The organism is Micromonospora sp. NPDC049903 (genome assembly GCF_044460945.1).
Lineage (GTDB): Bacteria > Actinomycetota > Actinomycetes > Mycobacteriales > Micromonosporaceae > Micromonospora.
In genome coordinates this window covers 508,165-623,507 of sequence record NZ_JBITKL010000001.1, presented here as the reverse complement: position 1 = coordinate 623,507, position 115,343 = coordinate 508,165, and the positions used below count along the sequence as shown (strand labels likewise).

Below are 115,343 nucleotides of genomic sequence, written 5' to 3'. Positions count from 1 at the left end.
GCCCGCGACCCGTCCGGCCGACCACTCCGATGCACAGCGGTTGAGGTGATCGCCCAGTGACGGGGCAGCCCGCGGTCTCCGCCCCGGCCAGCGCGCCGTCCGGCCGGATCGAACGGGTCTCCACCCGCCCCTGGAGTCGGCACCGCACCATCTCCTCGGCGATCCGGGCGGCCCGCGACGGCGGAGTGGTCTCGGTGGTGGCCGGCGTGTACCGCGAGTCGTTGACCGTCGACAAGTCGGTGACGCTGGTGGCCGAGAACGACGGCGGCGCGGTCGAACTGGTCGCGCCGCACGGTCCGGCGCTCGCCGTACGGTCCGGGTCGGCCACGATCCGTGGGTTCGTGCTGAGCGGCACCGGTGCCGTGGTGGTCGCCGCCACCGGTCGGCTCGCGTTGGAGTCGACCACGGTCACCGGGGGCGCGGTCCAGGTCAGCGGCGATGCGTCAGCGACGCTACGGCACTGCGCCATCATGCGTACCGGGGCGGCTCCCGGACTCATCGTCGCCGACCAGGCGACGGTGGAGGGCACGTCGGTCGAGGTGACGGAGACCGGGGGCGCCGCGGTCGAGGCCGCCGGCAGCGCCCAGGTCACCCTGGCCGACAGCCGGATGGGTGGCGTCGGAGGTGGCGCGCTGGTGGCCGAGAACGCCACGCTGACGCTCACCCGGTGCGAGATCGGGCCCAGCGGCGGCGTGGGCGTCGAGGTCAGCGGCGGCGCCCAGGCCCGGCTGACCGACTGCCAACTGCACGACCTGGCCGCCGAGGGCATCCGGATCAGCGGCAGCGCGACGTTCGGGCCGGACTGGTGGCCGCCGCTACGGCCCGAACAGGCCGGAACGCCGGGCGCGGGGGAGACCGGCGAGACCGGCGGGGTGCTGGTCCGGCGGTGCACGATCAGTCGCGCGGCCTCCGCCGGGGTGCTCCTCGCCGGGTACGGCCACCTGCACCTGGACGAGTCGACCGTGGACGCCGCCCGAGGTCCGGGCGTGCTGGCCGGTGGCGACAGCCGCCTCTCGATGGCCGGCAGTCGGATCAATCAGTCCGGTCAGACCGCGCTCGCTGTGCGGGAACGCGCCGAGGTACGCCTCACCGACGGCGCCTTCGCCGACTCGGCCGCCAACGGGCTCTACGCCGCCGACGACGGGCGGATCCTGATGCACGGCTGCGAGGTACGGCGCTCCGAGTACAGCGCGGTGCACCTCACCGGCACGGCCAGTGCCGCGCTGGTCGAGTGCACGATCGCCGACACACCCGAGTTCGGGGTACGCGCCTCCGACCGCGCCCTGCTGCGGGTGGAGGGCGGCACCATCACCGGCGCCGGTCTCGGCGGAGTGCAGATCGACGGCGGTGCCGACGCCGAGTTGCGCGGGTTGACCGTCAGCGACTCCCGGGCCGGCGTACGCGTGGACACCCCGCACCGGCCGCTGCTGACCGACTGCGAGGTCCGCGACGTCGAGCAGACCGGCATCGAGGTCGCCCCGCACGCCGGGCTGCTGGCCCGGCACTGCCGGATCGCCTCCTGCGGCGCGGCCGGGGTGCTCGTCGACGCGTACGCCACGCCGACGCTCGAAGAGTGCGAGATCACCGACATCGGCGGCAGCGGGCTGGTGCTCTGGGAGGGCGCCGCGCCGATGATCCGCAGCCTGACCGTGCGGGAGTGCCGCAAGAACGGCGTGTACGTCGGCGACGGCGCGCACGGCAGCCTGACCGACTGTGACATCTCCCGGACCGACTACCCGGCGGTGCACGTCGGCGTCGACGCCGATCCGGCGTTGCTGCGCTGCCACGTGCACGACGCGGCGGCCGACGTCGACCAGACCGACCAGGGTCGGGCGACCTTCGAGGAGTGCTGGAGCACCGACGTCGCCGAGGCGACCCTGCCGACCGAGCCGGTCGCCGCCCGCGCGGTGCCGGCCGGTCCCGGTCCGCGCCGCCCCGCCGCCGCGCCCCGAGCCGGTGCCACGAGCAAGGTGCCGGAACTGGCCGACCTGCTCGGCCAGCTCGACGACCTGGTCGGGATGGCCCGGGTCAAGCGGGACGTGGGCACCATGGTCAAGCTGGTGCAGACCGTCAAGCGCCGTCGGGAGGCCGGTCTCGCGCCGCCGCCGATGTCCCGGCACCTGGTCTTCGCCGGCAACCCCGGCACCGGCAAGACCACCGTGGCCCGGCTCTACGGGCAGTTGCTCGCCGCGCTGGGCATGCTCGAACGCGGACACCTGATCGAGGTGGACCGGGGCACGCTGGTCGGCGAGTACGTGGGCCACACCGCGCCGAAGACCCAGGCGGCCTTCCGCAAGGCTCTCGGCGGGGTGCTCTTCATCGACGAGGCGTACGCCCTGGTGCCGACCGGCGGTGGCACCGACTTCGGCCAGGAGGCGATCTCGACGCTGGTGAAGCTGATGGAGGACCACCGCGACGAGGTGGTGGTGATCGTCGCCGGCTACCCGGACGAGATGCGGCAGTTCGTCGCGGCCAACCCGGGCCTCTCCTCCCGCTTCTCCCGCACGCTGACCTTCGCGGACTACTCGTCGGTGGAACTGGTCCAGATCGTCGAGAAGCAGGCGAGCCGGCACCAGTACCACGTCGCGGAGGGCGGCCGCGCCGCGCTGCTGACCTACTTCGACGGCATCCATCGGGGCGAGGGCTTCGGCAACGGCCGGTTCGCCCGCAAGGTCTTCCAGATGATGACCGAGCGGCACGCCGCCCGGATCGCCGAGATGGACGCGCCCAGCACCGCCGAGCTGAGCACCCTGGAGGCCGACGACCTGCACGTCGACGACCTGGAGGTGGCCGGATGACACGGCTCGGGTGCAGGGAGGACCGATGAGCGGCGAACGGAGCCGGATCACGGTGGTGGGCACCCGCCGCCGACTGGACGTGTCGGTGCCCTCCGGGGCGCCGGTCGGCGAGTACTCCGCCCGCCTGGCCGAGATGTGCGGCCAGGACCGGGCCGACGTGCTCCCGCCGGCCTGGTCCCTGGCGCCGGCCGGTCACCCGCCGTTGCCGCTGGACGCCACCCTGCTCGACGTCGGCGTGGTCGACGGCCAGGTGCTGTATCTCCGCGACGCGGCCCAGGAGCCGAACGACGCGCCGCTGGTGGAGGAGATCGAGGAACTCGTCGCCGACGAGACCCACCGGCATCGCCAGCAGCGGCTCCGGGGCGGGACGATCGTCCTCAGCCTGGGTCTGTTGTGGACGACGGTGGCCGCGATCACGGCGGGACTCCGGTTCGAGGGGGGCGCCGGCAGCGCCGCCGGGCTCGTCCTGGCCGGGTTGGGGCTGCTCGCCGGAGCGTGGAGCCTCACCCAGCACCGCGAGGTGGTGCCGGACTGGCTGCGGATGGCGGTCGCGTTGACCTCGGTGCCGTGCCTGGCGGCGGCCGGCATGCTGGTGACCCGGGTGCTGGGCGTGTCGGCGTACCGCTGGGACGGCGCGGTGTTCGGCGCCTGCCTGGCCGCGCTGATGGCGCTGGTGGTCATTCCGACGGCCGCGTTGGTCGTGGTGCAGTTGCACCTGACCGTCGGCTTGGCGCTGGTGTCCCTGATCCGGGCGCTGGACACCGACCGCGCCGGTGCCGCCGCGGTGGTCACCGTGACAGCGATGGGGATCATCGCGGTGGCCCGGCGGATCGCCGCCACCGTGGCGTCGTGGGGACAACGCCGACCACCCGACCAGACGGCCGCCCTGCCGGTCACGGTCGGCCTGGTCGACCGTTCCCACCGCCTGCTCTCGGTGGTGCTCGTCGGCCCGGCGTTGGCGTTGGCCGCAGCGCTCCCGGTGCTGGCCTGGAACGGCGGCGGCTGGGCGGTCGCGTTGACCGCCGTGGCGAGCATCGCGTTGATGGCCCGCTGTCGGCTCGTGGCGTTCTCCGCCGAACTGCTCCTACTCGGCATCGCCGCGCTGGTCGGCTGCTTCAGCCTGATCCTCGCGGTCGTCGGGATGTTCGGCGCGGGTCCCGGCGCGACCCTGGTCGTGTTGGTGCTGGCCGGGCTCGGCGTCGCCGGAGCCGGGGTGGCGCTGAGCCTGCTGCGCCCCTCGTCCCCCGAGCCGCCGAGGGACGGGCCGATGGTGCACCCCTCGGCACGTCGCCGCAGCCGGGCCGAGGTGTTCGGCGTGATCACCAGTCTGCTCATGGTGCCGTTGGCGCTGGGCGTGCTCGGCGCCTTCCGACACATGGTCGAGGTGGGTCGCAACATCTTCTGACTCCGTGGGGACGAGACCACGGCCCGAATGGGGACTTTCGGGCATCCCGCTTCGGGGTGCCATCGTGTACGACGGGTGCGGCGTGACGCAGTGGCGGCGACCCGTATGAAGTGGCGACAAGGCGAGGTATCGGGTGCCCGGCGGCGACGGTTGCAAGGAGATCATGGCCGTTCCGGGTCGATTCGTGCTCACCGGCGCGATGACCCAGACGGCGCACCTGGTCGCCCAGGCGGTCGCGGTCGCCACCCCGGCGCCGGACGATGGCACGCTGATCCACCTGATCGAGGAGACGCCGCGCTCCGCAGTCGGCCTGGACTACCTGCGTGGACAGCCGTTCCCCGACGCGCTGGTGCTGGTGCCGTGGGACCTCGACCGCTGGGCCACCGGGGGGCAGCCGCTCCCGGACGACCCGGAGGGCCTCGGTAACCTCGCCGACCTTTACCGCCTCCAGGTGCAGGTGCCGGTGGGCGAGGCCCGTGCACCGCAACTGGTACCGGTGGACGCGCGCGGCCGGGAGGCGTCGTGGGACGACGCCACGTCGGTACGGGTGCTGCCGTGGTCACACGTGGCCGGGCGGGCAGCGCTGCAGAGCGCGTACGGACGGATCAGGGCCGGGGAGAAGCCGGGCCGCCCGCGGGTCGACGCCCTGTTGGCGGACCTGGCGGAGATCCAACGGGCGCTGCGGGACACGATTCCGCCCGGGAGTCTGGCCGCTGCCGTGCACCTGGCCCGGACGGGCAACGAGGCCGACGCGGAGACCCTGGCCCGGAAGGTGCTGCCGGTCGCCGCCTCGGACCTGCCGGATCTGGTCGGCGGCACCACGGAGCCGATCGCCGCCGACGTGCTCCTCGATGCCCTGCGCAACAACCCGGACTCGGCCGCGCTGGTGTCGTTCCTGGCACCCAACGGCGGGCCGACGGTGGCGTGGCTGCTGCCGGACGGCGAGGACGTGCTCTGGATCGGGTCGCCGGAGTCGGACGGAGCGCCGATCGTCACCCGGCTCACCGACGACTGGCGGATGGTGGCGCTACGCGATGCCACCACCACCGCGCTGCCGGTCGGCACGGATGGCCGACCGGTCCGCGTGGACGACGACACCCCGCTCGCACCTGCCGTGTCCGGCGAGACTGGCGAAGAGTGGGCGGATCATCCGCCGGTGGTCGGACAGCGCTCCGCAGAGCTGGAGGCGCGCCTGGCCGAGATGCGGCGCACGTTCATCGAAACAGGCACCGAGCTCTGGGAGTTGCGCTCCGCAACGACTGCCATAGACCATGGCCGGGACGCCGAGGAACCGGCTGCCTCCTCCGGGACTGCCGACCTGGCCGCACGGGAGTGGGAGATCGCTGCCGAGGTCGATCGTCAGCGGACGCGAATCGCCGAGCTGACCAAGATCACTAAGCATGAGCCGATCGAGGAGACGCCGGACGGCGTCCTGCACAGCCACGTCTGGGTGCGGCAGGCGGTGGAGGGGCGCGCCGGATACGTCCGAATCCCAGTGCGCGTCGACGAGGCGGGCGTGCGTAGCAGACACCCGGACACGGGTGCCCTGACCGGTGAGTTCCACCTGGACCGGGGGGAGTGGTTGCGCCCGTTGCGTGGCGGTGGTCCTGGCCTGGCCCCGGCGTGGGGATCCCCGGTCGGCCCTTCCGCGACAGCCGGACCGGTCGATGCCAGTCCCGCCGCCAGCGCCTCGGGGACGACGCTGCGCAGGTTGTTGGATGGCATGCCGCAGCAGTACCGGCCAAGCCATCGGTCGGACTGGACAGCCACCCCGCTGTTCGCCGTCGTCGCACTACCGCCCGAGGTGGCCTTCACGATCGGTCTGGAGGCGAGGACGACCGAGGACCACGCTGGTGTGCACGTGCTGCGGCCCGTGCTCGACGGGTCCGCCGGAATGGCCAACGGGCTGGTGGGATTCGGAGTGGGGCGACTTCCCCGGATCCCGCTGGACGGCGACGTCATTTATGCCGCCCTTGCTCAGGGCGGTATTGACGTATCGGCGAGCCCGGCCTTGGCGGCGGTTTCCCCATCGGTACCCGAGGTGCTGGGTCAGGTAACGGGTAACAACGTGCTCGCCGCGTGGCGGGTGTCCGTCGACGCGTCCGGTGCGGTCCGCTTGGGGCCGGTACGGCCCAACCCGTTGGTCGATGTCCGTGACGAGACCGGTGCGACGGTCGGACTCCCCGACGTCGACCGGCTGGACGCCGAGATCGTCGAACTCCTTCACGTGATGGTGGCCCAGCAGGGCGTAGCGCTGGGCCGAGGACAGGACGATCCGGTCCGGCCGGCGAACTATCGGTCTTTCTGGTCGATGGATCCGGACTACTGGGCGGAGGTGCGTGGCCAGGTCCGGGACAACGTCGCAGCCTTCTCCGACGAAGTCGACGTGATTCGACAACAGGGGGCATGGCAGGAACTCGCCGACCGCTTCGCCGAACGGCTCCGTGCTCCGAGAATCGAAGTGCTGCTCCTCGACATCGACGGCCAGGGGTCCTTCGATCCGAATAGCTGGATCATGCATGTCGGTCGGAGAGGTCCGCTCGACCAACGGCTGACCACGTTCATTCACGAGTCCTTTCACGTCGAGCAGCATCTGGTCATGTTCGGAGCGGTTGCGCGGTCCACGAACGACTTCGCCGTTCTTCGGGCCATGGTGTCGCAGCCCAGCATCGCCGGGTCGCTGTGGAGGCATCCCCTTCCGGTGGAGGACCCGCGTTACGACGCGGCCATCCGTACTCTGTGGGACAAGAAGGTGGTGGACCGCGAGGGCGGCACCATCTTCATGGCGCGGAACTCCGCCTCCGCTGCTCTCAGCAGGGCCAAGCAAAGGTTGGCAACGGCCGATGCCGGGTTCAACCCGGTGGTGCGGGACCGCCTCGCCGCCGACCTGACTCGTTCGTATCGCCTGTGGCTGGAGCGGACCGTGCGCGCTCTGGCGCGTCCGATGGAGATCCCGGCGTACGTGGTGGAGCGGGCCTTCACCACGGGAGGGTCCGTCCGTGACTGGCAACGGGTCCACCCTGAGGCGCCGCGCCTGCCCGGATACCGGGCCGAGACGAACGCGGCCGGTGCCCACCTGTGGCCGGAACACGTCGAGCGGCTGGAGGACCAGGCCCGACTCGTTCATCCGGCGCGCCCGCAGATCGTCGTCGAGGTGGGCGATACCGGAAACGCCGCGTCGGTCCTGTCGCAAGCGGCGGAGGTGCTTCCCTCGTCGGCGATGGTGGTCCTGGTGACACCGCATCGGCTGAGCCCGGAGGAGGCCGTCGAGCTGGCCGGACTCCTCGCCGACGACCAGGTGCTGGCCGTCGGCGCTGCTACGGCCACTCCCCCCGCCGGCGATGATCGGCTGATCGAACACTTCGTCGGTCACTCACCCTGGCACGACGTGTCGATGATCCCCTTCGCAGCCTATTTCACCGTGCATCGTGTTCCACAAGCTCCCGAGATCGTGGGCTCCGGGCTACCACAGATGTCCAGCCTCGGTGGTGGGACGTTCGACGTCTTGGGGTGGCAGGCGGTCCCGGTCGGTGACAACCTTTTTGTTCGCCCGGCGGACGAATCGCCGCAGGCGCAACCGGTCCCAGCCGATGCTGCGGCCGGGGTACCCCGCCTGGTCGTCGGGGTCCCGGGTCGCGACACCCCGTGGGGTGTGGTCCAGGTTGCGAACGCACTGGTCGACTACCTCACCGGAGTGCCGAACGCCGCGTCGGATCCACGCCTTCTCCAGGTTCACCGACCTGTCGTCGAGGCACCTCCGTTGCCCGGGCTCTCGATCGAGCCGGAGCCGAACGCACCGGGCTGGACGGACCGGTTGCCCTCGCTGATCTTCGGCGCGGACATCGACCGCAACGAGCCGCGGATCGACGCGTCGGCAGGAGACGTCGGTCTCGACCGGCATCTGCTGACGTACGCCCTGATCGGTGCAGTGGACGCCCGGCCGGCGGAGGTGATGCCCGAACAGCTTGTCGTCGCGATCGACGAGTTGACCGACCGGCTCAGCGTGACCCGGTCGGAGTTGCTGACGGTCGGCTACGTCACCGCCATGGCGTACGGCGTCGGTGGGGTGACCGAGCCACGTCTACGCCAGGCGCAGCGACTGCTCAGGGCACTGCTCGACACGGCCCCCGGCGTTCCCATGCCGGCCGGCGATCTCGCGGTCCGGTATCTGCTACAGGCGGTCGGCCACAACTCGGACGATCACGGTGACGTCACCGGTCTCCTACGGCTCTTCGAACTGGTCGAAGCGCGGCCCTCGGAGGGGACCGCCGTGAGCCTGACCATGGCCGAGCTGGCCGCCGCCTTCGACGACGACCGTCAGTGGCGGGAGAGCCCGGCGCTGTCGCCCCGGCGACTCGACTCCGGCGAGGAGACCTGGTGGCTGGGGCCACCGACCGAGCAGCACGAGGTGTCCGCGGTTCCCGGCCATATCGTCGTGGGATACGCGGCGAACACGGATCTCATGCCGGCGCAGATGCCGGTACCTGCCGGCGTCGCGGCCCTGGCGATGACCGCCGTGGCGGTCCGGGAACGCCTGCCGAGGCAGTGGGGACCAGATCCCCTTCCCCTGCTGCTGGTGCCGGTGACGTCCGAGTTGGTGGACGCCGACGGGCTGCGGACCGGCCTGGCTCGGCTTGATGATCGGGTGCGGCTCGGTCGGTTCCGCATGGAGCGTTTGAACCTGATGCTCGCGGAGCCGGTGATTCGTCCCGAGACGACGCCACAGGTGGCCGTGGGGTCGGCCCATCTCGCCGGAATGCGGCGCGAGCTGATGGCGCGGGCGGAGGAGTTGCGCAGACTGCGGTCGCGCCTGGAAGAAGCGAAGCGGGAGCGTGACCGGGCGGGCCAGGACCAGGTCCGAATGGCCGACGCGATCCGGCGGATAGCCGATCTGTCCACCCGTGAGTGGAACATCCAGGCCGACATCCACCATCGGCACAGTCGGATCGCCGAGTTGACCAGGCTCGTGGGCGACGGGCAGGTGACGGCGACGGCATCGGGCCTGACCAGCCACGCCAGCGTGCGGATCTCGGCATCGGACGGCCGGCTCGATTGGCTGCGGGTCCCGGTGTTCGTCGATGAGGCGGGGGTGCACAGCACCCACCCGGAGACAGGCGAGATCACCGGTGACCTTCGCCTGGTCGACGGTGAGTGGACGCCCCGACTCCTAGGCGGCGCGCCCGGCTCGTCGCAGCGACGGGTGGGTTCGTCGTCAGCTCGGCGGAGCAGGCCGGGATCATCGTCGGCGGCTAGGACGGCCGTGCCCGGTGCGACACCGAGTACTCCCGCCATCGTGGTGCCTGCCGGTTACACCGAGCAGAACCTGCGGCGGACCTTGCCCGACCGGTATGTCGAGAGCCGGCGGCCGGACTGGGAGACGAGACCGCTCTGGGCCTCCGTACCGATTCCGCCGGAGCTTGCCTTCACCACCGGCCTGCAGCAGCGCGTGACTCGCCACGGCGACCCGGGTGGTGTCCAGCCGGTGTTCGGCGGCACTGCGGGCATGGCGAACGGGCTGGTGGGCTTCGGCGTCGACCGGTTGCACCGGATGCCCGCAGACGGCGAGATGGTGTACGCCGTCGTGGCGTCCGGCGGTATCGACGTGTGGGGAAGCCCGGCCACGGCAGCGGCACCGCCGACGGCGCCCGACGTCCTGGGGCAGTTCCCCGGAAGCACCGTCGTGGCCGGATGGCTGGTCACGGTGGACCCGCACACCGGTCAGGTCATCCTGAGCCAGGCGGCGGCGAACCCCAACCTGGCGGTGCACCGGGAAGGTTCACCCGCAGCCACGTTGACGGCTCTGGACGGTGCGCTCGCTGCCATGCTCACCCGTCTCGCGGGAGATCGCGGCACGACGCTCACTCGCGGGAGTGCGGGGTGGACGCCGAGCAGGATGATCGAGGACTACGGGTTGCTGCGGGCGACGAACCCGGCCTACTGGGCGGAGCTGCGGCGTCTGGCCCGCAGCGACTACCGCGCCCTGGGCAGCGGGAGCGGGCAGCGCCGTGCCTGGCAGGAGGCCAGCGACCTGCTCTTCCGGCACCTCAACGCCGGCATCGACGGCATTCCCGCAGCCAGCACCGTCGTCACCGAGCTGGCGGGGACAGGCTCCTCAGCCCTGTTCGACGGGACAGGCTGGGCGGTGGAGGTCGGGGAGTCGGACTCCGTCGACGACCGGCTCGCGTTCTTTGCGCACGAGGGACTCCACGCCGAGCAGTATGCGCTGATGGGGCGGCTTGTCGCCGGTGCCAGCAATGACCCCGAGACACTGGACCTGGTCACCGGGGTCGCCGATGTGCGTGAGGCGCTGTGGGCACGGCCACTCGACCGCGGTGATCCACGCTATCCGTTGGCACTGCGCCTCTGGTGGCACCACCACTCGGAGCTGGATGGGCGCGTCCATGACGTACGCCGAGACGCGGCGCTGCTGCGCAGACGGACCGAAACCCAGGTGATCAAGGCCCTGGGAATGGGGCAGTTCAGTGCACCCGTGCGCCAGCTGCTGACAGCGCGGCTGGTCGGCCGGACGGCACGTCACTTCGAACTGGGTATTCTGCTGGTCCGGCTCGGGCTGGAAGGGCCGGCGTACCGCGCGGCTCTGGACTTCTCGACCGGCGGCTCGGTGCGGGACTGGCGGGAGGTCGCTGCTGCCGAGGTGCCGTCACTCGCCGGCTATCAGGTCGAGAGAAGCGAGGCCGGGAGCCACCTGTGGCCGGCGTCGGCCGAGCGGCAGGACTTCTCCCCACGGCTGGTGCACCAATCCCGCCCCACCGTCGTGGTGGAGTTGGGTCGAGCCGGGAACGCGCTGTCGCGTCTTGCCGACGTCGTGCCGCATCTGCCGGCGGATGCTCTGGTGACGGTGGTGACCTCTGCACCACTGACGCCGACTCAGGCGGTGGAGCTGGCCTCGACGGTCGGTGAGGGACAGATGGTGGCCGTCGCCGCCTCGTCCGGTCCTCGGATCGATCCGGCCGATCCACTGTTCGACCACTTCGTGCCGTACTCGCGGTGGCACGCACAGTCGATGAGCCTCTTCGCCGACTACTTCACCGTGCACCTCGAACCGCAACGACCTCTGCTCCGACTCAACTACGCGCTCAAGCCGCTCTACAACATCGGCGGCGGGGTCTTCATTCGGCAGGACCTGAGCGACTGGCAGATCAGGCCGGTGGGACAGACGCTCTGGGTGCGTGCCTCCGACGAGCCGGCCGGAACGTCGCCGGTTCCGGTGGAGCCCGATCTCGGCATGCCGAGGATCGTCGTCGGCGCTCCCGGTCGGGACACCCCCTGGGCAATCGTTCAGCTCGGGTTGCTGCTGGCCGAGCAGCTCACCGGTGTTCCGGACAGTCGCGGCATGCCGGATCTGGTGCAGATTCACCGGCCTGTCCTGGAGCCACCCGAGCTGAACGACCTGACCCCCGTCGAGACCGCCGCTCCATTCACCCGGCAGCTCCTGTTCAGCGCCTTCGGTGAGCACGGTGTCGACGATCCGAGGCTCACCCACACGTCGAAGATCGACGACCTCGACATCGACCCGTACGCGCTCACGGCTGCTCTGGTGGGTGCGGTGGAACCGGCACCGCAGGCGATGTCGGAGCACCACTTGGTCGAGGTGTTGACCGGGTTGGCCGCCCGGCTCGGCGTGACCCGCGAGGAACTGCTGCCGGTGGGTTTTGTCACGGCCTTCGCCTACGGCATCGGTCATGTGACCGTGCCGCGCCTGGCCGTGGTGACGCGGGCTCTCTTGGCCCTGCCCGGCCAGGGGAGGGAACAGCCGGACGAGAGTCGGATCCTGAACAGTTTCCGCAGCCTGGTGCCGGACGACAACGAGCGTCGTGCCAAGCAGGAACTCATGCGGCTGCTGGAGTGGCTCGGACATCCGGGCACGACCTTGCCGCCCGAGGGACTGACCTCCGAGTACCTGCAACAGGTCGTCGGCGAGGACCGGAGTGGGATCGACCAGTTGCTGTCGGGGCGTACGCCGGACGGCAGCGGGGTCTGGTGGTTGGGGCCGGTGGTGCAGCGGCACCTCGTCGCTCCCGTCGAGGGCACCCTCGTGCTCGCGTACGCGGCTGGTGCTGATCTTCTGCCGGTGGGGCTGCCGGTCCCCGGGGGTGCTGCGCTGCTGGTGCGGGTGGGCAACCTGATGCGGCAGAGGCTACCCGAGCAGGAGTGGGACAAGCCGGTGTTGTTCGTGCCGGTGACCTCTGCCCCGACCGAGAACGACCAGCTACGGGCCGAGCTGACGGAGACGCGGAACCGGCTCGGCTACCCGGTAGCGATGGCCGAGCCGCTCGTCACCACTGCCGACCAGATCGATGCGGCTTCCGGCCCGATGGACCTCGACGAGAGCGTGGCCGGGCCGGCGACCGGGCAGCAGCCCGAGAACGCCGGTCAGGTGCGCCTTGCCACGATGCGTGACCACCTCACCAGGTGGGCGGCGCATCTGGTGCGCCTGCGTGCGGACGGTACGGGCGCTGACGTGTCGGCGCAGGTGGCGCAGGCCCAGTCGGAGATCGACCGGTTGCGGGAGCGCATCACCGAGTTGACCGCGATCGTGGCTCATGCTCCGGTGTCGGCGTCGGGCGGGGGGCTTCTCGGTTGGGTCGGCATGCGGCAGTGGGTGGACGGCCGAATGCATCAGGTCCACATCCCGATCACCTTCGACGACTCGGGAGTGCACGGCCTGCATCCGGAGACCGGTGAACGGACCGGTGACCTCCGTCTGGTCAACGGTGAGTGGACGCGTCGGCTATTGGGCGGCGCACCGGGATCGTCCTCGGTGGGGACGGTGGCGTCAGATTCGGCACCGGACGTTCCCGCCATCGTGGTGCCTGCGGGGCTCACCGAGAAGCAACTACGTAGGGAATGGCCCGACTGGTATGCCGAGAGCCAGCGGCCGGAATGGACGACGGAGACGCTCTGGGCTGCCGTGCCGATCCCGCCGGAGCTTGCCTTCACCATCGGCCTACAGCAACGGGTAGTCGACACTCCGGACGGCATCATGCCGGTGTTCGACGGCACTGCGGGCATGGCGGACGGGTGGGTGGGCTTCGGCATCGACCGGTTGCACCGGATGCCGGCCGACGGCGAGATGGTGTACGCCGTGGTGGCGCGCGGTGGCATCGACGTGTGGAACAGCCGGGCCACCGCAGGGGCGTCACCGACCACCGCACCCGACCTCCTGGGTCAGTTTGCGGGAGAGAACGTCGTCGCCGGGTGGCGGGTCTCGGTGGACCCGGACACCGGGGTCACCTTGCACCAGGTGGCAAGGAACCCCGACTTCTCGGTTCGCGACAGGGACGAGTACGTCTCCGGGGGCTCCGCTCCTGACCTGGCCGATCTCGATGGTTCGCTGGCCGCCATGCTCGGCGACCTCGCGACAGACCGTGGTGCGACGCTGGTTCGCGGGGGTGAGGAGTGGAAGCCGGGCAGGGTCGCCGACGACTACGAGTCGCATCGCGCGGTGAGCCGGGCCTACTGGGCCGATCTGCGGCGGCAGGCCCGGGAGGAGTACGACACCCTGGGTGCCAGGCGCGGCCAGACAGCAGCCTGGCAGCGTCAGAGCGACCTGCTCTTCGAACATCTCGGTATCGGCACCCCTTATGGCTTTTCGTCGACCGTCACCGAAGTCAGGGACATGTCGGGCGAGGACAGTCATGCCGCCTTCCACGGCATGAGCTGGTCCATGTCGCTCCCACGGCCGGAGTCCGTCGACGAGAAGCTCAGGCTCCTGTCGCACGAGGGGGTTCATGCCGAGCAGCGGGTGCTGATGGGCCGGCTGGTGGCCGGTGCCACCAACGACCCCAGGGTCATGGATCAGATCACCATGGTCGACCCCGTGCGCGACGATCTGTGGGACCAGCCACTTTCGCACGACGATCCCCGCTATCCGTTGGCATTGCACCTGTGGTGGCTGAACCGCCGGGGCCTGGACGAGGAACTCCACCGCGAGGCCGAGCAGGCAGTGACGCTGGCTGTCCGGAGCTCGGACCAGGCAGTCAAAGTCCGAAAGATCGAGCAGTTCAGTCCGTCCGTGCGGGAACTGCTGGAAGCGCGGAGGATCCTCCGGGCGGCCCCTGCGTCCCTACTGCACATGATGATCGTCCGGCTCGGTCTGGAAGGTCCGGCGTACCGGGCGAGTCTGGAGTTCCCGGCCGAGGGCTCCGTACGGGACTGGGAGCAAGTCTCGTCCGCCCTGGTGCCGCCGATCTCCGGCTACCAGGCCCGGACGAGCGAGGTCGGCACCCACCTGTGGCGGGAACGACAGGAGCCGCAGGACAGCGTCGCGCGACTGGTCCACCATTCCCGCCCGATCGTGGTGGCGGAGGTGGGCCGCGCCGAGGACGCACTGTCGCGTCTTGCCGGCATCGTGCCTCACCTGCCGGCGGACGCCCTGGTGGAGGTGGCGACCTCCGGCCCTCTGACGCCGACTCAGGCGGTGGAGCTGGCGGCGACGGTCGGCGCGGGTCAGACGCTGGCTCTCTCCGTCCCGGCCGGCTTCCAGATCGATCCGGCCGACCCGCTGTTCGACCACTTCGTCCCGTACTCGCGGTGGCACACACAGTCGATGAGCCTCTTCGCCGACTACGTCACCGTGCACACGGAACCGCAACGGCCCACGTTCGACCTCGGGGTTCCGGTCGCAGATCTGACCAATCGCGGACGTGGTGTCTTTCATCGGCCGAACCAGGAGGACTGGCGGATCAGGCCGGTGGGGCGGACGCTCTGGGTGCACGCCACCGATGAGCCCTCGGCGGCGGTGCCAGTGGCGGTGGAGCCCGATCGCGGCATGCCGAGGATCATCGTCGGCACTCCCGACCGGGACACCCCGTGGGAGATCGCGCAGCTCGGACTGTTGCTGGCCGAGCGGCTCATGGCCATCCCGGACGGTCGCGTCGACCCGGATCTGGTGCAGATCCACCGGCCCGTCCTCGAACCACCCGAGCAGGTCGACCTGACCGCTGGCGACGCTGCCGAGCCGTGGACCAGACAACTTGTGATCAGCGCCTTCGGCGAGCGCGCCGTCGACGATCCGCAGCTCACGCACATATCGGACAGGAACGACTTCGACCTGGACCCGTACGTGCTGACGGCAGCCCTGGTGGACGCGGTGGAAGCGGCACCACAGGCGTTGTCGGAGGTCCAACTCGTCGAGGTGCTGGACGGCCTCGCCACCAGGCTCGGCGTCACCCGTGCGGAACTGCTTCCGGTGGGCTTCGCCATGGCGTACGCCTTCGGTATCGGCCATGTCACCGTGCCACGCCTGGCCCTGGTGACGCGGGCCCTGCGGAACGTGAACGGCTACCGGTCCTACCTCGATTTCGGTGACGGTTACGAGTCGAACACGCCCTGGTCCACCGGTGGGCCGATCGAGAGTTGGCTCATCCGGGACTTCCACGAACTGGTGCCGGAGGGCGACGAGCGTCGCGCCAAGCAGGAGCTCGCCCGACTCCTGGAATGGCTCACCCATCCGGACACGACCTGGCCCGCCGAGGGACTGACCTCCGAGTACGTGCAGCAGGTCGTCGGTCAGGACACGAGCTGGGTCGACCAGGTGCTGTCGGGGCGTACGCCGGATGGCAGTGGGGTCTGGTGGTTGGGGCCGGTGGGCCGGCGGGATCTCGTCGCTCCGGTCGAGGGTGCGCTCGTGCTCGCGTACGCGGCCGATCCTGATCTTCTGCCGGTGGGGTTGTCGGTCCCGGGGGGCGCGGCGCTGCTGGTGCGGGTGGGTCAACTGATGCGGCGGCAGCTACCGGTGGAGGAGCGGGGCAAGCCGGTCCTGTTCGTGCCGGTTACCTCTGCGCCAGCCGAGAGCGACCGGCTGCGGGCCGAGTTGACGGAGTGGGAGAACCGGCTGGGCTTCGGCGTGACGATGGCCGAGCCGGTCGTTGCCACCGTGCCGGGTGATGCGGCTTCCGGCCCGGCGGACCCCCACGAGAGCGTGGCCGGGCCGGCGACCGGGCAGCAGCCCGAGGATGTCGGTCAGGTGCGCCTGGCCTCGCTGCGGGACCTTCTCATCCGGCGGGCGGAGGATCTGACGCGGCTGCGTGCGGACGGTGCGGGCGCTGGCGCGTCGGCTGAGGTGGCGCAGGTCCAGTCGGAGATCGACCGGTTGCGGGAGCGCATCACCGAACTGACCGCGATCGTGGCCCATGCCCCGGTGGCGGCATCGAATGAAGGACTTCGCGGTCGAGTCACCGTACGGCAGTGGGTGGACGGCCGCACGGATCGGGTCGACATCCCGGTCACCTTCGACGACTCGGGAGTGCACGGCCTGCATCCGGAGACCGGTGAACGGACCGGTGACCTCCGTCTGGTCAACGGTGAGTGGACGCGTCGGCTGTTGGGCGGCGCGCCAGGCTCGTCGGGGCGGCGGGTGGCGTCTGGGTCCGCGTCGGCACGGTCTGCGTCCGGATCTGCGCCGAGTGCGCCCACGGCCCCCTGGGTGCCGTCCGGGCTGACGGTCGAGGCTCTGCTGCGCAGTCGGCCCGACCTGTATCGGGAGAGACTGCCGTCGGACTGGGCGACGCAGATTCTCTGGGCCTCCGTCGCGATACCACCACAGTTGGGCTTCACCACAGGTCTACAGCGGCGGGTGAGCCGTCGTGACGATCCGAATGACATGCAGTCGGTGTTCGACGGTGCCGAGGGCATGGCGAACGGACTGGTGGCGTTCGGTGCAGGCCGGTTGCACCGGATGCCGGCCGATGGTGAGACGGTGTACGCGGTCGTGGCGGACGGCGGTGTGGACGTCCGGAACAGCCCCGGGCTCGCGGGGGTGTCTCCGACCGGGCTCGACGTGCTGGGCCAGTTCGTCGGGGCGAATGTCGTCGCCGAGTGGCAGGTAGCGGTCGACTCGGAAACCGGCACGGTCGCACTGGGACCGGTGGTCGCGAATCCGTTCTTCGAGGTGCGGGACCAGTACGGAGAACCGGTGACGGCTCCCGATCCGGACGGTCTGGACACCGCTCTCTCCTCGATGCTCGGTGACCTGGCTGCGACGCAGGGAATGACGCTCACTCTGGATGGCGGTCCGGAGTGGAGCCCGAGTCTGACCGCTGGTGATCAGACCCTACGGACCACCGACCCGATGTACTGGGACGATCTGCGGCGTCACGCGCGAAGTCGCTATCGCACCCTGACCGGCCAGCGTGGGACGGATCGACAGCAGCGCGCCTGGCAGGAGCTGATCGACCAGCTGACGACCACACTGAACCGCAATGCGGACAGAGCGGGTCGCATGCCTTCCATCGACTTCGTTCCGGAACCTTCCGGCAGCGAGTATGAGGGCAGCTTCTCTTCCTACGCGTGGTCGATGGCCCTACGGCTGGATCGCGCCGTCGACGATGTGCACGAGACGTTCGTCCACGAGGGTGTGCATGCCGAGCAGTACATGCTGGCGGCCCGACTGGCCGCAGGATGGAGCAACTCTGCCGAAGCTCTCCGGCTGGTCACGGATCGCAGCGATGTGTCGGAGAAGTGGTGGCGGCATCCGCTCTCGCCCGATGATCCGCGCTATGCCGTTGCGTTGGACGCCTGGTGGCATTTCAACGTCGATTTGACGGCGAACTATGGATCGATGTTCACGGTCGCGAAGCAGGCGGTGAGGGCAGGACTGTTCTCGCTCGAGAGGGCGGACGCCCCTGGCTTCAGTCAGTCGGTGGCCGATCTGCTGCGCAGTCGGCTGTATCGGGACGCCTACTGGGCGAACGTGTTGCACATGCTTGTCTCCCACGTCGGAGTCGAGGCGCCGGCATATCAGGCGGCGAGGATCTATGCAAGCGGCGGCTCGGTGCGGGACTGGCGTGCGGTCTCCGAGGCGAAGGTGCCGCGAATCTCCGGTTACCAGGCGGAGGGCAGCCCATCCGGGACGCACCTGTGGTCGACCTCGCGTTCGCCGCGAGATGACGGCGAGCGATTCGCACATCCCTCTCGTCCGGTCGTGGTGGTGGAGATCGGTCGTGCCGCGACGGCTGCTGAGAAACTGACCGCTCTGGCGAGGCGGCTCCCGGAGACCGCAATGGTCGAGTTGGTGACCAGGGACCAGCTCACGCCGACACAGGCGGTGGAATTGGCGGGACTTGTCGGGGCGGAGCGTGTCCTGGCGATCCGCGCCACACCGGATTTCTCGATCACCCCTGGAGAAGCCCTCTTCGACCACTTCGTGCCGTACCTGTCGTGGCACAAGCAGTCGATGAGTCCCTTCGCCCATTACTACACCGTGCACCGTGACGCCCAATTCCCGAACATGCGGGAATTGCCCGGCATACCACACCTGATCAATCTCGGCGGCGGTGTCTTCGAGCGGGAGCGCCAGCCGGACTGGCAGATCGTCACGGTGGGCGAGACGCTGTGGATCCGTCCTCCGGATTCCGCCGACACGGCGAGCCCGGTCGCGACGAATGCCGAAGACGGCCTACCGAGGATCGTCGTCGGCAGTCCGGACCGGGAGACGCCGTGGGCGGTGGTCCAGTTCGGGTACGCGTTTGCCGAATACCTGACCGGCAGAGTCGACGCCAGGTCCGATGCGAGCCTCGTGCAGGTGCACTGGCCGGCACCACGGCGACCCGAACTGAGTGAGATGCCGCAGGACGGGGGTGTGGCGCCCTGGGACGCTGATCTGCTCGGCATTGCCTTCGGCGACGAGCTCTATGGCTCCGAATATCGATACGAGTCGACACAATCCGATGTCGCTATCGACGAGTATCTGCTGACTGCGGCTCTCGTGGGGGCGGAGCAACCCCAGACGGACGGGCTGACGCGAGCGGAGATCGTCAACATTCTGCACCGGCTCGCCGGTCAGCTCGGGGTGACTCGCAGGGAGCTGCTGCCGATCGGTCACGTGGCGGCGCTTGCGTACGGCATCGGTCATGTCACCGTGCCTCGGCTGTTCGCCGTGACGCAGACCCTGCGCGCCCTGCCTCGGCTGGACGATGATCCGATTGGTCACTACGAGGTCTCGCAGCTCCGCGAGCTGGTGGACACCACAGACGATCGCAAGATGAAGGAGCGGCTCGCCCGACTGATCGAGTGGAGCGAGGGGCTGGGCCCGAGTTGGTCTGCCAACGGCCTCACCGAGGACCTCGTCGAGTCGGCGGTCGACAGCGACGACATGTGGATTGACGAGATGTTGTCCCGCCCCGGGCCGTCCCTCAGTGGCGGCGTGTGGTGGATCGGTTCGTCGGTGACCCCACGCCTGGTTTCTCCGGTCGCGGGGTCGCTCGTGGTCGCGTACGCGGCCGACAGCAGCCTGATGCCGGTGGAGCTGCCGGTGCCGGGCGGAGCCGCGTTGCTCGCGAAGTTGGTCAGGCGGCTGCGGCGCGAGGTTCCCCGTTCCGAGCGGCGGAAGCCGGTCCTGCTGGTACCGGTCACGGCCGGGCCGGTACGGACCGACGTGTGGCGGTCCGGGCTGACCGAGCTCAGCGATCGGCTGTCTCTCGACGCGACGATGGCCGAGCCGGTCGTCCTGGATCCGACCGGCGTCGACGCGGCATTCGCGCAGATGAACCTGGACGAGACAGCGGCCACGGTGGGGCGGCCTTACGGCTGGCGAGCCACGGACGGGTCGATGGTGCCGGACTATCCGTCGGAGTGGACCGGCAGCCCGGTGGATCCCGAGGAGGAGCCGGTATCGATCGCGCCGCCGCCCGTTCCCGGCCGGACGAACGGGGTCGAGGACGAGCTGGTCGTGACCCGGGCGCAGGCGCGGCTGGTCAGTTGGGCGGTGCCGGACCGGCTCGTCGAGCTGCGGCGGTTGGCCGACGAGGGCCGTCCGGGTGCCGGCGAGGCGTTGGCCGACCTGGAGACGTACCGCGAGGTGTTGGCGCAGACCACCGCACCGGATCAGCAACAGTCCGACAGCGTGCGGTGGGACGTCGCGGCGGTGGCGCGCGCCTACCGGGTCGTGCACGCCCGGCTGACGGCGTTGGCGTCGGCGCTGGACCTACCGCATCTGTCGCCACCTGGCCCACCTTCCGTCGCGGCCGACGACGGCACCGTGCCGGTCGACGCGGTGCCCGTGCCGGCCTTCCCGGTGGAACTGGTGCCGCCCGGGTCCGAGAAGGCACCCGGGTCCGAGAAGGCACCCGGTCCCAAGAAGGCACCCACGATCGCCGACCTGGTGGCCGACCCGGCGACGCGGGCGTGGCTGACCTCGAACACCATCCCACCCCACCAGGTCGCGCGACTGGTGACCGACGGCCGGCTGCGCTTCGACCCGGGACAGGTCGACCAGGTGGTGCGGATGCTGGGCGAGGGGGCCGACGCTCGGCAACTGGTCGACCTGGTCGAGGTCCTCGGCGCGGTGCCGCTGGACCTGCGGGAACGGTCCGAGGCGGCGGGGCTCGCCGGGCCCGGTCCGCTGTTCGGTGTGGTCCGTGAACTCGCGGTGTCCCCCGCAGACGTGGCGGCGCTCGGCGATGTGCTGGCCCGGGTCGCGGACGGCTCGTCGGCGGTCGAACCGAACGAGGGCACCTGGGTCGACCGGCTCCGGCCGGCACTGGCCGACGCGGGGGTCCGCACCAACAGCGACCTGGTGTGGCTGATGCGGCTGACCCGCCGGATGGACCTGGCCCCCGCCGACCGCAGGTGGTTGGGCGAGCTGCGCGACCTCGGGGTACCGCTGGAGCTGCTGCACGAGCTGCCCGACGAGTACGCCCGGGCGGCGCTGGACGGCCGGCGTCGGGCTGACACCGGTCTGGCGGGGCTGGTCGCCGACACCGGCCTCGGCGGCCCGGCCGCGTTGGAGGCGGCGGCCGAGCGACTCGGCGTACCCCCGGTCGACCTGGCCCTGGCCCTCGGCGACCGGCTGCGGGCGGCCGTGTCCGATGGTCCACCGCTGTCGGGCGCGGGGCCGGACGACCTCCGGGAGCAGGGGCAGCAGGTCGCCGACCGCCTCCTGGCCCAGGTCGCGCCGACCGGACCCGGACTCGACCGCTGGGTGCGCTGGAGTGCGCGGCTCGGATTCCCGGTGGACCGGCTCCGCCCGCTGGCCGAGATTCCGATGCTCGAAGGTCTCATCTGGGAGGCCCTGGGCGACGTGCCCGGGGGCCGCGTCGCCGAGGTTCTCGTACCGTTGGTGCCGGAGGTGGCAGCCCCGGCGCCGATCGCTGCCCAGCACACCACCGTGCCCACCCCGGACGAGTTGGCCGCGTGGTCGGCACGACTCGGTGTGCCCGACTACTACCTGCGGCGGGTGCTGGTCATGCCCGGCGTCGACGGGCGAGCGCTGCCGGCGTTGGCCGACCGCCTCGCGTTGCCCCCCGACCAAGCCGCCGCACTGGTCCGGCTGGTCGAGGTCACCGGTCGGGTGTCCGCCGACGACCTGCTCATGTTCGCCTACCGGTTGGGCGTGCCGGAGGGTCCCTATCTGCTGGTCTGGCTCGCCAGCTACTGGGAGATCCATCCGCGCAGGCTGATGCCGTTGCGTCCGCTGTTCGCCCGGATCGCGCAGATGCCCAGTCAGGGGCGACCGTCGATGCAGCAGATCGAGGAGCTGGTCGGTCGTTGGGCGGACCCGGGCCGCACGGGCGCGGAGTACCACGCAGAGCCCGCCGCCGACCTCACGGACGGACTGCTGCTCGACCGCCACGACACCTTCGACGCCGACGACGACCAGTTCCTGAGGTGGACCACCGCTGAGGAGGCGGCGGCCGTACGCGGACCCGGGGCCGACACCCGGACCGCAACTGGCAACGACGACGAGTCGGACCGCAGCTCGTCGTCGGAGTCGCACCACTTCTCCAGCTTTTCGTCCTTCGCGGGCGATCGCGAGCAGGAGGTGCAGCCACCGAGCCTGGCCGCGCTCGTTTACAGCGGCCGCTCGACCTGGACCAGGGCGGACGGTGCCGGCCGGAGCCGCCGGAACGCCTCCGCACTGTTCTGGGCAGCCGGTCTCGGGTCAGGCCCGGAGGGGGCCGGGCTGGCGGTCCTGGACCGCCTCCGGACGTTCGTGCCGACGGCTGTCCACGATCGTCGCGACAAACTGCGTCGGTGGGCGGAGATCAGTTTCGTCGACGCCGAGGAACTGTGGCAGGACACCGAGAAGGTCGCCGCCGACCCTGATCTGGGAACGCTGACCCGGCAGGCGACGATCGTCGCCTCGGCGGCGACGGCGGCAGTACCCGCGCTGACCCGTGACATCACCTCACCCGACGTGGCGGAGGTGGTTCGGGGAGCCGTCCAGGCCGCCGACGCCGTGGTCGAAGCCGTACGCGCCTGGACCGATCGGCACGCCGACCGGCCGATACCGTCGGCGGGAGACGATCCGGACCGGCCGGTGCGCGTTCCCGACCTGGTGCGGTCGTTGCCGCCCGGCGGGGTGCGGACCCCGGTGTCCGCCGCGCGGGCCGACCTGGCCGCGATGTTGACCGGGGTGCGCGCACTGCTGCACAGGTTGACCCGGACGACCGAGGCGGGCAGCGTCTATCGGACGGCTGCCATGGTGATCGAGGTTGCGGCCACGCACATCGCCCGTCTGGTGGTGGGAGCCGGCACCACCGCTCCGCCCGGGGCGGCATTGATCGCGAACGCGGTCGCGGCCCAGGCGGTCGAGGCCGCTGCGCGGCTCACCGCCACCGTGGCGGCCTGGGACCGGCTGGCCGGTGGCCTCTCCGCGGCCGACCTGGCCGCAGCCGTGAGCGACAGTCAGGCGGAGGCACGAAGCCGGACGGAGGCCGACGAGCGGAGCGCAGACATCGTCCTCGCTCCGACGTGGGCCACGCTCATCGCCGTACACCAGACGGAGATCGAGGGCGACGGATACGTTCGTCCCTGGTTGGATCACCTGGCAGTCCTCCAGACGGCTGACCGGATCCAGGTGCCGCGCGCCGTGCTCTACGAGTACGCCCGGCGCAACCAGTACCTCTCCGAACGCACACCGGAGCTGCTGGGCACCTGGAACCTGGGCCGGACACCCGAGGACATCTACCGCCTGGCGAACGAGGAGTCGGTGCCGGTGCGGTTGCTGTCGCCGCTCCGGACCCTGCTGAACACACGGGTGCGGACCACCGATCCACGGCAGGTGAAGCGCTCCCTGGAACGCGTTCAGGTACCTGACCGGATCGGGAGGTCACCTCGGCGTCGACTCGCCTTCCTCACCGACGTCGACGTGCGCACGACGGCCACCGCCGAGCTCTCTGACGGCCAACTCGAACAGTGGGCTCACCGGTGGGAGGCCGACGTCCTCGGGATGGACCCCGAGGATCTGACCGGCGCCGACGGGGTCTCGCTCCGGTCGCTTCTCGATCTCGTCGACCTGGTACGCCGCGAGTTCGCCGCACGGGAACCCGGCGGCAACTGGGCACTGCACGACATCGAGTCCCTGGCGGACGCCCTCGGTCTGAGTAGGTACCTGGTCACCGGCCACAGCGTCCGGGTGGGCCGGGTGCCGGTGGAACTGGCGAAGAAACGCGACGGCAGCAACCTGTTCCTGCTCGCCAACGCACTGCGGATGGACTCGCGTGAGGTGCCGAAGGCCATCCGTGCGCAGCTGACCACATTCATGGAATCGCTGCCACGGCAGGAGGCGTTGGATAAGACGCTCGCGCGGATCCGGGGGGAGGGGCAGCTGGCGCCCAGGGAGTCCCTCACCGGAAAACTGCTCCGGATCGGTGTGGCCTCGAACGACCTCGTACCGCGACACCTGGGGCTCCTCGCGCAGCAGGCCGGCGTCTCCGCGACGGACCTGATCGAGACGGCGTACCAGGCCGGCGAGGTCGACCTCTGGCTGACCGCCGACGCCATCGGACTGACGGCGGGCTCCCGTCCCGTACCCCAGGACCGGCCGGAGGCCGAGGAGCCCGGCCGTACCGGCGAACTCGCGGTTTCGCCACGCCTGGTCAAGGAGTGGGTCGACTGGCTCGGCGGAATCACCGCAGCGTCCCCACCCCTGCACCCGGCGATGACCGCACAGGCGCGGCGGGTCGGCTGGACGTTCGACGAACTGTCAGCGCTGCCCGGAGACGAACGGGCGAAGGTCCTTCAAGCCCTCGCGGCGTCCGCCACGGAGGCGGGGCTCGTCGGGGACTACTACGACACCGTCTCGCGGTCCAGCCACGACGCCGAAGACCTGCTCCAGGCGCTGACCGGATTCGTGGACAGGGTCGCCGGCGCCCGCCTCGAGCTGCCGATGCCGCAATGGGCTGAGCTCCATTCCGGTGTGCGCGTGAACGTTCGCGTGCCACAACCGGTCGACGCCGACTTCGCCGCGTTCGCGGGTATCGAGACGCGGCGGGAATGGTTCCTCACCGATGAGCCCGACACCTGGAAGGAGATGGAGGAGGGCCTGCGTGCGCTCCAACGGGACGGGACCCGTGTCGCTGCCGCGACCGTCTTCGACTCCGATTTCTCCGAACCGGTCGCGCGGATCGCGGAACTGGACCTGACGCCACTGGCCGTCAGCGCGTTGCTCGCGGTGATCTTACGCCCGGGCGGCCTGACCAGGCACCCCGAGCTGCTGGGCTATCTGGGGTACGAGGTCGACCCGTACGACTCGACGCGACTGGATCGTCGGGTCAGCCGACCTGCGCCGATTCGCGTCGACCCGTTCTGGTCGATCGACCATCTGCCGACCGTTGCCGTCGTCATGGCGGCGGCGATCGCGCGCCTGCGGCAGCCCGGGCCCCTGGTCGCCGCTGCCCGCCCGACTACGACCCTCACCTGGTTCCTCGACGACGAGGATCCCGCATTCGTCGGTGCCGACGAGCACCACCTGGTGCCGAACGACGTGGGTGACGCACCCGGCAGCCTGATCCGGGCCATTCTCGACGGCGCCCGCGCCCAGGGGCTGCGGCTACCGTCGCAGGTGCGCGACGAGAACGACCTGATCCAGCACCTTCGGCAGGTGGTCCAGGACGACCCGAGCAGGTTCCCGTTGCGGACCATCGGGGACCTGGTCGCCGAAGACCTCGACGACCGAGCGCTCCTCGGCCTGGCGGAGGCACTGCCGGTCACGTCGAAGAGGCCTCTGGAACCGGCCGTCCTGCGGTGGAGGATCACCCAACTGGTCAACGAGCGCGACCCGCGTCTACGGAGACTTCTCAGCACGGCCGTCGCCGTGCCGGGCAGCGGCGCGGCATGGATACTGCGCCGTGTGGGTGGGAACGGCACCACGGGTGCCAGCCACATCGCACACCTGTTGCCCGAGGTGATCGGCGAGCCGGCCCTGTGGGACTCCGCGCTGGTCGACGAGGTCATCGGTGCGATCGCCGTCGCGCTGGGAGTCGACCTCGTCGTGGTCGAGGACGAGGTTGCCCGCCGGTTCTCGGGTGGCGGTCACTCCACCCTCCACCTGCTCCGCGTCGAGCGGGACCTGTTCCGGGCCTACCACCCCGCCCCGGTGCCGGCCCAACTCACCGCGATCGAACCCGCACACGCGATCTTCGGCGAGTACGACGCGGCCACCGACTCGATGCGTCTGCCACTCGTGGTGACGGGACTGGACGGCCGACGCCTGAGCGACCTGACCGCCGATCTCACCGGCCAGGAACTGATCGACCGCTGGGCGGTCCATGCCACCGGGGAATCACCGCCGCTGCTCCTGGTGATGGGCGGGGCCGCAGACGAGTCCGGCCCGCACGGTGCGCTCGCCCGCCGTTTCCGGGACCGTTTCGCCACCCCGGTGATCGCCAGCACCGTCGACATCATCCTGGGTGCCGACGGGAAGGTCTCGGCGGCCACTGTGGTCCGCGCCCCCGACGGAACCGTCGACCACGCTCGGACGCGGCCCGGCGAGTTCCGCTACTTCCCGCCGGACGGGGGCGGGTCGGAGCCGCTCGGAGACGACCTCGCGGTGGGTGGGGAATCGCTCGGGCTGCGAATCGTGGTGAACCTCCCGCTCCCCGACGTCGGGGTGACCGTCCTGGCGGCCCGACCGGATCGACCGCCGGCTCAACCGGATCGACCGACGGCTTCACCGGTTAACCCGTGGCTTACGAGCGCGTCGCTGGACCAGCCTGACGTCGTCGCTGCGGAGGCCGAGGAAGCGACGGCTCAGCGGGTCAACCCGTGGCTTGCGAGCGCGTCGCTGGACCAGCCTGACGTCGTCGCTGCGGAGGCCGAGGAAGCTCGGGTGCCGCACCGCTTCGTCGATGCGGACGCGGCCCCCTCGGCTGAGTCGACGAGCGCCGGTCGCATCCGCCTCGGCGAGGTGCAGCGCGCCCTGCTCGACAGGACGAGGGCCGTCAGGCAGCTGAACACCGACCGCGCGGCTCTTCGGGATGACGTCGACTCGGGAAGACTCGGACTGACGGAAGTCGCTGCCGAGATGGCCGAGCTGTCGGACAAGATCGACCGCGCGCAGAAGGAGATCCGCAGCCTGCGGGAACGCGCGACCGAGCTGAGCGAGATCGTCCGGCACCAGCCGGTCGAGGCGACGCCGGAGGGCTTGACCAGCCACATCCGGGTCGAGCAGTCGGTGTCGGGCGCTGATCGGTGGCTGCTCGTGCCGGTGCTGATCGACGACACCGGTGTGCACGGCCGGCACCCGGAGACCGGTGAACGGACCGCCGACTACTTCCTGACCGCGAGCCGGCAGTGGCTGCCCCGCCTGCGCGGCGGCGCACCCGGTGCGATCCGTGATGCGTCCGTCGAGGCGCCGACCGCGAGCCGGACCGACGCGGCACCGGCCGGGACGGGCGCATCCCCGGCGGCGCCCGGCGTGGTGCCACCCCGGGGGGTGGCTGGTGCCGCCTCGCCGTCGGCGTCCGATCTGCCGGACGCACTCGCCGTGACCGAGGCCCAGGTGCGATTCGTCGCCTGGGCGGTGCCGGATCGGCTGGCGGCCCTGCGGCGGCTGGCTGCCGAGGACCATCCCGGAGCCGGTGCGGCGTCCGCAGCCGTGGACGCACACCTGCGCGTGCTGTTCGGAGCTGCCCACGGCCGGGCACGGCGGGTTTCCGAGGCGGATCGCACCACCAGCTACCAGCGCATGCACGAGCGGTTGACGGCACTGGACCTGCCCTACCTGGCGCCGCCGACGACCGACCTGTCGGGGGGTGACGACGCCGTCGCGTCGCTGCCCGTCGTGCCCGAGGCGGACTTCCCGGTCGTACTGGTCGCTCCCGAATCGGGGTCCGGCCCCGTCGGCAGCGCGACGGACACCGACGACGCGCGATGGTTGCGGGGTGTCGGGATCACCGGCCCGCAGGCGGCTCGCCTGCTGGATGACGGGGAACTGCCGTTCGACCGGACCGAGGTCGACCGGCTGGCCCAACGACTGGCCATGGCGGGCGACGAGGTCGCCGACCTGGTGAACCTGGTCGAGGTGCTCGGCACGGTGCCGCTCGACGTGGGCACCCACGCGCGAGGGATCGGGCTCGCCGGACCCGGGCCGCTGTTCGGTGTGGTCCGCGACCTGGGGGTGCCGCCGGAACTCGTGGTGACGGTGGGGGACGCGCTGGCGCGCGTCGCGGCGGACTCCCGCGAGATCGAGCCGGACGAGGGGTCCTGGGTCGACCTGCTGCGCACGGAGCTGGCCGGGGAGGGCGTCCGCACCGACAGCGACCTGGTGTGGCTGATGCGACTGGTCCGCCGGTCGACGCTGTCCCCCGCCGACCGGTCCGCGCTGGGGGAGCTGCGCGAACTCGGCGTACCGCTGGCACTGCTGCACGAGCTGCCCACCGCCCACGTGCGCGCGGCGCTGACCGGCCGAAGCCGGGCGGCCGGGAGCCTGGCGACGTTGGCCACGGAGTCCGGCCTCGCCGGCCCGGCGGCTCTGGAAGCGGCGGCCGAGCGGTTCGGCGTACCCCCGGTCGACCTGGCGCTGGCCCTGGGGGACCAGCTGCGGACGGCCGCCGCATCGGTGCCCGTCGACAGTCCGGACGACCCGGCACAGCTGCGCCGTCAGGGGCAGCGGGTCGCCGAAGCGGTGTCGGCGCTGCTGCCGGCGGGCGCCGACGTCGTCAGATGGGTGCGGTGGACCGCGCGCCTCGGGTTCCCCGTCGAGCACCTACGTCCGCTGGTGGACTCCCCGGCGATCGCGGAGTCGGTCTGGGCCGCCCTGGGCGATGTGCCGAGCGAGCGGGTGGCCGATGCCCTCGTGCCGGTGGCCCCCGAGACGGCGACCACGGCCGAGCTGACCCGGGCGCTCGCCCGGAAGCGGGACGTTCCCACGCCCGACCCGACCGACCTGGCGCAGTGGGCGGAACAACTCGGTGTGCCGGTCGCCTATCTCCGTCGGGTGACGGCACTGCCGGGAGTCGACGGCGGGCGCCTGTCGGATGTGGCCGACCGCCTCGGGCTGTCGACCACGCAGGCACCGGCGTTGGTACGACTGGTCGAGGTGACCGGCCGGGTACCGGTCGAGCTGCTCTGGGTCGCCTACCGGCTCGACATGATGCGGCTCCCGTACGTGGTGGTCTGGCTGGCGGCCACCTGGGAGACGGACCCGCGCGGGCTGCTGTCGTTGCGCCCGCTGTTCGACCGGATCCGGGAGATGCCCTCCGAGGTACAGCCCAATGCGGGACAGATCGAGGAACTCGTCACCCGGTGGGCCGCGCTCGGCCGGCCGGGACCGCGTGGCGACGGCGGTGGTGACGCGCAGGAGTGGCCCGCCCAGAGCACCGCGTCGATGATCAGCGAGTCCGCCTCCGATGATCAGCGGCCACGGTACGTCCGGGAACTCCTGCGGTTCGCCGAGGTCGGCACCGGTCCGCAGGGCGGGGGACTGCACCTCGCCGATCGCACCCGGGCCGTACACGTCGCGGAACTGACCCGCAATGTCGAGCAGTTGCGCCGGTCGCGGGATGTCGCCGTGGCCGACCCGACCGCGGTGTGGCAGGAGGTCGACGCGGTCGCGGACGATCCGTTCGTCGGAGCGTTGACCCGGCAGGCGGCGATCATCCTCGGTACGGCCCGCTCCGTGACCCTGACGCTCCATCACCCCGTCGCCGAACCGGGCGACGTGATCCAGGCAGCCACCCGTGCGGCCGGTGCCCTGACCGCCGCCGTCCGGTGGTGGACGGAGCACCACGCCGACCGATCGATACCCGGCGTGGACGAGACGACCACACCGGCTGGTCTCGCCGAGCTGGCGGCTGCGCTACCCGGGCAGAAGTCGGGCGGACGGCGGGACGCGGCCGGGCAGATGCTGGCCGAGGTGCATGCCCGACTCGAACCGCTGAGCCGACCCGGCTCCACCTGGCACGGCTACCGCAACGCCGACCTGGTGATCCGTACGGCGGCGGTGCACGTCACCCGACTGCTGGTGGCAGCGAGTGCCGCCGCGTCGCCGTCGGCGTCGCTGATCGCGGCTGCGGTGGCGGACCAGGTGGTCGAGGCGGCTCGACAACTCGCCACGGCGATGCGGACGTGGGACCGGTTGACCGGCGGTATGTCGGCGGCGGAGGTGTCGGCGACGGCGGAAGCTCCGCTCGGTGCCGACGATCTCCCGCCCGCGCAGTTCGTGGACAACCTGCTGGCCGCGTCCTGGGCCACGCTGTTCGCCGTACATCAGAACGACATCGAGGAGGACCGACGCGAGCGTCCGTGGTTGGACCCCGAGATGGTGTACTCGCTGGCAGTCGAGGCCCAGGTGCCGTCGGGGCTCGTCTATCAGCAGGCCAGGGCGCAGGGGCATCTGTCCGAGCGGACGCCGGACCGGCTCGGGGAATGGGGTCTGCAGCCGCCGTACGAGGCGGTGTACCAGTCGGCCCTGGATCTGCAGGTGCCGGTGCGGCTGTTGCAACCCTTCCTGCGCGCCGGAGGGGTGGCGGCGCAGTCCGATGCCGCCTGGATCCGGGGCGTTCTCGGTGACATAGCCCAACGGGCGGGAATGGGCACCGAGGAGCCGAGCCGGCACCTGGCCTTCCTGACCGACCTCGACTTCGACGCCAATCAGCCGGTGACCGGGCGCGAGCTGGATTCTGCGGGCAGGCAGTGGACCGCCGACGTGCTGGGCATGGATCCGTCGGACCTGGACCAGATCGGCACGGCGACGTTCGACGACCTCGCGCCGGTCGTCGAGAAGATCCGTGAGTACCACGAGGGAAGGACGCCCGGCGGTTCCTGGGGCCGGCACGAGATCGCATCCCTGGCGGACGCGCTCGGCCTGAGCTACCCGCTGGTGCTGGGGCACAGCGTACGGGTTGGCCGGGTGCCGGTGGAGCTGTCGGCCGACCCGTACGGACCCTCCGTGTTCCTGCTCGCGAACCGGGGCCGGGTGGACGCGCGCGAGCTGGAACCGATCCGCGGCGAGATCGAGGTCCGCGTCGACCGTGGTGGTCCTCGGCACGTGGTGCTGGACGAACTGGCCTCCCTGCTGCGTGAGCACGTGGGCGAGGTATCGCCGCGCGACTCGCTCATCCGTCGGCTGCTGGGCGTCAGCGACGCGGAGGAACTCAGGTCGCTTCAGCTCGGGGCGCAGTACCAGCCCGTGGGTACGCCCATCGAGGACGCCCTCACGGTCGCGGAACTGGCCGAGGTCACGCTGGACGTGGCGCTGGAGTTCATGACGTTGGCGGCGGGCCGGCACCCCCAGCCCGGCGCAGACGATTCGGCGGCACGCGGGGTCGCGGGGCTACCGTCGGCCCCTGACACACCCGAGGCGTCGGCGACCCGGCTCCGGGAGTGGGTCGCCCGGTTGCGCGGCATCGAGGGCTTCGACAGCGACGTCGCCGAGGTCCTCTGGGCCGCGCGGGACGCCGGCTGGACCCTCGAAGAACTCTCGGCGCTGTCGGTCGACGACGCGGAGCGGGTGCTCACGGCCCTGTGGATGGCCCTCAAACTGGACGTCGAGTTCCGGAGCACCATCGCCGGGTACAGCCGCGACGTCGAGGTGATGTTCCGCCGGTTGGAAGAGCTCGTCGAGTACACCGCCGACAGTCGGTTCGACCAGCGCAACCTCATGTGGACGCACATCGGGCTGCCTGGGGTCCGGATCCACGTCGACCTGCCCGGGGCGACCGGTGCGGAGCCGGAGTCCCGCGACTGGGATCTGGAACGCTGGAACGACCGGCGGTCCGTCAACGCCGAGCTGAGCCGATTGCACGGAGCCGGGACCAGGACGGTCTCCGTGTCCTTCACGACCCCGGCCGGCGATGTCGTCCGGGTGGCGGAGGTGGACACCGCAGGACCGGTCTTCGGTGCGGTGGCCGCGATCCACGGGCTGCCGGACGGGCCGGCTAGTCATCCCGACCTGCTGGCTCACCTCGGATACGAGTTCGCCCCCTACGACCACAGTCGACTGGACCGCCGGGTCAGCGCGGTGCCACCGCTGGCCCTCGCCTCCTTCGCGCAGGTGGCGGATCCGTCGCTACGCGCCGTGATCATGATGGCGGTCATCTGGCGGGTACGGCAGCCCGCGCCTCTCGTGCCCGCGAGTCGCGTGGAGCCGCTCTCGACCAGGCTGCTGGACGATGGCGAACCCGCTGTCGCCGACGAGTGGGAATACCACCTGGATGCCCGGGACCTGGGCACCGAGCCCGGCAGTCTGACCCGGGCGGTGCTCGACAGCGCCCGCGCGCAGGGGCTGAAGCTGCCGGCGCACGTACGGGACGAAGCCACCCTGCTTCAGCACGCCGGACAGGTCGTACGCGCCGATCCGCACCGGTTCACGATCCGGTCTATCGGCGAGCTGATCATCGGTAGCCTGGCGGACGAGGCGGTCGCCCTGCTCGCCGGGGCACTGGGCCTGAACGAGCCGTCCCCCGGCGAGCCGTCGCTGCGTACCCGGTTGGTCGCGATGGCGGACGAGGACACGGCCCGCCTGTACCGGTTCCTCACCCTGCTCACCCCGGACTCCGACGCGGCGGGGGCGCTGGTGCGAGCGGGGTCGCCGGAGGCGAACCCGGCCCGGGATGCCGCCGCGCTGCTGGTCGCGGCGATCGGTGCGCCCCGGATGTGGAACTCCGCCATCCTCGACGAGGTCGCCGCGGTGTTCGCCGTCGCGTTGGGAGTCGACCTGGTCGTGCTGGCCGACGAGGACGCCCGTACGTACCCGGGCGGCGGCGCGACACTGTTCGTGCGCCGGGTGGACGGCGACGTCTTCCAGTCGTACCGACCGACCGGCTCGTGGGGTCAGTCGGCGGCCTTCGGCTCGTCGCCGGCCCTGCTCGCCGAGTACGACCCGACCACGGACGTGGCGCGCGTGCCGGTGGTGCTCGACGGCCGACGCCACCGGAACGTGACCGCCCGGTTCACCGGAGACGACCTGATCGACCGATGGGTGTCGCAGGCTGCTGACACCTCGGCGCCGCTGGTCCTGCTGGTCGGGGGTGCCGCCCGTGGCGACGGCACACACGGCCCGTTGGCGGATCGCTTCCGGGACCGGCTGCGGCAGCCGGTGATCGCTCCGCACGCCGACATCGCACTCGACCCGCAGGGGCGGGTGTCGGCGGTGCGGGCGGATCGACGCCCCGACGGCGCGGTCGACCTCCACGGGGCGCAGCCCTCGGAGTTCTGGTACTTCCCCGCCGACGGCGGCACCGCGGTACCGCTCGGCGGAGACCTGGTGACCGGTGCGGCCACGGTCGGCCTGCGGCTCGTGGCGGACCTTCCGACGACCGGCGAGGTGCGTACCGCGCTGACGCTGCGGCCCGTACCTCCTCCCGGCGACGACGTGCCGCCCCCGAGGCTGTTCGTGGACGGCGACGGCGCGGTCCGGCTCGGTCGCCTCGCCTCGCCGCCGGAGGGCTGGTGGCCGCTCGGCGACGCGTCGCCGCTGCTCGCCCTGCGCTGGCTGATGGACGGCGGGCCGGCCGACGGAATCGACCCGTCGGCCTTGGCGCAGCCGGACCTCCAGGTCGCCGCCGAGCAGGCCACCCGGCTGCACGAGCAGCAGATGGCGATGATGGACGTGCCCTTCCGGATGCGCTCGCTGCTCGCTGCGGAGTCTCCGCGTGCGACCACGGTGCACGAGGGACTTCCCGCGTTGCGACGAGGCGACGGCGTCATCTTCGTCGGTGCCTCCGGGCAGGCGCAGGCAGCCACCCGACTACGCAACGGTGACCTGCTCACCTACCGGCCTGCTCGCAGCGACACCTCCACCGAGCGACTGTCCTGGACCCGGTTCGTCGAGGAGGCGGGCGAGGGCTGGTTCCTGGTGCAGCACCGCGCGGCGGACCCGGCGCCGATGGTGCTCCCCACCGACGGCCCCGTCGATCCGACCGCCTCACGGTGGTACGACCGACCGGAGAACGTCGGCGCCTTCGTGGTGCCGGAGATCGAGCAGGCGCCGCAGAGCAGTGTGGTGCGGGGCGAGAAAACGGACGGGCTCGACGTCCGGCTCAACCCGTTGTGGATGCCGCTGGCCGACTTCACACCCGAGGTCTGGGCCGGGCGTCCGGGCCACGCCTGGCTCTTCCTCGTCCTGGAACGCGGGTCGTACGCCGAGGCCCAGGAGGGTGAGGACGCCCGCGACCTCCTGGTGTTCGTCGGCTCGGAGACCGCGACCGACGCGATGTCGCCGGCGCAGCTCGACGACCTGCTCACGTCGATGCGGAAGGTCGACCCGACCGTCACCCTGGCCGATGTCCGGGACATGCTCGACGGTCCCGGACATCCCTCGCTGGCCGCGCGGTTCGAGGGCGACGGCACCGCGAGACTGACCCGGGCCGGGGTGGCCGGGAACCTGCGTCGGGATCCGCAGACCGGCACCTGGGCGTTGGACGGTCTCTCCGGCCGGTACTCGTCAGGCCGTCTCGGCCCGCTTGATCATCTGGACCGGTGGTTGCGCGATGTGGCCCGGCTCATCGCCGACCAGGTGCGCGAACCGGTCAGGTCGAGCGTGTACAGCAGCCGGGGACGGATCGAGTCACGGTACGAGTTCGACTCGAAGATCTACTACCCGCACCCTGCGGACACCCTGGACACGTACCACGCGGTGCGGCGGATGCCCGACTTCCGGCCAGGGGTGTGGTCGGTCTACGCCACGCTGGATCCACAGACGGGCGAGGTGGTCACCCGCAACGGACGGTACGGCCCCCGGAACTTCACCCGCGAGTTGGCGCGCAGCAACGCCAGGTACGAGGGCGCGTTGCTGTTGGTGCTCTTCCTGCCCGGCGACGCGGAGGGCACCGAAGCGGAGCTCAAGGCCCTGTCCCGCTTCGGGGAGCGAGTGCAGGAGGCGCGCCGCACCGACGTGACGGTGTCGGTCGGGACCGCCCACATCCTGCCCGGAGACGGGGACGTGCGGTTGGGCACGCTCACCGCCGACGTCGTCGGTGCTCCCATGGTCGAGCCTGCGGGTGCGTTCGTCCGGTTCCGGCAGCCGGAGCCGGGGAGGGAGTCGGAACCCAAGCCTCCGCCGGAGTTGCTCGACGCGTCGGCCGACGCGTCGATGATGGCGCTGCTGGTGATCGGCTACCCGTCGGGCGTGCACGATGCGCCACAGCGGCACCCGGTGCCGTTCGGACCGCCCCGGATCGACGCACCCCGGGGTGCCGCGTACGACGGTGGGTTGCTGGTCGTGGGCGACGTCGACAGGTGGCGGCAGCGACCGGTCGCCGAAGCGGTGGCGCGGGCTGCTTCGGCGGTGCGGCGTCCGGTGGTGGTGGTCGAGGTCGGTGCCGGAGTCGACGAACGAAGCGCGGTGCTGACTGTGCTCGGCATGACCCTGATCAAGCTCGGCGAACGACAACTACAGCCGATCGTGGTCGCCACCGCGCCCGCCGCGGCCCTGACCGCACTGGTGAACCGCTACGACCTTCCGCTGATCAGTCCAGAGACCACCGAAAAGGACTCCCGCTGGCAGGTCACCGGGCCGGACGGTGCGTCACGCTGGTCGACCTCGGCGTTCGTCCCGACGCTGTTCACCGCCGCCGGTCAGGTCACCACGGGCGAGGTTGCGCGTACCAGATCGGTGACCCTCTCCGAGTGGCTGGGGCAGTCCGACTGGCCCACCGCCGAGGAGTACCTCCGCGAGAACGTCGCAGACCTGCGGTCTCCGTACATCGCCGACGAGCTGGCTCACCTCCAGGCGCGGGACCCGGACAACCGACTGCTCTCCGCCCACAAGGCGGTGCTCGAACTGGTCGAGGCGGCGGCCGGGGCGATCGACCTGGCCGAGTCCCGCTACCAGCCGACCGGTCCGATCCAGACGTTCGACATGGAACCGCGCACCAGCGTGCAGGGCCCGATGACGGTCACCTTCGCCCTCGACTACCTCGAACCGAAGCCGGATGCGCTGTCCCGCAAACCCTGGGACGACCACCTGCTCCGCCTCATGTACACCGACGACCGGGCCCGCGCGCTGGCAGCCGCCCTGGCCGCCGGGGTCGTCGGCGAACAACCGGACCGCGTCGACGACGGACGCTGGAACGCCACCGTGTTCGGTGCGGTGGCCATCGTGCTGCGGATGACCCGCGAGGAAGCCCACCCAACCAGCTCCGTCGAAGCCTGGGACAAGGCACTGGAGGACGTGGCCTGCTGCGAGGCGAACCCCTACCACCGCTGGTACTGGGTGGATCGCCTGGACGAACTCCGCGACGAGGTCCGCGCCCACGGCATCCCGGGCCACGTGGACGGGCCGGCACCGCACCACGCGGACCTGCTGGGGGTGCTCACCGAAACTGCGGCCAGCTGCGCACCCGGCCGTCAGGCGCCGGGCAGGGTGCCGTAGCTGTTGCGGTAGACCTTGCCCGGCTTGGGGTGGGTGAACTTCAGGCCCGCCCACACCTCGTCCACCCGCAGGCAGGTGCTCTCGACCAGCCCGAAGTCGTAGCCGATCCGGATCACGCTCTTGAGCTCCAGGTCGGAGCCGAGTCGGCCGCCCTTGGGCCAGGAGAGCCAGAGCATCCCGCCCCGGCGCAGGTGCTCCCGCAGCACCGGAAATCGGTGCCGCATCTCCTGCTGCGTAATGACGAAGAGATGCAGGTAGTCGAACTCCCCGGTCAGCGTTTCGGCGACCGTCAGCTCGGGCAGCCGCAGCGCCTCGACCGCCGATGCGGGCGCCGCGTCCAGATAGGCCCGGCTGCCCGGCTTGACGCCCATCTTCTGCGCCACCGTCCGACCCGACGTCACTCGTTCCCCCGTTGCCTGCGTCATGTCGCGACGCTAGCCCGCCCCTGTGACAACGCCCCGTCCGCCACCGGCGACGAGCCCACGTCACCGCGGACGGAGGCCCGCCACCCAGGACAACGGCCCACCAAGGACAACGGCCCGCCGCCACCAAGGGCGACGGGCCGTCCGTGGTCAGAGCGCGGTGCGGATCGCCTCGGCGAGGGTCACCGGCGGCCGTCCGAGCAGCGTGGCCAGGTCGTCACCCTCGACGTACAGCTCACCCTCGGCGGCACCCCGGTCGGCGTCGGCCAGCACCTCCGCGTACCCCTGGGGGAGTCCGGCACCGACCAGCACCTCGACGTACTTCTCCACCGGCAGGTCCAGGTAGCCCACTTCCCGACCGCTCTGCCGGGACACCTCGGCGGCCAGCTCGCCCAGGGTGAACGCCGGCCCACCCAGCTCGTACACCCGGTTGGTGTGTCCCTCGCTGGTCAGCACCACGGCGGCGGCCTCCGCGAAGTCCGCGCGGGCGGCGGCGCTGATCCGGCCGTCACCCGCCGCACCCGCCACCCCGTGCTCCAGGTACGTCGGGAGCTGCGGGAGATAGTTCTCCAGGTACCAGCTGTTGCGCAGCAGGACGTACGGCAGCCCGGAAGCGACGATCTCCTGCTCGGTGGCGCGGTGCTCGGTGGCGAGGATCAGGCTCGACGTGTCGGCCTTCGGGATGCTGGTGTAGACGACCAGTCCGACCCCGGCCTCCGTGGCGGCGGCGACCACGTTGCGGTGCTGTGCGACCCGCCGGCCCACCTCGCTGCCGGAGACGAACATCAGCTTCTCGGCACCGGCGAACGCGGTCCGCAGCGACTCGGGATCGTCGTAGTCGGCCTGCCGGACGGTGACGCCGCGCCCGGCCAGGTCGGCGAGGCGGCCGGTGTCCCGGCCGAGCGCCACGATCTGCCCGGCCGGTATGCCCCGATCCAGCAGCGAGGTGACGATGAGCCGGCCGAGGTGCCCGGTGGCACCGGTGACGACGATGGACATGGGTACTGCTCCCTCCACGGAAACTGCCTGACGTCGGAGGCAACCGGAAGATCGCCTGACCACTTCCCGTTGGAGAGTAGGCACCTTGAAGTGCGCCACATCCTGATGGAGAGTAATAGCGTGGAACCCGACCTGTACGACCGGAAGTGCGGCAGCCGACAGGTCCTCGACCGGATCGGGGACCGGTGGAGCGTTCTGGTGGTGCTGACCCTCGCGAACAGCCCCAAACGGTACGGCGAGCTGGCCCAGCGGATCGACGGCGTGAGCCAGAAGATGCTCACCCAGACCCTGCGTGGCCTGGAACGCGACGGCCTGGTCACCCGCACCGTGCACGCCACCGTCCCGCCCCGGGTCGACTACGAGCTCACCGACCTGGGGCACGACCTGCGGTCACTGGTCGCCGGCCTGGAAGCCTGGGCGACGGACCACCTCGCCGAGGTGGAGGCCGCCCGCGCCCGCTACGACGCCCGCGAGCAGGATCAGCGCTAGCCTGCGGTCAGGGGCGTCGGGAGGTCGGTGGCGGCGCGGACCACCTGGTCGATCAGGCCGTACTCGCGGGCCTCGTCGGCGGTGAACCAGCGGTCCCGGTCCCAGTCGCGTTGGACCTCCTCCAGCGGGCGGCCGCTGTGCTGGGCGATCAACTCCAGCATGGTCCGCTTGACGTGCAGCATGTTCTCCGCCTGGATGGTGATGTCGCTGACCGTGCCACCGAAGCCGCCGTGCGGCTGGTGCATCACCACCCGGGTGTGCGGCAGCGCGTACCGCTTGCCGGCGGCACCCGCGCAGAGCAGGAACTGGCCCATCGAGGCGGCCAGGCCCAGCGCCAGCGTCGCCACGTCGTTGCGGACGAAGCGCATCGTGTCGTAGATCGCCAGCCCCGCGCTCACCGAGCCGCCCGGCGAGTTGATGTACAGATGGATGTCCCGGTCCGGGTCCTCCGCCGCGAGCAGCAGGATCTGGGCGTTGATCCGGTTGGCGACCTCGTCGGTCACCTCGCTGCCGAGAAAGACGATCCGCTCTCGCAGCAGCCGCTCGTACACCTGGTCGCCGAAGGTCCGCTGACCGTCGTCCAGCATCGTGACCATCTCGTCCACCTCCACCCGCCGGTGGGCGACCTCCGCCGCTCGGGAACCGGCCCGTCCAGCGTGCGCCGCCTGGGTGGCCGTTCCCCAGCACTTCTGCCCGGGGCAGATCCGCCCACGGCAGAACGGGTCCGGCGGTCACCGTCCTGCTGGTCGGCCCAGCCGTGACCACGCCCCGGCCGCCACCAGGTCCCCGGCGAGCAGCCGGGGCGGGACAGACGGCGACCTCGTCGGTGCCGCGCCGACGAGCCTGAGGGCGTGGGCGGATCAGCTCGACAGTGGTTGCAGGTGACGTCCTGCCGGTTCGGCCGTGGCCTGGTCAGGGCCGTCGGCTCCCGCGTCGGCCTCGGCGGTGTCGCCGAAGACGATGATGCGAAGACCGCCATTGAAGCCGAATCCGCCGGACGGTCCGGCAGCGACACCACCGGCGACGACACCGCCAGCAACGACACCGCCACCGGTGGCGCCACCGGGGGCGAAGTCGCCGCCCAGCCGGGCGTACCCGCCGACCGTCGCCGACCCGCCGCTGCCCTGGAACCCGCCGGCCAGGCCGGTGCCGAGGGACGCGGTGTCGATCAGGCTGCTGCCGAATCCGATGCCGCCGAACTGCGCGACCGGGTGGGCGAAGCCGTCCGTGCCGCGCGGGACGGAGGCGGTGGGGTTGCCACCCCGGACGGCCGGGACGTAACTGCCCTGGGGAGTGGTCGGGGCCGGCCGCTCGACCCGGCGCAGCTCGTCGCGTACCTCTCCGAGCAGGTCGGACAGGGGGAGGCCGAGCGCCCGGGAGACCGCGCCGAGCACCTCGGAGGAGGCTTCCTTGCGCCCCCGCTCGACCTCGGAGAGATAGGGCACCGACACCCCGGCGGCCTCGGCCACCTCGCGTAGCGTGCGGTGCTGTCGTTGGCGCTGGCGGCGCAGCACCGCACCGATCACCCGTCGCAGCAACGTCATGCGTGGGCCTCACTCTCGCCGGTCTGCGCTGACCGTACCCATCATGCCGGGCCGACGCCCGCCGCGCCGCCCCTCGCTGCGCCACCCCGCCGTGCGGATCGGCGGGCAGGGGCTATCTTGTGGGCGTGCAGTCGACCGAGTCGGGCCAGGCCCCGCGGTGATCCACTTTCCCGCGCAGCGGCGAGGTCCGCTCAGCGCGTTGAGTCTGCGGCTGGCCGCCGCCGTCGGACTGGTGCTCGCCGTGGTGACGGTGGTCTACCTCGACCGCGACGGGTACCGGGACGTCAACGAGGACGGCATCACGCTCCTCGACTGCTTCTACTACGTGGTCGTCTCGCTCTCCACCACCGGGTACGGCGACATCACCCCGGTCAGCGACTCGGCACGGCTGATCAACGTCCTGTTCATCACGCCGGCCCGGGTGCTGTTCCTGATCATCCTGGTCGGCACCACCCTGGAAGTCCTGACCGAGCAGTACCGGACCGGCCGCCGCCTGCACCGGTGGGAGAGAAAAGTGAAGGATCACGTCATCATCTGCGGCTACGGCACCAAGGGCCGTAGCGCGGTCTCGGCGTTGCTGGAGAACGGTTTCGAGAAGTCCCGGATCGTGGTGGTGGAGCGCAACGGCGCGGCGCTGCGGCAGGCCACCTCGAACGGGCTGGTCGCCATCGAGGGCTCCGCCACCCGCTCCTCGGTGCTCAACCAGGCACACGTGCGGACCGCCAAGGCGGTGATCATCGCGACCGACAGCGACGACGCGTCGGTACTGGTGGCGCTGACCGTACGGCAGCTCACCGCCGGACAGGTGCGGATCATCGCCGCCGCGCGGGAGGCGGAGAACGCGCCGCTGCTCAAGCAGAGCGGCGCGCACCACGTGATCGTCTCGTCGGCGACCGCCGGGCGGCTGCTGGGCCTGTCGACCTCCGCGCCGCCGCTGATCGACGTGGTGGAGGATCTGCTGACCCCCGGTCAGGGGATGGCACTGGCCATGCGCTCGGCCGAGCGGAACGAGGTGGGCCGGAACCCGCGCGAACTGGAGTCCCTGGTGATCGCCCTGGTCCGGCGCGGCAAGGTGGTCACCCTGGCCGACCAGGCGGGCGCGGTGGTCGAGACCGGCGACATGCTGGTCCACGTACGCGACGACCGACCCACCGCCAACACCCTGCCCTGATCGCCGACCCGGGTCAGCAGAGGACGTCGGGGTTGTCCCGGATGGCCTCCGTGCAGGTCGCCGGCCCGCCGCTGCTGGCCCGCCGCAGCAGGTCGTAGAGCGTGTCCCGCTCGGCGGGGTCGAGTGCGGCGAGTACGTCGTCCTCGGCTCCGGCCAGGGCGCACTCGGCCTCGTTGAGCCGCTTCGTCCCGTGCTCGGTGAGGCTGACCACGTGTCGACGGCGGTCCTCGGGGGAGCGGCGACGCTCGACGAGCTCCGCCGTCTCCAGGTCGTTGAGCAGCCCCACCACGTTCGTGCCGTCGAGTTGCAGGCTGCCCGCCAACGCCTGCTGACTCATCTCGCCGGCCTCCCGCAGCACGGTGAGCGCGACCAGGTGCCGGGGCCGCAGGCCGAGCGGTGCCAGCACCGACTCCGACCGTAGGCGCATCCGGCGGGCCAGGAACTCGAGCAGGGCGCCGGAACGACGCTCCCTGTGCTCGGCCGGCCCGGCAGTCATGTGACCGAGTTTACCCCCACCGCGAAACATTGGCCTGCTATAAATAGTTGGCGCTACACAAACCATCTGTGAGGGGTTAGCCAATGCCGCACCTGTTGCACATCGACTCGAGCATCCGGGGAGAGCAGTCGGTCAGCCGCCGGCTCACCGCCCGCGCCGCCGCCGCGTGGCAGGCCGCGCACCCCGGCGGCACGATCACCTACCGCAACCTCGGCAAGGAGCCGCTGCCGCACCTCGACGAGGCCGCCGAGACGGCCCGGCGGACGCCGCCCGACCAGCGCACCCCGGAGCAGCGCCGCACCTGGGAGCTGACCGAGCAGGTGGTCGCCGAGGTGCGGGCCGCCGACACCGTGCTGCTCGGGCTGCCGCTCTACAACTACGGCGCGCCGAGCAGCGTGAAGAGCTGGGTGGACCAGTTGATCGCGCCCGGCCTGTCGTACGACCCGACGACCGGTGCCGGGCTGCTCGGTGGCCGGGAGTTCATCGTGCTGGCCTCCCGGGGCGGCGGCTACGGCGCCGGCACTCCGCGTGAGGGCTGGGACCACGCCGCGCCCTGGCTGCCGCACGGTCTGTCGATGACCGGCCTGGAGCCGAGGTTCATCGGTTGCGAGCTGACCCTGGCGCCGAGCGTCCCGGCCATGTCCGAGCTGATCCCGCTGCACGAGGAGAGCCTCACGGTGGCGCAGCGGAGCATCGACGAGCTGTGGGTGCCGGCCACGGTCTGACCCGGTACGGAAAACGGCCGGGCCGCCCCGTCAGGGGGCGGCCCGGCCGTTTCGGATGATCCGGTGGCTCAGAGAATCGTCCAGGTGTCGCCGCTGCCCAGCAGGCCGGCGAGCTGCTGCTCCGGCGTCTCGGTGACCTTGGCCTGGGCCTCGGCCACCTGCCCCTGGACCACGCTGTCGTACGACGGCCGGCGTACCGACCGGAACACCCCGATCGGGGTGTTGCGCAGGTCGAAGCCGGGCAGCCGGGACAGCGCGAAGGCGTACGCCGGGTCGTCGACCGTGGCGTCGTGCACCACGATCTCCTCCGCCGGAGTGGACGCCGTCTCGCGGACCTCGAGGCCGAAGCCGCGCGGCGGGTGCACCACGCAGAACTGCCCGTCCTTGCCGAACGTGATCGGCTGGCCGTGCTCCAGCCGGATCAGGTGGTCGTCGCGGACGCCCGGCTCCTTGAGCTGCTCGAACGCGCCGTCGTTGAAGATGTTGCAGTTCTGGTAGATCTCCACGAAGGCCGAACCCTCGTGCTCCGCCGCCGCGCGCAGCACCGACTGGAGATGCTTGCGGTCCGAGTCGATGGTGCGGCCGACGAAGGTGGCCTCCGCACCGAGCGCCAGCGACAGCGGGTTGAACGGCGCGTCCGCCGACCCGACCGGCGTCGACTTCGTGATCTTGCCGACCTCGGAGGTCGGCGAGTACTGCCCCTTGGTCAGACCGTAGATCCGGTTGTTGAACAGCAGGATCTTGAGGTTGACGTTGCGGCGCAGCGCGTGGATCAGGTGGTTGCCGCCGATGGAGAGCGCGTCACCGTCCCCGGTGACCACCCAGACCGACAGGTCCGGACGGGAGACCGACAGGCCGCTGGCGATCGCCGGGGCACGCCCGTGGATCGAGTGCATCCCGTAGGTGTTCATGTAGTACGGAAAGCGCGACGAGCAGCCGATGCCCGAGACGAAGACGATGTTCTCCCGGGGGATGTTCAGCTCCGGCATGAACTGCTGGACGGCCGCGAGGATCGCGTAGTCACCGCAGCCGGGGCACCAGCGCACCTCCTGGTCGGACTTGAAGTCCTTGGCGGTGAGCTTCAGAGCGACGGGCTCAGACATTCTTCAGGACCTCTTCCAGCATCGACTCCAGCTCGGCGGCGGTGAACGGCAGGCCGCGGACCTGGTTGTAGCCGATCGCGTCGACCAGGTAGCGGGCCCGGATCACGTGGGCGAGCTGGCCGAGGTTCATCTCGGGGATGACCACCCGGTCGTACGCACCGAGCACCGTGCCCAGGTTCGCCGGCATCGGCGCGAGGTGGCGCAGGTGCGCCTGGGCCACCGGCAGCCCACGCTGGCGCAGCGCCCGGCAGGCGGCACCGATCGGGCCGTACGTGGAGCCCCAACCGAGCACCAGCACCCGGGCGTCGCCGTCCGGGTCCTCGACCTCGACGTCCGGCACCGGGATGGTCTCGATCCGGGCCGCCCGGGTCCGCACCATGAAGTCGTGGTTCGTCGGGTCGTACGAGATGTCGCCGGTCTTGTCGGCCTTCTCCAGACCGCCGATCCGGTGCTCCAGCCCCGGGGTGCCGGGCACCGCCCACGGACGGGCCAGCGTCTGCGGATCGCGGAGGTAGGGCAGGAAGGTGGTGCCGTCCTCGCCGTTCGGCGCGGTGGCGAACTCGACCCGCAGGTCGGGCAGGGACTCCACCTCGGGCAGCAGCCACGGCTCGGAGCCGTTGGCGACGTAGTTGTCCGACAGCAGGATCACCGGCGTGCGGTAGGTCAGCGCGATCCGCGCCGCCTCCAGCGCGGCGTGGAAGCAGTCCGACGGCGACTTCGGCGCGATCACCGCCACCGGCGCCTCGCCGTGCCGCCCGAACAACGCCATGTTGAGGTCGGCCTGCTCGGTCTTGGTCGGCATACCCGTGGACGGCCCGGCCCGCTGCACGTCGACGATGACCAGCGGCAGCTCCAACGCCACCGCGAGCGAGATCGTCTCGCCCTTCAGCGCGACGCCGGGACCGCTGGTGGTGGTGACCCCGAGCGCGCCGCCGTACGAGGCGCCCAGCGCCGCCCCGATCGCGGCGATCTCGTCCTCGGCCTGCATGGTGGTGACACCGAAACGCTTGTGCTTGCTCAGCTCGTGCAGGATGTCCGAGGCCGGGGTGATCGGGTACGCCCCGAGGAACACCGGCAGGCCGGAACGGACCCCGGCGGCGACGAGACCGAGCGAGAGCGCGGCGTTGCCGGTGATGTTGCGGTACGTCCCGGACGGCATCTTGGCCGGCTTGACCTCGTACCGGACGGCGAAGTCCTCGGTGGTCTCGCCGAAGTTCCAGCCCGCCTTGAAGGCGGCGATGTTGGCGGCGACCAGCTCCGGGCGCTTGGCGAACTTGCGCTCCAGGAACCGCAGCGTCGAGGAGTACGGGCGGGAGTACATCCAGCTCAGCAGCCCGAGAGCGAACATGTTCTTGGCCCGCTCGGCGTCCTTCTTGGACACGTCCTGCTCGGCCAGCGCGCCGATCGTCATCGAGGTCAGCGCCACCGGGTGCACCGCGTACCCGTCGAGACTGTCGTCGTCGAGCGGGTTGCTGGCATACCCGACCTTGGCCAGGTTGCGCTTGGTGAACTCGTCGGTGTTGACGATGATGTCGGCCCCGCGCGGCAGGTCGGCGAGGTTGGCCTTGAGTGCCGCCGGGTTCATCGCCACCAGCACGTTCGGCGCGTCGCCGGGCGTGAGGATGTCGTACTCGGCGAAGTGCACCTGGAAGCTCGACACACCCGGCAGGGTGCCGGCGGGTGCCCGGATCTCGGCCGGGAAGTTGGGCAGCGTGGAGATGTCGTTGCCCAGTTGCGCGGTCTCGGAGGTGAACCGGTCGCCGGTCAGCTGCATGCCGTCGCCGGAGTCACCGGCGAACCGGATGACCACCCGCTCCAGTTGGCGGATCTGCTTGCTCACGGCCGCACCCCGCTCCGTCGTGCGTGGCCCGCTCGGCTGAACTGGATGGTGACCTCGCCTTGCCCGGCCACGAGACCTCCTTGACGCGCCGCTGCACCGGCCGTCCGCGAAAGGTCCGGCCCGCCTGTCATTCCTCACCCAGAGCCTACGTCGGATCGAGGCTCCGCCTGCCCCGGAGGTCCGCCGACTGGGACTGGATTGTGGGGGTCTATGCGGCCCCTTGGGGGGTTTCGCCCGGCACGCCGTAATCCAGATCACCGCCCAATCCGGGCGGACCGCCAGGGATTGACCCGACCCGCCGACGGTTTCCGCCGGTAGGCTGATCGATCGTGACCGGTTACCTGGGCTCGTACGCGACGCTCGGGCTGTTGCTGCTCGCCGGCGTCCTCTTCCTCGTCGTCGCCTTCTCGGCCAACCGGGTGCTGCGCCCGGCCCGCCCGGCGGACCCGCCCGGCAAGCGGGCCAACTACGAGTGCGGTGTCGACCCCGTCGGCGGCGACTGGGCGCAGATGCAGATCCGCTACTACGTCTACGCCTACCTGTACGTGCTGTTCGCGGTCGAGGCGGTGTTCCTCTTCCCCTGGGCGGTGGTCTTCGACCGACCCGGCTTCGGCCTGGTCACGGTCGTGGAAATGGCGATCTTCGTGGCCATCCTCGCGCTCGGCCTGCTGTACGCCTGGCGTCGCCGGATCCTCGACTGGACCTGACCCCGGTCAGGCCAGCCCGCGCCGGGTCACCGTGGGCGGGCGGGTGCCCCGGATGGACGCCACCATGTCGAGTACCCGGCGGGTCTGACGGACCTGGTGGGCCCGGAAGACCCGGGCACCCAGCCAGGCGGAGACCGCCGTGGCGGCGAGCGTCCCCTCCAGCCGCTCGGCGACCGGCAGGTCCAACGTCTCGCCGACGAAGTCCTTGTTCGACAGGGCCACCAGCAAGGGCCACCCGGTGTCGGCCAGCTCACCGAGCCGCCTGGTGATCTCCAACGAGTGCCGGGTGTTCTTGCCGAAGTCGTGCGCCGGGTCGATGAGGATCCCGTCGGGACGTACCCCGAGGGCCACCGCCCGCTCGGCGAGCCCGGTCACCGTCGTCACCACGTCGGCCACCACGTCGTCGAAGGCCGCCCGGTGCGGCCTGGTCCGTGGGCTCAGCCCTCCGGCGTGCGAGCAGACCAGCCCGGCCCCGGTCCGCGCGGCGACCCGGGCCAGCGCCGGGTCCGCACCCGACCAGGTGTCGTTGAGCAGGTCCGCACCGGCGGCCACCGCCTCCACCGCCACCTCGGCCCGCCACGTGTCGATGGAGATCACCACGTCCGGGAAGGCGGCCCGGACGGCGGCGATGGTGTCCACCGTCCGTCGGATCTCCTCGGCCACGTCCACCTCGGCACCCGGCCCGGCCTTCACCCCACCGATGTCGACGATCTGCGCGCCCTCGTCCACGGCGCGGGCCACCGCCCGCAGCGCGCTGTCCGCCTCGTACGTCGCGCCCCGGTCGAAGAAGGAGTCCGGAGTGCGGTTGACGATCGCCATCACCACCAGCTCGTCGGGACCGAAAATCCGTCCACCGAGCCGCAGCTCCCCGGCCACGCCGCCTCCTCCATCGCCGTACGCCGCCGGCCGCTCACCCGGCCGCCGACCACGACGCTATCCCGCGCCAGGTCACGGGCACCGTCCGGTACGGCGCGCCGGGTGGGGTCGCTCCGGGGCCGTCGACATGCCACGATCAGTGGTATGGGTCAGCTTCTGCTCCTGCTGGTCGTGGCGGTCGCCGTCGCGGCGGTGGTGTTCGGGGTCACGGTGCTGGTCACCGGCCGGGATCCCGGCCTGGTGCCGGTCGAGGCGGACGGGCGGGCGGTGCCGCTGCCCGGCGACCGTCCGCTGCGCGAGTCGGACGTCGGCGAAGTGCGTTTCGACACCGCCCTGCGCGGATATCGAATGGCCCAGGTCGACCAGGCGCTGCGCCGGGCGGCGTACGACATCGGCTACAAGACCGAGCTGATCGGGGTGCTGGAGGCAGAGGTGACCGCGTTGCGCGACGGACGGACGGCCGAGGCCGACGCCCTGCAGCGCGCCCGCGAGCAGTCCGTGGGCCTGGCCACCGGCCCGGCCGCCGACGTCACCCCGCCCGCACCCGACCCCTCCACCCCGTCGGTCTCCGACATCACCGTCACCCCGGCGGAAGCGGACGTCCCCGTCACCCCTGCGAACGCCGCTGCGTCCGGCAGTGCCGCGTCCGGTACCGGCGTGTCCGCCGCGACGAAGGCCAAGGACGCGCCGACGACTGCCCCGGCGGCGACCGCGCCGACCGGCGGCCACGGCGACGCCGCGACCGGTGAAGGTCAGATCGCCGAGACCGGCGGTGCGGGCGTCACGCCGACCGGCGATCAGCAGATCGCCCCGCCCGTCGAGGCAGCAGGCCGCACGTCCGACGACGACGCGCCGGAGGCCGAGCTTCGCGGGCCGGTGGTCCGCTCGGAGTCGGCGTGAGCGATCCGGAGGGGCAGGACGATCTGCGCCAGGCGGCCCAACCGGGCGCCGGTGAGGTCACCGCGACCGTGATCGTCGACGCCCCGGCCGAGAAGGTCTTCGCGGCACTGCTCGCCTGGGAACGTCAGTCCGACTGGATCCCGTTCACCAGAGTGCGGGTGGTCGAGGGCGACGGCGGCGAGGGCAGCCTGGTCGAGGCGGTCACCGCGCTCGGCCCGGCGGTGCTGCGGGACAAGATGCGGGTCGTCCGGGTGGACGCGCCGTACGAGATCGGCGTGGTGCACTGCGGCACCCTGCTGCGTGGTCCTGGCGTGCTGCGCTGCACGCCGTTGGCGGGCGGGCGTACCCAGGTGGTCTGGCACGAGTGGTTCCACCTGCCCGGCGGCACCGCCGGTCGCGCGGCCTGGCCGGTGCTCTGGCCCGGCTCGAAGTTCAGCCTCACCCAGGCGCTGCGTCGGTTCGCCCGTCAGGTCGAGCAGGGCCGCATACCCTGACCCGGTGCACCCCGCCGATCGCTGAGCCGCCCCACGGTGTCCGGCGGCGGGGTGGGCGCTCGATCTGTTCCGCTTTGGGCAGACCCGCGAGCACCACGAGCTTCCTCGTCAGTGGGCGGCGTGTAGATCAGATCGTGTGGATCGTGATGAGGTCTTCGAGCCCTGCGAGATCCTCGGCGTTGCGGGTGTACACGGCGGCGTCATGGGCGTGTGCTGTTGCCGCGATGAGCAGGTCCATCACCCTCGCTCGCGGTTGGCGGCCGGTCTCGACGACACGTGCGGCCAGCCGTGCGTAGCTATCGGCGATCACGTCGTCGATGGGAAGTGGATCAAATCGACGTTGGATGGCACTCAACCGTGCCAACCGGAGCGCCCTCGCCTCGGCGGTCTTCGCGACCAGGACACCGAACTGGAGTTCGGCGAGGCTGGCGACGCTGATGGCCAGCTCGCCGGGAATCGGGGTCACGTCGGTGGCGATAAGGATGCTGGTGTCGAGGATGCCGCGACTCACCGCTCGACCCACGGATCCGTGATGGCGTTGTCGAGCAGGTCCCGATCACCCGCCCACTCTGGGTCCGTGGGCTGTTCGAACACGCCGGCGAGGTCGTCCCACTCGCGCCAGGTGCGAGGACTGACCGGGCCGAGCACGGCTGCCGGTCGGCCTGCGACGGTGATCGTCACACGTTCGCCTGCCTGCGCCCGACGCACCAGGTCGCTGGCGTTCTGCCGCATCTCCCGCAGCCCCACCTCATGCATACCGCCAAACGTAGCACATGTGCTACCTGCGCCCGAGGGTCAGTCAGCACCTCGCTGCGGCCGATCCTTCGGGCCGCGGCGGTCACACCCACGACGTAGCCTCGGGGCCGTGACTGAACTGGTGATCGGTGCCGACGGGCTGGCCCGCTGCGCCTGGGGGGCGAGTACGCCCGACTACGCGGTCTACCACGACACCGAGTGGGGCCGCCCGCTGCGTGGCGACGACGCGCTCTTCGAACGGATGACGCTGGAGGCGTTCCAGTCCGGGCTGTCCTGGTTGACGATCCTGCGCAAGCGTCCGGCGTTCCGGGCGGCCTTCGACGACTTCCGGATCGAGGCGGTCGCCGGTTACGGCGAGGCCGACGTGGCGAGGCTGCTGGCCGACGCGGGCATCGTCCGCAACCGCGCCAAGATCGAGGCGGTGATCGCGAACGCGCGGGCCGCGCTGGAGCTGCCGGAGGGGCTGTCCGCGCTGCTCTGGTCGTTCGCGCCGGACGCCGACCGAGACCGTCCCACCGCGTTGACCGGGGTGCCGTCGTCGACCGACGCCTCCGCCGCCATGGCCAAGGCGCTCAAGCGGCGGGGCTTCCGGTTCGTCGGCCCGACCACGGCGTACGCGCTGATGCAGGCCACCGGAATGGTCGACGATCACCTGGCGGGCTGCCACGTCGTGGCGACCCGGGCGAACGTGATGAGATGAGGACATGACGACCGACACCGCGCACCGGCGCAGCGGCGCGAGCCACGCGGAGGGCCCCGGAGCCTGGGCGGTGCTGCTGCCGCCCGGCAGGTACGACGCCGAGCGGCTCGTGCACCACGACACGCTGGAGCTGACCGGCCTGGACGACCGCCTCCTGCCCGGCCCCGGCGACCAGATCGCGGTGCTGGCCGACGAGCCGCCCCGGCTGGTGGCGCTGGGCCGGGTCGCCGTGCCGACCGGGCACGCTCCCGACGACCCGGAGGACCCGCAGTCCGACCGGGGGCCCGACGCGCTGGTGGTCACGTACACCCGGCGGGCCTTCGACGAGCCGGTGCCAGCGGAGACGCTGACCCTCGACGGGCCGGTCACCGCGCTCGACCCGGTGACCTTCCGCGAGCTGGCCGACCGGCTCGGCCCGCCGCCGCAGCGGCGGACCTGGCTGGTCAGCCTGGACCTGCCGATCGAGGCCGACTCGCCGGCCGAGGCGGTCCGGCTGTTCTGGGCGTACGTGCAGGAGTTGGGCCCCCGGGAACTGCCCGCCTTCGTCTCACCCTCCGGCGACGAGTTGGCCATGCAGGCCTTCGTGCTGGGCGCCGAGGCGAACCAGGACCCGGAGGAGGACGACTGACCCGTCCGGGTCAGCGTCCCTCGAAGACCGGCTTCTGCTTGTTGACGAAAGCCAGCGTGGCCGCCCGGTGGTCGGCGGTGCCACCGCAGATCGCCTGCGCCTTCGCCTCGGCGGCCAACGCGTCAGCCAGCGTGCCGGCGTCGGCCACGGAGAGCTGACGCTTGATCGCCCCGTAGGCCACGGTCGGGCCGGCGGCGAGTCGGGTGGCGAGTTCCTGGGCGGTGGCGAGCACCTGCTCGTCGTCGTCCAGCAGCCGGTTGAGCAGGCCCAGCCGGGCAGCCTCGTCGGCGCGTACCGGCTCGGCAAGCATCAGCAGCTCGACGGCCTTGGCGTGGCCGACCAGCCGGGGCAGCGTCCAGGACGCACCGGTGTCGGCGGCGAGCCCGACCTTGGCGAACGCCATCAGGAAGCTGGTCGACGGCCCGCCGACGCGGAAGTCGGCGAGGAACGCCAGTGAGGCCCCCGCACCGGCGGCCATCCCGCGTACCGCCGCCACCACCGGCTTGGCCAGGTTGGCCAGCCGGGCGGCGATCGGGTTGTAGTGCAGCGCCACGGTGTCCAACGGCCGACCCGCGCCCTCCTGGAGGGTGGTCACGTGTTCGCGCAGGTCCTGGCCGGCGCAGAAGTTCCCGCCGGCACCGGCGAGCACCACCGCCCGGACGCCGCGGTCGGCCTCCAACTCGGCGAGGGTGTCCCGGAGCGCCTCCTTGAGCGCCACGTCGAGCGCGTTCATCGCCGTCGGGCGGTTCAGGGTGAGCGTGGCGACGGCGTCCGTGCGGTCGACGAGTAGCGGCTCTGTCACGTGTGGCGACCCTTCTGTCGGGCGATCCGGTGTCCTCCGTCGAGGCACTGTTCGACGTACCGGTCGGCGGCCGGCCGGAGCCGGGCCGCGTGCCGGTCGAAGAAGCCGGCCGCGGCGGTGCCGGGCCAGCGTTCGGGAAGCAGCGCCGGTGGTAGCTGCGGGTCCCGGAACAGGAAGGTACGCCACGCGTGCACCAGCCGGAACCGGGCCGCGTACGCCTCCTCGTCGCCGCTACGTGCGGAGACTCCGCTCAACAGGGCGCGCTGCTCGGTGACGAACTGCTCGTACGCCCGGCCGATCTCGGCGAGGTCCCAGGCCCGGCGGACCAGGCCCATCGCGCCCGGCGTGCCGGCGGCGTGCGCCGCGCTGAACCGCTCGAACCGGACGCCCGCCTCGCTGAGCAGCAGGTCGACGTCCTCGGCCGGGCGGGTGGCCACCCAGGTCTGTTCGTCGAGCGTGCCGTAGCCGAGATACCGCAGGTTGGCGGCGAGGCGCTGGCGGTCACGTCGCGCCGTTGGCGCGTCGAGCACCAACAGGTCGAACCGGCCGTCCCAGGTGACCCGACCGGTGCGGTAGATCCGGGAGGCCGCCTCGTCCAGCCGTCGGGCCGCCTTGGGTGTGATCGAATAGCCCGGTCCGGAGGTCAGTTTGACCGGTTCGAGCCACCCCTGCCGGACCATGCGGGAGACCGCCGTCCGTACGGCGGGTGGAGCGATCCCGAGCGGCGCCAGCAGCTTCACCAGGGCGGCAACGGGTGCGCGGCCACCCCGGGGTCGAAGGTGGTCGCCGTATAGGTCGAAGAGTGCCGACCGTGCCTGCATGACCGCACATTGTGACAGGCCATCTCGCGATAAGCTAGATGCTGTTACATCAATGCTGCTTCGGTTTGGGTCCGGCGGTGTTCATCAGGGAAAATCGTTGGTCGACACCTCCCGTGCACATTGCGGGTGGTCATGGCGAAGTGGCTGTGGGGCAACCCACCGACCCTGGTGTAGGTCTGAGGGGAGACAACATGGCGGCGATGAAGCCGCGGACGGGCGACGGTCCGCTGGAAGTCACCAAGGAGGGCCGGGGCATCGTCATGCGGGTCCCGCTGGAGGGCGGTGGCCGGCTCGTCGTCGAGATGACTCCCGACGAGGCGACGGCGCTCGGTGACGCGTTGAAGGCGGCCGCCGGCTGAACAAGGCCGGTTCGTCGGCGACGCTCGCCGCCGCGGACGGTTCGTCAAACCCTGAGCCACCGGCTGAGCCGGTGGCTCAGGGCCTTCACACCATCTCGCCGGGCAGCCGCCCCGCGATCGTCCTCAGGAGGTACGGCTCCGCGTGCTCGCCATCCGTCTGACCGCCGAGCCGGACCGGCTCGACGTCCTGGCCCTGCCCGTCCGACCCGGCAACGACGACACGTCGGCCGAGCCGGTGCCCACCGGGGCGCCGCTGCCCACGGGGGTCGCCGACGAGGCTGCCGCGCTGGTCGCGCCGGCCCGGGTCACCGGCCGACCCGGTCAGGTCCACACCCAGGTACGACCGGGTGGCACCCCCGCCCGGCTGCTGCTGCTCGGTGTGGGTGAGGCGGACGAGGCGGCCTGGCGTGCGGCGGGTGCCGGACTGGCCCGGGCAGCTCAAGATGAGACTCATGTCACAGTGGCGTTGCCGACGGAGGTCTCACCCGAGGCGGTGCGCGGGCTGGTCGAGGGCCTGCTGCTCGGCTCGTACCGCTTCCGCCTCGGCGACGACCGGGACGCCCCGACGCTGACCGGGGTCGACCTGGCGGTCACCGACCCCGACGCGTACGCGCAGGCCGTCGCGACGGCCCGGACCACCGCCGAGATGACCCGGCTGGCCCGGGACCTGACCAACACGCCCTCCTCGATCAAGAACCCGGAATGGTTCGCCGCCCAGGTCACCGACGCCGCCGCCGACCTGCCCGGACTCCGGGTACGGGTACGCGAGCCGGAGCAGCTGGCCGCCGAGGGGTTCGGCGGGATCCTCGCGGTGGGCGGCGGCTCGGCCAGCGGCCCCCGCCTGGTCGAGATGGACTGGCACCCGGCCGACGCCCGGACCCACGTGGTGCTGGTCGGCAAGGGCATCACCTTCGACACCGGCGGCATCTCGATCAAGCCCGTGCCGGCGATGAAGCTGATGCGCAAGGACATGGCCGGGGCGGCGGCCGTCGTCGCGGCCACCCTGGGCGCGGCGGCCCTGCGACTGCCGGTCCGGATCACCACGCTCACCCCGCTGGCCGAGAACATGGTCAGCGGCTCGGCGTTCCGCCCCGGCGACGTCATCCGGCACTACGGCGGCCTGACCAGCGAGACCACCAACTCCGACGCCGAGGGCCGGCTGGTCCTCGCCGACGTGCTGGCGTACGCCGTGCAGGAGCTCAAACCCGACCTGCTGATCGACCTGGCCACGCTGACCGGGGCGAACGCGGTCGCGCTCGGCACCCGCATCGGCGCGCTCTACAGCGACAACGACCAGTTGGCCGCAGACCTGCTGGCGGCCATCGACACGGCCGGCGAGTCCGCCTGGCGAATGCCGCTGGCCGCCGACTACGTCGAGCACCTCGGCAGCGACGTGGCCGACCTGCACAGCGCACCGACGCAGGGGGCCGGATCGGTGCTGGCCGCGCTCTACCTGCGCGAGTTCACCGGCGAGCTGCGTCAGCAGTGGCTGCACATCGACATGTCGGCGCCGTCGTGGTGCGACCGCGACGACGCGGAGCTGACCCGGGGCGCGACCGGCTGGGGCGTACGCGGCCTGCTGCGCTGGCTGGCGACCCTCTCCTGACCGACGGCTCGGCGGCGGTGCGCGCGAATCAGCAGCGCACCGCGGCCAGCAGCCCGTGCCCCACCGGCAGCATCGCCGGGATCCAGTGCTCCGACTCGCGGATGGCCTTGATCGTCTCGCGTACCGTCACCGTCTCCGCGTCCCGCGCGGCCGGGTCACCGATCCGGCCTCCGGCCAGCGTGCCGTTGAGGACCAGCACCCCGCCCGGCCGCAGCAGCCGCAGCGCGGCCTCCACGCAGGCGGTGAAACCGGTCGCCTCGGCGTCGACGAAGACCAGGTCGTACGCGCCGTCGGCGAGCCGGGGCAGCACGTCCAGCGCGCGTCCGGTGATGATGCGGGTCCGACCGGCGACGAAACCGGCCTCGGTGAAGATCCGGCGGGCGATCCGCTGGTGCTCCACCTCGACGTCGATGGTGGTGAGTACTCCGTCGGCCCGCATCCCGCGCAGCAACCAGACGCCGCTGACCCCGGTTCCGGTGCCGATCTCGACCACCGCCCGCGCGTTGCCGGCGGCGGCGAGCAGGCGCAACGCGGCGCCCGCACCCGGGGTGACCGCGTCGAGTCCGACCTCCCGGGCGAGGCTGCGCGCGGTACGCAGCACGAGATCCTCGGTGACGTACGACTCGGCGAACTGGAGAGCCGGGTTCGTCGAACTGCCGGAACCGGCGACCGTGGCGATGGGACACCTCCGGGCGGCGAGCATGATGCGCAGGGCGGGTGGGCACTGTGACTCTAGAGGCGGCCCGCCACCGGCGCAGCCGCGCGTCCACCCGCAGTGACAACCGCTGACCCCATGCGGCACATCCGTGCAATCCTGGAAGCGGTATCCCGTCGACGGCATCGGGGCGGCGTCCGATCGCCGGATCGCGGGACACCGGGGGACGGACTGGGAGGCACCGAGTGACCGACGGCTGGGACTGGCGCCAGCCCGGCGCGAGCGGCGTACCGGCGGGACAGCCGGTGCCCGGAACTCCGCCGGCAGGCTCGTCGGCACGCGAGGGCGCCCCGCCGGGCGTCTCACCGTGGTGGTCCGACGCGCTCAGCGACCCGTGGCGGGACCCGAACGCTCCGACGGCGGTGGTGCTGCCGGCGGCACCGGTCGCCGGTGCAGAGCCGGAACGGGTCACCGACCCGGACGCGCCCGGGCGCCCGAAACTGCACCAGATGCTGCTGGTGCCCCTGCTGGCCGCGTTGCTCGCCGGCACACTCGGTGGTGCCCTCGGGTACGCCTTCGCGGTCCGTGGCGGCGCGGCCGGGCCGGTGCTCGGCGCCGCACCCGGGACCGCCCCCACGCTCGCCCAGCGCCCGCCGGAGTCGCTGGCCGGGGTGGCCGAGCGGGTCCTGCCCAGCGTGGTCACCGTCCGGGTGGCCGGGGTGGGCGGCACCAGCGAGGGCTCCGGCTTCATCGTCAGCACCGACGGACACGTGATCACCAACGACCACGTCGTCGCCGGTGGCAGCGGCAAGGCGTCGGTGGTCTTCAACGACGGCAGCACCGACTCGGCGACGGTGGTGGGTCAGGACCCGGAGTCCGACATCGCCGTGATCAAGGTCTCACGTACCGGCCTGCGCCCGGTCGAGTTCGGCGACTCCGACGCCCTCGCGGTCGGCGACCCGGTGCTGGCCTTCGGCTCGCCGCTGTCGCTGGCGAACACGGTCACCTCGGGCATCGTCAGCGCGCTGGACCGGACCATGCAGGCCGGCGAGCCGGGCGGCCCGACGCGCTACTACGCCGCGATCCAGACCGACGCCGCCGTCAACCACGGCAACTCGGGTGGTCCGCTTGTCGACGCGGCGGGACGGGTGATCGGCGTCAACTCGACCATCAAGTCCCTGGTCGCGGACGGCCAGGAGGCCGGCAACATCGGTCTCGCCTTCGCCATCCCGATCAACCAGGCGAAGCGGATCACCCAGGAGATCATCGGCACCGGCAAGGCCCGGCGTACGGTGATCGGCGCTCAGGTGGGAGGACCCGGCGCCAACACCGGCGGCTCGGGTGTCCGCCTCGCCGCGGTGGAACCGGCGGGGCCGGCGGCCGGCGCCGGACTCCGGGCCGGCGACGTGATCCTGCGGCTCGACGGCCGACCCATGACCGAGCCGACCGACCTGATCGCCCTGGTCCGCAAGTACGCCCCGGGCTCGGTGGTGACGGTCGAGTACAGGCGGGGCGGCGACCAGCAGAACGCCTCGGTCACGCTGGCGGCGGATGCGAAGTGACCTCGCAGAACCCCTTCTGGCCGGGCCCCCGACGTGCGTACTCTGGCTGCGGTAGCCGGGGGAGGAGGACGGGGTGTTCGAGAACCTGAACGTGTGGGAGGTCGGCGCGCTGCTGCTGCTGGCGCTGCTGATCTTCGGCGACCGGCTGCCGCAGGTGATCAGCGACGGCCTGCGGATGGTGCGCAACCTGCGGAACATGGCGCGCAACGCCACCACCGACCTCAGCAAGGAACTCGGCACCGACATCCAGCTCGAGGACCTGCACCCCAAGGCGTTCATCCGCAAGCACCTGCTCAGCGAGGAAGACGAGCAGGCGATCCGCAAACCGTTGCAGGGTGTCTACGACAACCTCCGGGCGGACGTCACCGGCGTGCACAACGACCTCAAGGACGTCGCCACCGCCGCAGACCCGCGTACCCCCGCCGCCACTTCGTCGGCGGCGCGCACCACCGCACCGGCGGCGTCCCCGCCGGCCCCGCGCGCCGCCAGCTACGACGAGATCACCTGACGGCGCGCCTGGGCGGTCAGCGACCGGCCGGCGTGAGACCGAGCGGCTTGCCCAGCAGCGACTCCCGGCGCAGTGCGAGCCGGTCGGCGACCTGGCCCAGCGCCTTCGCCGCCGGAGAGTCCGGCGCGGCCAGCACGATCGGGTTCCCCTCGTCGCCGGCCTCACGCACCCGGGTGTCCAGCGGCACCTGACCCAGCAGCGGCACCTGCGCGCCGATGGTCTGCGTCAGCGAGTCGGCGACGGTCTGGCCGCCACCGGCACCGAAGACCTCCATCCGGGAACCGTCCGGCAGCTCCAGCCAGGACATGTTCTCGATCACACCGACCACCCGCTGGTGGGTCTGCAACGCGATCGCGCCGGCCCGCTCGGCCACCTCGGCGGCAGCGGCCTGTGGCGTGGTGACCACCAGGATCTCGGCGTTGGGCAGCAACTGGGCCAGCGAGATGGCCACGTCACCGGTGCCCGGAGGCAGGTCGAGCAGGAGCACGTCCAGGTCGCCCCAGTACACGTCGGCGAGGAACTGCTGCAACGCGCGGTGCAGCATCGGCCCGCGCCACACGACCGCGGCGTTGCCGGCGGTGAACATGCCGATCGAGATGACCTTCACACCGTGCGACTCCGGCGGCATGATCATGTCCTCGACCCGGGTGGGACGGCCGTCCGCGCCGAGCATCCGGGGCACCGAGTGTCCGTAGATGTCCGCGTCCACCACGCCGACGGAGAGCCCCCGGGCGGCCAGCGCCGCCGCCAGGTTCACCGTCACGCTGGACTTGCCCACGCCACCCTTGCCGCTGGCCACCGCGTACACCCGGGTGCGGGAGCCGGGCTGCGCGAACGGGATGACCGGCTCCTCGGACGCCCCACCGCCGCGCAGCGTGGCCTGGAGCTGCTGACGCTGCTCGGCGCTCATCACCCCGAAGTCGATCTCGACGCCGGTGACCCCGCTCACCGCGCCCACCGCGGCGGTGATGTCCGCCCGCAGCTTGTCCTTCAGCGGGCAGCCGGCCACCGTGAGCAGCAGCGCGACCCGGACCACACCGTCGTCGCCGATGTCGGCGGACTTGACCATGCCGAGTTCGGTGATCGGCCGGCGGATCTCCGGGTCGTTGACGGTGGCCAGGGCGGCCTGGACGGCGTCGTGGACGGTGCTGACGGGAGCTGACATGCCCGCAATGCTACGTCGGTCGTGATCCGCCTTCGGTGGCAGCGGCGACGGTGTGAGCCAGTCGATGACCAGGGTCAGGAGTGGCGGGGGGTGTCGCTGTCGCGCCGACCGTCCCCGAGAAGGTCCCCGTCCATCTCGTCGCGCGGCTCGTCCAGCGGGTCGGCGTCGTCGCCCCGCGCCGCCGACTCCTCCCGGAGCCGCCGCTCCAACCGCTGACGACGCTGCGCCGCCTCGTCCAGCTCCTCGGCCATCCGGGCCAGCTCGGACCGCAGGAAGTCCCGGGTCGCCACCTCACCCATCGCGATCCGCAACGCCGCGATCTCCCGGGCCAGGTATTCGGTGTCGGCCTTCTGCATGCCCGCCCGCCGCCGGTCCTCGTCCAGCGCCACCCGGTCCCGGTCGGCCTGCCGGTTCTGCGCCAACAGGATCAGCGGTGCCGCGTACGACGCCTGGATCGACAGGACCAGGGTGAGGAAGGTGAAGGTGTACGGGTCGAAGCGCAGAGCCGTCGGGGCGAGCGTGTTCCAGACGAACCACAGGGTGATGAACAGCGTCATGTAGACGATGAAGTTCGCCGTGCCCATGCCCCGGGCGATCGCCTCCGACCAGCGACCGAAGGTCTCCTGGTCGACCCGGGGCAACTTCAGGCCACGCGGCTCCCGGGGCAGGTCCAGCCGCTCTGTGCGCCGCTGCTCAGTCATCGACTCGCTCCGTGCTCACGTCGGCGGACTCCGCGCCGTTCGCGGCCTCCGGTGGGGTGCTCGGCACGGCGTCGCGGTCCCGCCAGTCCGGGGGCAGCAGATGGTCCAGCACGTCGTCGACCGTGACGGCACCCACCAGCCGGTTGTTCAGGTCGATCACCGGCATGGCGACCAGGTCGTAGGTGGCCATCCGGCGGGTGATCTCCGGCAGCGGCGTGGCCGGCCGCAACGGGTCGATGTCGTTGACCACCACCCCACCGAGCAGGTCCGCCGGCGGCTCGCGGAGCAACCGCTGGAAGTGCACCATGCCCAGGTAGCGGCCGGTCGGCGTGGCCATCGGCGCGCGGGACACGAACACCTGGGCGGCGACCGCCGGGGAGAGCTGCGGTTCCCGGATCCGCGCCAGGGCCTCCGCCACCGTCGCGTCCGGCGGCAGGATGACCGGCTCCGAGGTCATCACGCTGCCGGCCGTGCCCGGGGTGTACTTGAGCAACTGCCGGACCGGGTCGGCCTCGTCCGGCTCCATCAGGTCGAGCAGCACGTCCTGCTCCGGCGGCGGCAGCTCACCCAGCAGGTCGGCGGCGTCGTCCGGATCCATCTCCTCCAGCACGTCGGCGGCCCGCTCCCGGCCCAACGCGGTGAGGATCTCCACCTGGTCGCGCTCGGGCAGCTCGCTCAGCACGTCGGCCAGCAGAGGGTCGTCCAGCGCCGCCGCGACCTCGTTGCGGCGGGCGTCCGGCAGATCCTGCAACGCGTTGGCCAGGTCCGCCGGGCGCATGTCCTCGAGCACGGCGAGCAGGTTGGCGGTCCCCCCGGGCTCGGCGAGGCCGCTGAGCCCGCGTACCTTCTCCCACTCGACCTGCTGGAGGTTGCCCCGACGGGCCAGCCGGCCGGTCTGCTCCCGGGCTGCCACCCGGGTCAGCGACCAGTCCCCGGCGCGGCTGCACTCCATTGCCACGTCCACCACCGTGGCCGCCCGGTTCTCCGGGCCGAGCTGCACCCGACGGTCGAGCAACTCCTGGAGCACCAGCAACTCGTTCGGGCGCTTCTCGAAGCGGCGCAGGTTCAACGTGCCACTGCCCAGCACCACCGCGTCCGCGTCGATCGAGATGATCCGGTTGATGGAGAGGAAGATCCGCCGTCGCATCGGGATCTCGGCGACCAGGCCCACCACCTCGGGCGGCCGTGAGCCGGTGCGGAGCCGGGCCACGGCGTCGCGTACCCGGCCCACCTGGTCGCCGTTGGGATCGAAAACGGCGACTCCGGCGAGACGGGCGAGGTAGACCCGGGTCGGCGTGCTCACGGGCACCAGCCTAGGGCGTACGCGGAACTCAGCGCCCGGCTGTCACTTCCGGACAGCCCGGAGGGCCTAGTCTTTACCAACATGTCGACCTTGGCTTACGAGATCGTGGACGTCTTCACCGATCGTCCGTACGCGGGGAACCCGCTCGCGGTGGTCTTCGGTGCCGACGGGCTGGCCACCGAACAGATGCAGGCCCTGGCCCGGGAGTTCAACCTCTCCGAGACGGTCTTCGTGCTGCCCGCGACCCAGGTCGGCGCCACCTACCGGGCCCGGATCTTCACCCCGACCGAGGAGTTGCCGTTCGCCGGCCACCCCAGCGTAGGTGCGGCGGTGACCGCCAGCCGACGCGGCCTGTTCGGGACGGGACAGGTCAGCCAGGAGTGCGGTGCCGGGGTCCTGCCGATCGAGGTGACCGACGGCGGCGCCACGCTGACCGGCGGCACCCCCACCCTCGGGCCCGAGTTCGACCCGGAGCCGCTGCTGGAGGTGGCCGGACTGGCCGCCGACGACCATCTCGGCCCGGCACCCCGGGTGGCCGGCTGCGGGCTGGAGTTCCCGTTCCTGCCGGTACGCCCCGACGCGCTGGCGCGGGCCGAGGTCAATCCGGTGGCGGCCCGGCGGTACGGAATCGAACACGTGAGCGTCTTCTCCTGGAACGCCGACACGCAAACCGCACAGGCTCGGGTCTTCGTCCCCGGCCTCGGCGTACCGGAGGACCCGGCGACCGGTTCGGCCGCACTCGGTCTCGGCGTGTGGCTGGTCGCCACCGGCCTGCTGCCCGGCGAGGGACGTTCGTCGTACACCGTCCGGCAGGGCGTCGAGATGGGCCGACCGTCGACGCTGAGCTGCACGGTGACCGCCGCCGGTCGCACGGCGCTGGGTGCCAGCGTGGCCGGCCACGTCATGCCGGTGGCCCGGGGCGAGATCCTGGTGCCGCCGTTCGTCGGCTGACCGGCCGGGCACACGTACGGAAGGATGTGGTGGTGACCGACGAGCGTGACAGCACCCCCCTGGTCGCCGAGGCGATGAAGAAGGCCTCGGTGGCCTGGGTCGCGGTGGCGGGCGGACCCTCGCTCGCCCTGTGGTGCGTGCCCCTGGAGAGCGCCCTGTTCGTGGTCAGCGGCCCGGGGGAGCAGAGCGCGCCCGGACTGGCCGAGGCCGACGAGGCCCGGGTGACGCTCCGGGGCGACCACGGCGGCGCGATCGTCACCTGGCCCGCCCGGGTGACCCGGGTACGGCCCGGCACCGACGAGTGGGACACCCTGGCCCCGCTGGTCGGAGCCAAGCGACTGAACGCCCCGGGCGCCACCGCCGACCTGGTCGCCCGCTGGGCCGCCGACGACTGTGCACTGCTCCGGCTGACCCCCGGCGGCACGCCCGTCCACGGCGCCGACCTGCCCGCCGACTCGCTCGCCGAACCGCCCCGACCCTCACCGGCCATCCGCGCCGTCCGCAAGCCGTTCCGGCTGCACCGCGTCCGGCGGCGCTGACCGCAGCGCCGCCGCTACGGCACCGTCACCGGTGCGGCCCGCCCGGCCGGCACCCGCTGCCGCCGGTCCACCTCCGCCGACTCGACCAGGTCGATCACCTCGCCGAGGGCGCCCAGCACCCGACCGGTCCACTCGGTGTCGACGTTGAAGACCAGATGGTCGACCAGGTCCGGGGCGGCCAACCGGGCCGCGCTCAGCCCGGCCCGCCGCGCGCCGCTCAGCTCCTGACTGCCGCCGTCGCCCACGTACAGGCAGTCCTCCGGACGCAGGCCCAGTCGCGCGCACGCCGCCAGGTACAACGCCGCGTCCGGCTTGCAACGCCCCACCTGCACCGAGTAGATCCGCACGTCGAGCAGCGGCGCCACGGCCAACTCCGGCAGGAGCACCGGCAGTTCGTGCGTACAGTCGCTGATCACACCGGTCCGCATCCCCCGGTCCCGCAACGCGCGCAGCGTCGGGACGGCCTCGTCCCGCAACCGGGTGTCGCTACGCACGGCGTCCAGCCGGGCCGCAGCCGCCGCCCGCACCGCCTCCTCGGTCGGCCGTACGCCGGCCTGCTCGCACAACCAGCGCAGGGTCGCCTCCGCACTGCCGAAGCGCCCGGCGGCGCGCTCGTAGAACGTGCGGTCGAGCAGCTCGACGAAGGTCTCCGGCGGACAACCGAGCAACTGGGCGGTGACGTGGTGACCGGGACCGCGCTGGACCGGACGGGTCAGCGTGCCGAAGAAGTCGAACAGCACCGCCTGGAACCTGGGCATGGGGAAGCGCCTCCGGGCGGGGTGAGGGGGGTCCCGACGGGCTGCGCATGATCGTAACGGACCGCTGACGGAAAGTGGTCATCGCGGTCGTGTGAGGATTGCGTCTCGTGCCGCCCGAACCACACCGTCCCCCGGTCGACCTGCTGACCACCGGCGCACTCGCCATCGCCGTGGTGGCCGTCTCCTCGTCCGCGCCGTTGATCGCGTTCGCCGCCGCGCCCGCACTGGCCCTCGCCTTCTGGCGCAACGTGCTCTCGGTCGCCGTGCTGAGCCCGTACGCGCTCACCCGTCGACGGACCGAGTTCCGCTCCCTGCTGACCGGCGCGAACCGGCGTCAGGGCGTCTTCTGCGTACTCTCCGGGGTCGCGTTGGCCGCACACTTCGCCACCTGGATGCCGAGTGCGAAGCTCACCACCGTCGCCGCCGCGACCGCCCTGGTCGCCACCCAGCCGGTCTGGCAGGGGCTGATCGCCCGCCTCCAGGGCCGCCGACTGCCGCTGGGCGTGTGGGCCGGCATCGGGGTGGCGGTGCTCGGCGCGGTCCTGGCCACCGGTGCCGACTTCACTGTCTCCGGCGCGGCCTTCGCCGGTGACCTGCTCGCCCTGGCTGGGGGCCTGTTCGGGGCGATCTACACCGCGCTCGGCGAGCGGGCCCGGGTCACCGTCAGCACCGCCACCTACACCATCATCTGCTACGCGGTGTGCGGACTCGTCCTGCTGGTGGTCTGCCTGGTCGGCCGGGTGCCGTTGGGCGGCTTCGACACCGGCACCTGGCTCGCCGTGATCGCGCTGGTCGCCGGTGCCCAACTGCTCGGCCACTCGATGTTCAGCTACGCGCTGCGGCGGATCCCGGCCACCACGGTCAGTGTGCTGATCCTGCTGGAGGCCCCCGGCGCCGCCCTGCTCGGCTGGGCCTGGCTGGGGCAGCTGCCCGCCGCGTCCAGCGTGCCCGGCCTGCTCCTGCTGCTGGTCGGGGTCGCCGTGGTGGTGCTCAGCAGCGCCCGGTCCGCCCGCCGGGTCAGCCGTTAGGCGGGCAGGCCGACCGCTGCCGCGCTGGCCGCCCAGAGTCGGGCCGCGAGCTGCGGATCGGACGCCTTGCGCAGCGGACGGCGCGGTCGGCAGTCGAAGTAGTAGCCGCCGCCGATCAGGCGGGACCGGTCCTGGTTGGCCAGCCACACCAGCGTCTGGGCCCCCTTGACCGGACCGCGCAGCGGCAACAACCGCATGCCCAACGCGACCAGCCGGCTGTCGCTGCCGAACCGGGTCCGCACCACACCGGGATGGAAGCAGTACGAGTCGACCGCCGGCCACCGCCGGGCCGCCTCGGCCGTGAACAGGATGTTGGCCTGCTTGCTCGTGCCGTACGCACCCATCGGGCGGTACCGCCGCAGCGGCCGGTTCAGGTCGTCCGGGTCCAGCGAACCGCTGCGGTGCGCGCCGGAGGCGGTCACCACCATCCGCCCGATCCGGTCGGCCAACAGGTTGCTGAGCAGGAACGGCGCCAGATGGTTGGCCTGGATGGACAGCTCGAAACCGTCGACCGTGGTGATCGGCTGGAGCACGATCGCACCCGCGTTGTTGGCCAACACGTCGATCCGGTCGTACGCGGCCCGCACCTGCTCGGCCAACCGCCGTACGTCGTCGAGGGCCGCGAAGTCGGCACGGAACGTCTCGGGACGCTCACCGGACGCCTCGCGTACCTCGTCGGCGGCGGCCCGCAGCCGGGCCGGGTCCCGCCCGACGAGCACCAGCCGGTCACCACGGCGCGCCAGGTCGATCGCGGCGGCCAACCCGATTCCGGAACTCGCTCCGGTCACCAGCACGAGTCGACGGCCGGTCAGACCATCCGCAGGTCCATCCACCCCGGTCACGGCACGAGATTACCGTGATCGCCGATCTCGCTGTACCTCGACTTTCCCACCGATCCGACGACCGTCGGACCGGCCGCCCGCCCCGAGCCGTGGCCGGGGCGGGCCGACCTGTTCAGACGGTGGTCACGCTGGTGGCCCAGATGATGAAGATCGACACGTAGGCGAGCACCGCCAGCCCGATGAAGGCGGTGAGGATCCAGCCGACGATGATGGCCGCCTTCGCCATCCCCTCGCCCTCCTCGCCGGTCTCCCGGATCTGGCGCATGGCCACATGCCCCATGATCGCGCCGATCGGAGCGGTGATGCACGAGCCGATCCCGATCAACGAGAGGATCAGGGCCACCAGGGCCATCGAGTTGGTGCTCCGCGGCGGATAGCCGTAGCCGTAGCCGGGCTGCACCGGCGGCGGGTAGCCGGCGGGCGGGTACTGCGCCGGAGCCGGCGGGAGGTCGGATTTCGCGGCGTACTGGTCGATCGGCGGGTAGGGATCGGCCGGCCGGTACGGGTCGTAACCGGCGGGCTGCGAGGGGACCGACAGGAGAGGATCGACCGGCGGACCGGAAGGCTGACCGGCCGACGCGGGGTCGGGCCAGCCGCCGGCCGGTGGGGGCTGTGTCATCGGGCTCACTTCCGTCGCGATGTTGTGGCAGTCAGGGTAGCCACCGTCGGGTAGGCCGCGACGCGCCCGACAGCGGGTGCGCGTTGCCCGGCACGGCGGCAGCAGGCAGGATCGCGGCATGGGGATTGACGCGCGCGCGGCGGACCGTTCCGGCAGCAGACCGAGACGGGACGTGAGCCGGCCGGGTGTGGCCCGACGCCCCCGCCCGGTCGCCACACCGAACGCGGCGGACGACGACGCGCCGGCACCGCTGCCCGAGCCGGTGACCATGCGGCTGGACGGCAAGGTCGCCCTGGTGACGGGGGCCGGCAGCCCGGACGGCATCGGGTACGCCACCGCCCGTCGGCTGACCGACCTCGGCGCCCGGGTGGCGATCGTCTCTACCACACGGCGCATCCACGAGCGGGCCGGTGAACTCGGGGTGACCGGCTTCGTCGCCGACCTCACCGACGAGTCGGAGGTCGGCGCGCTGGCCGACGCCGTCGCCGAGCAACTCGGCGACGTGGAGGTCCTGGTCAACAACGCCGGGCTGGCCAGCCGGGCGAGCCCGGAGGTGCTGCGGCCGGTCGCCCAGCTCAGCTACGAGGAGTGGCGGGCCGAGATCGACCGGAACCTGACCACCGCGTTCCTGTGCAGCCGGGCCTTCATCGGCGGGATGGCCGAACGCGGCTGGGGTCGCATCGTCAACCTGGCGGCCACCGCCGGGCCGGTCAACGCTCTGCCCACCGAGGCGGCGTACGCGGCGGCCAAGGCCGGCGTGGTGGGCCTGACCCGGGCCCTGGCCATGGAGATGATCGCCGACGGGGTGACCGTCAACGCGGTCGCGCCCGGCACCATCTACACCGCCGCCTCCACGATGGCCGAGATCAAGCAAGGTCTGGGGACCCCGGTCGGGCGTCCCGGGACCCCCGACGAGGTTGCCGCCGCGATCACCTTCCTCTGCTCACCGGCGGCGTCGTACATCACCGGGCAGATGCTGGTGGTCGACGGCGGCAACAGCGTGCGGGAGTCGCAGTTCCGCTGACCGCGCCCAGGGGTTCCGGTGGCCGTGGTCAGGTGTTCGTGCCGCTCGATCCGGCCCAGACGACCAGCGCCAACCAGCCGCAGCAGGCCACCAGGTAGAGGCCGGTGAAGATGTAGCTGAGCACGAGCCCCCAGGTGGCGAGCTGGTCGCCGTCCTCGCCGCTGGTGCGGAGTTGACGCTTGGCCAGATGACCGAGGGCGATGCCGGCCGGGGCGAAGACGAACGCGAAGACCAGCGACAGGATCGCGAGCACGTTGGTGCCGCCACCGCCACCGCCATAGCCACCTCCGCCCGGATGTGGTGACGGCGGTCCGTACTGCCCGTAGGGGCCCTGCGGCGCGTACGGCGGCTGCTGCCCCCACTGCGGCCCGTGCGGCGGCTGCCCCGGATGCTCGTACGACGGCTGCCCGTAGGCCGGCTGACCATACTGCTCACCCGAGGGCGGGCCGTACGGGTCGCCCTGACGCTGCCCGTACTGATCGCCCGCCGGCTGGCCGTACTGATCGCCTGTCGGCTGGCCGTGCGGGGGCTGCTGGCCCCCCGGCGGCGGCTCGTAGGGCGACGGTGGCTGGTCCGGCTCCGGTGGCTGGCTCACGTTCCTCGACGTTACCCGCAGTGATGGACCCTGTCCCTACGGTTGTCAGGAAGGGGTCGCTGTCGAGCGGGATCGTTCGTGACGTCGCCGTTTTCGGGCCGGCCGTCTCATGGGTGTCCTTCGGGCTCCCTGTCGAGCTGAGCCGTTTGTGCGGTCGCGGCTCCGGGCTGGTTGTCCCCACGGTGTCCTGCGGGCTCGCTGTCGAGCTGAGTCGTTTGTGCGGTCACCGCCCTGGGTCGACCAGCGGCCTGGACAGCGCGATCCGTCTTCGCTCTCAGCTCGATAGTGCCCGTGCCCGTGCCCGTGCCCGGCACAACAGTCGTCGGGGGCCACCACCCGGATCCGACGGCGGCCGGCCCGATCGCATCTGACGTCCCAGCCGTCTCAACCGGCCGTAGCGGCTGAGCGGGTCAGTGCAGCCCAGTTCCGCCCAGTTCGGATCAGCCCCTCAGAGTCAGCCCCGTCCGGATCAGCATGCAGAGCCGGCCACCCAGGTCAGCCCAGCCGGTCAGGCCAGTCGGGTCAGCCCAGCCGGGTCAGCCCAGCCGGGTCAGGCGAGTCGGGTCAGGCCGGCGGCGGCGCGCTCGACGATCAGGCAGCGGTCCTCGACGTAGTCGATGCCGGCCTGCTCCGCGATCTTGCGTGCCTGCGCGGAGACGATGCCGAGCTGCAACCAGACCGCCGGGGCGCCGATCGCCACCGCCTGGCGGACCACCTCGACGGCGTCCTCCGCCGGGCGGAACACGTCGACCAGGTCGACCGGGTGCGGGATGTCGGCAAGGGAGCGGTACACCGGCTCGCCGAACAACTCGTCGGCGGTCGGGTTGACCGGGATGATCCGCCATCCGTACCGCTGCATCTCGGCCGGTACGGCGTGCGCGGCCTTGCTCGGGTCGCGGGACGCGCCCACGACGGCGATCACGGCGGAGTCGGCGAGGATCTGCTGAGCGGTACGCACCAGCCGACTCTATCCGTGCCCGAAGGGCCGTCAGAGCAGGCTGAGCTGTTCGGGGGCGGGTGGGGTCGGCGTGGCCACCTGACGGTGCTCACCGGGATCCGGCCGGTGCAGCCCGTGCCGCCGGGCGGCGATGCGAACCCGTGCGGTCAGCTCCCGCTGGTACGACTGCGGGGCGTACGCGCCCGCCCGGTACAGCTCCCGGTAGCGAGGAACCAGGTCGGGATGCTCCCGGGCGAGCCAGCGCGCGTACCACTCGCGAGCGCCGGGACGCAGGTGCAGCGGGAGCGGCGTCACGCTGGCCGCACCGGCGGCGGCGATCGCGGCCACGGTGGCGTCGATCGACTCGTCGGAGTCGCTGAGGCCGGGAAGGATCGGTGCCATCAGCACCCCCACCGCGAAGCCGGCGTCGGCGAGTTGGCGTACGGCGTCGAGTCGCCGCCGGGGGCTCGGGGTGCCGGGCTCGACCGACCGCCACAGCCGCTCGTCGACGAAGCCCACGGAGAACGACAGGCCGACCCGGGTGACCTCGGCCGCCTGCCGCAACAGCGGCAGGTCACGCAGGATCAGCGTGCCCTTGGTGAGGATCGAGAATGGGTTCGCGAAGTCGCGCAGCGCCTCGATGATCGGTGGCATGAGGCGGTATCGGCCCTCGGCCCGCTGGTAGCAGTCGACGTTGGTGCCCATCGCCAGGTGCGCGCCCCGCCAGCGCGGCGCGGCCAACTCCCGCCGGACCAACTCACCGGCGTTGACCTTGACGACCACCTGCCGGTCGAAGTCCGCCCCGGCGTCGAAGTCCAGATAGGTGTGGGTGTTTCGGGCGAAACAGTATAAACAGGCGTGGCTGCATCCCCGGTATGGGTTGATCGTCCACTCGAACGGGACGCGGGAGGTGCCGGGGACCTTGTTCAGGATGGACTTGGCGCGTACCTCGTAGAAGGTCATGCCGGCGAAGCCGGGGGTGTCGAAGGTGCGCACGACCGCGTCGGGCAGCGCCAGCGGCAGGGGTGGCGTCGCTGGCGCTGCCCTTCCGGGATCTCCCTCGTCCGGGGGAGCGGCGAGGTTCTCCCAGCGCATGAGCGTCATTCGAACACACGTACGAGACCGGTGCAAGTGGCGCGCCGGACACCGTGGTGTGCACGGGCCGGTGGCGGGGCAGGATGGCAGGTATGGAGAGGTCGACCTTCGTCTACGACGGGGACTGCGCGTTCTGCACCCGCTGTGCCGAGTTCATCGAGCGTCGGATTCCGACCGGCGCGACGGTGCTGCCCTGGCAGTTCGCCGACCTGGATCGGCTCGGGTTGACCGAGGCCGAGTGTGAGGAGGCGGTGCAGTGGGTCGGCGCCGACGGACACCGGGCCGCCGGTCCGGACGCCATCGCCGCGCTGCTGGCCGGCAGCGGCCGACTCTGGCGGATCGCCGGGGCCGGGCTTCGGTTCCCGCCGGTACGCGCCGCCGCCTGGCCGGCGTACCGCTGGGTGGCCCGCAACCGGCACCGGATGCCCGGCGGTACGGCCGCCTGCTCCCTGCCCCAGGAGACGCGCGACCGCCTCTACGGTCCGTCGGCGGGTTGAGCCTCGGGACGCGCGACCGCCGCTACGGTCCGTCGGCCGGCGCAGTCCCGGACGCCGTCGGCGATGTCTCGGCGCGCGGCGGCGGTGGCGTGCTGATCCCCACGTCCGGCGCGGCGCGATCGGTCGTGGTCCGGCGGGTCATCAGTCGTCGTGCCAGGAGGATCGGCCGGACCTTCTCCAGCGGCAGGAAGCTGGTCATGGCGACCAGGTGCGGCGCGAACGAGATGGTGATGGTGGCGATGGTGATCAGATGGAACGAGTAGAAGAAGCCGACCGTGGCGTGCCGCCAGCGCGCCGGTAGTACGAAGATCGCCGGGCTGAGCAGCTCGAAGGCGAGGATGCCGAACTGCGCCACGAGCAGCAGGTGGGGCACCTGTGCGAGCAGGTCGGCCAGGTCGGTGCCCCGGCGGATGATCGCCTTCGCCAGCACCGAGCCGGTCGCCCAGTCCAGGCCGCCGAAGCGGAACTTGGCCAGGGCGGCGAGGAAATAGGTGCAGATCACGGCGATCTGGGTGACCCGCAGGGCCCAGCCACCGGCCTCGGTGGGCGTGGCGTCCCCGTGTCGGGCGCGGCCTGCGGTCGGTAGCACCGCGAGCGCGACGAGCAGGGCGAACCGGTCGTGGTCCACCTTCCCGTAGCTCATCGCGACGATCATCCACTGGAAGTAGAGGGCGAAGACCGTCCAGCCGAGCAGTCGGGGCGCCCGTCCGCTGGCGGCGACCAGGGCGAGCACCAGCAGGGCCCAGAAGACGATGCCGACCAGTGCCGGGTTGGGCGTGGGCAGCGGCAGGAGGCGGCCGACGAACAGCGGCTGGTACATGTCGCCGGGCACGTCCACCTTGGCGCGTACCCAGGGTGTGAAGACGACCAGGTCGGCGGCGACGAAAAGGTAGACCAGGGTGCGGAAGGCGGCCACCCGGCCGCGGGGCACCGCCTCGGTCAGCCAGCGGATCACGGGTTCACCTGCCAGCGCACGACCGTCTCGTCGGACCACAGTCCGGTGGGGCGGCGGTCGGTGATGTCGTGCCACCGGATCACGATCCGGACCTCGGTCAGTCGAGGCGCGTCGGGTTGACGCCGGGCGTACGCGTCGGCGACCTCGCGCAGTCGGCTCGGGTCGGCGGCGTACTGGGCCTGCTGGCCCTCGATCTCGGCGCGGCGGATGCCGGTCGCCCGCTCACCGAGGTCGACCACGGCGCCGGTGGTGTCCACGCCCTCCACCCGGGTGTCCGGGGCGTCGGCGTCGGCCGGGTCCGAGGTGGAGTACATCCGGAAGGGCCCGAACGGGAAGTGGTCGTCGTCGCCCCAGGCCGTGCCGGCGAGCAGGAGAGTCAGGCCGAGTGCGGTGGCCGCCACCCGGATCGCGCGGCCGTGGTTCGTCAACGCATCCATCGGGTGCCGAAGATACGGCACGGACGCCCTGGTACGGCTCCCGTCGACCGGCCTGTGTCGCAGATGTGACGAGTGGGCCGGTGGTGAGCAGAAGCACCGACGGCCGAGCCCTCGGTGTCGGGGGCCCGGCCGTCGGCGGGGGAGGTTCAGTGGTTGTGCTCGGCGAGCTTCTTGCGGACGTCGTCCATGTCGAGCGCCTGGACCTGCTCGATGAGGTTCTCCAGGGCCGACTCGGGCAGCGCACCGGGCTGCGCGAAGACGATCACGCCGTCGCGGATGGCCATGATCGTCGGGATGGAGCGGATGTCGAACTTGGCGGCGAGGCTCTGCTGCGCCTCGGTGTCCACCTTGCCGAAGGTGATCTCCGGGTGCTTGTCCGAGGAGCGCTCGTAGACCGGGGCGAACCGCTTGCACGGACCGCACCACTCGGCCCAGAAGTCGACCAGCACGATGCCGTCGCTCTCGGTCACCTGGTCGAAGTTAGCCGTGGTCAGCTCGACGGTTGCCATGTCTATCTCTCCGATCACGCGGAACGTCTACGCCTGGTGGAACCCGACCGTACCCCGACGCATTCCCGCCGGGGTGCCACCAAAACCCGGTCCTGGCCGCCTTGGGAGCCTTTGTCCGCATCGATCGTCATCGGTCTTGTCGTGCGTCCGCAGATCGCAAATGCACGTCGCAATTGCGTGACCGGGTGTGATGGGAGCGGTTCCAAGGAGATCAAGCCCAGTTACTGCTACGACACGGTAACTTTGGCGTTGACGAGGACCGATTCGACCTGCGGAGATCCCTTCTGGGCGGATGTTTGGTCACGTTGCGTAATGTAACGAAAAGATAAATGTGACCCCGGTCTCTGTGCAGTCGGAGGGTCGTACGGCAGAATCTTGAAGCATCAGAGCGTGGGCGGCGGGTGCCGGGGAGGGCCCCGCCGCTCATTGCGTCCGGCCCCGGTTTTGACCGCTGAGTCCGACCCGGCGCGGCCACCGCAGAACGGCTCTTCTTCCTGACTCCGGACCGAGCCGGCACATATGCTCGGAGCCGGAGGTCCCGCAGATGAGCGAGCGCAGCGCGCAGGTCACGATCGCCGCGGGCTATTCCGCCACCGAGTGGGAGTTGCTCACCGGGCTGCCCGGCCGGGTGATCGTGGTCGCCGCCCGGTCCGGTCCGGGGGACGCGTACCCGTCGGTGGCCGCCGGCCTCGCCGGTCTGGACGCGGTGGCGGCCGGCCGGGTCTTCGACAGCGATCTCATCCGGGCGGTGGTGGCCGCCATCTACGCGCGCCACGACGGCGCGCCGGAGACAAGTGCGGGCCCCGGCGACGGCGTGGACCTGCTCGCGGCGTGCCGGACGGCGGTGCGGGTGCTGGAGCGGCGGGCTGACCCGGCGGACTCGGCGGCGTACCGGCAGTGGGTGCAGTCGGTGGGTGCCCGGGTGTGTCGTACCGCGTCGGCGGTGGTGCCGGACGCGGCGTTGGCTCCGGCCGACCGCCGCTTCCTGGACCGGCTCGGCGGCGCGCTCGCCCTGCGCTGAACCCCGCACCTGGCCCGGGTGTCAGGGCCGCGCCGAAACCGGTGCGGCGGCGCGCGTACCCTGCGTGGTCGTGACCGGTGAGCAACTCGACGTCGGCGTGGGCCCGTGGCCCGGCGACCCGCCGGACGACCCCCGCTACGACCCGGAGCTGCTCGCCGAGGGTGACCGGCGCAACGTGGTCGACCGCTACCGGTACTGGCGGCGCGAGGCGGTGGTCGCCGACCTGGACCGGCGGCGGCACGACTTCCACGTGGCGATCGAGAACTGGCAGCACGACTTCAACATCGGCACGGTGGTCCGCAACGCCAACGCCTTCCTCGCCGCCGAGGTGCACATCGTCGGCCGCCGCCGGTGGAACCGGCGCGGCGCCATGGTGACCGACCGGTACCAGCACGTACGGCACCACGAGACGATCGAGCAGTTCGCCGGCTGGGCGGCCGGGCAGGACCTGTCGCTGGTCGGCATCGACAATCTGCCCGGCTCGCGTCCGATGGAGACCACCACGCTGCCCCGGCGCTGCGTCCTGCTGTTCGGTCAGGAGGGTCCCGGTCTCTCCGACGCCGCACGGGCCGCCTGCGACCAGCTCTTCTCCATCGCCCAGTACGGCTCGACGCGATCCATCAACGCGGGCGTGGCGAGCGGGATCGCCATGCACGCCTGGATCCGCGCGCACGCCGGTCCGCCGCCGGGCTGAACCACTGCCGGGCTGAACCACTGCCGGGCTGAACCGCCGTCACGGCGCACTCCGGCGGCCCGCCGGCGGTGGTTCGACGACGCGCCACGCCGGGCAAAGGCGTCGCTCCGCTTGACGGCTCGGCCGTACAGGACGACGGTGGAGTGGTGACTGTTGCGGTGAGTTGTCCCAGATGCGGGGGGTCCGTGCGGGCACCGGACCTGATGCACGCCGAGTCGCGCTGCCCGGACTGCGGGCCGGTGGCGCCGTTACACGTACCCGAGAACATCGGCGCCGAGATCGTGGCCAGCGTGGTGGAGCGGATCCAGTCGGTGGCGCAACCGGAGCAACCGCCGGTCCCGCTGTGGTGCCCGTGGCCGCTGCCTCCGGGCTGGACCACCACCGGCGTGGCGTGGGCCGGCGACGATCGGATCGGAGTACGCGCCACCGCCGTGGCCTGTGCCGGCCCGGCGCCGCTCGGTGGTGGACCGGCCGATCTGGTCTTCGTGGCCGAGGAGCCGGGCGTCGGGCTGGGCACCAGGTACGCGGGTGTTCCCGGGCCGGATGCCGGGCCCGAGTTGGCGGAGGCGTTGACCGAGCCCGGTCCCGGGCATCCCGGTCATGTCGGGCGCGCGGGAATCCGGGTGGGTGGTCATCCCACTCCACTGTGGCTCGTGAGTTCACTGACAGATCGAAGCGCGTACGCCGGCGAGGCTCGGGGAATGTGGCTGTATGCGATAGCCTGGCCGGCGAGTGCGGGGCATCTGCTCGCCGAGGACGTGGTCTTGCACGACCTGGTCGAGTGGACGCCGCCCGAACTCGTGTACGGCGCACCATCTCCGTACCTGCACGGGAAGGCCTGACGGCCCCCCGGAATGTCGGAGAACGGACGCAGATATTCACGGTAAGACACCACGCTGATACTCTGGGTGCCGCTGCGGTAACTGGAACCCGGCGCCGTGCGAGAGGATGGCCCGCCATGGTCAAGAAGGTCCTCACCTGGGCCGGTATCGCTTTCTTGATCTTCTTCGTCGCCTACCGGCCAAATTCTGCCGCGGACGTGTTCAAGTCTTTGGGCGGCGGGATCATGGATATCGCTCAAGGCTTCGGCGACTTCTTCACCAGCCTGGTCGCCTAGCCTCCGATGGGAAGCCCCTCCGGCCCACCCTTCGACCCCGACGACCCGGACCGGGCGCGCCGGGAACGCGACACCGAGCCGATACCCCGGATCGATCCTGACGACGGTCCGGGCTTCGGGTCCGGTGCGCGGCTCTCCGACGGGCCCGCCTTCTCCGACGACGCCGGCTACGGCGACGGCCCGGCCTACGCCGGGGAGGCACGCTCCGAGCGAGCCTGGGTGCGAGATCCCGAGGGCGGCTACCAGCCCCCGCAGATCTCCGAGGAGGAACTGGCCGGGCTGCGCTCCGACGCCAGTGGCATGACACCCCGACGGGTGCTGCCGCTGGAGGACGAACCCAGCTCACTGGTCGCCCGCTATCTCTTCCCGACCGAGCGTTACCGGGGCGAGTGGAAGCGGCACTGGATCCACCTCGTCACCCCGATCCTGGTCGGGATCGCCGCCACCTTCGTGCTCGGCTACCTCTCCGGCTTCCTCGCCGGGCAGAACGTCGGCGCGCTCACCACGATCGCCGTACTCCTCTGGTTCGGTGTGATGGGTTGGGTGGCCTGGAAGGTCGCCGACTGGTGGTACGACCGGTTCATCCTGACCAACAAACGGGTGATGGTCGTCAACGGCATCATCACCCGGCGCGTCGCGATGATGCCGCTGGTCCGGGTCACCGACATGAAGTACGAGCAGACGCCGGCCGGGCGGGCGCTCAACTACGGCACCTTCGTGCTGGAGTCGGCCGGTCAGGAGCAGGCGCTGCGCGAGGTCAAGAACCTGCCCAACCCCAACGAGCTCTACCTGCGTGTGGTCGAGGAGATGTACGAGCCGCAGGCAGTCGAGGCGCGGTTGGGCAAGGAGCAGGACGAGGCCAAGGCCGACGACGGCGCCTGAAACTTTCCGACCGAACATCGGAGTCGCCGCGCACCTTTCGCCCTCGACCCGCTACCCCGGGTCGTGGCAGGCTGCCGAGCAGGATCAGTTCGGGGGTGGCGCGTGGGCGGCAGCAATCCGTTGGAGGACGAGTTCCGTGACTTCGTCACGGCCCGTTCCGCCGCGCTGCTGCGCACCGCGTACCTGCTCACCGGCGACTGGGGCACCGCCGAGGACCTGCTCCAGACCGCGCTGACCAAGACGTACCTGGCCTGGAAGCGCCTCGGCGGCATCGAGGCCATCGAGCCGTACGCCCGGCGCGTCATGGTCAACACGTCCACAAGCTGGTGGCGGCGTCGCTGGCACGGCGAACGACCGACCGAGGTGCTGCCGGAGCGTGCCGCCGCCGACGCGATCGAGCAGCAGCTCGACCGCGACGTGCTCTGGCGGCACCTCCGCGCGCTGCCCGCCCGGCAGCGCGCGGTGCTGGTGCTGCGCTACTACGAGGACATGTCGGAGGCGCAGACCGCCGCCCTGCTGGAGATCTCACCGGGCACCGTCAAGAGCCAGACCTCGCGGGCCCTGGCCACTCTGCGGCGGCGGCTCGGTGCGGAGGAGGCGGCCACCCTCCCCGGCGCGCCGGCGACTCCTCCCGCACCAGCAGCCACGCCGACGCCGGCCGCCCGCCGGACCGGTCGCCCGGCCGCCCGGTCCACGTCGGCCGTGCGCCCCCGCCCGGCCACCGAAGTCGACGCACCGCCTCCGGCCGCCCGAGCCGACATCCTGCCTCCGACCGGCCGACCCGACACGCAGGTCCCGGCCCTGCGACCCGGGACACCGCCCGAGGCGGCGGAGCGACTGCGGCAACCGGATGACGCCCTGGTCGGTGAGCACCGGTGAACACCGTTTCCGGAGGTCGTGACAACCAGAGCGGGACTCCGGATCGTCTCGTCAGCATGTCGCAGGACGAGTTGGAGCGCGCCGTCCGGGAGACGTTCTCCCGGCAGGTGGCGACCCCGCGCGCCCCGCACGACCCGGCGAGTGCGGTGCTCCGCCGGGCCGCCCGCGTTCAGCGTCGCCGTGCGGTGGCCGGGATGAGCCTGGCCGCGTCCGCGATCGTGCTGGTCAGCGCCGGTGCGATGCAACTGGGTGACGACCGTCCGCCGCCCGGCGCCGACACGGTGGTGATCGCGGACCCGTACCCGGCACCGGACAGGTTCCGCACCAGCCTCCCGCCGCCCGGCCCGAGCACCGAGACCCCGCTGGCCGAGGTCGATCTGCTGGTCAACCGGACGATCGCCACCGCGCAGGGTCGCCGGGTGACCCTGATCGGGATCGGTGCGGTGGAGCGCGTACACCGTCTCACCGACGGGCGGGGCTGGCTGGCCGTCGGCGAACCGTCGCTGTCCGGGCGGTCGCTGTGGGCGGTGGCGGCCGACGGGACATCCCGGGCGCTGCTGGCGGGCGCCGACGAGATCGTCCTCGACCGGTCCGGCCGGCAGGTCGCCTGGAAGCAGGACCGGGTGTTGGCCGCCGCCGGCATCGTGGACGGCGAACTGACCGGCACCGTACGCGCCGACGCGCCGGCCACCGCCGTACCGCTGCGGTTCGTCGACGACGCGGTGCTGGTACGACTCGACCCCGCCCTCCCCGGCCACGTGCTCTGGCCGCTGCGTCCGGGCCCGCTCGACGAGGGCACGGATCGGACCAGCCAGCGGATCTTCGGGGCGCTGCCGGACGGACGACTGGTCGGCGAGGTACCCGCCGAGCCGACCGAGGACACCTGCCTGACCCTGCTCGACCCGGCGGGCCTTCGCCCACCCGACCCCCCGGCCTGCGGGCCCACGATCGAGGGCGACGGCCTCGGTGCGGTCTCCCCGGACGGGCGGTGGCTGCTGGTCAACGGGCGCGTCGGCGAACAGGACCGGGCGCTGCTGGTCGACCTGACCCGACTCGATCCGACCGTTCCGGCCCGGACCGCCGGACCGGCGATGACCGGCACGGTGTCCTGGAGCCAGCCGGACGTGGCGCACTACGCCGACGCCACCGGCGCGCTGGTCCGGGTGGACGTCGAGCGGGTCCGTGCCGGTCGGTCCGCCATCCGGGTCACCGTCCCCGGCCTGCACGACGACCAATCGCTGGTGGTGGTGACCGGTGGCTGACCGCCGGCCCGGTAGCGTCGGGCGATGACCCCCCGGATCGACCTGCACACCCACTCCACGGCCAGCGACGGCACGCTCGGTCCCGCCGAGCTGGTCCGGGCCGCCGCCGAGGCCGGGCTGGACGTGGTGGCGATCACCGACCACGACACCACCGCCGGCTGGGTGCCGGCCCTGCGGGCGCTGCCGCCCGGGCTGCGTCTGGTACGCGGGGCGGAACTGTCCTGCCGCTGGTACGGCGAGCAGCCGCCGATGTCGCTGCACCTGCTGGCGTACCTCTTCGACCCGGACCATCCGGAGCTGGTCGCCGAGCTGGCCCGGATGCGGGCCGCCCGGCTGACCCGTGGCGAACGCACCGTGGAGCTGCTGCGCGCCGACGGTGTCGACGTGCGATGGCCGGAGATCCTCGCCACGGCGGGCGGTGGGACGGTCGGGCGACCGCACATCGCGCAGGCGCTAATCCGGGCCGGGCTGGTCGCCACCACCAGCGCGGCGTTCGGCCCGGAGTGGCTGGGGGAGCGGTACCGCCTGCCGAAGGAGGACATCGACGTCTTCCAGGCGGTCCGGTTGGTCCGGGCGGCCGGCGGGGTGCCGGTGTTCGCCCATCCCCGGGCCAGTCGACGAGGCCCGGTCGTGCCGGACACGCTGATCGCCGAGCTGGCGGCGGTCGGCCTGGCCGGTCTGGAGGCCGACCACGAGGACCATTCGCCTGCCGAGCGGGCCCACGTCCGCGGACTCGCCGCCGACCTGGACCTGCTGGTGACCGGGTCGTCGGACTTCCACGGCACGCACAAGACCGTCCGACTCGGTGCCTTCACCACCGCGCCCGAGGCGTACGAGCGGCTCGTCGCCGCCTCGTCCGGGGTGACCGAGGTCGCCTCGGCCTGACCTCGCGTTCCGTCCCGGCGGCATCGAGGTGCTCACCGCCGATGCGACTGTCGGGGGTGGATGGCAGGATCGGGGCCGTGCGACGAGCATCCCCAGCAGGACGACCCGCCGCCGGTGGCCGCGCGCCCCGGCCCCGCGACGGGCAGCCCGAGCAGCTCGGCTTCGAGGGCATGCCGGAGCGGCTGTTCGTCTGCACCCCGAGCAAACTGGGTGCGTACGCGGACTGCCCCCGGCGCTACCGCTACTCCTACGTCGACCGGCCGGCCCCGCCGAAGGGGCCGCCCTGGGCGCACAACTCACTCGGCGCCAGCGTGCACACCGCCCTGAAGAACTGGTATGCGCTGCCCGTCGACCGCCGCCGCCCGGAGGTGCTGCCCACCCTGCTCAAGGGCACCTGGGTGCGGGACGGCTACCGCGACGACGCACAGGAACGGGACGTCTACCGGCGGGCACTGGGCTGGCTGGAGACGTACGTCGGCGGGCTCGACCCGGCCGACGAGCCGGTCGGCGTGGAGCGGGTGGTGGCCACCAAGACCGGGGTGCTGGCGTTCAACGGGCGCACCGACCGGATCGACTCCCGACCCGGGCCGGACGGCCCCGAGCTGGTCATCGTCGACTACAAGACCGGCCGCACCGGGATGGACGCCGACGACGCCCGGGGCTCGCAGGCGCTGGCGCTCTACGCGTACGCGGCCGAGCGGGTGTTCCGTCGCCCGTGTCGCCGGGTCGAACTGCACCACCTGCCCAGCGGCACGGTCGCCGCGCACGAGCACACCGTCGAGTCGCTGGCCCGGCAGGTGACCCGGGCCGAGCAGACCGCCCAGGACATCATGGCCGCCGAGCGGTCGGTCGCAGGCGGCGGCGACCCGGACACCGCCTTCCCGACCACGCCCGGCCCGCGCTGCGCCTGGTGCGACTTCCGGCGTACCTGCCCGGCCGGAGCCGAGCAGCCGGGCAAGGAACCCTGGGCGGCCGTCGACCGTCCCGCCGCACCCCCGGCCGAGCCGGGCTGAACGGCCGCGCCCTGAGCCGAGCGGGGCTGAACGGCCGCCGGGGCCGGCGTCGACCCGGCCGCGCATCCGGTCTGCCAGGTCGGAGCAGCCGTCCGGTCAGCCGGACAGGGCCGCCGCCCGGGCCGCCCGCTCCTCGGCGGCACGCCGCATCGGCCCCTCCCGCCAGTCACGCGGCAGCGCGGTGAGGGCGAGCCGCAGCGCGCGTACCGACACGTCCGCCGACAGGGCGGTGGTCGGCAGGCCCAGCCCGCCGTACAGTCGCCGGGCCCAGCCGGGCAGCAGCGCCAGCGCGGTGCCGGCCACGCCGAAGTACGCCCACCTCAGCGGCCCGAGGTTGAGCCCGACCCGGGCGGGCAGGCTGAGCTTCCACGGCAGCGGCGGCGCGGTCAGGAACAGGGCCGTCTCGGCGGCCTCCTTGGTCATGCGCAGCTCCGGGCGCACCCGGCGGTAGTAGTCGGCCACCTCGGCGGCGGTGCCCGGGACCGTCTCCGGGTCCAGTCCGACCAGTGCGGCGGACCGGCGCTGCTCGGTGTAGTAGCCGTCCACCTCGGCGTCGTCCAGCGGTACGCCGGCCCGGCGCGCGGTGTCGAGGAACGACTCCACCTCGGTGACGTGTACCCAGCGCAGCAGGTCCGGCTCGTCGACCCGGAACCGCTCTCCGGTGGCCGCGTCGACAGCCGTCATCCGGGCGTGCAGCCGGCGTAGCCGTAGCCCGGCCTCCTCCGCCTCGGCCGTGGTGCCGTAGACGGTGGTGCCGACGTAGTTGGCGGTGCGGATCAGCCGACCCCAGGCGTCGCGGCGGTAGTTGCTGTTCTGGGCGACCCCGGCCATCGCCCGAGGGTGCAGCGCCTGGAGATAGAGCGAGCGCAGTCCGGCGAGGAGCAGGATCGGCTCCGCGTGCAGTTTCCAGGTGACCGAGTCGGGACCGAACAGGCCGGTGTCAGTGGAATCCACCCACCAAGCGTGCCACGCCCGGCCGGGGCGCTCAGGAGTCGGCGGCGCGACGGGCCTGGCAACCGGGGCAGAGCCCCCAGAAGGTGACCTCGGCCTCGTCGACGTGGAAGCCGGCCGCAGTGCGCGGATCCAGGCAGGGGGCCTCGCCGACGGCGCAGTCCACGTCGGCGATCTCCCCGCAGCCCCGGCACACCACGTGGTGGTGGTTGTCACCCACCCGGGCCTCGTAGCGGGCCGGGCTGCCGGCCGGTTCGATCCGACGGGACAGCCCGGCGCGGGAGAGCGCCCCCAGCACGTCGTAGACCGCCTGGGTGGAGACCGAGTCGATCCGCTCGCGTACCCGCCGGGTGATCTCGTCGACGTCCAGGTGACCGCCGTCCGCCAACACGTCGAGTACGGCGAGGCGTGGCCGGGTGACCCGCAGGCCGTGCGACCGCAGCAGATCCGCACCGCTGGACATGTGTCAATGACAGCACGGTCGCCCCCACCGGACAACAGACCGGCGAGTTCGGTGGCTCGGGCCACAGCCAGTCCTCCCGGGTGACGTCTCGGTGAACCCTGGACGCCGGAGAGCCGTGTCAAGCAGAAGCGCACTGGGCGGGGCCATCCCCGGCCCGTACGCTGACAGGTCACGATCACCTATCGCCGGAGGTGCGGATGTTCGAGAAGGCGCTGGGCCTGCCCATGCACGTGCTCGTCGTGCATGCGGTCGTGGTCTTCGTACCACTGCTGGTGTTGCTCGCCGCCGCGTACATCGCGCTGCCGAGATTCCGTCCCCGCCTGGACTGGGCGGTGGCGATCCTCGCGGTCGTCGCGCCGATCACGGCGTTCGTCGGCAAGCAGTCCGGCGAGGCCCTGCAGGAACGGCAGATCGCCCGGGGCTTCTCCGGCGAGATCATCGACCAGATGAACGCGCACGCCGCCTACGGTGACGTGCTGTTCCTGATCACGCTGGGCCTCTCCCTGGTGACGATCCTGCTGCTGGTGGCGACCAGCAGCCACCCTCGGGCGCCGAAGCTGCCGACCTGGCTCACCCCGGTGCTGTCGGTGCTGGTGATCGGTGCGGGTGTGGCCGCGCTCGTCTACGTCTGGCTCACCGGTCACTCGGGGTCCGAGATGGTCTGGGGCAACACCTTCGACTGACGGCCCGCCGCCGTCAGAGGAAGGCTCGCGAGCAGAGCAGGCAGACCACCACCACGAGGACGGCGCCCGCCACCCCGCCGATCACCCAGGTCAGCCGCTGCGCCCGCTGCTCCTGCGCGTCCAGCGCCGCCATGTCCTGCGCCGGTAGCCGCCGTGGCGGTGCCGCCTGGAGGTGCACCGGTGGACGCCAACCCGGCGGCGGCGCGGTGGTGGGCGGCGGGCCGCCGTACCCGGCCGGTCCGTGACCGCCCGGCGCGACGCCGCCCGGGCCGGTCGTGGGGCCCGGGGCGGGAGCCGTCGGCGGACGCCAGGGGTCGTCGGACGCGGGTCGGCGTGGCGCGGGGCCGGGCGTGAACTCCGGCCGGGCGGCGGCGGTGGACTCCGCACCGGTGCCGGGCGTGGGCCCGTCCCCGGTGTCGGGCCGGCGCCAGGGATCGTCGGAGGCCGGGCCGGGGTGGGGCGTCGTCACGTCGTCCGACGCTACCAATGACCGGTGCGCCACGCTGCCGGGCCGCGCCGTGCCCGCACACCGCGATCGGTCAGCCCGCACACCCCGTGGTCGACGGCTCGGGAGCGGTCCGGAGGTGCGTTAGCCTTGGCGCTCGTGACGAGTGGGGATCCGGGCGGGCGGCGCGACGACGATCGCGCGGTCGACCTGAGCGACGACGACTTCGTGGTGCTGCCCGAGCAGAGCACCGACGACACCGATCGCGGCTGGGGCGAGCGGGCCGGCGGCAACGACGACTGGCTGCTGGCCGAGCGCCCGCCGCACTGGGACTGAGCACCGGGCCGAGCCTGCAACGAACGCCCGGCCGGGCCGTCGCCCGGCGGCCGTCGCGATCGACGACGCGGGGCGACGGGTGCCCGGTCAGGTCACCGTCAGGGGGTGCTCGCCGCCGCCGGGGCCTTGCTCGTGCCGCCGCCGGACGAGCTGCCCGAGGAGCCGGTGCTGCCGGCGGACGAGCTGCTCGACGAGGAGGTCGAGCCGGTCGAGGAGGACGACGACTCGGACGAGGTCGACTTGCTCGGGCTCGACGCGGTGTCGGTGCTCGCCGAGCCGTTGGAACGGGAGTCGGTGCGGTAGAAGCCGGAGCCCTTGAAGACGATGCCGACGGAGTTGAAGAGCTTCCGCAGCCGCCCCTCGCACGCGGGGCAGTCGGTCAGCGGCTCGTCGGAGAAGGACTGCACCGCCTCGAGCTGGTGACCGCACGCGGTGCAGGCGTACTGGTACGTGGGCACGTTCTCCTCCGGGTCTGACGCGGCCGGTTGGCACTCGACGTATTCGAGTGCCAATGGTGCGTCATCGGGGGCCGGTTCGTCCAGCGGAAGTGTGGGGCGCGACACCCGAGGAGGTCGGCAGCGGGTGCAGGCCGCCGGTCGGGGTGAGCGCCGCGCGTACCGGACGGTCGTGCGGCTCGGCCGGGACCTCGTCGAGCAGTTCGCCGTCGTACAGGGGCGTCACCGTGAGGGTGGTCGCGGGTACCCGGGCCAGCGCCCGGTCGTACGATCCGCCACCCCGGCCCAGCCGTACGCCCCGACGGTCGACGGCCAGCGCGGGCACCACGACCACCTCGGCCGTGGCGATCGCGTCGACACCCAGCCGAGGGGTGTCCGGCTCGCGGATGCCCCGACCGGCGGCGACCATGGCGCCGGCTCCCGCCCAGCGGGCCCAGTCCAGGTCCAGGTCGTCACGGAGCACCGGCAGCAGCAGGTCGGTGCCGGGCGGCAGCGCGTCGGCGAGCACCGCCGGCAGGTCCGGGCCGCCCGGCTCACCGCCCACCGGCGCGTACGCGGCCACCCGGGTCGGCCGCAGCCTGCGTACCAGGGCCACCAGTGCGGCCTGGACGGCTTCGGTCGCGGCCTCGCGCTCGGGGGCGGTGAACGCCCGGCGGCGGGCCAGCAGCGTCACCCGTGTCGCCTGCTTCGCGTCATGCGTCACTTCCGCTCCTTCCGCAAATTCCGGCACGCAACACCCCTCACGCAACGCGTGTCGCACCGTTGCTCTGTGTCAGCATCGCAGGCGACGGTCGCGCAACTTCCGGGGGGAAGGGGAAGCGTTGACGCTACGGGGGCGGTTGACCGCAGCGTTCCTGGCCGTGGCGTTCGGCCCGGTCCTGCTCGGCGCCGTCTTCGTCGCCTCCACCGTGGCGACGATGGACCGCAGCCGCGCCACCGAGCGACTGGCGGTGGCGGCCACCGCCGTGCGTACCTCGATCGACGCGCTCTGCCAGCAGCTCCGTGCCGCGGCGGACGCGGTCGCGCTCACCGCCGACCGGCCGGGCGCCGCCGGCCAGGTGGTCAGCCGGGGCCTGGCCTCGGCGGTGCTGGTCACCGACGTCACCGGCCGGGTCAGCTACGCCACCCCGGACGCCCCACCGGCCCCCTGGCGGGACTGCGGCCCACCGACGCCGCCTGCGGTCGGTCTCGGGCCGGCCTCCGCCGGGCCGGTCGGTGCGCTCGCCGTCCGGGTGGAACTGCGCGACCCGGCCGGCGCGGCGCTCGGCACGGTCTCCGCCGCCCAACCGGTCGACCCCCGGTTCGTGGCGCGTCTCGCGGCGGTGACCGGCGTCGCGGTGACGCTGCTCGACGGCGGCGGCGCGCCGCACGTCGCGCACACCACGGAGTCGGCGAACGGCCGGGACGAGGTGCTCGCCGCAGCCGCGTCACTGCGCGGCGAGCGGGTGACCGGCACGCCGGACGGCCGGTACCTGCGGAGGGCCGGTCCGACGCCCGGCCAGCCGCTGCACCTGGTGCTCTCGGTCCCCAGCGACCAGCCGCCCGGGCTGCACGCCGTGCTGGTCGGCGTGGTGCTGCTGGCCGCCCTGGTGGGAGTGGCCGCCGCCTGGCGACTGGCCCGGGTGACCACCCGCCCGCTGGTGGAGCTGGCCGGCGCGGTCGACCGGGTGGCGGCCGGCGACCTGACCGCCCGGGTGCCGGTACGCAGCGACGACGAGGTCGGCCGGTTGGCCGCCGCGTTCAACCGGATGGCCCAGGAGACCGGTGGCTATCTGGCGGCGCTGGCCAGCAGCCGCGACCAGCTACGCGGGCACCTCGCGGTGCTGGGCGACACCCTGGCCAGCACCCACGACCTGCAACGGATCCTGCGGGTGATCCTGCGCAGCGCGCTCGCCGCGACCGGCGCCCGGGCCGGTGCGGTGCTGCTCACCGAGCCGGGTGGCGTGCTGGTCGCCCAGTGCTCGGAGGGGCTCGACGGACGCTGGCCCGGCACCGGGTCGGTGCCGGTCGGCAGCGGGTTGCTGGGCGAGGTCGCGGCGACCGGCCGACCCTGCCGGGGACGGGTGGACCCGGCCGACGACGCCTCCGGCGAACCGCCCTGCCGGACGTACGTCGCGGTGCCGTTCACCGCGCCCGAGGCGCTTGTACGCGCCGAACCCGGCCCGGGGTCCGACCCCGCGCCCGCCGGGACCCGGCCGACCCCGCCGGAGACGGTGCTCGGCGTGCTCGCCCTCTACGACCGGCCGGGCGGAGCCGAGTTCGACGACGAGGACCTGGCGACGCTGCGCACCTTCGCCGGTCACGCGGCGGTGGCGGTGGAGAACGTCCGCGTCCACGAGGAGGCGCAGCGGCTCTCGCTCACCGATCCGCTGACCGGGCTCTGGAACTACCGCTACCTGCGCGAGTCGGTACGCCGGGAGGTGGAGCGGGCCAGCCGGTTCGGCCGGACGGTCAGCGTCCTCGTGCTGGACCTGGACCGGTTCAAGCGGATCAACGACACGTACGGGCACCCGGCCGGGGACACCGTGCTGGCCGAGTTCGCCCGGCGCGTCCGGGGCGAGATCCGCGAGGTGGACCTCGCCTTCCGGCAGGGCGGGGAGGAGTTCGTGGTGCTGTTGCCGGAGACCGACGCCCGGGGCGCGACGATCGTCGCCGAGCGGCTCGCCGCAGCCGTCCGGGACAGTCCGGTCCACGTGGCACGGCACACCGGAGTGCCGGACACCGTCTCGATGACGGTATCGATCGGGATCGCCGTCTTTCCGGACCACGCCGACACCGGGCCGCAGGTGCTCCAGGCAGCGGACGAGGCGCTGTACGCCGCCAAGACGGGCGGCCGGGACACCTGGCGGCTGGCTCCCGCCCGGGAGGCGTCGGCCACCCGGGAGCTACCGGTGCTGGTGGCGACCCGTAGCCCGCAGGACGGGCTGCCCAGGGCCGGACCGGAGGGCGATCCGGGCGAACCGGCCACCGACGACGAACCGGCCCCGGCCGGTTCCGCCACGACCGGCAGAACTGCTCCGGCGGGCGGCGCGTCTTCCGGTCCTCACCCGCCGCGTCACGGCCCCGGCCGATAGTCTCGCGACATGTCGGAGCACTCAGCGAACCCCTCAGCGACCGCCGCCACCGGTCGTCCCCGTGCCGTCAAGGCCGTCATCCCGGCCGCCGGCCTGGCCACCCGGTTCCTGCCGGCGACCAAGGCGGTACCCAAGGAGCTGCTGCCGGTCGTCGACCGCCCCGTGTTGCAGTACATCGTCGAGGAGGCCGCCCAGGCCGGTATCGGCGACGTGCTCCTGATCACCGGGCGCGGCAAGACATCGATGGTCGACCACTTCGACCGCCGCCCCGATCTGGAGGAGCGGCTCGCGGAGAAGCCCGAGCTGCTGGCCGCCGTCAAGCGCACCGAGGAACTGGCCGCCATCTACACCTGCCGGCAGCCCGAGCAGCTCGGCCTCGGCCACGCCGTCGGCTACGCCGAGTCGCACGTCGGCGACGAGCCCTTCGCGGTGCTGCTCGGCGACGAGTTCGTCAACCTCTCCGAGCCGCTGCTGCCGGCCATGTTGGAGCTGCAGGCGCGTACGGGTGGCGTGGTGCTCGCCTTCTTCGAGGTCGACCCGGCCGAGACCACGCGCTACGGCATCGCCTCGGTCGAGCCGGCCGAGGCCGAGCTGACCGACATCGGGGAGGTCGTCCGGGTCACCGGCATGGTGGAGAAGCCCAAGCCGGAGGAGGCGCCGAGCAACCTGGCCGTGCTCGGCCGGTACGTGCTGCCGGGCAAGATCTTCGACGCGATCCGGCGTACCAAGCCTGGCAGCGGCGGCGAGATCCAGCTCACCGACGCGATGGAGCTGCTGCGGACCGAGGGCACCCCGGTGCACGCGATCGTCTATCGCGGCATCCGCTACGACACCGGTATGCCGCTGGGCTACCTGCAGACCGTGGTCCAGATCGCCAGCGAGCGCGAGGACCTGGGCGCCGAGTTCCGCAAGTGGCTGGCCGAGTTCGTCAACTCCGACGCGTCGGGCGGTCCGAATACATGACCGCGACGGCCGACGCCGAGGCGGCCGAAAACGGGTTGACGCCGCTCGCCGACTACCTGGGCAGTGTGCTGCGCAGGTTACGCGCGCTGCCTCCGCTCGACCTCGACCTCACCCAGGCGCACGGCAACGTCCTCGCCGAGGACGTCGTCGCACCGCACTCGTTCCCGGCCTTCGACCAGGCGGCCGTGGACGGGTACGCCGCGCGCTGGGAGGACATCGCCGGCGGGGCTCGGGGCGTGGGATACGTCCCGGCCCAGTCCGGCCGTCCGGGTGGCCGCACGGTACGCCTCAACGTGGTCGGTGACCTCGGCGCGGCGAGCTGGCGGCCGGTCCGACTCACCCCCGGCTCGTGCTTCTCGGTGGCCGCCGGAGCCCCACTGCCGGTCGCCGCCGACGTGGTCGTCCCGGTCGAGTGGACCGACCAGGGCATGGCGGCGGTGGAGATCTTCCGCGCCCCAAAGCGGGGCTACGGCGTACGCCGGGCCGGCGAGGAGGTGACCGCCGGCGCCCTGCTCGCCCGCGCCGGCACGTACGTCTCACCGGCACTGGTCGCGGTCTTCGCCGCCACCGGTATCGGGCACGTGGTGGTCCGCCCCAGCCCCCGGGTGGTGATCGTGGCCACCGGAGACGAACTGGTGGACGTGGGCCGGGGCAGCCAGCCCGGTCAGGTGGTCGACGCCAACTCGCACGCGCTGACCGCCGCGGCGGCGGAGGCGGGTGCCCTGGCGTACCGGGTGGGTATCTGCGACGACGACCCGGAGGGGCTGCGTGGCCTGCTGGAGGACCAGACCCTGCGGGCCGACCTGATCATCACCACCGGCGGCACCGGCACCGGGCCGGGCGACATGGTCCGCCGCATCCTGTCCCGCCGCGAGGGCAGCCGTGCCGGACCGGTCACCTTCACCGACGTGGCGCTCTATCCGGGTACCGCGCTCGGGTTCGGCACCGTCGGCGCCGAGGAGGTGCCGGTGGTGTGCCTGCCCGGCGACCCGGGCGCCGCGATGATCGGCTTCGAGGTGCTGGCCCGCCCCGCGATCAACCTGCTGGCCGGTGCCGAACCGGTGTTCCGCCCCAGCGTGCGGGCACACCTGCTGGAGACGGTCTCCTCACCCGTGGGCCTGCGCGAGTTCCGGCCCGCGCACGTCGCGGAGCGTCGAGGTGGGGGTTACACTGTCCAACCGCTCAGCGGTGGTCCGTTCACCCTCGCCGGCCTGGCCGAGGCGAACGGGCTTCTCGTTCTCGGCGAGCGGGTCACCGCCGCCGCTGCCGGCTCCACCGTGGACGTGCTGCTGCTCGACCGTCGACGGTGAATCCGGGTGACGCTCGGGAGTGGAGGAGTGGTGCGGTTCCGACGGGCGCCCGGCTGGCCGGTGGTGCTCTCCGACGGGCCGGTGCTGCTGCGGCCGTACCGACGCTCCGACGCGGCGGCCTGGTCCGAGGTGCGCTGCGCCAACCGGGAGTGGCTGGCTCCGTGGGAGTCCACGCCGGCCGGTGACTGGGCCGATCTGAACTCGCCGGCCACCTTCCGCTGGGTCCACCGCGACCAGCGGCGCTCGGCGCGTACCGGCGAGGGCATGCCGTTCGCGGTCTGCCTGTACGCCGACGGCGCGGAACGCCTGGTCGGGCACATCAACATCGGCAGCATCGTGCGCCGGGCGTTCTGCTCCGGCTACGTCGGCTACTGGGTGGACCGTCGAGTCGCCGGCCAGGGTGTGATCCCCACCGCGATGGCGCTCGCCGTCGACCACGCCTTCGGGCCCGGTGGACTGCACCGGGTGGAGGTCAACATCCGGCCGGAGAACGGGCCGTCCCGCCGCGTGGTGGAGAAGTTGGGCTTCCGCGAGGAGGCGTACCACGCGCGCTACATGCACATCGACGGCGCGTGGCGGGACCACATCGGGTACGCGATGACGAGCGAGGAGATCGCCGCCGAGGGCGGGCTGCAGGCCCGTTGGCACCGGCTGCGCGCCCGTACGCCGTGAGCCGTCCCACGTGCGGAATCGGCGCGGCGCGGTTGTTCCGGCCAGCCTGACCCGTAACCTCAGGTAACTGCAAGCTGCGGCAGGCGCTGCCCGCTCCGCATGATTCACGTCGCCGACGCCGATCGGTGAAAGATCCTGCGGCCGGTCGGCGGTTGCTCCGAATCTTGGTGACGGGAGGGGTGAGGGTGCCGACCTCGGTGCTCCTCGCCGTCCTCGCCGCCGCCGGTCTGCTCGCTCTCGCTCCGGCGCTGGTTCGCCGGTACGACGCCGCCGAGCGGTTGGTGGCGGAGCGGGCGCAGTCGACGGCGCGGGTGCTCCAGCGCCGCCGACGACGCCGCACTGTCCCCGGCCGCAGACCGGTCAACCCGTCCCGTGCCCTCGTCGTCACACTCAGCGAGGATCCCAGCTCGGGGCAGCTCGCCGCCCCCGTCTCCGGGCCACCCGCACCCCGCACCGGTGACTCCCCGGGCGCACCTGCTCGCTCCGGTGGTGCGGCTGGCGACCCCTTTTCCGCAGGCTCGGTCGACAGCGCTCCCGTATCGCGCCGGTCCGGGCGGCCGAGTCGGCTGCGCTCCGTCGCGCCGACCGGGAACCGTTCACGCCGCCGGCCCGACCGCCGCCGCCCACACACCCCGGCCGTCTACCGCCGCCGCCGGGTCCTCGCCGCCCTGGTGCTGCTCAACGCCGTCGAAATGGTCGGCGTCCTGGTGGTCGGCCCCGGCTTCTGGATCAGCTTCGCGGTCACCGGCACCCTGCTCGTCGTGTACGTCGTCCACCTGCGCGCCCGCGCACTCGCCGACCGCCGTCGACGGCGTGCCCGGGCCCGCGAGGCCGCCTGGCTGGCCGCCCGACAGGCCGAGGTGCGCCGCGAACAGGCACGCCGCGCCGCAGCCCGCCGGGAGGCCCAGCGTCGCCTGGCCGCCCAGCGGGAGTCCGTCCGGCGTTCCGCCATGGGCCTGGACCGCCCCGCAGACCTGCCACAGGCCGCCAGCGGTGGTTCGGTCTCCTACCGCCGCGCCGGTGGCCTGCGCGGTCGCCCCTACGAGGCCGGGCGCGGCTCGCACAGCGCCTGATCCGTCCCGCCCCGCCGGCGACTCTCACAGCGCACCTCCCGCACTGCGGCGGGCCGCCGTGCACCCGCCCGCCCCGCTCGTTCCGCCCGTCCCGTCTGTCGGCTGGCCTCTCCGGCGCCTGGTCGCGGACGAGGGCGTGCGACTCGTGGGGTCCGAGGGGCTGGCGTCCGGTGAGATCGGGTGGATCTTGGGGTGTCGGGCGGGCGGGGCGGTTCGCGGCGAAGGCGGCCGACCTGTTAGCCTTGTCGCCGGCCCGCCCGGTGAAAGCCGGACGGGACCAACGCCGGTAAATCGGCGGAGGGGCTGTGGCGCAGACTGGTAGCGCACCTCGTTCGCATCGAGGGGGTCAGGGGTTCAAATCCCCTCAGCTCCACCAGCAACAACAATGGCCAGCGGAAACGCTGGCCATTGATCATTTGGCACAGATCCGGCACAACTCAGCCCGGAACTGCCGACCCCGAGCGGTTCTCCGCAGCCTCCCGAAGCGCCGTGTTGACGATGTCGCGGCGACGGTTCTCCTTCGGCCACCGGTGCAGGTACGTCTCCGACCCGAGTCCGACCCCGGGCATCCTCAGGGCGGCCGGGAGATGCGGGCGGGTGGTTGTCAGGTCTCCGGCTCGATGCTGGCGAGCAGTTCGGTGACGTGAGCCTTGATGTCGTCGCGCACATGGCGGACGACGTCGAGGGATTGGCCGGCGGGGTCGGTGAGTTTCCAGTCTTCGTGGCGTTTGCCGGGGAAGACCGGGCAGGCGTCGCCGCAGCCCATGGTGACGATGATGTCGCTGGTTTCGGCGGTGTCCCAGGTGAGTCGGGTCGGGGTCTGGTCGGTGATGTCGATGCCGACTTCCCGCATGGCTTCGACGGCGGTGGGATTGATCTGGTCGGTGGGTGCGCTGCCGGCGGAGCGGACCTCGACGGTGTCCCCGGCGAGGTGGCGTAGCCAGGCGGCGGCCATCTGGGAGCGACCGGCGTTGTGGACGCAGACGAACAGGACGCTGGGCTTGTCGGTCATCGAGCTTCGCTTTCTCGGGTGAGGTGGGGCACGACCACCGCGTCAGCGGCGTGTCCGGCGTGGGGGTACCAGGCGGCGAGGGCCGCGACGGCCAGCAGGCCGCCGACGAGCTGGGCGGCGACGAAGCCGGGTACGGAGGCGGGGGCGATGCCCGCGAAGGTGTCGGTGAAGGCTCGGCCGATGGTGACCGCCGGGTTGGCGAAGGAGGTCGAGGAGGTGAACCAGTAGGCCGATCCGATGTAGGCGCCGACGGCGGCCGGGGCCGCGGTGGTGCGGCCGGAACGGGCGAGGGCGAAGACCAGGAGGACCAGCCCGGCGGTGGCGACCACCTCGGCCAGCCACAGATTTCCGCCGGTGCGGTCGGTGTGGGACCAGGTGACCGGCGGGAGCCCGAACATGAGGGCGGCCAGAATCGCCCCGGCGACGGCCCCGGTGACCTGCGCGCAGGCGTAGGCGGCCAGGTCCCGGAGAGTCAGACCGGTCCCGGACTGGCGGCCGAGCCACCAGTCGACGGCCGAGACGACCGGATTGAAGTGCGCGCCCGAGACGGGGCCGAACATCAGGATCAACGTGCCCAGAGCGAGGGCGGTGGCAACCGTGTTCTCCAGGAGCTGGAGTCCCACGTCCGTCGGGGAGAGCCGGGTGGCGGCGATCCCGGAGCCGACGACGGCGGTGACCAGGAGGGCCGTACCGGTGAACTCTGCGCTTGCCCGCCGGGCCAGCGCGAGGCTCACCCCGTGGCCGCAGTGGCCGTGGGGATGTCCAGCAGTGCGCCGAGCTGGCGGAAGGCTTCCGGGCGGACCCGGTACCAGACCCAGGTGCCCCGCCGCTCGGAGTCCACCAGGCCCGCGTCTCGCAGCACCCGGAGGTGGTGGGAGATGGTGGGCCCGGACAGGTCGAACGCCGGGGTCAGGTCACAGACGCAGATCTCCGGTACCGAGGCGATCATCGACATCAGCCGGAGCCGGACCGGGTCGCCCAGGGCTTTGAACATCGGGGCGACCACCGCCGCCTGGTCGTCGTCCATCGGACGGGCCGCGATCGGGGCGCAGCAGGCCACGGCGTTCAGGTCGACCACCGGTACGGCTTGTTTTGACATGTGTCTAGGTTGACAGATCTCAAAACAAGAGGCAACGTGGCGGCTGATTCGAAAATCATCTAGGCAGGACGGGTCGGTGATGGCGGTCCTGCCGAGAGGAGAACCCATGTCCCGCGTTCAACTCGCCCTGCGCGTGTCCGACCTCGAAGGCTCCGTGGCCTTCTACTCGAAGCTGTTCAGCGTCGAACCGGCCAAGCGCCGCCCCGGCTACGCCAACTTCGCCGTCCAGAACCCGCCGATGAAGCTCGTGCTCCTGGAGGGCGAGCCCGGCCAGCCGACCGTGATGGACCACCTGGGCGTCGAGGTCTCCACCACCGAAGAGGTCAACGCCGCTACCCAGCGCCTCACCGAATCCGGCCTGATCACCCTGGAGGAGAACAGCACCGAATGCTGCTACGCCCTCCAGGACAAGGTCTGGGTGCGTGGCCCCGGTGACGAACCCTGGGAGGTCTACACCGTTAAGGCCGACTCCGACCACCTGGAGAAGACCACCGCGAGTGCCTGCGGCACCCCCGCCGCCGACAAGCAGCCCGCCACCACCGCAGCCACCGGCACCTGCTGCTGACCTGCACACGACCGCAGCAGCACACGTCCCGCCCGTGACGCCTCGGCCCTCGTGGGAGAGTACGAGCCGGGCGGCGGGCGGGACGGTGGCAAGCCCGGTGTCAGTCGAACAGCCCGTCGAGCGCCTTCTGTTCGAGGTTGCGCCAGCGCTGGGAGTCCTTCAGCGCCTTGGCGATCTCCTTTTCGTCGAGGTGGTGGGCGCCCTCCTCGCGGATGCACGCGACGCTGAACGGGCCGCCGACCGACGGCGAGGTCCGCTCCAGCGCCTCCAGTACCCGGACCACGCCCACCACGCCGTACTCGACGGTGCGCGTGGTCATCCGGAAGTGGGACAGCAGCGCGCCGGCCTGCTGGGCCATGGGCGCGCCGGAGCCGATGGCGTGGAAGCCCACGTCCTCGTAGCGGCCGATGAGACCGTTGGGGTTGATCTCCACGATCCACGGCCCGCCCTGGCTGTAGCCGACCGCGAGCAGGTACGCCGACACCCCGCCGCCGCCGTTCTCGCCGGGCACGTCCGGGATGTAGTTCTCGTAGTGCTTCTTGAAGACGGGCAGGACGCGTTCCTGCAACTCGCCGCCGATGTCGGGGGCTTCGAGGATGGCGGTGGCCGACTCCTCAAGGAGTGGGCGCAGGTCGTTGAGTACGCCCCGCGCACCGCTGCCGCCCCAGGCGGCGCAGGAGCCCAACGGGTGCAGCTTCTGGGCGGGGAAGCTCAGACCGCGGTCGCTCTCGGTGATCTGGGAGTCCGCGCCGATCACCACCCCGTCGCTGCAGACGATGGCGAGTACGACGGTCATGGGGTCCTCCTGGGCAGGGGGGGGCGGGGTTGGGCGCGAGGTACCCGCCATCCCGTCCGCCTACACCCCGACAGGTGTCGGGCCAGCCACAGCGCGGGTCAGGACGGTTTCCGCAGCTCGGCTGCGCCGAAGGACACCGAGAACCGCTTGCACCAGATCGAGACGCTGCGGAAGTCATCGAGATTGGCGTCTGCGGGAATGTCGTAGACCTGGTCGCCCCGGTTCCCCTTGAGCCGGTCGAGTTCGAGCCATCGCCCGTCGTCGAATACGTGCCAGCCGGCCCGGCCGGGGAGCACCGGCTGGTCGGTGAGCCAGACTCGCAGGTCGGGGCCGTTGGAGGTGGCGAGGTCCTGTAGTGCCAACTGGTGACTGCCGTCGGAGAGCCGGATCAGTCGGGCGGTGCCGGTGGTCTCGTGCTCATGCGTGACGAACTCTCCGCTGGCCAGCAGCACGTTCTTCGGACTCGGCGCGACGGATGCCTCGGCGGAGGGTGACGCCTCGCCCGAGGGGTCCACCTCCGCCGACGGTGATCCCTCAGGCGCGGCTGCGTCGGTGATCGGCAGTATCTCGGCGACCACCTGGTTGGTGAACAGCTTCCATGGTTGGAACCAGAAGAGACCGAATGCCGCACCTCCGCCCAGCAGGACGGCCAGGAGCCAGGTCAGGGGTTTGCGCGTCATCGCCGGAGCCTATGTCGATGATCGCTCCGACAGGCGGCTCCAGTCCATTTCGGATTCTTACGTCACTTTGCGTGCGGGAGTCCGTGGACGCAGCGTCCGCGCGGGAGTCTCGCCGAGGGTGCGAGGCCGCCCCGATCCGGGGCTGGGATGCGTTCGACACCCATCGTCGGGCGTGGATGGGACCTGCGTAACAGCTTGTGGTGACGGGTGACCCGGATGATCGGGATCCTGAGTGAACTGTCAGGATTGCGGTATGACGGTCAGAACTGCCGGCAGGGTTGCCCTGGTCACGGGTGGAAGTCGGGGCATCGGCGCCGCCGTCGCGCGCCGGCTCGCCGAGGACGGGATCGACGTGGCGTTCACCTACCGCACGGCGGGGGACAATGCGAAGTCCGTCCTGGCCGACATCGAGGCGTACGGTCGCACGGGCTTGTCGATCAGCGCGGACAGCGCGGATTCGGGGGCGGTCGTCGGTGCGGTGGAGCGGACCGTGGCCGAGTTGGGGCGGCTGGACATCCTGGTCAACAACGCGGGGGTGTTCGCGGGTGGGCCCATCGAGTCGGTCAGCCTCGACGCGCTGGACCGGGCGGTCGCGGTGAACGTCCGCGGGGTGTACCTGGCCACGCAGGCGGCGGTGCGGCACATGGGCGAGGGCGGGCGGATCGTCAACATCGGCAGCAGCTTCGCCAGTCGTGTCCCCGCACCCGGAGTCAGCGCGTACGCGATGACCAAGAGTGCGGTGAACGGGCTGACCCGGGCGCTCGCCCGTGAACTCGGCCCGCGCGGCATCACCGTCAACCTGATCCTGCCCGGTTCGACCGACACCGACATGAACCCGGCCGACAGCGCCGGCGCCGACGCGCAGCGGACGCAGATCGCCCTCGGGCGGTACGCATCGCCGGCCGACGTGGCCGCGACGGTCAGTCACCTGGTGGGCGACGGCGGCCGACACATCACCGGTGCGTCGATCGCGATCGACGGCGGCGCGACCGCCTGAGGCGTGGCGCGACCGCCTGAGGGGTGGCGTCCCGACTGCACGGTGACCTAGACTCCAAACCCCGCTCGATCGAAGATCGTCGTTTCGCTCGGCGGTGTCGGCGGACGTGTCCCGGCTACCGGCTGGAGCGGTTGTGGACGAAGGTCACCTGGTCGATCGTCGGCGCCTGTTGGGTCTGATCACCGCCACCCTCGCCGTCGGTGTCATCCCCGAGGCGTGGCTCGCCGAAGCGGCGTACGGGGCGACGCCCCGCTGGAACCGGCCGTTCGACAAGTGGGTTCCGATCACCTCGTCGTTCGGGGTACGGGTCGACCCGATCACCGGCGAGCGACGGCAGCACAACGGCACCGACTACAGCGCCGCCGGCATCCTCGGCTATCCGGTCCGGTCGATCGCGGCCGGCACCGTCACCGGCGTCACCTACAGCGCCGCCGGGCTCGGCCACCACGCCACGGTCACCCACGCCGACGGGTGGCGCAGCGTCTACGGCCACCTGCGGGACGTACCCGTGGTGCGGGTCGGCACGCAGGTCGCCGCCGGGCAGCACCTCGGCAACGTCGGCTCGACGGGCCGGTCCACCGGGCCGCACCTGCACCTGGAGATCTTCCATCCGAACGGGCACCGCGTGGACCCGGAGTCGATCCTCACCGGCGCTCCCTACGCCGGGGCGCCCGGCCAGCCACCTGCGATTCTCACCAAGGACGGACTCATGTACCTCATCTGGAGCACCGGCGGCACCGGGTACCTGGTCACCCCCAACCGCGTCATCGGGCTGCGGTCGATGGCCCACTACAACCTGTTCAAGCGGATCATCAACTCGAACCAGGCCGCCGACCAGCCCGAGATCTTCAACCAGCTGGAGATCGACCAGATCAACGCGTACCTGAACGGGCACGTCCCGGCCTGACCGGCGTCAGGTCGCGCCGCGCCGGTCACCGGCGTCACCCACCCGCCCGTCGAGGACGGCCAGCAGGGCCGACGCGACGAGCGCCACCGGTCGGTCGTCGTCGCGGGTCAACCGGCGCAGCGTGCCCGCCGCGAGAGTCCCCGGCATCTCGGCGAGTGCCTGAGTCAGTCGCATCCGTGCCGCCGAGTCCGCGCCCGGATCGGCGAGTGCGTCGGCCAACGCCACCATGATCCGCTTCGCCCACGTCGGATCCACGGCCAGCGTGCCCAGCAGCTCGGCCGCCTCGACGTCGTTGGGGCCGTCGACCACGAGGCCGACCAGCGTCGGTACCGCCCGGGTGTCGCCCCGGGCACCGAGCGCGAGCGCCGCCGGCCCCCGTACCGTCGGCTCGGCGTCGGCGAGCGCGTCGACGAGGGCGCCGCTCGCCTCGTCGCCGGGCAACTCGGCGAGCGCCTGGACCGCGCGCCGCCTGACCTCGGCGTCATCCGAGGTCAGGCCGGACGCCACCCGGGCCGCGCCGCCGCCGGACGCCCGCGCGAGAGCCCAGCGCAACGCACCGGCGACGTGCGGATCCGTCTCGCCGAGCACCGCCTCGGCCAGCAGTTCGGCGGGTGCCGACGCGTGCTCGGCCAGGACGGCCTGCTGACGCCGCGCCGCACTGCCGGAACCGAGACCGTGCAGCAGCTCGATCAGGCGCGCCACCTCCGGCCAGTCGGCGGGCTCGGCGGCATCGACCGTGCGGAGCCGGTCGAGCAGCTCGCGCTCCCGGTGCAGCCGCTCCTCGGTCCGGCGGATGAGGTCGCCGACCAGCGCCGCCGGGGTGAAGCCGGGATCGTCGAGGGTACGACCGATCTCGCGCAGCGACAGTCCCAGCGAGCGCAGCCCCTCCACGTGGAAGATCCGCCGGATGTTCTCCGGGGTGTACTCCCGGAAGCCGCCCACCGTGCGGCCGGTGGGGCGGACCAGCCCGAGCGTGTCGTAGTGCCGGAGCATCCGGGCACTGACCCCCGAGCGGCGCGCCACCTCACCGATCAGCACCAGGCGACTCCTCCCGGTCCGGTCCGAGGACCGCGACCCGTCTCGCCTCGTGCACGGCGAGGTCGAATCCGGCCTCCGGGTCGTACAGCAGCCGTTCCGTGGCGCGGGCGTGCACCCGTACCGCCGGGTTCCGGTGGGTGGCCGCCGCCTCCAGGACCGGCTCGACCACGTCGGCCAGCGCGACGAGGGCCTGGCTCAGACTGAGCTGGACCTCCCGGTTACCCCGGCCGAACTGCGTGGCCAGCTCCGTGGCTAGCGCCGACCGCTCCGCGTCGGGCACCAGGACGACGGCCGCCCGCCAGGCGGTCCGGGCCACCGTGTCGTCGGCGTCGCGAAGCAGTGCCGTGGTGATCGCCGGCCAGGCGCTCCGGTCCCCGATCTTGGACAGGGTGTGCAGTGCCTGACTGCGGGCCTGGGCGTGCGCGGAGTCGAGTTCCGCCAGCAGCCTCGGCATCGTGATCTCCGCCGGCAACCGGGTCAGCGCCCAGGTGAGCATGTCGCGCACGAAGAAGTCCGGCTCGACCCCGCATCGGGCCACGAGCGCGTCCACCAGGCCCGGGTCCGGGTGTGTGCCGACGGCCAGGGCCGCGTTGAGTCGCGTCGACGAGTCGTCGGCGGCCAACGCGGCCACCACTCGTTCGGCGGGCGTGGGCTTGCCTGTCGAGTCGATGGGAACCACCTCCGACCACCAGTGAAGACCTTGACACTGTGACAGGGTCAAGTCTCGCGTGTTCCCTAGACTGCGGTGGTGCGATACGACCAGGTCGAAGCAGCGATCCGTCGACTCGTCGACACGGCGGGGGAGGACGAGCTCCGGGTGTTCGGCATCGAGACGGTGGCCCGTCTCGTCTGCGACGAGCGGCTGGTCGACATCGCCGCCGACGGGGAACTGGACGAGGACGCGGTAGCCGCCTTTACGCTCGCCCGGGAGACCGTCGGGACGGCCGACGCCGCCGCGTCACGGGCACTGATGACGCGGATCGACGAGGGTGTCCTCACTGACGGCGACATGGACCCGGAACTGCTCATCGTCCTCGCCGCGCTGGAACACTGGACGACGTACCTGGAGACCGGGCAGCGGGGCGAACTCTACGAGCTGGCGCTCCGCTCCGTCGAGCAGGTCGACTACCAGGTCTCCGCCGACCTCGACGACTTCCTGGCGACACCCGAGATGGCCGCCGAGTACGCGCGGATCGCGCGGCTGTCGCAGGGCAGGCCCCCGGCCTGAGGAACTGCCCTATACGGTGGGTCGATGGCGTCCGTGAAGCAGGTGCAGGTGACCTTCGACTGCGCAGAACCCGAGCGGGTCGCCCGTTTCTGGTGCGAGGTGTTGGGATATGTGGTGCCGCCGCCACCGGAGGGATTCGCCGACTGGGCCGAGTTCGACCGCGCGCTGCCGCCCGAACGGCAGGGCTCGGCGTTCGCCTGCGTCGACCCGACCGGCGCGGGCCCGAGGCTGTTCTTCCAGCGCGTACCCGAGGGCAAGGTGGCCAAGAACCGGTTGCACCTCGACGTACGGGCCGCCACCGGGCTCGTCGGCGCGGAACGTGTGGCCGCGCTCGAAGCCGAGGGCGCACGGCTGGTCGCGCTCGGCGGAGCCCGGGTACGGCTGCTGGAATCCGACGGCTTCAACGAGTCCTGCCTGGTGATGCAGGACGTCGAGGGCAACGAGTTCTGCCTCGACTGAGCACCCCACCCACCCACCCACCGCTGTCTCGCTGCGTTGATCAAGAGGTTTTGGCCTCGATGAGTGCCTGTCGAGCACGAAAACCTCTTGATCAACGCGTGCCTCGGGGGTGCTGGTGGGGTGGGGTGTTAGTAGGGGTCCCCTGCTTCGCCGGAGGCGTTAGGAAGATGCCCCTCCTTGCGCCCGGGGGGATTTCGTATAGATGAACGTCCCTTGACGGGCGTGATTTGTTAGCGCTATCAATGCGATGAAGGTGTTCCTTTCGTGGCGGAAGGGCGGGGCTGTGGTGCGACGTGGTGTTCGTCGGGTCGTGGCAGTGGCGGCGGTCGTGGTGTTGGCGGCAGGCGCCGCGGTGGTGGGGGCGGTGCCGGCGCAGGCCGCTGCGGTCACCTTCACCAACCCGCTGGCCGAGCAGCGTGCCGACCCGCACGTCTACCGGCACACCGACGGGTACTACTACCTCACCGCCACGGTCCCCGAGTACGACCGGATCGTGCTGCGCCGCGCCACCACGCTCCAGGGGCTGGCCACCGCCACCGAACGGGTGATCTGGCGCAGGCACGCCAGCGGCGAGATGGGCGCGCACATCTGGGCGCCCGAGATCCACTTCATCGACGGCAGATGGTACGTCTACTTCGCCGCCGGACGTACCGACGACATCTGGGCCATCCGGCCGTACGTGCTGGAGAGCAGTGCGGCCAACCCGCTGGACGGGCCGTGGGTGGAACGTGGCCAACTCCAACCGGCACGCAGCAGCTTCTCACTCGACGCCACCACCTTCGTCCACAACGGAGTGCGCTATCTGGCCTGGGCCGAGTACGCCGGCAGCAACTCGAACATCTATCTGGCCCGCGCGGTCAACCCGTGGACGTACGCGGGCACCCCGGCCCTGATCGCCACCCCCACGCACGCCTGGGAGACCCGGGGGTACCGGGTGAACGAGGGACCGGCGGTGCTGATCCGCAACGGGCGGGTGTTCATGACGTACTCGGCCAGCGCCACCGACGCCAGTTACGCGGTCGGGCTGCTCACCGCCTCGGCCACCAGCGACCTGCTCAACCCGGCGTCGTGGAGCAAGCGGTCCACACCGGTGCTGGCCAGCGACGCCCGGACGGGCCAGTGGGGGCCGGGGCACAACTCGTTCACCGTCGCCGAGGACGGCAGCGACGTGATCGTCTATCACTCCCGCAACTACGAGCGGTACCTCGGCAACGGCTACGACCCGCTGACCGACCCGAACCGGCGTACCCGACTCCAGCGGGTCTACTGGAACGCCGACGGGACGCCGAACTTCGGCGTACCGGTGCCGGACGGCCTCAGCCCGGTGCGGCTGCGCGCGCACGACCTGCCGGACCGCTACATCCGGCACTGGGAGTTCCGGGCGCGGCTGGAGCCGAACGTCACCGCCCTGGCCGACTCGCAGTTCCGGATCGTCGCCGGCCTCTCCAACTCCGCAGCCATCTCGCTGGAGTCGACCAACTATCCCGGCTACTACCTGCGGCACCGTAACCACCAGCTCTGGGTGGAGCGCAGCGACGGCTCCACATTGTTCCGGCAGGACGCCACGTTCACCCGCCGGGCCGGGCTCGCCGACGCGGCGAAGGTGTCGCTGGAGTCGGTGAACTTCCCCGGTCAGTACGTCCGGCACCGCGACGGGCTGCTCCACCTGGAAGCCGTCTCGGACGCCCCCGGGCGCGCGTCGGCCACCTTCGCCCTGGACTGAGCACTCTGTCGGGGGCCGTACCTAGACTCCCGCGGCATGGCGACGGTGACATTCGTAGACGAGAGCACGGCCGGTGCTCGTACACCCGCGTGGGCGCTGCAGATCTTCGAGGAGCGGCTGACGCTGCGGGAGCTGATCCGGCGGCGGATCCACCAGGAGGTGGCCGAGTACAACGCCGCCGCCCCGCAGCCGCGCCGGCTGCTCGTCGCGCCCCACGCGACGGAGCAGGCCCTCAACGGTGACCGGGCCGAGCGTGCGCGCCGCCGGGTCGACGCCGAGCGGCAGGTCGCCCTGGCCGAGGAGGCGTTCGGACGCAACGGTTTCGTGGTGCTGGTCGACGACCGTCAGGTCACCGAGCTCGACGACGAGGTCGACCTGCGTCGCGACACCGAGGTCACCTTCCTCAAGCTCGTCCCGCTGGTGGGTGGCTGATGACCACCGCCACCGACACCGCCTGGTTCGCCGCCCGGGTCCGCGACCTGATCGCCGCCGACGACCTTACCGACCTGGCCAGCCACCTCTACGCCCACGCCCGGCACTGCCGCGACGACGTGGGCGTACGCGACGCGCTGCGTCCACTGCCCGGCCCGGACGTGGCCCGACTGGTGCACGCCATGGTCCTCATCGCGATCAAGCGCCGCAGACACGACTGGACCGCCTGCGAACTGATCAACCAGGTCGCCCGCCGGCTCCCCACCGAGCTGACCCCGGAGCAGCTCAAGGACCTGACCAGGTACGCAGTCCGGGGCTGGCGCCCGCTCACGCCCGGCACGCTGGAGATCGTCGCCCGAGGGGTGGCCGTGACCGGTCCGCTCCCGGCCGACCTGCTCAAGGTGCTTGCCGAACGGTCCGGGGAGAGCCAGCGTCTGCGGCAGTTGGTGGTCGAGCTGGTCGGCCCGCAGCTCGACCCGGGCGACCCGTGGGTCGAGCAGATCAGCACCGAGCTGACCACCCTCGGCCCGGCCTGGCAGCGGCTGGTGGCCCACGCCAGCACCGCGGTCGCGGCCCGTCCCACGGTCGCCTGGTCGACCGAGGCGTCCCGGCTGCTCGCCGAGGTCGACCCGGCCGAGGTATCGCAGGTGCTGGACCCGTGGCTGGCCGCCGCCTCCCGTACCCCGCAGTCACCGCCCGCCCCGGCCAACGCGGACGTGCTGCGCGGCCTGCTCTGGCTGGTCGAGCGGTCCACACCGACCTCCGAGCAGGTACGCCGCGTCGGCGGCCTGGTCGAGACGATGCTGCGGCGGCTGCCCGGGATCGGGCCGGCCTGCCCGAAGGTGGCCAACGCGGCGGTCGGGGTGCTCGGTCGGGTCGACGGCGAGGCGGCGCTGGCGCAACTCGCCCGGCTGTCGGCCCGGGTCACCTACAAGGGCACCCGCAACGAGATCGACAAGGCGCTCGACGCCCGCGCCACGGCGATGGGCATCGGGCGGGACGAGATCGAGGAGTTGGCCGTCCCGGACTACGGCCTGACCGAGGTGGGTCGGCACCGGGTGGCCCTCGGCGGCTGCCGGGCCGAGCTGCTGATCGGTTCCAGCGGCACCACCCTGGCCTGGTTCGCCGAGTCCGGCCGACAGGTGAAGAGTCCGCCGGCGGCGGTACGCCGTGACCACGCCACGGAACTCGCCGAGTTGAAGGGCCTGGCCAAGGAGATCACCGGGATGCTCTCCGCCCAGGCGGCCCGGCTGGACCGGCTGTTCCTGGCCCAGCGCGTCTGGACCCTGACCGCCTGGCGGCAGCGCTACCTCGACCATCCGTTGGTCGGCACGCTGGCCCGCCGGTTGCTCTGGCTGGTCGACGGGGTGCCCTGCGGCTGGGCGGACGGTGAACTGCGCACCCTGGACGACACCCGGGTCAGCGCCGCCGACCACGCCGAGGTGCGGATCTGGCACCCGATCGGTCGACCGGTGCCGGAGGTGGTGGGTTGGCGCGAGTGGCTGGAACGGCATCAGGTCGTCCAGCCGTTCAAGCAGGCCCACCGCGAGGTGTACCTGCTCACCCCGGCCGAGGAGACCACCGGCACCTACTCCAACCGGTTCGCCGGCCACATCCTGCGCCAACATCAATATCACGCACTGGCGGCGGTCCGGGGTTGGTCGGACCGGCTGCGGCTGATGGTCGACGACACCTACCCGCCGACCAGCCGTGAGCTGCCCGGGTGGGGCCTGCGTGCCGAGTACTGGGTGGAGGGTGCCGGCGACGACTACGAGGCCGACTGCACCGAGAGCGGGTCGTACCTGCGGCTCGTCACCGACCAGGTGCGCTTCTATCCGATCGCCGCCGCGCAGAACTGGACGCACGCCTCCGGTGGCGGCTACTCCACGGGCACCTGGACGAACGGCAGACCGGCCGAGGCGCTGCCGCTGGACCAGGTTCCGCCGCTGGTGTTCAGCGAGGTCATGCGGGACGTCGACCTGTTCGTCGGGGTGTCCAGTGTCGGCAACGACCCGACGTGGTCGGACGGCGGGCCTCAGGGCCGGTTCCGGGACTACTGGACGTCGTACAGCTTCGGAGAGCTGTCCGCGACCGCCGAGACCCGGCGTGATCTGCTGACCCGGCTGCTGCCCCGGTTGGCGGTGGGGCAGCGCGCCCACGTCGACGGCCGGTTTCTGGTGGTCCAGGGTGACCTGCGGACCTACCGCATCCACCTCGGCTCGGGCAACATCCTGATGAGCCCGAACGACGAGTACCTCTGCATCGTGCCGGCCCGTGGCGCCACCAACCCGGGGGAGCGGCACTTCCTGCCGTTCGAGGGGGACGGCATGCTCGCGGTCATCCTCAGCAAGGCGATGCTGCTGGCCGAGGACTCGGAGATCACCGACCCGACGATCACCCACCAGATCAGGACCTGAGAACGATCTTGGTTCGAGACGGCCCTTTCCGGTGCCGTCTCGAACCAAGATCTTCGGCGGTCAGGTGGTGCTAGCGCGGACCCGCCGGGCGGACGGACGGCGGGTCAGGGCGAAACCGACCACACCGGCCACGGCGGCGAGGACACCACCGGCGGTGGTCCAGATCCAGCGGGAGCCGGCCTCGGGCAGCCACCCGGTGAGGTCGATGTTCCAGCCGTCGTCGTCCTCGTCGGCCGGTGCGACCGTCGGCTCCGTGGCCAGCACGGCACCGGCGTTGGTCGGTGCCACCAGCGGGGCTTCCAGCCGGCCGTCCTCCGGGGCGCTGCCGGCGTCCCCGCTGGCGGAGATCAGCAGGTCCACGTCGATCGGACGACCCAGGTCGGGCTCGGGCACGTCGACCACCGACAGGCGCACGTAGTACGTGCCGGGCAGCGGGTCCGCAGACCACGGCTCCGCCCAGGGCCGGACGCGCCGCAGGGTGCAGCCGATGGCCACGGTACGCACCGAGGAGTCGGCGGTCGGGGTCTGCGCGCCGGCCGTACACGCCTGGCGGCGGCGCAGCCCGTCGAAGACCTCGACGGTCCACGTCGACGTGCCGGTGCGCTGCTCGGCGAGGGAGACCGTCGCGGTGATCTCGTGGGTCTCGCCCGCCGCCGCCGGGAACGACCAGTAGAGGTACTCACCGGTGGAGGCACCCACCCGGACCGGTTGGCCCGCCGCGATCGGGGTGGCGCTGAGGAACGTGGTGCCGGCCTTGGTCACGGTGGCGGCACCGGGCGACGGGGTGGGGGTGGGTGCGGCCAGCGCCGCACCCGGGGCCAGCGCGATGCCGGCGGCCAGCAGCGTGACCACGGTTGCCGATCGGGTACGCATCAGTTCTCCCTCCAGGTGGCGACCCACCAGCGGGTGAGCAGGCCGGTGACGAGCCCGGTGAGCAGACCGGCCAGGGTCAGCAGGAGCAGCAGCACCCAGCCGCGACCCAGGTCCGGCCCGTCCGGGGCAGGGGAGGCGGCGACCACGTCGACGGTCAGTTCGACCGGCATTCCGGGGTCCTTGGCGGTGCCCGCCTGGGGCGAGAACATGTTGCTGACGACCAGACAGACGGTGGTCACGGCCGGGGTGGCGCTCGCCGTCGGGCTGGGGGTGGCGTCCTCGTCGCGCTCGGCGTCGTCGTCCTCGGTGGCCGACCAGCGCAGGCCGGCCGACACGACGTCGGTGCGTCCGCTGCCGGCGTCCACACCCCGGACCAGTTCCCGGCCGTCGGTCGCGGTGGCCCGCAGCAGTACGCCGTGGTCCGGGTTGATCGGGCGGTCGAGCGCGATGCTGACCGAGGCCCGCAGTTCCTGTCCCGGGCGGACCGGCACCCGGTACCAGCGGTGCTCGGAGAAGGTCTCCCGGTCGGTGTAGACGCCGGGGGAGAGCAGTGGCGCGCCGTCGCAGACGTCGGTCCCGTCGACCTTGGCCGGCGTGGTGGCGTACGTGTCACGGGCCCGGTCGACGAGTTGCTTGAGCCGGTCGGTGAGGTCGTCGGCGCTGTTCGCGGCCGTGTACGTGCCACCCGTGGCGGCGGCGATGCAGAGAAGCTGCTTGCGGACCTTCTCGTCGGGTGCCAGGCCGAGGGTGTCCACCACGAGCGTGGTGCCCTGGGCGGCCAGTTCCCGGGCCACCTGGCAGGGGTCCGGCGGGGCGCAGGTGTCCTCCCCGTCGGTGATCAGCACGATCCGCCGGGCGGTGGTGCCGGTGCCGAGGTCCTTCGCGGCCTCCCGCAGGGCGAGCCCGACCGGGGTGAAGCCGGTCGGGCGCAGTGTCGCCACTGCGGCCTTGGCCTTCGCCCGGTCCACCGGGCCGACCGGCACGATCTGCTGTGTGTCCCGGCAGCCCTGCTGCTTGTCCTGGCTTTTGTAGGTGGCGCCGAGCACCCGGATGCCGAGTTGGGTCTCGTCGGGCAGGGCGTCCACCACCTCGCCGAACGCCTGCTGCGCCACCGAGATGCGGCTGCGTCCGTCGATGTCGGTGGCCCGCATCGAGCCGCTCACGTCCAGTACGAGCTGGACGCGAGGCGGCTCGGCGACGGGTTCTGCCTGGTCGTCGTCGGCCCGGGCCGACGCGGGGCCGGCCAGTGTGGTCGCCGCCAGCAGCCCCAACAGGGCGGCTGACGACCATCTCTTGTTGATCACCGGGCGGAGTGTAGCGATGTCCACTCAGGACGATCACTCCGGTCGTCGGGCGAGCCGGCCCACTCGCGCGGCTCGCCCGACGTACCACCGGTGTGCGCTACGGCCGCCAGGAGCCGGCGGAGCGGAACAGCGGCTTGTACTCCACCACACCGTTGGTGTCGGCGACGTCGAAGACGACGGTGCCGGTCCGCTTGGTGCCTTCGGGCAGGTTGTTGCCGGAACCGAGGGACTCACCGCAGCCGGCCAGGATCCCGGCCAGGCCGTTGACCGAGGTCCCGTCGGCGGCCACCCACTCGAAGTAGATCGGGTTGATGGAACCGGTGCCCTTGGTCACCGTGGCCGTCACGTCGGCGATCAGGTAGCGGCCCTTCCGCGGCTCGGGCGCGAACGACCGGCAGCCCTCGTTCACGGTCCGCACCCGGGTCACGGTGATCTCGACGGTGCCGTTGTTGTCGTTCACCACGAGGGTGGTGCCGATGCTCAGGTTGTACGTCTCGCCGCTCGGCGGCGAGTTGGTGGGCGGGGGCGGCGGCGGTGGCGCGGCCTCGGTCGGCGCGGCGCTCGGCGGCGGGTCCGGTGCCGGCGAGGCGGCCGACGGTATGGGCCGCGCGCCGGTCTCCCGTTCGTCATCCGTGCCGTTGAGCAGCGCGATGACGCCGCCGCCACAGCAGAGCAGCGCCAACGCGGCGACCACGGCCACCACGATCAGCGCGGTCTTGTTGCCGGAGCCGCCGCTGGGCTGCGGTGGTCCCAACGGGTAGCCGGGCGCCGCCGGTGGGTAGCCGGTGCCGCCGGGCGGATAGCCGCCCTGCTGGTAGCCGCCGGACGCGTACGGTCCAGGCTGCTGGTAGGCGCCGGGCGCCTGGTAGGGGTCGTGCGACGGGTACGCGGCGCCGGCCTGCGGGTACCCGACACCGGCCTGGTACGGGTCGTGCTGCGGGTACCCGCCAGCGGCGGCCTGGTGCGGCGCGTACGGCGATCCCGAGCTGGGCGGCTGGGGGGCACCCGAGGCCGGGTAGTGCGGCGATCCGGAGACCGGCTGCTGGGGGGAGCCTGCGGCCGGGTACTGGGGAGAACCGGAGACCGGGTACTGGGGGGCGCCGGAGACCGGCGGCTGGGGCGCGCCCGAGACCGGCGGCTGGGGCGCGCCCGAGACCGGTGGGGCGGGCGGTGGCTGCGGGGCGGCCCAGGCACTGTCGTGGTCGTCGGGCAGGGCGGACCACGTGCCGTCGGGCTGCGCGTCGTTCGGCTGCCCGACCGGCGGCAGGGGCGCCCACGGATCGCTGGGCGGCTGCGGCGGCTGGTAGGGGTCCTGCGGCCCGGATGGGGGCTGGGGGTCGCTCACCGTACTCCTCGGGCACCTGACGTCGAACGCGAACCGCCTGACGCTACCTCGGGCGGGCAACACCGAGCGGCCACCGGTAGGGGTCCGAGCGGAGGAGGACCAGGGGCCGTACGGCCCGGTCAGGGGTGGTGACGCTCAGGCGCGTACCGGCGACGGGGGCGTGGCGGGCTCACTGCGGCAGGAGTACGGCGGCGGTGCGGACCAGTTCCGCGTCGACCGCGTACCGGCCGGTCACCCGGGTCGGTGGGCGGTCGACCGGGGCGGCGTCGACCCGCGCCGGTGCGATGCGCGCCGTGAAGGTCCCGGTCTCCGGGTCGAGTTCCACCACCGCGTCGTGGAAGTCCAGCCAGGTGCCGACGATCGGGTGCCACAGCTTGTAGACCGTCTCCTTGGCGCTGAACGCCACCGTCGGCCAGGAGACGCCGGAGGGCAGGCGCGCGTACCGGTCCTCCTCCTCGGGCAGGCAGATCAGTCGGCGTACCCCCGGGCTCAGTTCCTTGTGCTGCTCGGCGTCCATGCCGACCCCGCGCACCTGGCTGCGGCGCGCGACCGCCGCCGCGCAGTAGCCCCGGGTGTGGGTGATGCTGCCGACCGTGCCCGCCGGCCAGACCGGCGCGCGGTCCTCGGCGGCGGGTACCGCGACCGGCGACAGGCCCAGCTCCGCCATGGCCCGTCGGGCGCAGACCCGGCCCGCGGTGAAGTCACGACGCCGGCTGTCCACCGCGCGTTCCCCGAGACCGGCCGCCTCCTCGGCGTAGAGCTGCCCGGACCAGTCCTGCTCGCGGGCCACCGCCACCGCCACCTCGGGAGGCAACAGGTCACGCACGCGCGATCACCGGGTGGTGCGTTCGGCGGGCCGCCCCGGTACCGTCGACCGGCGGCGAGTGCTCTGCGTGAAGGTGGCGCGTACGGTGTGTCGCGGCGGTCATGGTTGGTCAACGTACCGCAACGACGTAACGCCGTGCCGACCCCGGGCGCTGTTGGGGCGCACGGTGCTTGTGGCGCGGCGGCGGGTGCCCACCCGCGGTCCTGTGTGGAGGCGGAAGGGAGCGCGATGACAGGTGTGGCGGATCGCTCGGGGAGTGCGGTGACCGAGACCGGTGGTGAGGTGCCGTCGCAGCGGGTGGCCGAACACGCCCCGGTGACTCCCGACTGGACCTGCGGCACCTGCGGCGCGGACTGGCCCTGCGAGCCGAAGCGTGCCCAGTTGCTGATCGAGTACGGGACGGACCGGCCGATGCTCAGCGTCTATCTGGGCGCGTGCCTGGCCGCCGCCGTCGAGGACCTGCACGCACCCGGATCGACCTCGTTGCAGGACCGGTTCCTCGGCTGGCTGCCCCGTCGCCCGAGGCACCCGGCGAGCCCACCGACGACGTGATCCCGGCCACCACGCCGCCCGGACCGGGCACGCCACTGGCCAGGTGAAACGTGAGGCGACTTCCGGTTCGGCGCGGCGCTCGTCCAGCGTCGCCCGAGGGTGCCGCCCGCCACGGATCGTCCCCGTGACGGGCCCCGGTCGGAAATCTGACCCGAGCCGCCCCGTTGTGCCGCTGGTCATGGGTGGTTAAGCTGCAGATGCGCGCCCCAATCGCCCGCTTCCCCCGTGGCAGGCGATCGGGGCGCGTCCTTTTGTCCGGACTGATCGTCGGGACAGACGTGAAGGGCCCGTACGCCGTGGCGTACGGGCCCTTCGCCGTCGGCGTCAGATCCAGCGACCGTCCAGCCACATCCGTGCGGACCACTCCGCGTACGGCAGCGACTGACCGACGAAGATCGGATAGAAATACGCGAAACAGAGGACGACGAGCACCATGTACGCCCCCACGATCACCCCACCCACCAGGCGGCGGTCCCGGGTGGCCTCGTCGTCGAGGACCGGTCGGGTGCCGCTCGGCCCGGCCGGCGACGCTATCGCCCCGAGTACGTAGACCACCGCCAGCACGAGGAACGGCAGCGCGGGCGCGGCGTAGAACGAGAACATCGTCCGCCCGTCCAGAGCGAACCAGAACCACGGCAACAGGCCGGCGGCCACGCTGAGCAGGATCGTGCCGGCGCGCCAGTCCCGGCGGGCCAGGCCGAGCCAGACCAGCGCCACCAGCGCGGGCAGGAACGACCACCAGAGCAGCGGGGTGCCGAGCAGGAGGATCTCCTCGGCACAGCTCGCCGCGCCACAGGGGCTGTCGTTGGTCCAGTGGAAGGCGACCGGTCGGCCCAGCAGCAGCCACTGCCAGGGCCACGACTGGTATTTGTGCGGGTCGTCTAGTTGGCCGTGGAAGCCGAGCGCGGCCTGGTGGTACTGGACCAGGTTCCACAGCGCCCCGACCACGGGCAGGTCGCTGAGCCCGGCGTCCGGGTAGCGCTCGGCGAGCCGGTAGTAGCCCTCCTGGCTGCGCAGCCAACCCGACCAGGACGCCACGTAGGTGACCGCCATCAGCAGGCCGGCGAGCGCCATCCACGGCACCCCGTCGAGCATGGTGGCCCGCCACGGCCTGGGCACCCCCGCCGAGCGGCGGACACCGACGTCCCAGAGGAGCATCAGCAGTGCGAACGCGGGCACGAAGAACAACGCGCTCCACTTGACCGCGAAGGCGCAGCCGAGCAGGACCCCGGCGGCGAGCCGCCACCAGGGCCAGTTCCGCCAGCCGCCGGGCGGGCGGCCGGCGCGGCCCCGGGCGGTCGGGTCCAGCCCCTCCTCCAGCGCCCGGGCCCAGCGTCGACGCTGCGCGTCCCGGTCCAGCACCAGCGCACCGAAGGCGGCCAGCACGAAGAAGAGCAGGAAGAGGTCGAGCAGGGCGGTGCGGGACAGCACCAGGTGGAAGCCGTCGAGCGCGAGCAGCAGGCCGGCGGCGCAACCGAGCACGGTGGAATGGAACATCCGGCGGCCGATGCGGATCAGCAGCAGCACCGAGAGCGTGCCGAACAGCGCCGCCGAGAAGCGCCAGCCGAACTCCGGCGAGGTGGTCGTCAGCGCGCCGGGCACCGAGATGCCGTGTTCGGCGTCGGCGTAGCCGAAGGCCCACTCACCGAGACCGATCAACCACTTGCCCAGCGGCGGATGGACCACGTACGACGGTCCACCGTCCTTGTAGTTCCACTCGACGCCCTTGTCGATCAGCCCCCAGGCGTCCCGGGCGTAGTAGACCTCGTCGAAGATCTTGCCGGGCGGATGGCTGAGGTTGGCGAAGCGCAACACCGCCGCGATCGCCACCACCACGGCGGTGGCCCACCACGATCTACGGTCCACGCGGGCCTCGACGGTGGCCAGCCGACGGCGGATCGCCGCCGGTACGCCACCGCCGCCCGTGTCACCGGTCGAGGCGGCCGGCTGCTCCGGCCCCGGCTGGTCCGTGTTCGCGCTCTGTGCTGTCGACGCACTCGTCACCCGGCGATCGTAGGCTGCGGAGGGGGCCGCTGGCGTACATCGTCTCCGAATCCGGTACGACCGTCGATGAAGGAGTGCCTACTCGTGGGTGAAATGTCCGAAACTGGCCGCCTGGTCCTCCTCGGCGCGCCGCTCGGCAACCCCGCCGACGCCTCCAGCCGACTGCGAGACGTGCTCGGCACCGCCGACGTGGTCGCCGCCGAGGACACCCGGCGGCTCAGTCGACTGGCCCGCGACCTGGGCGTGAGCATCCCGGGCCGGATCGTCTCCTACTTCGAGGGCAACGAGGAGCGCCGTACCCCCGAACTGGTCGACGTGCTCACCGCCGGGTACCTCGTCGCGCTGGTCACCGACGGCGGCATGCCGAGCGTCTCCGACCCCGGCTACCGGCTGGTCCGCGCCGCCCTGGACGCCGGGATCCCGGTCACCGCCGCCCCCGGACCGAGCGCCGTCACCACCGCCCTGGCGCTGTCCGGGCTGCCCTGCGACCGGTTCTGCTTCGAGGGTTTCCTGCCGCGTACGCCCGGCGCCCGCCGGACCCGGCTGCGGGCGCTGGCGACGGAGGAACGGACCCTGGTGCTGTTCGAGTCCCCGCATCGGATCACCGCGGCGCTGACCGACCTGGCCGACGCGTTCGGCGCGGACCGGCCCGCCGCGCTCTGCCGCGAGCTGACCAAGACGTACGAGGAGGTGCTCCGCCGCCCGCTCGGTGACCTCGCCCGATGGGCCGCCGACGGTGATCCGCGCGGCGAGATCACCCTCGTGGTGGCCGGGGCGCCTGCCACGCCGCCGACCCGGCCGGACGACGACGCCCTGCGCGCCGCGGTCGCCGAGCGGGAAGCCACCGGCCAGAGCCGCCGAGACGCCATCACCGAGGTGGCGACCGTCTTCGGACTGCGTCGTCGCGACGTCTACGCCGTCGTGCACCAGGTGTAAGGAAGGGCCCCCTACTAACGCCTCGTGTATAGGAAGGGTCCCTTCCTTACATCTCACCAGGCGGCGGCGAGGAAGCCGAGCGTGATCGCCAGCGGGCCGGCGAAGGCGACGGTGACCGCCCAACGACGGCCCCGTGGATCGGGCAGTCGCGTCGCGCCGGTCCAGCGGGCGATCCCGGCACCGCAGCCGAGCACCCCCAGCAGGCCGAGCAGCCAGCGCAGGTGCGCACCGACACCGTGATCGGCGTACGCGACGGCGGCGTCCGGACCGGTCACCCGGGCGGGTAGCGCCGTCCCGGCGATCGTCCGCTGCTCCGGGACCCCGCTGACCCGTACGCCGTGGGTGCGGAACCCGCCGTCGGCGGCGGTGAAGATCCCCCGGCAGCGCTGGGTCAACCCGTCACCGGTGCACCCGGTCACCACTGCGGTGCCCGAGGTGCCCTGCCCGGCAGCGAGCAGGATCGGGCCCGCGCTGACCCAGGCGAAGAACGCCGCCACGAGGCTCAGGCCGACCAACGCGGCCAGTCCCGGCAGCGGGTCGGGCGGATGACTGCTCCGCTCCCGGTGGCGTACCTGCCGGAGCCGACGAAACAGCCCGCGCTCGCCGGGCGGATCCTGCCGCACCGGCGTGCCGTCCCAGTGCACCTGTTCGATCGGCGCCCAGAACGTGTCCTCCTCGTCGACGTCGGCGGGGTCGGCGAACGGATCCGCGCCGAGATGCCGCGCCGAACGCACCGGCACCCGGTGCGGCAGTGTGCCGACCGGGGCGCCGGTGGTCGGCTCCACCTCGACACCCTGCTCCGGCGCCGCCGGTTCACCGAGGGCGCCACCGGCCGGGTTCGCCCCGTCGGGCGTCACCGTCCGGGGGTGCGGGGCCACGGCGTGGGTACGCGTCGACGCGGCCGGGTCCGGCCAGGTCTCGGTGGGGAGGCCGTCCTCGTGGTCGCGGGCGGCGCGGCTGCCAGTCACGCGGTTCATTGGACACCGGCGCGGGTGTTGGGACGCGCAGCTCAGGCAGCGTGTCGGCGACAAATCGGACCAGCCGTTCGCCCGGAATGGCCGGATTGTCGAGCGGGCGGCCCTATTGGTTCGCAGCCGCCCCAGGGGGGTCACTACGCTTGCTGGGCATGAGTCACGTTCTCGCGGCGGTCGCCTGGCCGTACGCCAACGGCCCGCGCCACATCGGCCACGTCTCCGGTTTCGGCGTTCCCTCCGACGTCTTCGCCCGGTACATGCGGATGGCCGGCCACGACGTGCTCATGGTCTCGGGCACCGACGAGCACGGCACCCCGATCCAGGTGCAGGCCGACGCCGAGGGGCTCACGCCCCGTGAGCTGGCCGACCGGTACAACCGGGTGATCGTCGAGGACCTGCACGGACTGGGCCTCTCCTACGACCTGTTCACCCGCACCACCACGCGGAACCACTACGCGGTGGTGCAGGAGTTGTTCGAGGGGATGTACCGCAACGGGTACATCGTGCCGAAGACCACCATGGGCGCCATCTCCCCGTCGACCGGCCGGACCCTGCCCGACCGCTACATCGAGGGCACCTGCCCGATCTGCGGCTACGACAGCGCCCGCGGCGACCAGTGCGACAACTGCGGTAACCAGCTCGACCCGATCGACCTGATCGACCCCAAGTCGAAGATCAACGGCGAGACGCCGAAGTTCGTCGAGACCGAGCACTTCTTCCTTGACCTGCCCGCCCTCGCCGACGTGCTGCGACAGTGGTTGGACACCCGGGAGGGCTGGCGGCCCAACGTGCTGCGGTTCTCCCGCAACCTGCTGGACGACCTCCAGCCCCGGGCCATCACCCGGGACCTGGAATGGGGCGTACCGATCCCGCTCGACGGCTGGCGCGACCGCACCGACAAGCGGATCTACGTCTGGTTCGACGCCGTGATCGGATACCTCTCCGCCTCCGTGGAGTGGGCCCGCCGCTCCGGCGACCCCGAGGCGTGGCGTCAGTACTGGAACCAGAAGGACGCCGAGGGCGGTGCCGACGGGGACGCCGAGTCCTACTACTTCATGGGCAAGGACAACATCGTCTTCCACTCGGTGATCTGGCCCGCGCTGCTGGCCGGATACTCCGGCGAGGGCGACAAGGACGGCGAGCCGGGCCGGCTCGGGCGGCTCCACCTGCCCACCGAGGTGGTCTCCAGCGAGTTCCTCACCATGGAGGGACGCAAGTTCTCCTCCTCCCGCCGGGTGGTCATCTACGTCCGGGACTTCCTCGAGCGCTACGACGCCGACGCACTGCGCTACTTCATCGCCGTCGCCGGCCCGGAGAACAACGACACCGACTTCACCTGGGCCGAGTTCCTCCGCCGCAACAACGACGAACTGGTCGCCGGCTGGGGCAACCTGGTCAACCGGTCGGTGTCGATGGCGGCGAAGAACTTCGGCGCGATCCCGCCGGTCGGCCCGGACGGTCTCACCGAGGCCGACGAGGCGCTACTCGCGGTGGCCCGCACCGGCTTCGCCACGGTCGGCGACCTGATCGCCCGGCACCGGCAGAAGCAGGCCATCGGCGAGGCCATGAAGGTGGTCGCCGAGGCCAACAAGTACCTCTCCGACCAGGCGCCCTGGAAGCTCAAGGACGAGGCGGACAAGCCCCGGATGGGCACGATCCTGCACGTCGCCCTTCAAGTGGTCAGCGACGCCAACACCCTGCTCACCCCGTTCCTGCCGCACTCCGCGCAGAAGGTGCACGAACTGCTCGGCGGCACCGGCGTCCACGCGCCGATGCCGGTGATCGAGGAGGTCGACGACCTCGACGGCGGGCCCGGGTATCCGGTGCTGACCGGGGACTACACGCAGGGCGCGCGCTGGGAGTCAGTGCCGCTCGCGGTCGGCCGGGCGCTCGCCGCGCCCAAGCCGGTGTTCCGCAAGCTCGACCCGTCCATCGTCGACGAGGAACTGGCCCGGCTGGAGAGCTGACCCGGGCCACCGGGCCGACGACCGGTGACCACACGTTCGGCGGGCGCGACCCCGACATCGGGATCGCGCCCGCCGCGCGTCGACCGACGCGGCTACGCCCGCGCCGGGAGCCGGGTCAGGCCCGGACCATCGACGGCGACCCGATGAACTCCATGATCGCGTCGTTGACCTGGTCGGCGTTGGTCCACGGAATACCGTGCGGGGCGCCCTTGAGGGTGACCAGCCGGCTGTCCGAGATCAACGGCTGCAACCGCTGACCGGTCTTCGGGTACGGCAGGACCATGTCCTTGTCGCCCTGCACGAGCAGGATCGGCACGTCGATCCGCGACACGTCGGCCCGGAAGTCGGTGCCCCAGGCGTCCACGCAGTCGTGCGTGGCCTTGGCCGAGGCCCGCGCGCCGATCTCCCAGTGCGCCCGGTACGCCTCCTCGCTGACCAGCTTGCCCCGGTTCTCGTCGTAGTTGAAGAACGCGTTGCAGAAGTCGGTGAGGTACGCGAACCGGTCCTCGATGATGGCCTTCTTGAACCCCTCGAAGAGGCTCCCCTCGACACCCTCCGGGTTGTCCGGAGCCTGCCGCAGGTACGGCGCCAGCGGCGCCAGCAGCACCGCCCGGTCCACCCGGTCCGAGCCGTACGCACCCAGGTAGCGGGTCACCTCGCCGGTGCCCATCGAGTGCCCGACCAGGATCGTGTTGCGCAGGTCCAGCTCGGTCATCAGCACGTCGAGGTCGGCGGCCAGGGTGTCGTAGTCGTACCCGAACGCCGGCTGGGCCGAGTTGCCGAAACCTCGCCGGTCGTACGTGATCACCCGGTAACCGGCCGCGAGCAGGGGACTGACCTGCTTCTCCCAGGTCGCCCCGTTGAACGGGAACCCGTGGATCAGCACGATCGGCTGACCGGAGCCGTGGTCCTCGTAGTACAGGTCGATGGGCGCGGAGTTCTCCGTCCCGACGGTGATGAAGGGCATGTCCACTCCTACGATTCGGACAACGCTGTCGCCCACGCATTCCCGCGTGACCTCCCGATATGCCCGAGCCGGTCCGGCGTTAGAGGACGTACGGGTGGTCCACCACACGGTCGTCGGTCACCTCGGCACCCGGTGCCCAGGTCTCGTAGACGCCCCGTTCGTGACACTGTGCCCCGGTGGCCAGCACCGCGTCCGGATTCGGGCGGCGCAGCCGCAACCGCAGCCACCCCGACTCCTCCCGCAACACCAGACACGGCACGTCGCGCCAGGTGGCCACCCGCACCCGCCGGCTCACCCCGTCGACCGGGTACCGGGCGGCCCTGGTCAGCGCCAGCACCCGGAACCCGCCGGGCAGATCCGCCACCGCCTCGTACTCCCCGCCGCCGTATGCGCCGACCAGCCGCGTCGACCGGGGAGCCTCGCCGGTCGGCACGTACTCCTGATCCGGCGACAGGCCCGGCACGGCGGCCAGCAGGTGCCGCCACTGCGGACCCACCATCCGCAACCAGCCGCGCTGCTCCGCCTGGTATGCGTAGAGCACCACCTCCGGGCCCTGCGCCGGATACGCCAACAGGGTGGCGTTCGCCGGCATCGGCAGGTCGGCGAAGTCCCGGGTGACGAACTCCGGGATCAGGTGATGACTGCTCGGCGTGAACCCGGTGCCCAGCACCGCCGGTCCCACCCGGTCACGGGACCCCAACGCCGCCAGCCCCCGGTACGCCGCGCCGGCCGGCACGTCGTAGTCGGTCGGGTCGGCGGCCCGCCACCGCACCGCATACGTCACGTCCACACCGTCCCGGCTGCCCCCGCCGTCGGTGCGCAGCACCGAGGTGGCCGCCGGCGTACGCAGATGCGCCACGTCGTGTTCCCGGAAGCAGAAGCCGTGCGGCAGCCACCCCCGCACGAAACCGGCGAGCTGCCGGGCGGAGAGGATCTTCACCATCCGGGTGCCCCGACGCACCACCGCCGAGGCGCGCACCGCCGTGACCAGCGGATCGTCCGCCGCGTCGGGCTGCTGGCTGAGTCGGTGCACCTGCGACCAGCCGTGCTCGCGGTGCAGCGGCACCAGCAGCGGCGCCTCCGGGTCCTCGCTCGGCTCACCCGACCCGTGCACCGCCGTCACCTCGCTGGCGTGCACGAACCGCCGCCACGGCAGCGCCGCACTCGGCCGGGGCGCCCACTCGAAACCGGCCACCTCGTCGGCGCTGAACAACTCGTACGCCGCACCTCGGGCGATCTCGTCGGCCGCGTACACCGCGCCGCCGAACGTCACCCGCAGTCCGGTCCGCTGCCGCGCCGTGCCGTCGTCCGTTCGCGGCCCGATACTCACCGGAGCGACGGTAGGGGTCTCCGGCGTAGCCGAGGTGAACCACGGGTGGCGGGCGGGTGGACTCGGGCGGTGTGTGATGCTGTCGACTGATGAGCGAGCCCACCGAGTCCCGCCGCCAGCGCGCCTCCCGCCGCGCCGGCGAGTTCCCACCCGCGCCGGAGCCGCTGCCCCGACCGGTGCTGGACAGCCACACCCACCTGGACATCACGGTGAACGAGGTCGGCGTCCCGCAGGGCAGCGCCGCCGCCGACCCGGTCGCCGCCGCGATCGAGGTCGCCGCCGCCGTCGGCGTGGACCGGCTGGTGCAGGTCGGCGTCGACGTGGAGTCCTCCCGTTGGGGCGCCGAGGTGGCCGGCGCGTACCCGGCGGTGGTCGCCACCGTCGCGCTGCACCCCAACGAGGCACCCCGGTGCCGCGACCTCGACGCATCGCTGCGCGAGATCGAGACGCTGGCCGCCGAGGACCGGGTCCGCGGCATCGGCGAGACGGGCATGGACTTCTATCGCACCGGCGACGAGGGCCGGGCCGCGCAGGAGGACAGCTTCCGGGCCCACATCGCCATCGCCAAGCGGTACGCCAAGACGCTGGTCATCCACGACCGCGACGCACACGCCGACGTGCTGCGCATCCTCGACGACGAGGGCGCACCGGAGACCGTGGTACTGCACTGCTTCTCCGGCGACGCCGAGTTCGCCGCCGAGTGCGTCCGCCGGGGCTACCTGCTCAGCTTCGCCGGCACCGTCACCTTCGGCAGCGCCGGGGCACTGCGGGAGGCCGCGGCGCTCACCCCGCTCGACCAGATCCTGGTGGAGACCGACGCACCGTACCTGACCCCGATGCCGCACCGGGGCCGCC

At 72.0% G+C, this 115,343-nt stretch carries 93 protein-coding genes, 1 tRNA gene and 2 pseudogenes (2 of these 96 only partly in view); 51 read left to right on the top strand and 45 right to left on the bottom strand.

Features of this window, described 5'->3' with window-relative positions:
- The 4 genes from ACIBO1_RS02785 to ACIBO1_RS02770 form a co-directional block, all read left to right on the top strand.
- Positions 1–49 carry the 3' end of a S8 family serine peptidase gene (locus ACIBO1_RS02785; RefSeq protein WP_396740923.1) on the top strand. It extends 1,592 nt beyond the left edge of the window, so the window shows 49 of its 1,641 coding nt (coding positions 1,593–1,641); its start codon lies off the left edge, out of view; the stop codon is at positions 47–49.
- A 7-nt stretch (positions 50–56) separates the two neighbouring features.
- A complete protein-coding gene (locus ACIBO1_RS02780) occupies positions 57–2,798 on the top strand; it encodes a right-handed parallel beta-helix repeat-containing protein (RefSeq protein WP_396740921.1) in 2,742 nt (913 codons plus the stop codon).
- A gap of 25 nt (positions 2,799–2,823) precedes the next feature.
- A complete protein-coding gene (locus ACIBO1_RS02775) occupies positions 2,824–4,203 on the top strand; it encodes an EsaB/YukD family protein (RefSeq protein WP_396740920.1) in 1,380 nt (459 codons plus the stop codon).
- Positions 4,204–4,366: 163 nt separating this feature from the next.
- A complete protein-coding gene (locus ACIBO1_RS02770) occupies positions 4,367–35,761 on the top strand; it encodes a hypothetical protein (RefSeq protein WP_396740918.1) in 31,395 nt (10,464 codons plus the stop codon).
- Here the strand turns inward: ACIBO1_RS02770 and ACIBO1_RS02765 are convergent.
- A complete protein-coding gene (locus ACIBO1_RS02765; RefSeq protein WP_396740916.1) occupies positions 35,737–36,186 on the bottom strand; it encodes a hypothetical protein in 450 nt (149 codons plus the stop codon). The two genes, ACIBO1_RS02770 and ACIBO1_RS02765, sit on opposite strands and share 25 nt — an antisense overlap.
- Positions 36,187–36,333: 147 nt before the next feature.
- On the bottom strand, positions 36,334–37,182 hold the full coding sequence (locus tag ACIBO1_RS02760; RefSeq protein ID WP_396740914.1) for an SDR family oxidoreductase: 849 nt from the start codon (positions 37,180–37,182) through the stop codon (positions 36,334–36,336).
- A gap of 105 nt (positions 37,183–37,287) precedes the next feature.
- On the opposite strand from ACIBO1_RS02760, the gene ACIBO1_RS02755 reads away from it, so the two are divergent.
- On the top strand, positions 37,288–37,671 hold the full coding sequence (locus ACIBO1_RS02755; protein WP_396740912.1) for a winged helix-turn-helix transcriptional regulator: 384 nt from the start codon (positions 37,288–37,290) through the stop codon (positions 37,669–37,671).
- Here the strand turns inward: ACIBO1_RS02755 and ACIBO1_RS02750 are convergent.
- Positions 37,668–38,267 (bottom strand): ClpP family protease, encoded by a 600-nt coding sequence (locus ACIBO1_RS02750; RefSeq protein ID WP_396740911.1) that lies wholly within the window; start codon positions 38,265–38,267, stop codon positions 37,668–37,670. The genes ACIBO1_RS02755 and ACIBO1_RS02750 overlap by 4 nt on opposite strands.
- 316 nt (positions 38,268–38,583) lie before the next feature.
- Positions 38,584–39,215: pseudogene (locus tag ACIBO1_RS02745) on the bottom strand (helix-turn-helix domain-containing protein).
- Between the two features lie 157 nt (positions 39,216–39,372).
- Here ACIBO1_RS02745 and ACIBO1_RS02740 point away from each other — a divergent pair.
- Positions 39,373–40,386: a potassium channel family protein gene (locus ACIBO1_RS02740; protein WP_396740909.1), complete on the top strand. Its 1,014-nt coding sequence runs from the start codon at positions 39,373–39,375 to the stop codon at positions 40,384–40,386.
- 13 nt (positions 40,387–40,399) lie between these two features.
- Here the strand turns inward: ACIBO1_RS02740 and ACIBO1_RS02735 are convergent, their stop codons facing one another.
- Positions 40,400–40,882, bottom strand: coding sequence for a MarR family winged helix-turn-helix transcriptional regulator (locus tag ACIBO1_RS02735; protein ID WP_396740907.1), 483 nt, complete (start codon positions 40,880–40,882; stop codon positions 40,400–40,402).
- A gap of 83 nt (positions 40,883–40,965) precedes the next feature.
- On the opposite strand from ACIBO1_RS02735, the gene ACIBO1_RS02730 reads away from it, so the two are divergent.
- The gene (locus tag ACIBO1_RS02730; protein ID WP_396740905.1) at positions 40,966–41,607 is read left to right on the top strand and encodes an FMN-dependent NADH-azoreductase; all 642 of its coding nucleotides are present in this window, start codon (positions 40,966–40,968) and stop codon (positions 41,605–41,607) included.
- A gap of 68 nt (positions 41,608–41,675) precedes the next feature.
- On the opposite strand, the gene ACIBO1_RS02725 is transcribed toward ACIBO1_RS02730, so the two are convergent.
- Positions 41,676–42,710 (bottom strand): 2-oxoacid:ferredoxin oxidoreductase subunit beta, encoded by a 1,035-nt coding sequence (locus tag ACIBO1_RS02725; RefSeq protein WP_396740903.1) that lies wholly within the window; start codon positions 42,708–42,710, stop codon positions 41,676–41,678.
- A complete protein-coding gene (locus ACIBO1_RS02720) occupies positions 42,703–44,550 on the bottom strand; it encodes a 2-oxoacid:acceptor oxidoreductase subunit alpha (protein ID WP_396740901.1) in 1,848 nt (615 codons plus the stop codon). Before ACIBO1_RS02720 ends, ACIBO1_RS02725 begins: the two co-directional genes overlap by 8 nt.
- A gap of 329 nt (positions 44,551–44,879) precedes the next feature.
- On the opposite strand from ACIBO1_RS02720, the gene ACIBO1_RS02715 reads away from it, so the two are divergent.
- Positions 44,880–45,257 carry an NADH-quinone oxidoreductase subunit A gene (locus ACIBO1_RS02715; protein WP_396740900.1) on the top strand — a complete coding sequence of 126 codons (378 nt, stop codon included), beginning with the start codon at positions 44,880–44,882 and terminating at the stop codon, positions 45,255–45,257.
- 6 nt (positions 45,258–45,263) lie between these two features.
- Here ACIBO1_RS02715 and folP read toward each other — a convergent pair whose 3' ends face one another.
- Entirely contained in the window at positions 45,264–46,133 is an 870-nt protein-coding gene (gene folP / locus ACIBO1_RS02710) for a dihydropteroate synthase (protein WP_396740898.1), read from the bottom strand.
- A 144-nt stretch (positions 46,134–46,277) separates the two neighbouring features.
- Here folP and ACIBO1_RS02705 point away from each other — a divergent pair, with 144 nt between their 5' ends.
- Positions 46,278–47,033 (top strand): DivIVA domain-containing protein, encoded by a 756-nt coding sequence (locus ACIBO1_RS02705; RefSeq protein ID WP_396740896.1) that lies wholly within the window; start codon positions 46,278–46,280, stop codon positions 47,031–47,033.
- Positions 47,030–47,527, top strand: coding sequence for an SRPBCC family protein (locus tag ACIBO1_RS02700; protein WP_176092467.1), 498 nt, complete (start codon positions 47,030–47,032; stop codon positions 47,525–47,527). The genes ACIBO1_RS02705 and ACIBO1_RS02700 overlap by 4 nt, the downstream gene beginning before the upstream one ends.
- A 127-nt stretch (positions 47,528–47,654) precedes the next feature.
- On the opposite strand, the gene ACIBO1_RS02695 is transcribed toward ACIBO1_RS02700, so the two are convergent.
- Positions 47,655–48,038: a PIN domain-containing protein gene (locus ACIBO1_RS02695; RefSeq protein WP_396740894.1), complete on the bottom strand. Its 384-nt coding sequence runs from the start codon at positions 48,036–48,038 to the stop codon at positions 47,655–47,657.
- Complete coding sequence (locus ACIBO1_RS02690) at positions 48,035–48,283, bottom strand: type II toxin-antitoxin system Phd/YefM family antitoxin (protein ID WP_396740892.1); 249 nt, start codon at positions 48,281–48,283, stop codon at positions 48,035–48,037. The genes ACIBO1_RS02695 and ACIBO1_RS02690 overlap by 4 nt, the downstream gene beginning before the upstream one ends.
- Before the next feature lie 109 nt (positions 48,284–48,392).
- On the opposite strand from ACIBO1_RS02690, the gene ACIBO1_RS02685 reads away from it, so the two are divergent.
- The gene (locus ACIBO1_RS02685; protein WP_396740891.1) at positions 48,393–48,983 is read left to right on the top strand and encodes a DNA-3-methyladenine glycosylase I; all 591 of its coding nucleotides are present in this window, start codon (positions 48,393–48,395) and stop codon (positions 48,981–48,983) included.
- Between the two features lie 4 nt (positions 48,984–48,987).
- Entirely contained in the window at positions 48,988–49,611 is a 624-nt protein-coding gene (locus tag ACIBO1_RS02680) for a hypothetical protein (RefSeq protein WP_396740889.1), read from the top strand.
- A gap of 10 nt (positions 49,612–49,621) precedes the next feature.
- Here the strand turns inward: ACIBO1_RS02680 and ACIBO1_RS02675 are convergent, their stop codons facing one another.
- Complete coding sequence (locus tag ACIBO1_RS02675; protein WP_396740887.1) at positions 49,622–50,413, bottom strand: enoyl-CoA hydratase/isomerase family protein; 792 nt, start codon at positions 50,411–50,413, stop codon at positions 49,622–49,624.
- Positions 50,410–51,234 (bottom strand): PaaX family transcriptional regulator C-terminal domain-containing protein, encoded by an 825-nt coding sequence (locus ACIBO1_RS02670; RefSeq protein ID WP_131056292.1) that lies wholly within the window; start codon positions 51,232–51,234, stop codon positions 50,410–50,412. Before ACIBO1_RS02670 ends, ACIBO1_RS02675 begins: the two co-directional genes overlap by 4 nt.
- Positions 51,235–51,425: 191 nt before the next feature.
- Here ACIBO1_RS02670 and ACIBO1_RS02665 point away from each other — a divergent pair, with 191 nt between their 5' ends.
- Together ACIBO1_RS02665 and ACIBO1_RS02660 are read left to right on the top strand one after the other, a co-directional pair.
- A complete protein-coding gene (locus ACIBO1_RS02665; protein WP_013283866.1) occupies positions 51,426–51,593 on the top strand; it encodes a DUF3117 domain-containing protein in 168 nt (55 codons plus the stop codon).
- Between the two features lie 142 nt (positions 51,594–51,735).
- On the top strand, positions 51,736–53,199 hold the full coding sequence (locus tag ACIBO1_RS02660) for a leucyl aminopeptidase family protein (protein ID WP_396740884.1): 1,464 nt from the start codon (positions 51,736–51,738) through the stop codon (positions 53,197–53,199).
- 28 nt (positions 53,200–53,227) lie between these two features.
- On the opposite strand, the gene ACIBO1_RS02655 is transcribed toward ACIBO1_RS02660, so the two are convergent.
- A complete protein-coding gene (locus ACIBO1_RS02655) occupies positions 53,228–53,902 on the bottom strand; it encodes an O-methyltransferase (protein WP_396740882.1) in 675 nt (224 codons plus the stop codon).
- Between the two features lie 257 nt (positions 53,903–54,159).
- On the opposite strand from ACIBO1_RS02655, the gene ACIBO1_RS02650 reads away from it, so the two are divergent.
- A complete protein-coding gene (locus ACIBO1_RS02650) occupies positions 54,160–55,416 on the top strand; it encodes a S1C family serine protease (RefSeq protein WP_396741492.1) in 1,257 nt (418 codons plus the stop codon).
- A gap of 73 nt (positions 55,417–55,489) precedes the next feature.
- Entirely contained in the window at positions 55,490–55,924 is a 435-nt protein-coding gene (locus ACIBO1_RS02645; protein WP_396740881.1) for a preprotein translocase subunit TatB, read from the top strand.
- A 16-nt stretch (positions 55,925–55,940) separates the two neighbouring features.
- On the opposite strand, the gene ACIBO1_RS02640 is transcribed toward ACIBO1_RS02645, so the two are convergent.
- From ACIBO1_RS02640 to ACIBO1_RS02630, 3 genes are all read right to left on the bottom strand, one after another.
- Positions 55,941–57,089 (bottom strand): Mrp/NBP35 family ATP-binding protein, encoded by a 1,149-nt coding sequence (locus tag ACIBO1_RS02640; protein ID WP_350695970.1) that lies wholly within the window; start codon positions 57,087–57,089, stop codon positions 55,941–55,943.
- A gap of 74 nt (positions 57,090–57,163) precedes the next feature.
- Positions 57,164–57,790, bottom strand: a complete 627-nt coding sequence (locus ACIBO1_RS02635) for a DUF1003 domain-containing protein (protein WP_396740880.1) — start codon at positions 57,788–57,790, stop codon at positions 57,164–57,166.
- On the bottom strand, positions 57,783–59,093 hold the full coding sequence (locus ACIBO1_RS02630) for a magnesium transporter MgtE N-terminal domain-containing protein (RefSeq protein WP_396740878.1): 1,311 nt from the start codon (positions 59,091–59,093) through the stop codon (positions 57,783–57,785). The genes ACIBO1_RS02635 and ACIBO1_RS02630 overlap by 8 nt, the downstream gene beginning before the upstream one ends.
- An 81-nt stretch (positions 59,094–59,174) precedes the next feature.
- Between ACIBO1_RS02630 and ACIBO1_RS02625 the strand changes: the two genes are divergently transcribed.
- A complete protein-coding gene (locus tag ACIBO1_RS02625) occupies positions 59,175–60,044 on the top strand; it encodes a PhzF family phenazine biosynthesis protein (protein WP_396740877.1) in 870 nt (289 codons plus the stop codon).
- 74 nt (positions 60,045–60,118) lie between these two features.
- Positions 60,119–60,583: a hypothetical protein gene (locus ACIBO1_RS02620; RefSeq protein ID WP_396741490.1), complete on the top strand. Its 465-nt coding sequence runs from the start codon at positions 60,119–60,121 to the stop codon at positions 60,581–60,583.
- Between the two features lie 14 nt (positions 60,584–60,597).
- On the opposite strand, the gene ACIBO1_RS02615 is transcribed toward ACIBO1_RS02620, so the two are convergent.
- On the bottom strand, positions 60,598–61,341 hold the full coding sequence (locus ACIBO1_RS02615) for an HAD family hydrolase (RefSeq protein WP_396740876.1): 744 nt from the start codon (positions 61,339–61,341) through the stop codon (positions 60,598–60,600).
- A gap of 107 nt (positions 61,342–61,448) precedes the next feature.
- Here ACIBO1_RS02615 and ACIBO1_RS02610 point away from each other — a divergent pair, with 107 nt between their 5' ends.
- Positions 61,449–62,369, top strand: coding sequence for a DMT family transporter (locus ACIBO1_RS02610; RefSeq protein ID WP_396740874.1), 921 nt, complete (start codon positions 61,449–61,451; stop codon positions 62,367–62,369).
- Here the strand turns inward: ACIBO1_RS02610 and ACIBO1_RS02605 are convergent.
- Both ACIBO1_RS02605 and ACIBO1_RS02600 read right to left on the bottom strand, forming a co-directional pair.
- Entirely contained in the window at positions 62,366–63,163 is a 798-nt protein-coding gene (locus tag ACIBO1_RS02605; RefSeq protein WP_396741488.1) for an SDR family NAD(P)-dependent oxidoreductase, read from the bottom strand. The genes ACIBO1_RS02610 and ACIBO1_RS02605 overlap by 4 nt on opposite strands.
- 160 nt (positions 63,164–63,323) lie before the next feature.
- Positions 63,324–63,830 carry a DUF4190 domain-containing protein gene (locus tag ACIBO1_RS02600; protein ID WP_396740873.1) on the bottom strand — a complete coding sequence of 169 codons (507 nt, stop codon included), beginning with the start codon at positions 63,828–63,830 and terminating at the stop codon, positions 63,324–63,326.
- A 187-nt stretch (positions 63,831–64,017) separates the two neighbouring features.
- On the opposite strand from ACIBO1_RS02600, the gene ACIBO1_RS02595 reads away from it, so the two are divergent.
- Complete coding sequence (locus ACIBO1_RS02595; RefSeq protein ID WP_396741486.1) at positions 64,018–64,854, top strand: SDR family NAD(P)-dependent oxidoreductase; 837 nt, start codon at positions 64,018–64,020, stop codon at positions 64,852–64,854.
- Between the two features lie 28 nt (positions 64,855–64,882).
- Here the strand turns inward: ACIBO1_RS02595 and ACIBO1_RS02590 are convergent, their stop codons facing one another.
- From ACIBO1_RS02590 to ACIBO1_RS02580, 3 genes are all read right to left on the bottom strand, one after another.
- On the bottom strand, positions 64,883–65,449 hold the full coding sequence (locus ACIBO1_RS02590) for a DUF4190 domain-containing protein (protein WP_396740871.1): 567 nt from the start codon (positions 65,447–65,449) through the stop codon (positions 64,883–64,885).
- A gap of 550 nt (positions 65,450–65,999) precedes the next feature.
- The gene (locus ACIBO1_RS02585) at positions 66,000–66,407 is read right to left on the bottom strand and encodes a CoA-binding protein (RefSeq protein ID WP_396740869.1); all 408 of its coding nucleotides are present in this window, start codon (positions 66,405–66,407) and stop codon (positions 66,000–66,002) included.
- 30 nt (positions 66,408–66,437) lie between these two features.
- Positions 66,438–67,481, bottom strand: coding sequence for an Rv2578c family radical SAM protein (locus ACIBO1_RS02580; protein WP_396741484.1), 1,044 nt, complete (start codon positions 67,479–67,481; stop codon positions 66,438–66,440).
- A 92-nt stretch (positions 67,482–67,573) separates the two neighbouring features.
- On the opposite strand from ACIBO1_RS02580, the gene ACIBO1_RS02575 reads away from it, so the two are divergent.
- On the top strand, positions 67,574–67,978 hold the full coding sequence (locus ACIBO1_RS02575) for a thiol-disulfide oxidoreductase DCC family protein (protein ID WP_396740867.1): 405 nt from the start codon (positions 67,574–67,576) through the stop codon (positions 67,976–67,978).
- Positions 67,979–68,000: 22 nt separating this feature from the next.
- Here the strand turns inward: ACIBO1_RS02575 and ACIBO1_RS02570 are convergent, their stop codons facing one another.
- The 3 genes from ACIBO1_RS02570 to trxA all read right to left on the bottom strand — a co-directional run bounded on the left by ACIBO1_RS02570 (position 68,001) and on the right by trxA (position 69,879).
- Complete coding sequence (locus tag ACIBO1_RS02570) at positions 68,001–68,933, bottom strand: MFS transporter permease (RefSeq protein WP_396740866.1); 933 nt, start codon at positions 68,931–68,933, stop codon at positions 68,001–68,003.
- Positions 68,930–69,370, bottom strand: coding sequence for a hypothetical protein (locus ACIBO1_RS02565; protein ID WP_396740864.1), 441 nt, complete (start codon positions 69,368–69,370; stop codon positions 68,930–68,932). The genes ACIBO1_RS02570 and ACIBO1_RS02565 overlap by 4 nt, the downstream gene beginning before the upstream one ends.
- 146 nt (positions 69,371–69,516) lie before the next feature.
- Positions 69,517–69,879 (bottom strand): thioredoxin, encoded by a 363-nt coding sequence (gene trxA, locus ACIBO1_RS02560; RefSeq protein WP_117228612.1) that lies wholly within the window; start codon positions 69,877–69,879, stop codon positions 69,517–69,519.
- Positions 69,880–70,423: 544 nt separating this feature from the next.
- On the opposite strand from trxA, the gene ACIBO1_RS02555 reads away from it, so the two are divergent.
- The 9 genes from ACIBO1_RS02555 (at position 70,424) to ACIBO1_RS02515 (ending at position 77,632) form a co-directional block, all read left to right on the top strand.
- Entirely contained in the window at positions 70,424–70,900 is a 477-nt protein-coding gene (locus ACIBO1_RS02555) for a hypothetical protein (protein WP_396740862.1), read from the top strand.
- Between the two features lie 70 nt (positions 70,901–70,970).
- On the top strand, positions 70,971–71,594 hold the full coding sequence (locus ACIBO1_RS02550; RefSeq protein ID WP_396740860.1) for a TrmH family RNA methyltransferase: 624 nt from the start codon (positions 70,971–70,973) through the stop codon (positions 71,592–71,594).
- A gap of 143 nt (positions 71,595–71,737) precedes the next feature.
- Positions 71,738–72,436: a TFIIB-type zinc ribbon-containing protein gene (locus tag ACIBO1_RS02545; protein ID WP_350695941.1), complete on the top strand. Its 699-nt coding sequence runs from the start codon at positions 71,738–71,740 to the stop codon at positions 72,434–72,436.
- A gap of 116 nt (positions 72,437–72,552) precedes the next feature.
- Complete coding sequence (locus ACIBO1_RS02540) at positions 72,553–72,711, top strand: hypothetical protein (protein WP_007455302.1); 159 nt, start codon at positions 72,553–72,555, stop codon at positions 72,709–72,711.
- Between the two features lie 6 nt (positions 72,712–72,717).
- Positions 72,718–73,593: a PH domain-containing protein gene (locus tag ACIBO1_RS02535; protein ID WP_350695939.1), complete on the top strand. Its 876-nt coding sequence runs from the start codon at positions 72,718–72,720 to the stop codon at positions 73,591–73,593.
- Positions 73,594–73,695: 102 nt separating this feature from the next.
- The gene (locus tag ACIBO1_RS02530; protein ID WP_396740858.1) at positions 73,696–74,472 is read left to right on the top strand and encodes a SigE family RNA polymerase sigma factor; all 777 of its coding nucleotides are present in this window, start codon (positions 73,696–73,698) and stop codon (positions 74,470–74,472) included.
- A gap of 56 nt (positions 74,473–74,528) precedes the next feature.
- Positions 74,529–75,734: a hypothetical protein gene (locus tag ACIBO1_RS02525; protein ID WP_396740856.1), complete on the top strand. Its 1,206-nt coding sequence runs from the start codon at positions 74,529–74,531 to the stop codon at positions 75,732–75,734.
- A gap of 24 nt (positions 75,735–75,758) precedes the next feature.
- The gene (locus ACIBO1_RS02520; RefSeq protein WP_396740854.1) at positions 75,759–76,619 is read left to right on the top strand and encodes a PHP domain-containing protein; all 861 of its coding nucleotides are present in this window, start codon (positions 75,759–75,761) and stop codon (positions 76,617–76,619) included.
- A gap of 170 nt (positions 76,620–76,789) precedes the next feature.
- Positions 76,790–77,632, top strand: coding sequence for a RecB family exonuclease (locus ACIBO1_RS02515; RefSeq protein WP_396741482.1), 843 nt, complete (start codon positions 76,790–76,792; stop codon positions 77,630–77,632).
- A gap of 96 nt (positions 77,633–77,728) precedes the next feature.
- Here ACIBO1_RS02515 and ACIBO1_RS02510 read toward each other — a convergent pair whose 3' ends face one another.
- Positions 77,729–78,586, bottom strand: a complete 858-nt coding sequence (locus tag ACIBO1_RS02510; RefSeq protein ID WP_396740852.1) for an oxygenase MpaB family protein — start codon at positions 78,584–78,586, stop codon at positions 77,729–77,731.
- A 31-nt stretch (positions 78,587–78,617) separates the two neighbouring features.
- Positions 78,618–79,046, bottom strand: coding sequence for a Fur family transcriptional regulator (locus tag ACIBO1_RS02505; protein WP_350695929.1), 429 nt, complete (start codon positions 79,044–79,046; stop codon positions 78,618–78,620).
- Between the two features lie 197 nt (positions 79,047–79,243).
- On the opposite strand from ACIBO1_RS02505, the gene ACIBO1_RS02500 reads away from it, so the two are divergent.
- Entirely contained in the window at positions 79,244–79,729 is a 486-nt protein-coding gene (locus ACIBO1_RS02500; protein ID WP_396740850.1) for a DUF2231 domain-containing protein, read from the top strand.
- 13 nt (positions 79,730–79,742) lie between these two features.
- On the opposite strand, the gene ACIBO1_RS02495 is transcribed toward ACIBO1_RS02500, so the two are convergent.
- The gene (locus ACIBO1_RS02495) at positions 79,743–80,198 is read right to left on the bottom strand and encodes a hypothetical protein (RefSeq protein WP_396740848.1); all 456 of its coding nucleotides are present in this window, start codon (positions 80,196–80,198) and stop codon (positions 79,743–79,745) included.
- 135 nt (positions 80,199–80,333) lie between these two features.
- Here ACIBO1_RS02495 and ACIBO1_RS02490 point away from each other — a divergent pair, with 135 nt between their 5' ends.
- Both ACIBO1_RS02490 and ACIBO1_RS02485 read left to right on the top strand, forming a co-directional pair.
- Positions 80,334–80,510, top strand: coding sequence for a hypothetical protein (locus ACIBO1_RS02490; protein ID WP_396740846.1), 177 nt, complete (start codon positions 80,334–80,336; stop codon positions 80,508–80,510).
- Between the two features lie 105 nt (positions 80,511–80,615).
- Positions 80,616–80,813 carry a hypothetical protein gene (locus tag ACIBO1_RS02485; protein ID WP_396741533.1) on the top strand — a complete coding sequence of 66 codons (198 nt, stop codon included), beginning with the start codon at positions 80,616–80,618 and terminating at the stop codon, positions 80,811–80,813.
- A 14-nt stretch (positions 80,814–80,827) separates the two neighbouring features.
- Here the strand turns inward: ACIBO1_RS02485 and ACIBO1_RS02480 are convergent.
- Together ACIBO1_RS02480 and ACIBO1_RS02475 are read right to left on the bottom strand one after the other, a co-directional pair.
- Positions 80,828–80,968, bottom strand: a pseudogene (locus ACIBO1_RS02480) (FmdB family zinc ribbon protein); the annotation flags it as partial.
- A 61-nt stretch (positions 80,969–81,029) separates the two neighbouring features.
- A complete protein-coding gene (locus tag ACIBO1_RS02475) occupies positions 81,030–81,668 on the bottom strand; it encodes a 5-formyltetrahydrofolate cyclo-ligase (RefSeq protein ID WP_396740844.1) in 639 nt (212 codons plus the stop codon).
- A 118-nt stretch (positions 81,669–81,786) separates the two neighbouring features.
- On the opposite strand from ACIBO1_RS02475, the gene ACIBO1_RS02470 reads away from it, so the two are divergent.
- The 6 genes from ACIBO1_RS02470 to ACIBO1_RS02445 all read left to right on the top strand — a co-directional run bounded on the left by ACIBO1_RS02470 (position 81,787) and on the right by ACIBO1_RS02445 (position 88,433).
- The gene (locus ACIBO1_RS02470; protein WP_396740842.1) at positions 81,787–84,039 is read left to right on the top strand and encodes a diguanylate cyclase; all 2,253 of its coding nucleotides are present in this window, start codon (positions 81,787–81,789) and stop codon (positions 84,037–84,039) included.
- A gap of 9 nt (positions 84,040–84,048) precedes the next feature.
- Complete coding sequence (locus ACIBO1_RS02465) at positions 84,049–85,002, top strand: UTP--glucose-1-phosphate uridylyltransferase (RefSeq protein WP_396740840.1); 954 nt, start codon at positions 84,049–84,051, stop codon at positions 85,000–85,002.
- The gene (gene glp / locus ACIBO1_RS02460; RefSeq protein WP_396740838.1) at positions 84,999–86,312 is read left to right on the top strand and encodes a gephyrin-like molybdotransferase Glp; all 1,314 of its coding nucleotides are present in this window, start codon (positions 84,999–85,001) and stop codon (positions 86,310–86,312) included. The genes ACIBO1_RS02465 and glp overlap by 4 nt, the downstream gene beginning before the upstream one ends.
- A gap of 30 nt (positions 86,313–86,342) precedes the next feature.
- A complete protein-coding gene (locus ACIBO1_RS02455) occupies positions 86,343–86,984 on the top strand; it encodes a GNAT family N-acetyltransferase (RefSeq protein ID WP_396740837.1) in 642 nt (213 codons plus the stop codon).
- 185 nt (positions 86,985–87,169) lie between these two features.
- Positions 87,170–88,057, top strand: a complete 888-nt coding sequence (locus ACIBO1_RS02450; protein ID WP_396740836.1) for a hypothetical protein — start codon at positions 87,170–87,172, stop codon at positions 88,055–88,057.
- 299 nt (positions 88,058–88,356) lie between these two features.
- Positions 88,357–88,433: transfer RNA gene (locus ACIBO1_RS02445), tRNA-Ala, on the top strand.
- A 228-nt stretch (positions 88,434–88,661) separates the two neighbouring features.
- Here ACIBO1_RS02445 and ACIBO1_RS02440 read toward each other — a convergent pair.
- Genes ACIBO1_RS02440 through ACIBO1_RS02430 form a run of 3 tightly spaced genes read right to left on the bottom strand, consistent with a single transcriptional unit; the run spans position 88,662 to position 90,168 of the window.
- Positions 88,662–89,069, bottom strand: coding sequence for an arsenate reductase ArsC (locus tag ACIBO1_RS02440; RefSeq protein WP_396740835.1), 408 nt, complete (start codon positions 89,067–89,069; stop codon positions 88,662–88,664).
- Positions 89,066–89,803 carry an aquaporin gene (locus ACIBO1_RS02435; RefSeq protein WP_396740833.1) on the bottom strand — a complete coding sequence of 246 codons (738 nt, stop codon included), beginning with the start codon at positions 89,801–89,803 and terminating at the stop codon, positions 89,066–89,068. Before ACIBO1_RS02435 ends, ACIBO1_RS02440 begins: the two co-directional genes overlap by 4 nt.
- Positions 89,800–90,168 carry an ArsR/SmtB family transcription factor gene (locus tag ACIBO1_RS02430; RefSeq protein ID WP_396692371.1) on the bottom strand — a complete coding sequence of 123 codons (369 nt, stop codon included), beginning with the start codon at positions 90,166–90,168 and terminating at the stop codon, positions 89,800–89,802. Before ACIBO1_RS02430 ends, ACIBO1_RS02435 begins: the two co-directional genes overlap by 4 nt.
- Positions 90,169–90,274: 106 nt before the next feature.
- Here ACIBO1_RS02430 and ACIBO1_RS02425 point away from each other — a divergent pair, with 106 nt between their 5' ends.
- Complete coding sequence (locus ACIBO1_RS02425) at positions 90,275–90,733, top strand: ArsI/CadI family heavy metal resistance metalloenzyme (protein ID WP_396740832.1); 459 nt, start codon at positions 90,275–90,277, stop codon at positions 90,731–90,733.
- 100 nt (positions 90,734–90,833) lie between these two features.
- On the opposite strand, the gene ACIBO1_RS02420 is transcribed toward ACIBO1_RS02425, so the two are convergent.
- Positions 90,834–91,529 carry a proteasome protein gene (locus tag ACIBO1_RS02420; RefSeq protein WP_396740830.1) on the bottom strand — a complete coding sequence of 232 codons (696 nt, stop codon included), beginning with the start codon at positions 91,527–91,529 and terminating at the stop codon, positions 90,834–90,836.
- 98 nt (positions 91,530–91,627) lie between these two features.
- Entirely contained in the window at positions 91,628–92,209 is a 582-nt protein-coding gene (locus tag ACIBO1_RS02415) for a DM13 domain-containing protein (RefSeq protein WP_396740829.1), read from the bottom strand.
- Between the two features lie 253 nt (positions 92,210–92,462).
- Between ACIBO1_RS02415 and ACIBO1_RS02410 the strand changes: the two genes are divergently transcribed.
- Both ACIBO1_RS02410 and ACIBO1_RS02405 read left to right on the top strand, forming a co-directional pair.
- A complete protein-coding gene (locus ACIBO1_RS02410) occupies positions 92,463–93,206 on the top strand; it encodes an SDR family NAD(P)-dependent oxidoreductase (RefSeq protein WP_396740828.1) in 744 nt (247 codons plus the stop codon).
- A gap of 133 nt (positions 93,207–93,339) precedes the next feature.
- Positions 93,340–94,113 carry a M23 family metallopeptidase gene (locus ACIBO1_RS02405; protein WP_396740826.1) on the top strand — a complete coding sequence of 258 codons (774 nt, stop codon included), beginning with the start codon at positions 93,340–93,342 and terminating at the stop codon, positions 94,111–94,113.
- A gap of 6 nt (positions 94,114–94,119) precedes the next feature.
- Here the strand turns inward: ACIBO1_RS02405 and ACIBO1_RS02400 are convergent, their stop codons facing one another.
- Positions 94,120–95,151 (bottom strand): MerR family transcriptional regulator, encoded by a 1,032-nt coding sequence (locus tag ACIBO1_RS02400; RefSeq protein WP_396740824.1) that lies wholly within the window; start codon positions 95,149–95,151, stop codon positions 94,120–94,122.
- Positions 95,138–95,830 carry a HEAT repeat domain-containing protein gene (locus ACIBO1_RS02395; protein ID WP_396740822.1) on the bottom strand — a complete coding sequence of 231 codons (693 nt, stop codon included), beginning with the start codon at positions 95,828–95,830 and terminating at the stop codon, positions 95,138–95,140. The genes ACIBO1_RS02400 and ACIBO1_RS02395 overlap by 14 nt, the downstream gene beginning before the upstream one ends.
- 69 nt (positions 95,831–95,899) lie before the next feature.
- Between ACIBO1_RS02395 and ACIBO1_RS02390 the strand changes: the two genes are divergently transcribed.
- The 5 genes from ACIBO1_RS02390 (at position 95,900) to ACIBO1_RS02370 (ending at position 101,410) form a co-directional block, all read left to right on the top strand.
- The gene (locus tag ACIBO1_RS02390; RefSeq protein ID WP_396740820.1) at positions 95,900–96,379 is read left to right on the top strand and encodes a hypothetical protein; all 480 of its coding nucleotides are present in this window, start codon (positions 95,900–95,902) and stop codon (positions 96,377–96,379) included.
- Positions 96,380–96,403: 24 nt separating this feature from the next.
- Positions 96,404–96,838, top strand: coding sequence for a VOC family protein (locus ACIBO1_RS02385; protein ID WP_396740818.1), 435 nt, complete (start codon positions 96,404–96,406; stop codon positions 96,836–96,838).
- 310 nt (positions 96,839–97,148) lie between these two features.
- A complete protein-coding gene (locus tag ACIBO1_RS02380; protein ID WP_396740816.1) occupies positions 97,149–98,561 on the top strand; it encodes a family 43 glycosylhydrolase in 1,413 nt (470 codons plus the stop codon).
- Between the two features lie 36 nt (positions 98,562–98,597).
- Positions 98,598–98,993, top strand: coding sequence for a hypothetical protein (locus ACIBO1_RS02375; RefSeq protein WP_396740814.1), 396 nt, complete (start codon positions 98,598–98,600; stop codon positions 98,991–98,993).
- Positions 98,993–101,410 carry a DUF4132 domain-containing protein gene (locus ACIBO1_RS02370; protein ID WP_396740812.1) on the top strand — a complete coding sequence of 806 codons (2,418 nt, stop codon included), beginning with the start codon at positions 98,993–98,995 and terminating at the stop codon, positions 101,408–101,410. The genes ACIBO1_RS02375 and ACIBO1_RS02370 overlap by 1 nt, the downstream gene beginning before the upstream one ends.
- A 60-nt stretch (positions 101,411–101,470) precedes the next feature.
- Here ACIBO1_RS02370 and ACIBO1_RS02365 read toward each other — a convergent pair whose 3' ends face one another.
- The 4 genes from ACIBO1_RS02365 to ACIBO1_RS02350 form a co-directional block, all read right to left on the bottom strand.
- On the bottom strand, positions 101,471–102,283 hold the full coding sequence (locus ACIBO1_RS02365) for a peptidase (RefSeq protein WP_396740810.1): 813 nt from the start codon (positions 102,281–102,283) through the stop codon (positions 101,471–101,473).
- A complete protein-coding gene (locus ACIBO1_RS02360) occupies positions 102,283–103,587 on the bottom strand; it encodes a VWA domain-containing protein (RefSeq protein ID WP_396740809.1) in 1,305 nt (434 codons plus the stop codon). The genes ACIBO1_RS02365 and ACIBO1_RS02360 overlap by 1 nt, the downstream gene beginning before the upstream one ends.
- 97 nt (positions 103,588–103,684) lie before the next feature.
- Positions 103,685–104,932: a hypothetical protein gene (locus ACIBO1_RS02355; protein ID WP_396740807.1), complete on the bottom strand. Its 1,248-nt coding sequence runs from the start codon at positions 104,930–104,932 to the stop codon at positions 103,685–103,687.
- 169 nt (positions 104,933–105,101) lie between these two features.
- A complete protein-coding gene (locus ACIBO1_RS02350) occupies positions 105,102–105,758 on the bottom strand; it encodes a 4'-phosphopantetheinyl transferase (protein WP_396740805.1) in 657 nt (218 codons plus the stop codon).
- 261 nt (positions 105,759–106,019) lie between these two features.
- Here ACIBO1_RS02350 and ACIBO1_RS02345 point away from each other — a divergent pair, with 261 nt between their 5' ends.
- A complete protein-coding gene (locus ACIBO1_RS02345; RefSeq protein ID WP_396740803.1) occupies positions 106,020–106,310 on the top strand; it encodes a hypothetical protein in 291 nt (96 codons plus the stop codon).
- Positions 106,311–106,634: 324 nt separating this feature from the next.
- On the opposite strand, the gene ACIBO1_RS02340 is transcribed toward ACIBO1_RS02345, so the two are convergent.
- Complete coding sequence (locus ACIBO1_RS02340) at positions 106,635–108,314, bottom strand: dolichyl-phosphate-mannose--protein mannosyltransferase (RefSeq protein ID WP_396740801.1); 1,680 nt, start codon at positions 108,312–108,314, stop codon at positions 106,635–106,637.
- 66 nt (positions 108,315–108,380) lie between these two features.
- On the opposite strand from ACIBO1_RS02340, the gene rsmI reads away from it, so the two are divergent.
- Positions 108,381–109,250, top strand: a complete 870-nt coding sequence (gene rsmI / locus ACIBO1_RS02335; protein WP_396740799.1) for a 16S rRNA (cytidine(1402)-2'-O)-methyltransferase — start codon at positions 108,381–108,383, stop codon at positions 109,248–109,250.
- Positions 109,251–109,303: 53 nt separating this feature from the next.
- On the opposite strand, the gene ACIBO1_RS02330 is transcribed toward rsmI, so the two are convergent.
- The gene (locus ACIBO1_RS02330; RefSeq protein ID WP_396740797.1) at positions 109,304–110,218 is read right to left on the bottom strand and encodes a hypothetical protein; all 915 of its coding nucleotides are present in this window, start codon (positions 110,216–110,218) and stop codon (positions 109,304–109,306) included.
- A 158-nt stretch (positions 110,219–110,376) separates the two neighbouring features.
- Between ACIBO1_RS02330 and metG the strand changes: the two genes are divergently transcribed.
- A complete protein-coding gene (gene metG / locus ACIBO1_RS02325; RefSeq protein WP_396740795.1) occupies positions 110,377–112,191 on the top strand; it encodes a methionine--tRNA ligase in 1,815 nt (604 codons plus the stop codon).
- 115 nt (positions 112,192–112,306) lie between these two features.
- On the opposite strand, the gene ACIBO1_RS02320 is transcribed toward metG, so the two are convergent.
- Together ACIBO1_RS02320 and ACIBO1_RS02315 are read right to left on the bottom strand one after the other, a co-directional pair.
- Entirely contained in the window at positions 112,307–113,158 is an 852-nt protein-coding gene (locus tag ACIBO1_RS02320; RefSeq protein ID WP_396740794.1) for an alpha/beta fold hydrolase, read from the bottom strand.
- Positions 113,159–113,237: 79 nt separating this feature from the next.
- Complete coding sequence (locus ACIBO1_RS02315) at positions 113,238–114,488, bottom strand: hypothetical protein (protein ID WP_396740793.1); 1,251 nt, start codon at positions 114,486–114,488, stop codon at positions 113,238–113,240.
- A gap of 89 nt (positions 114,489–114,577) precedes the next feature.
- Between ACIBO1_RS02315 and ACIBO1_RS02310 the strand changes: the two genes are divergently transcribed.
- Positions 114,578–115,343, top strand: partial view of a TatD family hydrolase gene (locus tag ACIBO1_RS02310; RefSeq protein WP_396740791.1) — the 5' portion only. 125 nt of this gene lie beyond the right edge of the window; the window shows 766 of its 891 coding nt (coding positions 1–766); it begins with the start codon at positions 114,578–114,580; its stop codon lies off the right edge, out of view.

What these genes read in the sequence shown, in the direction of transcription:
- ACIBO1_RS02640 (WP_350695970.1), bottom strand. Translation starts at nt 57,089, where the DNA reads ATGTCAGCTCCCGTCAGCACCGTCCACGACGCCGTCCAGGCCGCCCTG.
- ACIBO1_RS02385 (WP_396740818.1), top strand. Translation starts at nt 96,404, where the DNA reads ATGGCGTCCGTGAAGCAGGTGCAGGTGACCTTCGACTGCGCAGAACCC.
- ACIBO1_RS02375 (WP_396740814.1), top strand. Translation starts at nt 98,598, where the DNA reads ATGGCGACGGTGACATTCGTAGACGAGAGCACGGCCGGTGCTCGTACA.
- ACIBO1_RS02535 (WP_350695939.1), top strand. Translation starts at nt 72,718, where the DNA reads ATGGGAAGCCCCTCCGGCCCACCCTTCGACCCCGACGACCCGGACCGG.
- ACIBO1_RS02670 (WP_131056292.1), bottom strand. Translation starts at nt 51,234, where the DNA reads ATGCAGGCACGGTCGGCACTCTTCGACCTATACGGCGACCACCTTCGA.
- ACIBO1_RS02555 (WP_396740862.1), top strand. Translation starts at nt 70,424, where the DNA reads ATGAGCGAGCGCAGCGCGCAGGTCACGATCGCCGCGGGCTATTCCGCC.
- ACIBO1_RS02775 (WP_396740920.1), top strand. Translation starts at nt 2,824, where the DNA reads ATGAGCGGCGAACGGAGCCGGATCACGGTGGTGGGCACCCGCCGCCGA.
- ACIBO1_RS02755 (WP_396740912.1), top strand. Translation starts at nt 37,288, where the DNA reads ATGGAGAGTAATAGCGTGGAACCCGACCTGTACGACCGGAAGTGCGGC.
- ACIBO1_RS02750 (WP_396740911.1), bottom strand. Translation starts at nt 38,267, where the DNA reads ATGGTCACGATGCTGGACGACGGTCAGCGGACCTTCGGCGACCAGGTG.
- ACIBO1_RS02370 (WP_396740812.1), top strand. Translation starts at nt 98,993, where the DNA reads ATGACCACCGCCACCGACACCGCCTGGTTCGCCGCCCGGGTCCGCGAC.
- ACIBO1_RS02730 (WP_396740905.1), top strand. Translation starts at nt 40,966, where the DNA reads ATGCCGCACCTGTTGCACATCGACTCGAGCATCCGGGGAGAGCAGTCG.
- ACIBO1_RS02540 (WP_007455302.1), top strand. Translation starts at nt 72,553, where the DNA reads ATGGTCAAGAAGGTCCTCACCTGGGCCGGTATCGCTTTCTTGATCTTC.
- glp (WP_396740838.1), top strand. Translation starts at nt 84,999, where the DNA reads ATGACCGCGACGGCCGACGCCGAGGCGGCCGAAAACGGGTTGACGCCG.
- trxA (WP_117228612.1), bottom strand. Translation starts at nt 69,879, where the DNA reads ATGGCAACCGTCGAGCTGACCACGGCTAACTTCGACCAGGTGACCGAG.
- ACIBO1_RS02635 (WP_396740880.1), bottom strand. Translation starts at nt 57,790, where the DNA reads ATGACTGAGCAGCGGCGCACAGAGCGGCTGGACCTGCCCCGGGAGCCG.
- ACIBO1_RS02430 (WP_396692371.1), bottom strand. Translation starts at nt 90,168, where the DNA reads ATGTCAAAACAAGCCGTACCGGTGGTCGACCTGAACGCCGTGGCCTGC.
- ACIBO1_RS02655 (WP_396740882.1), bottom strand. Translation starts at nt 53,902, where the DNA reads ATGCTCGCCGCCCGGAGGTGTCCCATCGCCACGGTCGCCGGTTCCGGC.
- ACIBO1_RS02505 (WP_350695929.1), bottom strand. Translation starts at nt 79,046, where the DNA reads ATGTCCAGCGGTGCGGATCTGCTGCGGTCGCACGGCCTGCGGGTCACC.
- ACIBO1_RS02425 (WP_396740832.1), top strand. Translation starts at nt 90,275, where the DNA reads ATGTCCCGCGTTCAACTCGCCCTGCGCGTGTCCGACCTCGAAGGCTCC.
- ACIBO1_RS02620 (WP_396741490.1), top strand. Translation starts at nt 60,119, where the DNA reads ATGAAGAAGGCCTCGGTGGCCTGGGTCGCGGTGGCGGGCGGACCCTCG.
- ACIBO1_RS02365 (WP_396740810.1), bottom strand. Translation starts at nt 102,283, where the DNA reads ATGCGTACCCGATCGGCAACCGTGGTCACGCTGCTGGCCGCCGGCATC.
- ACIBO1_RS02465 (WP_396740840.1), top strand. Translation starts at nt 84,049, where the DNA reads ATGTCGGAGCACTCAGCGAACCCCTCAGCGACCGCCGCCACCGGTCGT.
- ACIBO1_RS02420 (WP_396740830.1), bottom strand. Translation starts at nt 91,529, where the DNA reads ATGACCGTCGTACTCGCCATCGTCTGCAGCGACGGGGTGGTGATCGGC.
- ACIBO1_RS02765 (WP_396740916.1), bottom strand. Translation starts at nt 36,186, where the DNA reads ATGACGCAGGCAACGGGGGAACGAGTGACGTCGGGTCGGACGGTGGCG.
- metG (WP_396740795.1), top strand. Translation starts at nt 110,377, where the DNA reads ATGAGTCACGTTCTCGCGGCGGTCGCCTGGCCGTACGCCAACGGCCCG.
- ACIBO1_RS02770 (WP_396740918.1), top strand. Translation starts at nt 4,367, where the DNA reads ATGGCCGTTCCGGGTCGATTCGTGCTCACCGGCGCGATGACCCAGACG.
- ACIBO1_RS02415 (WP_396740829.1), bottom strand. Translation starts at nt 92,209, where the DNA reads ATGACGCGCAAACCCCTGACCTGGCTCCTGGCCGTCCTGCTGGGCGGA.
- ACIBO1_RS02600 (WP_396740873.1), bottom strand. Translation starts at nt 63,830, where the DNA reads ATGACACAGCCCCCACCGGCCGGCGGCTGGCCCGACCCCGCGTCGGCC.
- rsmI (WP_396740799.1), top strand. Translation starts at nt 108,381, where the DNA reads ATGAAGGAGTGCCTACTCGTGGGTGAAATGTCCGAAACTGGCCGCCTG.
- ACIBO1_RS02575 (WP_396740867.1), top strand. Translation starts at nt 67,574, where the DNA reads ATGGAGAGGTCGACCTTCGTCTACGACGGGGACTGCGCGTTCTGCACC.
- ACIBO1_RS02520 (WP_396740854.1), top strand. Translation starts at nt 75,759, where the DNA reads ATGACCCCCCGGATCGACCTGCACACCCACTCCACGGCCAGCGACGGC.
- ACIBO1_RS02580 (WP_396741484.1), bottom strand. Translation starts at nt 67,481, where the DNA reads ATGCGCTGGGAGAACCTCGCCGCTCCCCCGGACGAGGGAGATCCCGGA.
- ACIBO1_RS02760 (WP_396740914.1), bottom strand. Translation starts at nt 37,182, where the DNA reads ATGTCCATCGTCGTCACCGGTGCCACCGGGCACCTCGGCCGGCTCATC.
- ACIBO1_RS02440 (WP_396740835.1), bottom strand. Translation starts at nt 89,069, where the DNA reads ATGACCGACAAGCCCAGCGTCCTGTTCGTCTGCGTCCACAACGCCGGT.
- ACIBO1_RS02625 (WP_396740877.1), top strand. Translation starts at nt 59,175, where the DNA reads ATGTCGACCTTGGCTTACGAGATCGTGGACGTCTTCACCGATCGTCCG.
- ACIBO1_RS02615 (WP_396740876.1), bottom strand. Translation starts at nt 61,341, where the DNA reads ATGCCCAGGTTCCAGGCGGTGCTGTTCGACTTCTTCGGCACGCTGACC.
- ACIBO1_RS02515 (WP_396741482.1), top strand. Translation starts at nt 76,790, where the DNA reads ATGCCGGAGCGGCTGTTCGTCTGCACCCCGAGCAAACTGGGTGCGTAC.
- ACIBO1_RS02690 (WP_396740892.1), bottom strand. Translation starts at nt 48,283, where the DNA reads ATGCATGAGGTGGGGCTGCGGGAGATGCGGCAGAACGCCAGCGACCTG.
- ACIBO1_RS02565 (WP_396740864.1), bottom strand. Translation starts at nt 69,370, where the DNA reads ATGGATGCGTTGACGAACCACGGCCGCGCGATCCGGGTGGCGGCCACC.
- ACIBO1_RS02665 (WP_013283866.1), top strand. Translation starts at nt 51,426, where the DNA reads ATGGCGGCGATGAAGCCGCGGACGGGCGACGGTCCGCTGGAAGTCACC.
- ACIBO1_RS02500 (WP_396740850.1), top strand. Translation starts at nt 79,244, where the DNA reads ATGTTCGAGAAGGCGCTGGGCCTGCCCATGCACGTGCTCGTCGTGCAT.
- ACIBO1_RS02680 (WP_396740889.1), top strand. Translation starts at nt 48,988, where the DNA reads ATGACGACCGACACCGCGCACCGGCGCAGCGGCGCGAGCCACGCGGAG.
- ACIBO1_RS02725 (WP_396740903.1), bottom strand. Translation starts at nt 42,710, where the DNA reads ATGTCTGAGCCCGTCGCTCTGAAGCTCACCGCCAAGGACTTCAAGTCC.
- ACIBO1_RS02705 (WP_396740896.1), top strand. Translation starts at nt 46,278, where the DNA reads ATGGGTCAGCTTCTGCTCCTGCTGGTCGTGGCGGTCGCCGTCGCGGCG.
- ACIBO1_RS02525 (WP_396740856.1), top strand. Translation starts at nt 74,529, where the DNA reads ATGTCGCAGGACGAGTTGGAGCGCGCCGTCCGGGAGACGTTCTCCCGG.
- ACIBO1_RS02320 (WP_396740794.1), bottom strand. Translation starts at nt 113,158, where the DNA reads ATGCCCTTCATCACCGTCGGGACGGAGAACTCCGCGCCCATCGACCTG.
- ACIBO1_RS02735 (WP_396740907.1), bottom strand. Translation starts at nt 40,882, where the DNA reads ATGACTGCCGGGCCGGCCGAGCACAGGGAGCGTCGTTCCGGCGCCCTG.
- ACIBO1_RS02410 (WP_396740828.1), top strand. Translation starts at nt 92,463, where the DNA reads ATGACGGTCAGAACTGCCGGCAGGGTTGCCCTGGTCACGGGTGGAAGT.